This window comes from Enterobacter sp. FW301-JW81 (assembly GCF_058788735.1).
The window spans coordinates 171,576-286,166 of record NZ_JBYTBA010000005.1 but is presented as its reverse complement, the minus strand read 5'-3'; the positions used below and the strand labels follow the sequence as shown (position 1 = coordinate 286,166).

The 114,591-nt window shown below is 57.6% G+C and carries 104 protein-coding genes, 2 tRNA genes, 1 pseudogene and 1 other annotated feature (2 of these 108 running past the window's edge); of the genes and pseudogenes, 46 read left to right on the top strand and 61 right to left on the bottom strand.

What is annotated here, in order from left to right; genetic code table 11:
- The 4 genes from AC3WOK_RS17030 to AC3WOK_RS17015 all read right to left on the bottom strand — a co-directional run.
- Positions 1–194: the start of a DcrB-related protein gene (locus AC3WOK_RS17030; RefSeq protein WP_047347183.1), read on the bottom strand. The gene continues 244 nt to the left of window position 1, outside the view; the window shows 194 of its 438 coding nt (coding positions 1–194); its start codon is at positions 192–194; its stop codon lies off the left edge, out of view.
- 72 nt (positions 195–266) lie between these two features.
- Positions 267–1,130 carry an efflux RND transporter periplasmic adaptor subunit gene (locus AC3WOK_RS17025; RefSeq protein ID WP_492354852.1) on the bottom strand — a complete coding sequence of 288 codons (864 nt, stop codon included), beginning with the start codon at positions 1,128–1,130 and terminating at the stop codon, positions 267–269.
- On the bottom strand, positions 1,127–1,342 hold the full coding sequence (locus AC3WOK_RS17020) for a DUF1656 domain-containing protein (protein ID WP_042716963.1): 216 nt from the start codon (positions 1,340–1,342) through the stop codon (positions 1,127–1,129). The genes AC3WOK_RS17025 and AC3WOK_RS17020 overlap by 4 nt, the downstream gene beginning before the upstream one ends.
- Positions 1,335–3,302, bottom strand: coding sequence for an FUSC family protein (locus AC3WOK_RS17015; RefSeq protein ID WP_492354851.1), 1,968 nt, complete (start codon positions 3,300–3,302; stop codon positions 1,335–1,337). The genes AC3WOK_RS17020 and AC3WOK_RS17015 overlap by 8 nt, the downstream gene beginning before the upstream one ends.
- Before the next feature lie 76 nt (positions 3,303–3,378).
- Between AC3WOK_RS17015 and AC3WOK_RS17010 the strand changes: the two genes are divergently transcribed.
- Positions 3,379–4,173, top strand: a complete 795-nt coding sequence (locus AC3WOK_RS17010) for an AraC family transcriptional regulator (RefSeq protein WP_492354850.1) — start codon at positions 3,379–3,381, stop codon at positions 4,171–4,173.
- Here AC3WOK_RS17010 and AC3WOK_RS17005 read toward each other — a convergent pair.
- On the bottom strand, positions 4,170–5,060 hold the full coding sequence (locus AC3WOK_RS17005) for an oxidoreductase (protein WP_059312584.1): 891 nt from the start codon (positions 5,058–5,060) through the stop codon (positions 4,170–4,172). The genes AC3WOK_RS17010 and AC3WOK_RS17005 overlap by 4 nt on opposite strands.
- A gap of 105 nt (positions 5,061–5,165) precedes the next feature.
- Here AC3WOK_RS17005 and AC3WOK_RS17000 point away from each other — a divergent pair, with 105 nt between their 5' ends.
- A complete protein-coding gene (locus tag AC3WOK_RS17000; RefSeq protein ID WP_063429409.1) occupies positions 5,166–6,287 on the top strand; it encodes a YbdK family carboxylate-amine ligase in 1,122 nt (373 codons plus the stop codon).
- Here the strand turns inward: AC3WOK_RS17000 and AC3WOK_RS16995 are convergent.
- From AC3WOK_RS16995 to AC3WOK_RS16985, 3 genes are all read right to left on the bottom strand, one after another.
- Positions 6,217–9,372 (bottom strand): efflux RND transporter permease subunit, encoded by a 3,156-nt coding sequence (locus AC3WOK_RS16995; protein ID WP_492354849.1) that lies wholly within the window; start codon positions 9,370–9,372, stop codon positions 6,217–6,219. The two genes, AC3WOK_RS17000 and AC3WOK_RS16995, sit on opposite strands and share 71 nt — an antisense overlap.
- 9 nt (positions 9,373–9,381) lie before the next feature.
- Positions 9,382–10,446: an efflux RND transporter periplasmic adaptor subunit gene (locus AC3WOK_RS16990; protein WP_492354848.1), complete on the bottom strand. Its 1,065-nt coding sequence runs from the start codon at positions 10,444–10,446 to the stop codon at positions 9,382–9,384.
- Between the two features lie 106 nt (positions 10,447–10,552).
- Complete coding sequence (locus AC3WOK_RS16985; protein WP_492354847.1) at positions 10,553–13,261, bottom strand: cation-transporting P-type ATPase; 2,709 nt, start codon at positions 13,259–13,261, stop codon at positions 10,553–10,555.
- 479 nt (positions 13,262–13,740) lie between these two features.
- On the opposite strand from AC3WOK_RS16985, the gene AC3WOK_RS16980 reads away from it, so the two are divergent.
- Complete coding sequence (locus tag AC3WOK_RS16980; RefSeq protein ID WP_010428319.1) at positions 13,741–13,989, top strand: DUF1158 domain-containing protein; 249 nt, start codon at positions 13,741–13,743, stop codon at positions 13,987–13,989.
- Here AC3WOK_RS16980 and AC3WOK_RS16975 read toward each other — a convergent pair.
- Entirely contained in the window at positions 13,975–15,543 is a 1,569-nt protein-coding gene (locus AC3WOK_RS16975) for an alpha/beta hydrolase-fold protein (protein WP_059312588.1), read from the bottom strand. The genes AC3WOK_RS16980 and AC3WOK_RS16975 overlap by 15 nt on opposite strands.
- Positions 15,544–15,666: 123 nt before the next feature.
- Between AC3WOK_RS16975 and AC3WOK_RS16970 the strand changes: the two genes are divergently transcribed.
- Positions 15,667–17,811: a TonB-dependent siderophore receptor gene (locus AC3WOK_RS16970; protein WP_492354846.1), complete on the top strand. Its 2,145-nt coding sequence runs from the start codon at positions 15,667–15,669 to the stop codon at positions 17,809–17,811.
- A gap of 106 nt (positions 17,812–17,917) precedes the next feature.
- Here the strand turns inward: AC3WOK_RS16970 and AC3WOK_RS16965 are convergent, their stop codons facing one another.
- Together AC3WOK_RS16965 and AC3WOK_RS16960 are read right to left on the bottom strand one after the other, a co-directional pair.
- Positions 17,918–18,259: a RamA family antibiotic efflux transcriptional regulator gene (locus AC3WOK_RS16965; protein ID WP_032673604.1), complete on the bottom strand. Its 342-nt coding sequence runs from the start codon at positions 18,257–18,259 to the stop codon at positions 17,918–17,920.
- 32 nt (positions 18,260–18,291) lie between these two features.
- Positions 18,292–19,395 (bottom strand): MBL fold metallo-hydrolase, encoded by a 1,104-nt coding sequence (locus tag AC3WOK_RS16960; protein WP_492354845.1) that lies wholly within the window; start codon positions 19,393–19,395, stop codon positions 18,292–18,294.
- A gap of 190 nt (positions 19,396–19,585) precedes the next feature.
- On the opposite strand from AC3WOK_RS16960, the gene AC3WOK_RS16955 reads away from it, so the two are divergent.
- From AC3WOK_RS16955 to nfsB, 3 genes are all read left to right on the top strand, one after another.
- On the top strand, positions 19,586–20,176 hold the full coding sequence (locus tag AC3WOK_RS16955; protein ID WP_059312591.1) for a TetR/AcrR family transcriptional regulator: 591 nt from the start codon (positions 19,586–19,588) through the stop codon (positions 20,174–20,176).
- Positions 20,166–20,534, top strand: a complete 369-nt coding sequence (locus AC3WOK_RS16950; RefSeq protein WP_492354844.1) for an MmcQ/YjbR family DNA-binding protein — start codon at positions 20,166–20,168, stop codon at positions 20,532–20,534. The genes AC3WOK_RS16955 and AC3WOK_RS16950 overlap by 11 nt, the downstream gene beginning before the upstream one ends.
- A gap of 120 nt (positions 20,535–20,654) precedes the next feature.
- Entirely contained in the window at positions 20,655–21,308 is a 654-nt protein-coding gene (nfsB, locus tag AC3WOK_RS16945; protein ID WP_059312301.1) for an oxygen-insensitive NAD(P)H nitroreductase, read from the top strand.
- 36 nt (positions 21,309–21,344) lie between these two features.
- Here nfsB and AC3WOK_RS16940 read toward each other — a convergent pair whose 3' ends face one another.
- The 3 genes from AC3WOK_RS16940 to AC3WOK_RS16930 all read right to left on the bottom strand — a co-directional run bounded on the left by AC3WOK_RS16940 (position 21,345) and on the right by AC3WOK_RS16930 (position 22,951).
- The gene (locus AC3WOK_RS16940) at positions 21,345–21,632 is read right to left on the bottom strand and encodes a helix-turn-helix domain-containing protein (RefSeq protein WP_063432519.1); all 288 of its coding nucleotides are present in this window, start codon (positions 21,630–21,632) and stop codon (positions 21,345–21,347) included.
- A complete protein-coding gene (locus AC3WOK_RS16935) occupies positions 21,613–21,942 on the bottom strand; it encodes a type II toxin-antitoxin system RelE/ParE family toxin (protein ID WP_048026897.1) in 330 nt (109 codons plus the stop codon). Before AC3WOK_RS16935 ends, AC3WOK_RS16940 begins: the two co-directional genes overlap by 20 nt.
- Positions 21,943–22,081: 139 nt before the next feature.
- A complete protein-coding gene (locus AC3WOK_RS16930) occupies positions 22,082–22,951 on the bottom strand; it encodes a helix-turn-helix transcriptional regulator (RefSeq protein WP_063955404.1) in 870 nt (289 codons plus the stop codon).
- A gap of 107 nt (positions 22,952–23,058) precedes the next feature.
- On the opposite strand from AC3WOK_RS16930, the gene AC3WOK_RS16925 reads away from it, so the two are divergent.
- Both AC3WOK_RS16925 and AC3WOK_RS16920 read left to right on the top strand, forming a co-directional pair.
- A complete protein-coding gene (locus tag AC3WOK_RS16925) occupies positions 23,059–24,495 on the top strand; it encodes an MFS transporter (RefSeq protein ID WP_492354843.1) in 1,437 nt (478 codons plus the stop codon).
- A 65-nt stretch (positions 24,496–24,560) separates the two neighbouring features.
- Positions 24,561–25,805, top strand: coding sequence for a mechanosensitive ion channel family protein (locus tag AC3WOK_RS16920; protein ID WP_447855213.1), 1,245 nt, complete (start codon positions 24,561–24,563; stop codon positions 25,803–25,805).
- Here the strand turns inward: AC3WOK_RS16920 and AC3WOK_RS16915 are convergent, their stop codons facing one another.
- The 13 genes from AC3WOK_RS16915 to AC3WOK_RS16855 form a co-directional block, all read right to left on the bottom strand.
- Positions 25,806–26,777, bottom strand: coding sequence for a LacI family DNA-binding transcriptional regulator (locus tag AC3WOK_RS16915; RefSeq protein ID WP_492354842.1), 972 nt, complete (start codon positions 26,775–26,777; stop codon positions 25,806–25,808). It abuts the gene before it with no gap.
- A gap of 75 nt (positions 26,778–26,852) precedes the next feature.
- On the bottom strand, positions 26,853–27,995 hold the full coding sequence (locus tag AC3WOK_RS16910) for a Gfo/Idh/MocA family protein (RefSeq protein WP_492354841.1): 1,143 nt from the start codon (positions 27,993–27,995) through the stop codon (positions 26,853–26,855).
- On the bottom strand, positions 27,988–29,013 hold the full coding sequence (locus AC3WOK_RS16905; RefSeq protein ID WP_447855211.1) for a sugar phosphate isomerase/epimerase family protein: 1,026 nt from the start codon (positions 29,011–29,013) through the stop codon (positions 27,988–27,990). The genes AC3WOK_RS16910 and AC3WOK_RS16905 overlap by 8 nt, the downstream gene beginning before the upstream one ends.
- A gap of 15 nt (positions 29,014–29,028) precedes the next feature.
- The gene (locus AC3WOK_RS16900) at positions 29,029–30,267 is read right to left on the bottom strand and encodes an MFS transporter (protein ID WP_063956701.1); all 1,239 of its coding nucleotides are present in this window, start codon (positions 30,265–30,267) and stop codon (positions 29,029–29,031) included.
- Positions 30,268–30,540: 273 nt separating this feature from the next.
- Positions 30,541–31,926, bottom strand: coding sequence for a phenylalanine transporter (gene pheP / locus AC3WOK_RS16895; protein ID WP_059312312.1), 1,386 nt, complete (start codon positions 31,924–31,926; stop codon positions 30,541–30,543).
- Positions 31,927–32,029: 103 nt separating this feature from the next.
- Positions 32,030–34,216: a TonB-dependent receptor gene (locus tag AC3WOK_RS16890; protein WP_492354840.1), complete on the bottom strand. Its 2,187-nt coding sequence runs from the start codon at positions 34,214–34,216 to the stop codon at positions 32,030–32,032.
- 185 nt (positions 34,217–34,401) lie between these two features.
- On the bottom strand, positions 34,402–34,677 hold the full coding sequence (gene yahO, locus AC3WOK_RS16885) for a DUF1471 family periplasmic protein YahO (RefSeq protein ID WP_023310654.1): 276 nt from the start codon (positions 34,675–34,677) through the stop codon (positions 34,402–34,404).
- A gap of 148 nt (positions 34,678–34,825) precedes the next feature.
- Entirely contained in the window at positions 34,826–35,857 is a 1,032-nt protein-coding gene (locus tag AC3WOK_RS16880) for an ABC transporter ATP-binding protein (RefSeq protein ID WP_492354839.1), read from the bottom strand.
- A gap of 1 nt (position 35,858) precedes the next feature.
- On the bottom strand, positions 35,859–37,433 hold the full coding sequence (locus tag AC3WOK_RS16875; protein WP_492354838.1) for an ABC transporter permease: 1,575 nt from the start codon (positions 37,431–37,433) through the stop codon (positions 35,859–35,861).
- Positions 37,434–37,457: 24 nt separating this feature from the next.
- Positions 37,458–38,474, bottom strand: coding sequence for an iron ABC transporter substrate-binding protein (locus AC3WOK_RS16870; protein WP_492354837.1), 1,017 nt, complete (start codon positions 38,472–38,474; stop codon positions 37,458–37,460).
- A 356-nt stretch (positions 38,475–38,830) separates the two neighbouring features.
- Positions 38,831–39,661, bottom strand: coding sequence for a CPBP family intramembrane glutamic endopeptidase (locus tag AC3WOK_RS16865; protein ID WP_492354836.1), 831 nt, complete (start codon positions 39,659–39,661; stop codon positions 38,831–38,833).
- Between the two features lie 79 nt (positions 39,662–39,740).
- Positions 39,741–39,816: transfer RNA gene (locus AC3WOK_RS16860), tRNA-Thr, on the bottom strand.
- A 277-nt stretch (positions 39,817–40,093) separates the two neighbouring features.
- A tRNA-Arg gene (locus tag AC3WOK_RS16855) sits at positions 40,094–40,170 on the bottom strand.
- Positions 40,171–40,449: 279 nt separating this feature from the next.
- Here AC3WOK_RS16855 and AC3WOK_RS16850 point away from each other — a divergent pair.
- From AC3WOK_RS16850 to fimZ, 3 genes are all read left to right on the top strand, one after another.
- Positions 40,450–41,148, top strand: a complete 699-nt coding sequence (locus tag AC3WOK_RS16850; RefSeq protein ID WP_492354835.1) for an EAL domain-containing protein — start codon at positions 40,450–40,452, stop codon at positions 41,146–41,148.
- Between the two features lie 24 nt (positions 41,149–41,172).
- A complete protein-coding gene (locus tag AC3WOK_RS16845; protein ID WP_492354834.1) occupies positions 41,173–41,889 on the top strand; it encodes a helix-turn-helix transcriptional regulator in 717 nt (238 codons plus the stop codon).
- Positions 41,890–42,701: 812 nt separating this feature from the next.
- Positions 42,702–43,334 carry a fimbria biosynthesis transcriptional regulator FimZ gene (gene fimZ / locus AC3WOK_RS16840; RefSeq protein ID WP_059312322.1) on the top strand — a complete coding sequence of 211 codons (633 nt, stop codon included), beginning with the start codon at positions 42,702–42,704 and terminating at the stop codon, positions 43,332–43,334.
- Positions 43,335–43,385: 51 nt separating this feature from the next.
- Here the strand turns inward: fimZ and sfmF are convergent, their stop codons facing one another.
- The 6 genes from sfmF to fimA all read right to left on the bottom strand — a co-directional run bounded on the left by sfmF (position 43,386) and on the right by fimA (position 49,421).
- The gene (sfmF, locus tag AC3WOK_RS16835) at positions 43,386–43,910 is read right to left on the bottom strand and encodes a fimbria assembly protein (protein WP_059312323.1); all 525 of its coding nucleotides are present in this window, start codon (positions 43,908–43,910) and stop codon (positions 43,386–43,388) included.
- Between the two features lie 9 nt (positions 43,911–43,919).
- Positions 43,920–44,924, bottom strand: a complete 1,005-nt coding sequence (gene fimH, locus AC3WOK_RS16830) for a type 1 fimbria D-mannose specific adhesin FimH (RefSeq protein ID WP_047347215.1) — start codon at positions 44,922–44,924, stop codon at positions 43,920–43,922.
- Positions 44,925–44,937: 13 nt separating this feature from the next.
- Positions 44,938–47,502, bottom strand: a complete 2,565-nt coding sequence (locus AC3WOK_RS16825) for a fimbrial biogenesis usher protein (protein WP_492354833.1) — start codon at positions 47,500–47,502, stop codon at positions 44,938–44,940.
- Positions 47,503–47,516: 14 nt separating this feature from the next.
- Entirely contained in the window at positions 47,517–48,209 is a 693-nt protein-coding gene (fimC, locus tag AC3WOK_RS16820; protein WP_047347217.1) for a type 1 fimbria chaperone FimC, read from the bottom strand.
- Positions 48,210–48,243: 34 nt separating this feature from the next.
- Positions 48,244–48,789: a type 1 fimbrial protein subunit FimI gene (gene fimI / locus AC3WOK_RS16815; protein ID WP_047347218.1), complete on the bottom strand. Its 546-nt coding sequence runs from the start codon at positions 48,787–48,789 to the stop codon at positions 48,244–48,246.
- Positions 48,790–48,857: 68 nt separating this feature from the next.
- Complete coding sequence (gene fimA, locus AC3WOK_RS16810; RefSeq protein WP_059312326.1) at positions 48,858–49,421, bottom strand: type 1 fimbrial major subunit FimA; 564 nt, start codon at positions 49,419–49,421, stop codon at positions 48,858–48,860.
- Between the two features lie 310 nt (positions 49,422–49,731).
- Here fimA and folD point away from each other — a divergent pair, with 310 nt between their 5' ends.
- The 5 genes from folD to AC3WOK_RS16785 all read left to right on the top strand — a co-directional run bounded on the left by folD (position 49,732) and on the right by AC3WOK_RS16785 (position 54,289).
- Positions 49,732–50,598 carry a bifunctional methylenetetrahydrofolate dehydrogenase/methenyltetrahydrofolate cyclohydrolase FolD gene (gene folD / locus AC3WOK_RS16805; RefSeq protein ID WP_045328445.1) on the top strand — a complete coding sequence of 289 codons (867 nt, stop codon included), beginning with the start codon at positions 49,732–49,734 and terminating at the stop codon, positions 50,596–50,598.
- A gap of 1 nt (position 50,599) precedes the next feature.
- Positions 50,600–50,812 carry a ribosome-associated protein YbcJ gene (gene ybcJ, locus AC3WOK_RS16800; RefSeq protein ID WP_023310640.1) on the top strand — a complete coding sequence of 71 codons (213 nt, stop codon included), beginning with the start codon at positions 50,600–50,602 and terminating at the stop codon, positions 50,810–50,812.
- A gap of 283 nt (positions 50,813–51,095) precedes the next feature.
- Positions 51,096–52,595: a PTS transporter subunit EIIC gene (locus tag AC3WOK_RS16795; protein WP_059312327.1), complete on the top strand. Its 1,500-nt coding sequence runs from the start codon at positions 51,096–51,098 to the stop codon at positions 52,593–52,595.
- A gap of 83 nt (positions 52,596–52,678) precedes the next feature.
- Positions 52,679–53,695, top strand: a complete 1,017-nt coding sequence (gene malI / locus AC3WOK_RS16790) for a Mal regulon transcriptional regulator MalI (RefSeq protein WP_492354832.1) — start codon at positions 52,679–52,681, stop codon at positions 53,693–53,695.
- A 72-nt stretch (positions 53,696–53,767) separates the two neighbouring features.
- On the top strand, positions 53,768–54,289 hold the full coding sequence (locus AC3WOK_RS16785) for a metal-dependent hydrolase (protein WP_047347221.1): 522 nt from the start codon (positions 53,768–53,770) through the stop codon (positions 54,287–54,289).
- Between the two features lie 92 nt (positions 54,290–54,381).
- On the opposite strand, the gene cysS is transcribed toward AC3WOK_RS16785, so the two are convergent.
- The gene (gene cysS, locus AC3WOK_RS16780) at positions 54,382–55,767 is read right to left on the bottom strand and encodes a cysteine--tRNA ligase (RefSeq protein ID WP_447855200.1); all 1,386 of its coding nucleotides are present in this window, start codon (positions 55,765–55,767) and stop codon (positions 54,382–54,384) included.
- 174 nt (positions 55,768–55,941) lie between these two features.
- On the opposite strand from cysS, the gene ppiB reads away from it, so the two are divergent.
- From ppiB to mnmH, 6 genes are all read left to right on the top strand, one after another.
- On the top strand, positions 55,942–56,436 hold the full coding sequence (gene ppiB / locus AC3WOK_RS16775) for a peptidylprolyl isomerase B (protein WP_010428247.1): 495 nt from the start codon (positions 55,942–55,944) through the stop codon (positions 56,434–56,436).
- Between the two features lie 3 nt (positions 56,437–56,439).
- Entirely contained in the window at positions 56,440–57,162 is a 723-nt protein-coding gene (lpxH, locus tag AC3WOK_RS16770; RefSeq protein WP_492354831.1) for a UDP-2,3-diacylglucosamine diphosphatase, read from the top strand.
- Positions 57,163–57,301: 139 nt separating this feature from the next.
- Positions 57,302–57,511 (top strand): YdgH/BhsA/McbA-like domain containing protein, encoded by a 210-nt coding sequence (locus AC3WOK_RS16765; RefSeq protein ID WP_059312330.1) that lies wholly within the window; start codon positions 57,302–57,304, stop codon positions 57,509–57,511.
- Between the two features lie 171 nt (positions 57,512–57,682).
- Positions 57,683–58,192, top strand: coding sequence for a 5-(carboxyamino)imidazole ribonucleotide mutase (gene purE / locus AC3WOK_RS16760; RefSeq protein WP_059312331.1), 510 nt, complete (start codon positions 57,683–57,685; stop codon positions 58,190–58,192).
- The gene (gene purK, locus AC3WOK_RS16755; protein WP_492354830.1) at positions 58,189–59,256 is read left to right on the top strand and encodes a 5-(carboxyamino)imidazole ribonucleotide synthase; all 1,068 of its coding nucleotides are present in this window, start codon (positions 58,189–58,191) and stop codon (positions 59,254–59,256) included. Before purE ends, purK begins: the two co-directional genes overlap by 4 nt.
- An 85-nt stretch (positions 59,257–59,341) precedes the next feature.
- Positions 59,342–60,412, top strand: a complete 1,071-nt coding sequence (gene mnmH, locus AC3WOK_RS16750) for a tRNA 2-selenouridine(34) synthase MnmH (RefSeq protein ID WP_492354829.1) — start codon at positions 59,342–59,344, stop codon at positions 60,410–60,412.
- A gap of 93 nt (positions 60,413–60,505) precedes the next feature.
- On the opposite strand, the gene AC3WOK_RS16745 is transcribed toward mnmH, so the two are convergent.
- From AC3WOK_RS16745 to ybbA, 3 genes are all read right to left on the bottom strand, one after another.
- A complete protein-coding gene (locus AC3WOK_RS16745) occupies positions 60,506–61,651 on the bottom strand; it encodes a porin (protein WP_492354828.1) in 1,146 nt (381 codons plus the stop codon).
- A gap of 183 nt (positions 61,652–61,834) precedes the next feature.
- Positions 61,835–64,249, bottom strand: a complete 2,415-nt coding sequence (gene ybbP, locus AC3WOK_RS16740; protein WP_063955355.1) for a putative ABC transporter permease subunit YbbP — start codon at positions 64,247–64,249, stop codon at positions 61,835–61,837.
- Positions 64,246–64,932, bottom strand: coding sequence for a putative ABC transporter ATP-binding protein YbbA (gene ybbA / locus AC3WOK_RS16735; RefSeq protein WP_023617272.1), 687 nt, complete (start codon positions 64,930–64,932; stop codon positions 64,246–64,248). The genes ybbP and ybbA overlap by 4 nt, the downstream gene beginning before the upstream one ends.
- Between ybbA and tesA the strand changes: the two genes are divergently transcribed.
- The 3 genes from tesA to AC3WOK_RS16720 are packed head-to-tail and all read left to right on the top strand — an operon-like array spanning position 64,903 to position 67,238.
- Positions 64,903–65,526 (top strand): multifunctional acyl-CoA thioesterase I/protease I/lysophospholipase L1, encoded by a 624-nt coding sequence (gene tesA / locus AC3WOK_RS16730; RefSeq protein ID WP_059311217.1) that lies wholly within the window; start codon positions 64,903–64,905, stop codon positions 65,524–65,526. The genes ybbA and tesA overlap by 30 nt on opposite strands.
- Positions 65,527–65,554: 28 nt before the next feature.
- The gene (locus AC3WOK_RS16725) at positions 65,555–66,325 is read left to right on the top strand and encodes an SDR family oxidoreductase (protein ID WP_032641918.1); all 771 of its coding nucleotides are present in this window, start codon (positions 65,555–65,557) and stop codon (positions 66,323–66,325) included.
- Positions 66,326–66,383: 58 nt separating this feature from the next.
- Positions 66,384–67,238 (top strand): co-chaperone YbbN, encoded by an 855-nt coding sequence (locus tag AC3WOK_RS16720; protein ID WP_059311182.1) that lies wholly within the window; start codon positions 66,384–66,386, stop codon positions 67,236–67,238.
- Between the two features lie 50 nt (positions 67,239–67,288).
- Here AC3WOK_RS16720 and fetB read toward each other — a convergent pair whose 3' ends face one another.
- Positions 67,289–68,071, bottom strand: coding sequence for an iron efflux ABC transporter permease subunit FetB (gene fetB / locus AC3WOK_RS16715; protein ID WP_059311183.1), 783 nt, complete (start codon positions 68,069–68,071; stop codon positions 67,289–67,291).
- Positions 68,064–68,735, bottom strand: coding sequence for an iron efflux ABC transporter ATP-binding subunit FetA (gene fetA, locus AC3WOK_RS16710; RefSeq protein ID WP_059311184.1), 672 nt, complete (start codon positions 68,733–68,735; stop codon positions 68,064–68,066). The genes fetB and fetA overlap by 8 nt, the downstream gene beginning before the upstream one ends.
- A gap of 143 nt (positions 68,736–68,878) precedes the next feature.
- Here fetA and AC3WOK_RS16705 point away from each other — a divergent pair, with 143 nt between their 5' ends.
- From AC3WOK_RS16705 to AC3WOK_RS16695, 3 genes are read left to right on the top strand one after another with little or no spacing between them, the layout of a single operon-like run.
- Positions 68,879–69,730 carry a hypothetical protein gene (locus tag AC3WOK_RS16705; RefSeq protein ID WP_492354827.1) on the top strand — a complete coding sequence of 284 codons (852 nt, stop codon included), beginning with the start codon at positions 68,879–68,881 and terminating at the stop codon, positions 69,728–69,730.
- A gap of 44 nt (positions 69,731–69,774) precedes the next feature.
- Positions 69,775–70,689 carry an SPFH domain-containing protein gene (locus AC3WOK_RS16700; RefSeq protein WP_492354826.1) on the top strand — a complete coding sequence of 305 codons (915 nt, stop codon included), beginning with the start codon at positions 69,775–69,777 and terminating at the stop codon, positions 70,687–70,689.
- Positions 70,686–71,138, top strand: a complete 453-nt coding sequence (locus AC3WOK_RS16695) for an NfeD family protein (protein WP_063429295.1) — start codon at positions 70,686–70,688, stop codon at positions 71,136–71,138. The genes AC3WOK_RS16700 and AC3WOK_RS16695 overlap by 4 nt, the downstream gene beginning before the upstream one ends.
- Here AC3WOK_RS16695 and cueR read toward each other — a convergent pair.
- Positions 71,135–71,545 (bottom strand): Cu(I)-responsive transcriptional regulator, encoded by a 411-nt coding sequence (gene cueR, locus AC3WOK_RS16690; protein ID WP_063429293.1) that lies wholly within the window; start codon positions 71,543–71,545, stop codon positions 71,135–71,137. The two genes, AC3WOK_RS16695 and cueR, sit on opposite strands and share 4 nt — an antisense overlap.
- A gap of 108 nt (positions 71,546–71,653) precedes the next feature.
- Between cueR and copA the strand changes: the two genes are divergently transcribed.
- The 3 genes from copA (at position 71,654) to ybaK (ending at position 75,676) form a co-directional block, all read left to right on the top strand.
- Entirely contained in the window at positions 71,654–74,152 is a 2,499-nt protein-coding gene (copA, locus tag AC3WOK_RS16685) for a copper-exporting P-type ATPase CopA (protein WP_492354825.1), read from the top strand.
- Positions 74,153–74,202: 50 nt separating this feature from the next.
- Entirely contained in the window at positions 74,203–74,997 is a 795-nt protein-coding gene (locus tag AC3WOK_RS16680) for a TraB/GumN family protein (protein WP_063429289.1), read from the top strand.
- Positions 74,998–75,196: 199 nt separating this feature from the next.
- Complete coding sequence (gene ybaK, locus AC3WOK_RS16675) at positions 75,197–75,676, top strand: Cys-tRNA(Pro)/Cys-tRNA(Cys) deacylase YbaK (protein WP_063955340.1); 480 nt, start codon at positions 75,197–75,199, stop codon at positions 75,674–75,676.
- Between the two features lie 90 nt (positions 75,677–75,766).
- Here ybaK and ushA read toward each other — a convergent pair whose 3' ends face one another.
- A complete protein-coding gene (ushA, locus tag AC3WOK_RS16670) occupies positions 75,767–77,419 on the bottom strand; it encodes a bifunctional UDP-sugar hydrolase/5'-nucleotidase UshA (RefSeq protein ID WP_492354900.1) in 1,653 nt (550 codons plus the stop codon).
- Positions 77,420–77,588: 169 nt separating this feature from the next.
- Here ushA and AC3WOK_RS16665 point away from each other — a divergent pair, with 169 nt between their 5' ends.
- Both AC3WOK_RS16665 and ybaL read left to right on the top strand, forming a co-directional pair.
- Positions 77,589–78,809: an MFS transporter gene (locus tag AC3WOK_RS16665; protein ID WP_063429285.1), complete on the top strand. Its 1,221-nt coding sequence runs from the start codon at positions 77,589–77,591 to the stop codon at positions 78,807–78,809.
- 230 nt (positions 78,810–79,039) lie between these two features.
- A complete protein-coding gene (ybaL, locus tag AC3WOK_RS16660) occupies positions 79,040–80,716 on the top strand; it encodes a YbaL family putative K(+) efflux transporter (RefSeq protein ID WP_059311191.1) in 1,677 nt (558 codons plus the stop codon).
- 91 nt (positions 80,717–80,807) lie between these two features.
- Here ybaL and AC3WOK_RS16655 read toward each other — a convergent pair whose 3' ends face one another.
- The 9 genes from AC3WOK_RS16655 to AC3WOK_RS16615 form a co-directional block, all read right to left on the bottom strand.
- Entirely contained in the window at positions 80,808–82,112 is a 1,305-nt protein-coding gene (locus AC3WOK_RS16655; RefSeq protein ID WP_492354824.1) for an inosine/guanosine kinase, read from the bottom strand.
- Between the two features lie 62 nt (positions 82,113–82,174).
- The gene (hemH, locus tag AC3WOK_RS16650; RefSeq protein ID WP_014882814.1) at positions 82,175–83,137 is read right to left on the bottom strand and encodes a ferrochelatase; all 963 of its coding nucleotides are present in this window, start codon (positions 83,135–83,137) and stop codon (positions 82,175–82,177) included.
- Positions 83,138–83,261: 124 nt separating this feature from the next.
- The gene (adk, locus tag AC3WOK_RS16645; RefSeq protein ID WP_006809841.1) at positions 83,262–83,906 is read right to left on the bottom strand and encodes an adenylate kinase; all 645 of its coding nucleotides are present in this window, start codon (positions 83,904–83,906) and stop codon (positions 83,262–83,264) included.
- A 195-nt stretch (positions 83,907–84,101) separates the two neighbouring features.
- Positions 84,102–85,976, bottom strand: a complete 1,875-nt coding sequence (gene htpG / locus AC3WOK_RS16640) for a molecular chaperone HtpG (protein ID WP_047347245.1) — start codon at positions 85,974–85,976, stop codon at positions 84,102–84,104.
- Between the two features lie 110 nt (positions 85,977–86,086).
- Positions 86,087–86,692 (bottom strand): recombination mediator RecR, encoded by a 606-nt coding sequence (gene recR, locus AC3WOK_RS16635; protein WP_008499298.1) that lies wholly within the window; start codon positions 86,690–86,692, stop codon positions 86,087–86,089.
- Positions 86,692–87,024 (bottom strand): YbaB/EbfC family nucleoid-associated protein, encoded by a 333-nt coding sequence (locus AC3WOK_RS16630; RefSeq protein WP_014882811.1) that lies wholly within the window; start codon positions 87,022–87,024, stop codon positions 86,692–86,694. Before AC3WOK_RS16630 ends, recR begins: the two co-directional genes overlap by 1 nt.
- A gap of 54 nt (positions 87,025–87,078) precedes the next feature.
- Positions 87,079–89,004, bottom strand: coding sequence for a DNA polymerase III subunit gamma/tau (gene dnaX, locus AC3WOK_RS16625; protein ID WP_063429282.1), 1,926 nt, complete (start codon positions 89,002–89,004; stop codon positions 87,079–87,081).
- Positions 87,685–87,749, bottom strand: a sequence feature (DnaX frameshifting element). (Overlaps the previous gene by 65 nt.)
- 88 nt (positions 89,005–89,092) lie before the next feature.
- The gene (gene apt / locus AC3WOK_RS16620; RefSeq protein ID WP_000127359.1) at positions 89,093–89,644 is read right to left on the bottom strand and encodes an adenine phosphoribosyltransferase; all 552 of its coding nucleotides are present in this window, start codon (positions 89,642–89,644) and stop codon (positions 89,093–89,095) included.
- Positions 89,645–89,795: 151 nt separating this feature from the next.
- Entirely contained in the window at positions 89,796–90,173 is a 378-nt protein-coding gene (locus AC3WOK_RS16615) for a DUF454 family protein (protein WP_047347247.1), read from the bottom strand.
- A gap of 50 nt (positions 90,174–90,223) precedes the next feature.
- Here AC3WOK_RS16615 and priC point away from each other — a divergent pair, with 50 nt between their 5' ends.
- Positions 90,224–90,751 carry a primosomal replication protein N'' gene (priC, locus tag AC3WOK_RS16610; RefSeq protein WP_047347248.1) on the top strand — a complete coding sequence of 176 codons (528 nt, stop codon included), beginning with the start codon at positions 90,224–90,226 and terminating at the stop codon, positions 90,749–90,751.
- 14 nt (positions 90,752–90,765) lie between these two features.
- Positions 90,766–90,973: pseudogene (gene rsmS / locus AC3WOK_RS16605) on the top strand (pleiotropic regulatory protein RsmS).
- A 1-nt stretch (position 90,974) separates the two neighbouring features.
- Here rsmS and mscK read toward each other — a convergent pair.
- Positions 90,975–94,322, bottom strand: coding sequence for a mechanosensitive channel MscK (gene mscK / locus AC3WOK_RS16600; RefSeq protein WP_063429278.1), 3,348 nt, complete (start codon positions 94,320–94,322; stop codon positions 90,975–90,977).
- 112 nt (positions 94,323–94,434) lie between these two features.
- Positions 94,435–95,088 (bottom strand): multidrug efflux transporter transcriptional repressor AcrR, encoded by a 654-nt coding sequence (gene acrR / locus AC3WOK_RS16595; protein WP_047347251.1) that lies wholly within the window; start codon positions 95,086–95,088, stop codon positions 94,435–94,437.
- A 140-nt stretch (positions 95,089–95,228) separates the two neighbouring features.
- Here acrR and acrA point away from each other — a divergent pair, with 140 nt between their 5' ends.
- From acrA to AC3WOK_RS16565, 6 genes are all read left to right on the top strand, one after another.
- Positions 95,229–96,422, top strand: a complete 1,194-nt coding sequence (acrA, locus tag AC3WOK_RS16590; RefSeq protein WP_023310601.1) for a multidrug efflux RND transporter periplasmic adaptor subunit AcrA — start codon at positions 95,229–95,231, stop codon at positions 96,420–96,422.
- A gap of 22 nt (positions 96,423–96,444) precedes the next feature.
- Positions 96,445–99,591, top strand: coding sequence for a multidrug efflux RND transporter permease subunit AcrB (acrB, locus tag AC3WOK_RS16585; RefSeq protein ID WP_063429276.1), 3,147 nt, complete (start codon positions 96,445–96,447; stop codon positions 99,589–99,591).
- Between the two features lie 511 nt (positions 99,592–100,102).
- Entirely contained in the window at positions 100,103–100,477 is a 375-nt protein-coding gene (gene tomB / locus AC3WOK_RS16580) for an Hha toxicity modulator TomB (protein WP_008499288.1), read from the top strand.
- 27 nt (positions 100,478–100,504) lie between these two features.
- On the top strand, positions 100,505–100,723 hold the full coding sequence (gene hha / locus AC3WOK_RS16575; protein WP_008499287.1) for a hemolysin expression-modulating protein Hha: 219 nt from the start codon (positions 100,505–100,507) through the stop codon (positions 100,721–100,723).
- 208 nt (positions 100,724–100,931) lie between these two features.
- A complete protein-coding gene (maa, locus tag AC3WOK_RS16570; protein WP_047347254.1) occupies positions 100,932–101,483 on the top strand; it encodes a maltose O-acetyltransferase in 552 nt (183 codons plus the stop codon).
- Positions 101,484–101,600: 117 nt separating this feature from the next.
- Entirely contained in the window at positions 101,601–102,068 is a 468-nt protein-coding gene (locus tag AC3WOK_RS16565) for a YlaC family protein (RefSeq protein ID WP_047347255.1), read from the top strand.
- Here the strand turns inward: AC3WOK_RS16565 and pdxR are convergent.
- Positions 102,040–103,500 (bottom strand): MocR-like pyridoxine biosynthesis transcription factor PdxR, encoded by a 1,461-nt coding sequence (pdxR, locus tag AC3WOK_RS16560; protein WP_492354823.1) that lies wholly within the window; start codon positions 103,498–103,500, stop codon positions 102,040–102,042. The two genes, AC3WOK_RS16565 and pdxR, sit on opposite strands and share 29 nt — an antisense overlap.
- A gap of 101 nt (positions 103,501–103,601) precedes the next feature.
- On the opposite strand from pdxR, the gene AC3WOK_RS16555 reads away from it, so the two are divergent.
- Positions 103,602–104,312 (top strand): GNAT family N-acetyltransferase, encoded by a 711-nt coding sequence (locus tag AC3WOK_RS16555; protein ID WP_492354822.1) that lies wholly within the window; start codon positions 103,602–103,604, stop codon positions 104,310–104,312.
- Here AC3WOK_RS16555 and ykgO read toward each other — a convergent pair.
- Positions 104,309–104,449 (bottom strand): type B 50S ribosomal protein L36, encoded by a 141-nt coding sequence (ykgO, locus tag AC3WOK_RS16550; RefSeq protein WP_003859006.1) that lies wholly within the window; start codon positions 104,447–104,449, stop codon positions 104,309–104,311. The genes AC3WOK_RS16555 and ykgO overlap by 4 nt on opposite strands.
- A 2-nt stretch (positions 104,450–104,451) precedes the next feature.
- The gene (locus AC3WOK_RS16545) at positions 104,452–104,712 is read right to left on the bottom strand and encodes a type B 50S ribosomal protein L31 (RefSeq protein ID WP_047347258.1); all 261 of its coding nucleotides are present in this window, start codon (positions 104,710–104,712) and stop codon (positions 104,452–104,454) included.
- Positions 104,713–104,931: 219 nt separating this feature from the next.
- On the opposite strand from AC3WOK_RS16545, the gene AC3WOK_RS16540 reads away from it, so the two are divergent.
- Entirely contained in the window at positions 104,932–106,497 is a 1,566-nt protein-coding gene (locus AC3WOK_RS16540; protein WP_059311197.1) for an EAL domain-containing protein, read from the top strand.
- On the opposite strand, the gene AC3WOK_RS16535 is transcribed toward AC3WOK_RS16540, so the two are convergent.
- Positions 106,490–106,762, bottom strand: a complete 273-nt coding sequence (locus AC3WOK_RS16535) for a metal/formaldehyde-sensitive transcriptional repressor (RefSeq protein ID WP_024906840.1) — start codon at positions 106,760–106,762, stop codon at positions 106,490–106,492. The two genes, AC3WOK_RS16540 and AC3WOK_RS16535, sit on opposite strands and share 8 nt — an antisense overlap.
- A gap of 135 nt (positions 106,763–106,897) precedes the next feature.
- Between AC3WOK_RS16535 and AC3WOK_RS16530 the strand changes: the two genes are divergently transcribed.
- The gene (locus AC3WOK_RS16530) at positions 106,898–107,716 is read left to right on the top strand and encodes a nickel/cobalt efflux protein RcnA (protein ID WP_492354821.1); all 819 of its coding nucleotides are present in this window, start codon (positions 106,898–106,900) and stop codon (positions 107,714–107,716) included.
- Between the two features lie 35 nt (positions 107,717–107,751).
- Here AC3WOK_RS16530 and AC3WOK_RS16525 read toward each other — a convergent pair whose 3' ends face one another.
- The 3 genes from AC3WOK_RS16525 to yczE all read right to left on the bottom strand — a co-directional run bounded on the left by AC3WOK_RS16525 (position 107,752) and on the right by yczE (position 112,707).
- The gene (locus AC3WOK_RS16525; protein ID WP_492354820.1) at positions 107,752–110,844 is read right to left on the bottom strand and encodes a beta-galactosidase; all 3,093 of its coding nucleotides are present in this window, start codon (positions 110,842–110,844) and stop codon (positions 107,752–107,754) included.
- Positions 110,845–110,947: 103 nt separating this feature from the next.
- Positions 110,948–112,018 carry a LacI family DNA-binding transcriptional regulator gene (locus tag AC3WOK_RS16520; protein ID WP_059311200.1) on the bottom strand — a complete coding sequence of 357 codons (1,071 nt, stop codon included), beginning with the start codon at positions 112,016–112,018 and terminating at the stop codon, positions 110,948–110,950.
- Between the two features lie 77 nt (positions 112,019–112,095).
- Positions 112,096–112,707, bottom strand: coding sequence for a membrane protein YczE (yczE, locus tag AC3WOK_RS16515; RefSeq protein WP_492354819.1), 612 nt, complete (start codon positions 112,705–112,707; stop codon positions 112,096–112,098).
- A gap of 86 nt (positions 112,708–112,793) precedes the next feature.
- Here yczE and yczR point away from each other — a divergent pair, with 86 nt between their 5' ends.
- A complete protein-coding gene (yczR, locus tag AC3WOK_RS16510) occupies positions 112,794–114,215 on the top strand; it encodes a MocR-like transcription factor YczR (RefSeq protein WP_063429265.1) in 1,422 nt (473 codons plus the stop codon).
- Between the two features lie 84 nt (positions 114,216–114,299).
- On the opposite strand, the gene AC3WOK_RS16505 is transcribed toward yczR, so the two are convergent.
- Complete coding sequence (locus tag AC3WOK_RS16505) at positions 114,300–114,515, bottom strand: hypothetical protein (protein ID WP_008503298.1); 216 nt, start codon at positions 114,513–114,515, stop codon at positions 114,300–114,302.
- A protein-coding gene (locus AC3WOK_RS16500) for a hypothetical protein (RefSeq protein WP_063144756.1) crosses the window boundary here: on the bottom strand, positions 114,512–114,591 show its end. 172 nt of this gene lie beyond the right edge of the window; the window shows 80 of its 252 coding nt (coding positions 173–252); the start codon falls outside the window, past its right edge; it ends in the stop codon at positions 114,512–114,514. Before AC3WOK_RS16500 ends, AC3WOK_RS16505 begins: the two co-directional genes overlap by 4 nt.

Below are 114,591 nucleotides of genomic sequence, written 5' to 3'. Positions count from 1 at the left end.
TTTGCCATCAGGGCGAGCTGGCGATCGATATACGCGGCAAGCGCTTCGCCGGGGTTGAGGGCATCGCGGGAGATGTTGAACGCCGGCGCATCCGCCGCGGGCGGCGCGAATACGTTGACGGTACGATCCTGATAACCCTCAGGAACGTTGATCAGTCCTTCACTGAAAAGGCACTGCGAATGTTGTTCTGACATTGAGCGGGTCCCACCACATATTTTCAGAAGCGGTAAGTTTCGCATATGTGTTTAAGGCTGACTATCCCCAGATTATTGCCCCACCGACACGCTCGCCGACAGGCCAGCCACCAGTTCAATCCCCTGCGGCAGCGTGTCGATATGAATGCGCACCGGCACGCGCTGCGCCAGCCGCACCCAGCTGAAGGTAGGCTCGACGTCGGGCAGACCCAGCCCGCCCGTCTCATCATTGCTGTCCCCAATCCCATGCCCAATGCTCTCCACGTGACCCGTGATGACAGGCTCATACCCCATCAGCACAACCTGCGCGGCATCCCCGACGTGAATTTGGCGCAGCCTGGTCTCCTCAAAGTATCCCACCACCCAGAAGCTGTGGGCATCGACGATGGCAACCTTTGTTTCCCCCGCCGTCGCGTAGTCTCCGGGGCGAAGCCGCAGGTGCGTGACGTACCCCGAAACCGGCGCACGGACGGTGGCGTGCGCCAGATTAAGCTCAGCCAGATCCAGCGCGGCCAGCGCACCGTGATAGTTGGCCGCCGCGACGTTCGCCGCGCTGCCGGTTTGCTGCAAATCCTCGCTGGAGATGGCGTTTTTAATCAGCGTGCGTCGCCGGGCCGCATCCTGGCGCATCAGCATCTCATGGCGTTTCGACTCCACGTCAGCCTGCGCGCTGGTCACCGCCAGCTTAAGCCAGCGCGGATCGATGGTGTAGAGCACATCGCCCCGGTTCACCCACTGATTGTCCCGCACGGCCACGCTGATGACCGGCCCGGAGACGTCCGGCGCAATCTGCACCACGTCCGCACGCACGCGGCCGTCGCGGGTCCACGGCGTTTGCGCATAGTGTTTCCACAGCATAAACGCCAGAAGCGTGGCCGCCGCGACGACGCTTAACGTCAGCGCATAGCGAGCCAGTAAAGAGAGCAGTGATTTCATGACAATAACCCCAACGCGGTCAGGCCCTGCATCAGCAGGAAAAAGGTGACAATCCAGGTAGAAACGTCCAGCAGTGGGCGACACGGCAGGTGCCGGTAGAGCCTGCTGAGAGAAAAAAGCGCGACGAGGCCCAGCGTGCAGACCAGCGCCGCCAGGGCGACCATCAGCAGCCCCGGAATAAAAACGCCGCCGATATTGAGATCGTTAACCATGGTCTGGCTCCCGTAATGCACAGTGCAGATCCACCAGCCTGAAGACAAACTGGCGCGTATGTTCATCTGCCGCAGGCAGGTGCCGCTCGATGATGTCGGCGATGCGTTCGCGCAAGTGGCTGCGGTCTGCGGTAGCGATCTGATGAAAAAGCCCGGCGACCTCCCTGCCGGGCGGTGTTTCATCGTGGCGTAAATGCATAACCGAAAGCCCCAGACGCAGCGCGTGCAGCAGCCGATCGAGCGCCTGCTCTGGCGCATGTTCGCTGCGCTGCAGGCGCGGCAGCAGCAGAGCGGTGCGGTCCATCATCAGGTTGATCCAGTGCGTTTCATCCACCCGCAGCGTGCCCTTCACGCTGCGGCGAATGTCGCGCTGGCACAGGTTCAGCAGGCGCGCGATGGCGGCGTCCGCCTGCACGGTTTGCAGCAGGCTCATACTGACGACGGCAAAGCCGGTGGCGGCAAAGAGCGCAATGGCGGTGTTGGCCGCGACGGCGAAGTCTCCGCTGTAGCGCGCGCCCAGCTCGCACAGAATGGGCAGCGTCAGGGTGATCCCCATCGCCATAAACGTGGTGGGCGGACGCGCCTGAAGCGACCCGGCCAGCAGATACGCCGGGGCAAGCACCGCCACCAGCACCGGGAAATCGCTCACCTGCGGCAGCAGCGCAAAGCTGTAGAGCAGGCTTATCAGCACGCCCCAGGACGAGCCAACGATGTACTTCACAATGTGCGGCGCCGGGGTATCGAAGCTGCCAAACAGCGTGCAGCAGACGCCGAGTATTGACACCGCCGCTGCGCCATCCGGCCACGCAGAGAAGATCCATACCAGGCAGCCGCTCAGGATAATGGCGAAAGCCCCCAGCGCCGTCCGTGCGGCGGTAAGAGGATCGCGGTGGAAAACGTAGCCTTTTGCCGCGCGAGTGGGTACCTCCCCGAAGACCGGCTTCGCGTGGCGGATGGCCCCGGAAAGGCGCTCGCACTGCTGCAGAAGAGCGATGGCCTCCGAGAGGTAGCGGATAAAACTGACCTGCAGCGCGTCGTCAAACGTCTGCGCCTGCGCGGCATACCGATCGATGAGAAGCGCACAGCGGAGCCGCAGCGCCTCTGCCGTGCTGCTGGCACCAGCGCCTTCAGCGGTGAGCCAGACCTGAACGTCGCCCAGCAGCGTTTGCACGTCGGCGGGCAAGGTTCCGATCGCTGGCAGACGATCGTGTAGTTCACAGTTGACGATAACGAGCCGCGCCAGCCGGTCGTGAATCGCTTTTCTGGCCTGCCGCACCGGGGCTGAGAGGGCAAAATCGTACGGAATATGGTGGCTGATGCCCTGCAGGAACTGCAGCGCCAGGGCCAGATGCAGCGGGCCGGAAGCCGCATCGTGTTTGCCCGCTAAGGTATCCGCCACCCGCCCGCGCGCGGCCCGTAGCGTCTGAGATAGCTTAGCGTTGAACTGGCCCGATACCCGCGCGGGCAGCACGTAGCGGTGGATCAGCGCCGCGCAGAAAATCCCAATCGCGATCTCCTGCACGCGGACAATAGCGACGTTAAAGATGCCGCCGGGATCGGACACCGCAGGAAAGCCAATCAGGCTCGCGGTGTAGCCTGCCAGCACGAAGGCGTACGCCCGGGGCGTGCGCTCCAGCAGGGAGAGCCACAGGCAGAACGCGATCCAGCCCGTCAGCACTACGCTGCACAGGATCGGCGTATTCGCGAAGGTGGGCACAATCAGAACGGTCGCGCTGGCCCCGACAACCGTACCGGCCAGCCGGTAGAGGCTTCTGCTGAGCGATGCCCCCACCGACGTCTGCGATACGATGTAAACCGTAATAATCGCCCATGAGGGACGCTCGAGGCCGATCGACAGCGCGATGTAATACGCGAGCATCGCCGCGGCAAAACTCTTCGCGGCGTAGATCAGCGCCCCCGCGTCGTTTCGCAGAGTGGGATGAGAGAAAATGTTTTTCATGCCGGGATTATTACCGGCTTGCAGACCCGCTTAAATACTCTATTCTGTCAAAAAATACCTAAAAGTTGCCAGAATCGTGATACCCCAACTTGCCCATACGCTGTATGACCCTGACTCTAGCGCCTCGCCTGCCGTGGCGCGTCATCTGGACTTCGTGGACTACGCCGCGGAAGTGCCGGTACACACCCACCGCAAGGGGCAGCTGATTATTGCCCGCTACGGCGCGGTCAGCTGCTATGCGCAAAACGATATCTGGATCGTGCCGCCGGACTGCGCCGTCTGGATCCCGGGCGGGATCCCGCACAGCGCGAAAGCGACATGGAACGCGCACCTGAACTATCTGTTTATTGAGCCCGGCGCGGCGGCGCTGCCGGAGAAGTGTTGCACGCTGGCGATCTCGCCGTTGATTAAGGAGCTGGTGGACCGACTGACGCATGAGGGCGTTGATTATCCTCCCGACGGCCACGTCGCCAGGCTGACCCGGGTGACGCTGGACGAGCTCGCCAGCATGCCGCAGCAGAAGCTGAGCCTGCCGGTCTCAGCCGATCCGAAAATTCGCGCCATGGCCGACGCGCTGGTCAGCCATCCTGAGGACAGAAGCACCCTGAAGGCGTGGGCGAAGCGGCTGGCCCTCAGCGAACGCTCGTTTGCCCGCCTGATGCTGCGCGAGACTGGGCTGAGCTTCGGGCGGTGGCGCCAGCAGCTGCATTTGATTATTGCCCTGCGGGAGCTGGCAAGCGGCGTGCCCGTCCAGAACGTGGCGACAGCGCTCGGGTACGAATCCGTGAATGCGTTTATCACCATGTTCAGAAAAGCGATGGGCAGCACGCCCGCGCATTACTTTGCCGAACGGAAAAACAGTGGCCGTTAGCCTGGCCCCTCGCTCCCCGCCGCCAGCAGCGGCACCACCACGTCGCTGATGGGCACCGCAATACCGTGTTTGCGGCCGTAGCGCTGGATCACGCCGTTGCGGATATCCCACTCCATCGGGCGATCGGCCTGACGGTCGGCAAGAATCGAGGTACCCAGGTCCTCAGGTGCGCGCTGGAAGTTCGCCAGAATCTCCTGGGCCACAGCATCGTCCAGCTTCGCCCCTTCGGCGCGGGCGACGGCAAGCCCCTCGCGCAGATAGGCTAGCGAAAGTTCGCTGACATCCTCACGCCTGAACATCCCGGCGCGGCGGTTGGCCAGCACCATCAGCCCGGCCACCGCGTTTTGCAGCAGCTTGCGCCAGGCGACGCTCGCGAAATCTTCCGAGAGCTCAACCGCGCAGCGCGAATCGCGAAGCGCCTCCACTACCCGCTGCGCCTGCGGCACGTCCGGCAGCGTCAGGCGCGGTTTGGCGCGCAGCCATACGGAGGCATCCGGCTCGCGCTGCGCCGGGAACCAGACCACCGACGGCAGCACCGTCGCGCCGTTGACCCACGGCTCCAGCTGGGCTTTCTGCTCAACGCCGTTTTGCAGGGCGCAGACCACGGTGTTTTCATCGCACAGCGCGCGCAGCCACCCGGCGCTGTCGGCATTTTGCGTCGTTTTTACCGCCACAAATACCAGATCGACAGGGCGCGTGATGACGGCCGGATCGGTCAATACCGGACCCGGCACCACCGTTTCACCCTCGTCGTCGCGTAAACGTAGTTCAGGATGCGCGGTGCGTCCGCACAGCAGCGGCGTGCGGCCCGCGTCGTGCAGCACTGCGGCAATGGTGGTACCAATTGCGCCAGGCCCAATCAGCGCAATCACTGGATTGTCAGACATGGTTAACTCCCCTTTTCGCTAAGCCTGCTAACAGTTATACCACCCTGTAAAGTGAGCGCCACGTCGTTGTCTATACTCAACACACAACAGATAACGGAGTGCGCCATGCCTTTACCTGATTTCAAATCCTCTGAACCTTTTACCCTCGGCATCGAACTCGAACTGCAGGTGGTTAACCCGCCGGGGTACGATCTCAGCCAGGACTCCTCCGCGCTTATCGCCGCCGTCAAGGACGACATCAAAGGCGGCGAGGTCAAACACGACATCACCGAAAGCATGCTCGAAATCGCCACCGGCGTGTGCCAGAACATCGACCAGGCGGCCGCGCAGTTCTCGGTGATGCAGCAGAGCATCCTGCGCGCAGCGGCGGAGCAGCATATCCAGATCTGCGGCGGCGGGACGCACCCGTTCCAGAAGTGGCAGCGTCAGGAGGTGTGTGACGACGAGCGCTATAACGTCACGCTGGAGCGCTTTGGCTATCTGATTTTGCAGGCAACGGTGTTCGGCCAGCACGTCCACGTCGGCTGTCGGACCGGGGATGACGCCATCTACCTGCTGCACGGCCTGTCGCGCTTTGTCCCGCACTTTATCGCCCTGGCGGCGGCCTCGCCGTACATGCAGGGTACGGACACGAAGTTCTCCTCGTCACGGCTTAACATTTTTTCAGGGTTCCCGGATAACGGCCAGATGCCGTGGGTCAACAGCTGGCAGGAGTTCGAGGGGCTGTTCCGCCGCCTGAGCGCAACCAGCATGATCGACAGCATTAAAGATCTGCACTGGGACATCCGCCCCAGCCCGCACTTCGGCACCGTGGAGGTGCGGGTGATGGATACGCCGCTGACGCTCGGCCACGCGATTAACATCGCCGGACTGATTCAGGCGACGTCCCACTGGCTGCTGACCACACGGCCCTATAAGCATCAGGAAAAAGATTTTCTGCTGTATCGCTTTAACCGTTTTCAGGCCTGTCGATACGGGCTGGAGGGGATCCTGACGGACGTGCACACCGGCGAGCACAAGACCGTGGCGGAGGATATCGCCTGGCTGCTGGAGCAGGTTGCGCCGTCGGCCGAGAAGCTCGGCGCGACGAGCGCAATCAATGAAATTGCCCTGCTGTTAAAGCAGGGCAAGAGCGAGGCGCAGCGCATGCGGGAGTTTATCGCCGATGGCGGCTCGCTGATTTCTCTGGTTCAGAAGCACTGCGAGCTGTGGGCGACGAGTCCGTAAGGCCGTGGCCCCACTCGCGCAGGCGCTGGAACAGCACGAACAGCGCCGGGATAAACAGGATCCCTACCACGGTCGCCACCAGCATGCCGCTGAACACCGTGGTGCCGATGATGCGGCGGCTCTGGGCGCCCGCCCCGGTCGCCAGCATCATGGGCAATACGCCGATAATGAACGACACGGCGGTCATCATCACCGCGCGGAAACGGCGCGAGGCCCCTTCGCGCGCGGCATCGACAATCGCCATCCCGTCCATGCGCCGCGCGCGGGCAAACTCCACGATAAGGATCGCGTTCTTGGCGGCGAGGGCTATCAATAGCACCAGACCTATCTGCACGTACACGTCGTTGGCGTATCCCGCCAACCACAGCCAGACCAGCGCCCCGCCGATGGCGAACAGCACCGAGAGCATCACGCTCGCCGGGAGCGTCCAGCTCTCGTACTGGGCCACGAGGAATAGCCACGCCATCACCACCGCCGCCAGCACGATCCACATCGCCTGGTTGCCGGTCTGCTGCTCCTGATACGACATGCCGCTCCAGGCATAGTCATATCCGGCGGGCAGATGCTTCGCCAGAATCTCGCCCATCGCCGCCATCGCTGTGCTGCTGCTCACTCCTTCCGCTGCCGAACCGCTTACCGAGACCGACGGGAACTGGTTGTACTGCTGCAGGAACGGCGCGCCGACGGTCGGCGTGATGGTCACGAGGTTGCTCAGGCGCACCCGCTCACCGCTGTTGCTGCGCACGAACAGTTCGCTAATCTGCTCGGCACGCTCGCGCCACTGCATCTCGTTCTGCATGACCACGTGGTAAACGCGATTATTCACGCTGAAATCCCCGGCGCGCGTGCCGCCGAAGGCGGTTTGCAGGCTGCTGAAGATGCGCGACACCGGCACGTCAAGACGGGCGGCGCGCTCGCGGTCAACGGTCAGCGTCAGCTGCGGCACGTTGCTGCTCCAGGTGGTGAACACGCGACTCAGCTGCGGATGCTGGTTGGCTTTCGCCAGCACCTCGCGCGTCACGCGCTCAAGCTCCGCCGGGCTCTGCCCCGCCTGCGCCTGAATGCGCAGGTCGAAGCCAGAGGCGTTGCCCAGCCCCGGCAGCGTCGGCGGTGCGAAGGTCATAATGGTCGCTTCCGGCAGGGCCAGCAGCTGGCGCTGCAGGGTGCCCATCACCTCGTCCAGCGGCGGCCGCTCGCTCCAGTCCTTCAGCATGATGGAGATAAACCCGCCGTTGGAGGCGCTGGTGCCGTTGAGAATGTTAAACCCGGAGACCTGAATCACGTCCTCTACCGCCGGGTTTTTGGCGATAAGCTCGCGCGCGGTGGTCATCACCGCTTCGGTCCGCTCCAGCGACGCCGCTTCCGGCAACTGAACGCTGGCGAAGAAGTAGCCCTGGTCTTCCTGCGGCAGGAAGCCTTTTGGCATCGACGTAAAGCTGAACGCCACCACGGCCGCAGCACACGCGGTAGCCAGCAGCGCCAGCCACGGGCGTAGGTTTAAAACGTTCACGATGCGGGTGTAGAAACCGCGCGTAGCGTCCAGCCCGCGATTAAAGGCGCGATAGAGTGCCGCAGGTTTCTCCGGGCGCGGACGCAGCAGCATCGCGCACAGCGCGGGCGTCAGGGTCAGTGCCACCAGGCTTGAGAGCGTGACGGCCGTCGAGAGCGTCACCGCGAACTGGCGATAAAGCTCGCCGACAATCCCCGGCAGCAGCGCCACCGGCACAAACACCGCCAGCAGCACCAGCGTCGTCGCAATCACCGGCCCGGCAATCTGGCGCAGCGCCAGCGCGGTCGCCGCCGTTCTGCTCTGCCCTTCCGCCATCAGCGTTTCGACGCTCTCCACCACCACGATGGCGTCATCCACCACCATGGTCAGCGCCAGAATAATGGCGAACAGGCTGAGGGTGTTGGCGGAATAGCCCAGCGTGTAGAGCACCGCGAAGGTGCCCACCAGCGACACCGGAATGGCGAGCGCCACAATCAGCGTTGCGCGCCAGCTTTGCAGGAACAGGGAAACGACCACCACTACCGCCAGCATGGTCAGCGCCAGCGAGACGCCGATCTCTTTGATCGTCGCCGCGACAAAGGTGGTGGTGTCGAATTTCACCTCATAGACCAGGTCGTCCGGGAAGCGCGTCGAGAGGCGCTCCAGCTCCGCGCGCACCGCGTCGGCCACGCGCAGGGCGTTGGCGGACGGCGTCGGGTAGATGCCGAGGTAGGCGGAGTCGTGCCCGTTCAGCTGCGCGCCGGAGCTGTAGCTGCGCGAGCCGAGTTCAATGGTGGCGATGTCCTTCAGGCGCACCAGCTGGCCCATCTCCCCGGCGCGAATAATGATGTTGGCAAAGTCGTCGGCCTGGCTTAAGCGCCCCAGCCCGTTGATGGTCAGGGTCTGCTGCTGGCCGTTAAACACCGGCGGCGTGCCGACCTGGCCTGCTGCGCCCTGCACGTTTTGCTCGCGCAGCGCCTGCGCCACGTCGTCGGTGGTGACGTTCAGGGCGTTCATGCGGTCTGGACGCAGCCAGATGCGCATGCTGTAGTCGCGCGCGCCAAACATCTGCACCTGTCCGACGCCCGGCAGACGAGACAGCGCCTCGCGCACCTGGGTGCTGGCGTAGTTGCTGACGAACAGCGGCGTGTGGGTGTTGTTCGGTGAGTAAAGACTTACCCCCATCATCAGGTTGGTGGCCCGCTTGCGCACCTGCACGCCGTTTTGCTGCGCCTCGGCGGGCAGCTGCGCCACGGCCTGCGCCACGCGGTTCTGCACGTCGATGGCGGCAAGGTCCGGATCGGTACCCGCCGCAAAGGTAATGTTCAGGCTGTACGAGCCTTCGTCCGAGCTCGTGGACTCCATATAGAGCATGTGATCCACGCCGTTTAGCTGGGTCTCCAGCGGCGTGGCGATGGCCTCCGCCACGTCAGCCGAGCTGGCGCCGGGCCATGACGCTGACACATTCACGACCGGCGGCGTGATCTGCGGGTACTGCTCTACCGGAATAATCCTCAGCGCGATGGCTCCGAGCAGGGTGATGACCAGCGCAATCACCATCGCGAAGCGCGGGCGTTTGATGAAAAACGTCAGCATGATGGCTCCTTAATTCAGTATCTGGACGGCAGCGCCGGGCTGCACGCGCTGCGCGCCGTCAGTGATTGCTCGCTCACCGGGCTTCACGCCGGAGGTAACCTGGAACTGCTGGCCAATCTGTCCGGCGACCTTCAGCGGGCGCATTTCGGCTTTGCCGTCGGCGTTAACCACCCAGGCAAAGAACCCGTCGCCGTTCTGCTGGACCGCCGCGGCGGGCAGGGTCAGAACCGGCTGCTCGCTTGCCGGGCGCAGGGTCACGTTCACGTTGCCGCCGGGCAGAAGCTGATGGCGCGGGTTGGCAAACTCGGCGCGTAGCATCACGCTGGCGGTGCGCGGGTCGATGCGGTTATCCACGGACGTCAGCTCACCGGGGATACGCTGACCGTTGCTGTCGATTAACGCCTGCCAGGCCTGCTTCATGGCGCTGATATCCGCATGCTGTCCGGCTTTGGTGGCAAACGCCCCCTCTTCGAGCGCAAAGGCGATGCGGATCGGATCGAGCTGGACCACCTCCACCAAAACGCCGCTCGCCGGATTGACCAGGCTGCCGACGTGGAACTGGCTGTGCCCCACGCGTCCGTCAATCGGCGAGGCGATGCGGGTGTAGTTCAGGGTGATGCTGCGGGTGTCGAGACGGGCTTTCGCCTGCTCCAGCGCGGCGCTGGCGACGTCCCGCTGCATGCGGGCGTTATCCACGTCATGACGGCTGATGGCGTTACTGCTGCCCAGGCTTTCAAAGCGGGAAAGCTGCTGCTGTGCCTGACGCAGCGTGGCTTCGGCGCTTTTCACCTCGGCCTGCGCCAGGCGCAGGGCGGCGCGCGGCTCGGCGTCGTCCAGCTCGAACAGCACGTCGCCCTTTTTCACGTACTGCCCGTCGCGGAAGTGGATTTTGGTAATCACGCCTTCCGTGCGGGCGCGGAGCTCAACGGTGTGAATCGCTTCGATGCGACCCGGGATCTGACGCTCGGCGGCGTGGGCGGTCTGCTCCACGGCGGCGACGCGGACGGGAATGGCGGCAGCGAATGCGGGTTGCAGGGTGCAGGCGAGGAGCGCGAACAGGAGTGGGAATTTCATGGGAGTACCTCGGCGTTGTTTTCCCTCACCCCGGCCCTCTCCCACAGGGAGAGGGAGGTCAGAGTTCCCTCTCCCTGTGGGAGAGGGTTAGGGTGAGGGCAAAAAGTTATGCAGCCTTACGGAACCTGCGCGTCAGTCGCTTCTCGATTTCCACGACGAAGAACATCGCGCCCGCCACCGCTAGGGTCACAAACCAGTAGCGCAGCGGCAGCGCTTCGGTGCCGAACAGCATCTGCATAAACGGCAGATAGATAATGGCCGCCTGCAGCAGGAACAGCACGCCCGTTACCAGCCAGATACCTTTGTTCGCCAGCAGGCCGCGGTTAAGGGAGAACCCTTCAGTGTTGCGGCAGTTAATCATGTACACCCACTGGGCGCAGACCAGCATCTGCAGCAGCACGGTGCGGATGAACTCCGCGCTGTGGCCGCGCGGGGCCAGCCAGGCTTCCAGCGCAAAGGCGGCAATGGCAATCATGGTGCCGACGAAGGCCACGCGCCAGACGGCGTAGGCGTCCATCACATGCTGCCCGGTCTGGCGCGGCGGACGGCGCATGATGTTGCGCTCGGCGGCCTCAAAGGCCAGACCGAAGGAGAGCGTGGCGGAGGTCGCCATGTTCATCCACAGAATCAGCACCGGCGTCAGCGGAATGATGTTCCCCGCCAGCAGCGCAATTACAATCAGCAGCCCCTGCGCAAGGTTGGTCGGCATGATAAAGAGGATGGTCTTCTTCAGGTTGTCGTAAACGCGACGCCCCTCTTTCACCGCGCTGGCGATGGTCGCGAAGTTATCGTCCGTCAGGACCATGTCCGCCGCCTCTTTGGTCACTTCCGTGCCTTTGATGCCCATCGCGATGCCCACGTCAGCCTGACGCAGCGCCGGGGCATCGTTCACGCCGTCACCGGTCATGCCGACGATTTCACCTTTATCCTGCAGCGCTTTCACCAGGCGCAGCTTATGCTCCGGGCTGGTGCGGGCGAAAATGTCATACTTCACCGCCGCGTCCGCCAGCTCGGCGTCGTCCATTTTCTCCAGCTGGTAGCCGGTCACCGCCTGCTCGCTGTTGGTGATCCCCAGCATCTGGCCGATGCTCATCGCCGTCTGCGGGTGATCCCCGGTGATCATCTTCACGCGGATCCCCGCCTGCTGGCAGGCGCCGATCGCGTCAATCGCTTCCGGACGCGGCGGATCCATCATCCCGGCGATGCCGAGGAAGATCAGGCCGTGGCTCAGGTCGTCGTGCGTTAATGCCTGCTCGCCGCTGGCCGGCTTGAACGCCGCGGCAACCATGCGCAGCCCCTGACGCGCATAGCGCTCCATTTCAGCTTCCCAGTACGCGTGGTTAAAGGCTTCCGCGCCGTGACGGGTCTGCTGCTGCGCGCACAGGGCGAAAATGACGTCCGGCGCGCCGGTGATCAGGATCTGCTCCTCACCGCCAATCTGGTAGTGGGTGCTCATGTACTTGTACTGCGAGTCGAACGGGATCTTGTTAACCAGCGTGGTCATGACCGGCTCAAGGCTGGCCTTCGCCGCCAGCACCTTCAGCGCGCCCTCGGTCGGCCCACCGGTAATACCCCACAGGCCGCGCTCGTCCTGAATCATCTGGCTGTCGTTACACAGGTCGATGGTGCGCAGGTACTGCTCCAGCACGGTGCCCGGCTGGATCTGCACCGGCTCGTCGCTGCCTTCGAGGTAGATGTTGCCCACCGGCTCGTAGCTGTTGCCATCCACGCGGTAGCAGGCGTCGGCGGTGATGATGGCTTTGACCGTCATTTCGTTCATGGTCAGAGTGCCGGTTTTATCCGAGCAGACCACGGTCATCGCGCCCAGGGTTTCGACCGTCGGCAGCTTGCGGATAATCGCACGCTTGCGCGCCATCGCCTGCACGCCCAGCGAGAGGATGATGGAGATAATCGCCGGCAGACCTTCCGGTACGGAGGCCACCGCCAGGCTAATCAGGGAGAGCAGCAGCTCGCCCATTGGAATTTCGCGGAACACCAGGCTGAAGACAAACAGCGCGGCCATCATCGCCAGGATAATGGCGAAGATCGCTTTACCCAGCTTGTCCATCTGCACCAGCAGCGGCGTGCGGTGCTTTTCGATGCCCGCCATCATCTGGTTGATATGGCCGAGTTCGGTATCCTTGCCGGTCGCGGTGACCACGCCGACGCCGCCGCCCGCGCTTACGGTCGTCCCGGAGAAGACCATATTGGTGCGGTCGCCCAGCGGCAGTTCGCCGCTCAGCGGATTCGTGTGCTTATCCACCTCTGTGGATTCACCGGTCAGAATCGCCTCTTCCACGCGTAAATTATGCGCCTCGATTAAACGCATATCCGCCGGAATACGATCCCCCGCGCGTAATACAATAATATCGCCCGGGACTATTTCAGTTGTAGGGATAGTTTCGTGACTGCCGTTACGAATAACGCGCGCCTCGCTGGAGAGCATATTGCGAATACTCTTCAGGGATTTTTCCGCGTTGCTTTCCTGAATATGGCCAATTAAGGCATTGATCACCGCCACGCCCAAAATAACCAGCGTATCAACCCAGTGGCCCATTATTGCCGTTAATACGGCGGCGGCCAGCAGGACATAAATCAGGACATCATTAAAATGGGCTAAAAAACGCAGCCAGGCGGGTTTACCTTTTTTCTCCGGCAGCGCGTTCGGCCCCATTTTTTGCAGACGCGCCTGCGCCTCTGCGCGGTCCAGTCCGCCGGCCTGGCTCTGCGCGTGAGCGAGCACCTGCTCTACGGTCTGCTGGTATGCCAGCCCGCCGGAAGGCGGCACGTTTGGGGACATTTTTTTTTCGGTCATTGTATTTTTCCTTCAATATCCGGTGAACAGAAGCCTGAATTCCTTTCGGGCTTAAATAAATTCATTTTAAAGTCTTGCGGGGAAAATTGATCTACCGCAATATAATGACTTCTCGATTATTCAAAACTGATTAAAACTATTTCGATGACCTGATTTTTACAAAATATTTCTAAACCAACGCTAAACGAGGGGGAACCATGTTTGGTATTTATCGCGGACGACGCCTGGCGTTATACATTGTCGCAGCCATTGTTATTGCCACGTTAATTGGTTATAGCACCTATACATTTGTAAAATTATTTTCCTGATACGGACATTTATTTACATAACGCGATATTAATATGAACACCGGGTCGTATAGTGTTATTTATTCGCAGTAATAATGTCTTTGTTTTATTCAAAAAGGCCAGCTGGGCTGATATTGCTTTACGTTACAGAATGCCGGACAATGACATTTTTAACTGACGATTAACATTACGATGAAACACCCGTTAGAATCGCTGCTTACGGCGGGGGGCATTTTATTGCTGGCCCTGATCTCTTGCCTGCTGTTACCCGCGCCGTCGCTGGGTCTGGTGCTGGCGCAGAAGCTGATGACGACCTTTCACATGGTCGATCTGAACCAGCTCTACACCATTCTGTTCTGCCTGTGGTTTTTAGCGCTCGGCGCCATCGAATTCTTTATCCTGCGTTTCGTCTGGCGCCGCTGGTTTTCACTGGCGTCGTAAGCCGGTGAAGTCACGCATGCCGTGGATCAGCGCTTCACACCAGGCCGCGTAGTCGTGACCGCTGGATGAGGGATGGAAGCTGACGCGATACCCTTTCTCCCTCAACGCCTGTTCGAAATCCTGCGTAGTGCGATAAATGCCCCCGCCCGGCCCCGTGGTTTCAAACTTTCCGGCCTGCAGCCAGAAGCGTACCGGATACGGCGGCGACTGCTGATATTGCCGCGTCAGCCAGCCGGGAGCCTCCCCTTTCGGTGCCCACCAGTACGAACCTGAAAGACTCAGCACGTTACCAAACAGGCGCGGATAGCGCAGCGCGACCCATGACGACGCGATTCCCCCGTAGCTCGACCCCGCCAGCACCGTTTTCTGCCGCTGCATCGCGATACCCTGCCCGCGCAGCCACGGCAGCAGTTCATGCGCCATAAAGTCGGCGAAATCCGGGTTCGGCGGCAGCTCGTTGCCGCGTCGGGCGTGATCGAGGCTGTCGATAAACACCACGTTAATCGGCGGAAGATGATGGCGAGCGATCAGACCGTCCAGCACGTTCGCGAAATGGTACTCGTCCTGATAAATCTGCCCGTCGAAGAGGATGAGCGTCCAGCGTGCAGGCTGTGCGCCGCGCGGTTTATAGACCATCACCTCGCGGGTATTACCGAGGATATTGCTCCTGATGCTCTGGCGGCTTAATGACCCGTGGACCAGTGGCTGAGCCGTGGCCTGCACGGAGCAATAGCGTGCCGGGCTGAGATCGAGCAGCGAATAGCGGTTCCAGCGATCCGTCTTTTGTTCACCAAAGGTATTCGGGTTGAGCGGATCGGCCTGGGCGCTCACCAGGATCGCGCGACGTTGATCGCGTGAGGAACCCTCGACGATCGGCACATCGGGCGCGAGCTTGTACTGCATCACCGTGTCAGCGGGCACCACATAGCTGCGGAACCAGACGTCGCTGTTGCCCAGGCGGAACAGCGGGTCGTGATCCCCCGCCGGTGAGCCGAGAATAAAGACGTTATCCCGCGCGCCGCGCCACAGGAAGGTGACGCGCTTATGTTCTGCGTCTACTGGCTCCACCATCGGCGTTCCCTGCCGAATCTGCGTCTGCCAGAACGCGTCGGTACTCCCTCCGGCAGCAATCTCTTTTGCCAGCGCCTGAAGCGTCGGGCTTTCAGGTGCAAGCATCTGTACGCGCGGTAGCGCAGATGTCTCTTTCATCCGCCACTGAAAACGCCAGGGTTTACCCGCTTCGCCGTGCAGGACCAGCGAGGTGCTCTGCTTTTCCGGCAGGGCAAAAAGCAGCGTGTGTTCGCCATCGGCGGGCCCATTTTCAACCAACGTACGAATGCGGCGGTTTTGCCCGTCCAGCAGGCGGGCATCCGTTACGCCATGCAGCGTGGCGGAGACATAATTTTCAGCAAGCTCTGGCAGCATAAAACAGACTTCACCGCTGGCATCAAACTTCCCCTGGACGTCTCCCTGCCGGGAAGAGTGTTCGCAGGTTGCCGCCACCGCAGGCAGCACACCTATCCCGAGTAATAATCCGCTCCATACCCTCTTCATTACCGCTTGTTCCCTGACGAAATTTGTTATCAACGCTAATGCAAATGGTAATAATTTGCAATATCATCTAACGCGTTTTAACGGTGTTTTTATGGCGATAGCAACCAAGGATGAGTAGAAAAAATGTTTAAGAATAATAAGATAATGCAACTCTGGCTGCTGAGTCTGGCGACGACCAGCGTGGCGGCTCAGGCTGAAAATAGAGAAGAAACCATAACGGTGACGCAGAGCGTGAGTGAAGAACCCACCGCCCCGGTAAAAGGGATTGTGGCAACCCAAACGCTCTCCGCGACCAAGACCCGCGCGGAGATCGTGAAAACGCCGCAGTCGGTATCGGTGATCACCCGCGATCAGATGAACATGCAGGACGTGACATCCGTATCGCAGGCGCTGCGCTACTCGGCGGGCGTGTTTACCGAGTACCGCGGCTCGTCGAACCGTAACGACGAGGTGTTCGTGCGCGGCTTTAGCTATGTGCCGAAATTCCTCGACGGCCTGAGCTTCGGCGCAACAGCCTCGTCCCAGACGGGTACGATTGACCCGTGGTTACTGGAGCGCGTGGAGCTGGTGCGTGGCCCGGCGTCGGTGCTGTTTGGTCAGGTCAACCCTGGCGGGTTAATCAGCATGACCAGCAAACGGCCGACCGCGGAATCCATCCATAACGTGCAGTTCCGCACCGGCAATAACGATCTGGCAGAAGGCGCGTTTGATTTCGGCGGCAAGCTGAGCGACGACGGCCGCGTGCTGTATCGCGTCAACGGTATCGCCCGTACCCAGCATAATCAGGTGGATGATTATAAAGAGACGCGGATGGCGATCGCGCCTGCTATCACCTGGTACCCGAACGATCAGACCCGCTTTACGCTGCTGACCAGCTACCAGAAGGATCCGGATGCGGGCTACCGCAACTTCCTGCCCGCCTACGGCACGGTCAAAAGCGTCGACGGGAAATACATCCCGCGCGACTTTAACGTCAGCGATCCGAATTACAACCAGTCCTGGCGTGAGCAGACGACGATCGGCTACGAGCTGGAACATCAGTTCGCCGACGACCTCACCTTCCGCCAGAACGCGCGTTACGCCAGCATCAAACAAAAATACCGTTACCTCGTTTACGCCAGCAGCGCGGCCAACAGCACGGTATTGACGCGACGCGCGCAGCATGAAGAGCGCACCACCAACGAATTTGGCCTGGATAACCAGCTTGAGTATCTGATGGAGACCGGCAGCGTCAGCCACACCCTGCTCGGCGGGTTCGACTACAAGACCAGCAAAGATAAACAGCTGCTGGAACGCGGGAGCGGTTCACAGTATGACCTCGACTGGACGAACCCGGTGTACGGCGTGAACGTGGATGAAAGCACCTTCAAAACGGCCACCGACGAGCAGCAAAATCTCGACCAGATGGGGCTTTATTTGCAGGATCAAATGAGCTGGAACAGCTGGGAATGGCTGGTCTCCGGGCGCTACGACTGGAGCGAAGTGCGAACTCATGACTTCACCAACGGCAGCTTAACCCAGCAGAACGACAGCAAGTTCACCTGGCGAACCGGCCTGCTGTACGCGTTCGATTCTGGCCTGTCGCCGTACGTCAGCTACAGCACCTCGTTTGAACCGAACCTGCAAACCAACCGCGCGCCAGGCGTTGCCCCCTTCAAGCCAACCACCGGGGAGCAGACCGAGATTGGCCTGAAGTATCAGCCGGTCGACAGTACGCTGATGACCCTCGCGCTGTACGATTTAACCCAGGACAACGTGGCGACCTACAACAGCGCCGAAGGCTGGTTTGAGAACGCGGGTAAAGTGCGTTCGAAAGGCGTTGAGGCGGAAATCCACTCCACGCTGATGGACAACATCAACCTGATTGGCTCATACACTTACACCGATGCGAAAACCAAAAGCACGACGGTGGCGGGAACAGAAGGCAAAACGCCGGCGCGCATTCCGGCGCATATGGCATCGGCGTTTGCCAGCTATACCGTTCCGGGCGGCGCGCTGAAGAGCCTGACCGCTGGCGTGGGGATGCGCTACATCGGTACCAGCTACGGCGATGCGAAGAATACCTTCAAGGTGCCGTCGGTGGATCTGTATGACGCGATGCTGAGCTACGATCTGGGCGAGATAAACCGCAGCCTGAAAGGGGCGAGCGTGCAGTTCAACGTCAATAACGTTGCGGACACGAAATATGTTGCGTCGTGCGCAAGCGATACAGCGTGCTTCTACGGGATTGGCCGAACGGTGACGGCGACGGTGAATTATCGGTGGTAAGTTATTTGTAGGCCCGGTAAGCGTAGCGCCACCGGGCAATTACGGGCACCGAGCCCACAAAAAAGCCGGGTGGCGGCTACGCCTTACCCGGCCTACACGCGACATGTTAGTGTGTCTGGCTATGATTCTCTTTACGGTACGCACCCGGCGGCTGGTTGAAGGTGCGGGTAAATATGCGGGTAAACGTCTGCTGCGAGTCAAACCCGTAACGCAGGCAGATCTCATACACGCGCTCGTCCGACTCACGCAGATCCCGCGCCGCCAGCAGCAGCTTGCGTTCACGGATATAGCGTCCCAGACTCTCCCCCTTGTACTGCATAAACAACCGCTGCAGGTGCCATTTCGAGTAACCCGCGTGGCGGGCAATCTCTTCTATACGTAATGGCTGATGCAGGTTGTCGTCGATCCATTCGACGATAGTGTCGATGACTTGAGCGGAAATGGTCATACTGCTCTCCCTCTCTGCTTCTTGCTTAAACATTATTCCCACCACGCGCGAAACGTTTGGGTGGTGTCACTCACCCGGACGGGCTCGCCCAGCTCCGGCGTCAGCAGCCGATAATTTTTGTCCTTGCTGGCTTTGGCCAGCTGGATCAGCGGGTCGTTCCAGGCGTGTTTCGCCAGCACGAAGCGTCCGTTATGTCCGGGCACCACGGCTTTGGCATTAAGATCCGCCGAGGCCTGCGCCGTTTCATCCGGCAGCATGTGGATGTACTTCCAGTCCTGGTCGTACTGGCCGTTTTCCATAATGGCCAGGTCAACCTCGCCAAACTGCTCGCCGATGGCCTTAAAGTGCGGGCCGTAACCGGAATCGCCGCTGTAGTAAACCTTCTGCTCAGGCGTGACGAACATAAAGCTGCCCCACAGGGTTCGATCGCGCTTGATGCCGCGCCCCGAGAAGTGGCGCGCCGGCAGAACATGCACCGTCAGTTCATCACTGATGCGCACCGACTGGTTCCAGTCGCGCTCGTCGATAATGTCGGGGTTCATCCCCCAGTAGCGCAGGTGGGATCCGACGCCCAGCGGCGTCACCACGCGCTTCACCTTCGGCAGCAGCGCCCTGATGGTGGCGTAATCCAGATGATCGTAGTGATCGTGCGAGATAATCAGCAGGTCGATCTCCGGCATGCTTTCAGCGCGCCACGGATACTCGCCGGCGAAGGCTTTATTGAGGAACGAGAACGGCGCGGCATAGTTGCCGAGCACCGGGTCAATCAGGATGCGCTTGCCCGCAAGCTGCAGATACCACGAGGAGTGGCCGAGCCACACCAGGGTGTCCTGCTCCAGAGGCAGGCTTGCAAGATCGGTTTTCACCAGCGGCAGCGGCCGGGCCGGACGTGCGTTTTCGGTTTTTTTGGTCAGAAAATCCCACGTCGCGACCAGCATATTTTTGTCGCCGTTGTAGCCCGGCGTCGGCAGCGTATTGTGGAATTTCCCTTCGCGATACTGCGGAGAGGCCTCCACTTCGGTGAGCTGCTCGCCCTGCGGCGGCTGGCCAAATCCGGCATTCAGAACACAGGGTAAAGTTGCAGCTGAAGCAATAATCATGATTAACACCACGCAGATGAAGAGAGGTTTTTTCATATCCTGACCCGAAAACGCGCCCCATCCGATAGTTTGCGCGGGGTAAACTTGATTATGAGTGAGTAAGCACTCATTATAGATATGATGATAAAGTCGTCAAGACGTTTTCGATCTTTGACATTCCGCGTTGCAGCGTGTCAAAGCACGTGTTTCAATCGGGGTTTTTACAATTGACAGGGGGAAAAATTTAGTGGCACGTCCGAAGAGTGAAGATAAAAAACAGGCCTTACTGGAAGCCGCAACGGTGGCGTTTGCACAGTCAGGTATTGCCGCCTCAACGGCGTTAATTGCCCGTAACGCGGGCGTCGCCGAAGGCACTCTGTTTCGCTACTTTGCTACAAAAGACGATCTGCTGAATGCCCTCTACCTGCACCTGAAGCAGGATCTCTGCCAGGCGATGCTGTCCAACCTGGATCGCAGCCTTACCACGCCGAAAGAGCACACGCGAAACATCTGGAACAGCTACGTTGACTGGGGGATCAAAAACCCTCTCGCGCACGCCGCGATTCGCCAGCTTGGCGTCAGCGAGAAGATCAACGCCGAGACGGAACAGGCCGTGAAAGAGATGTTCCCCGAGCTGCATGAACTCTGCCGCCGCTCGGTACGTCAGGTGTTTATGTCCGACGAATTTAAAACGTTCGGCGATGCGCTTTTCCTGTCGCTGGCCGAATCCACGATGGAATTTGCCACCCGCGATCCTTCCCGCGCCGTTGATTTTAAAGCGCTCGGTTTTGATGTGATGTGGCGCGGTCTTGCCTATGAGGACGCCAATGGAGAGTAAAGCCTTACAGGAGCACGCCATGCACGTGGCCCTGGAGCTGCCGTTCGCCGAACACTGCTGGCCGTTTGGGCCGGAATTTGACGTGTTTAAAGTGGGCGGGAAAATTTTCATGATTGTGGCGGTCGCGCACGGGCGGCCGCACGTCAGCCTGAAATCAGACCCGGAGAAATCTCTGCTCAATCAGCAGATCTATCGCGGAATAGAGCCGGGCTACCATCTGAGTAAAAAGCACTGGATCTCCCTTTACGGCACTGACGACGTGACGCCGGAGCTGGTGACCGACCTCATCAATGATTCCTGGAATCTGGTGGTGGATAAGCTGCCCAAAAAAGACCAGAAGTGGATCCGGCCGGCCTGATTGTTCGTCTGAGACGAACAGAGTAAGCGCTCGAATTGCACTTATCTTTTTCCGCGTCCCGCTGTAATCTGCTCACCTTTCGCGCCCGCACGCGGGCGAATTTCATCACCAGGAGTTGTTATGGATATCATTTCTGTCGCCCTGAAACGCCACTCAACCAAGGCGTTCGACCCAGCCAAAAAACTGACCGCTGAAGAAGCGGAAAAAATCAAAACCCTGCTGCAGTACAGCCCGTCCAGCACCAACTCCCAGCCGTGGCACTTTATCGTGGCCAGCACCGAGGAAGGAAAAGCGCGCGTGGCGAAATCCGCCGCGGGCACCTATGTGTTCAACGAACGCAAAATGCTGGATGCTTCTCACGTGGTGGTGTTCTGCGCGAAAACCGCGATGGACGACGCCTGGCTGGAGCGCGTCGTGGACCAGGAAGAGGCGGATGGCCGTTTCAACACGCCAGAAGCTAAAGCCGCAAACCACAAGGGCCGCACCTATTTTGCCGACATGCACCGCGTGGATCTGAAAGATGACGACCAGTGGATGGCGAAGCAGGTTTACCTGAACGTCGGCAACTTCCTGCTGGGCGTTGGCGCACTGGGTCTGGACGCGGTACCGATTGAAGGTTTCGACGCCGCGATCCTCGACGAAGAGTTTGGCCTGAAAGAGAAAGGCTTCACCAGCCTGGTGGTGGTACCGGTTGGGCACCACAGCGTGGAAGATTTCAACGCCACGCTGCCGAAATCCCGCCTGCCGCTGAGCACGATTGTCACCGAGTGCTAATCCCTTCTGGCACGCTGGGTTCCGGCGTGCCTGTTTTCAATAAAGCGTAATCTGCGGATGCTTCACCCCACACACCAGCGCGTAGCGCGTTAACGTATCAAGGCTCGCCCGGGTAATATTCGCTTCCATTCTGGAAACCGTTGGTGCGCTGACGCCCATTCTTTCTGCAACCTGAGCACGCGTCAGGCCAGCCTGGTTTCGCCATTGCGCCAACATTTCGCGCAAGCGCTCTTTACGTTCTTCGGCATCAAAAGAAGCCTGAACGTCTGAATCGCTTAACAGCTCCGCTCTGAGTTCATCCCAGTCAATAATCTTTTTGCTCATCCAACATCTCCTGTTGTCGTTTCAATGCCAGACGGAGTTCAGCAGAGGGCGTTTTTTGCGTTTTCTTGATAAATACCCGCAGCAGAAAAATTGTCTTTTCCCGCTGATAAACGTAGATCCCACGAGTGTGGATCAGCCCGACGGTTCTGATTTCAAACAAACCATAGGGTAAGGGCTTGCTGTCAGGTTCTCTCAGGACTGTCGGGTTAGTGCGTAATTTATCAAGCTGTCGAATCAGCTTCGCCTGTACCCCAGCAGGCAGTGAGAGAATCTCTTCCCTGACCGCCTCATGAACAATAAGTCTGAACACGGTTTTTCATCCCTGATGATATTAGCATGTAAGGCAATTTGCATTAAAGGCTAATTTAGCCTTTCGTGTCTCACCTTACCCGCTTTAAACAGGCAGAACCGGATCCGCGTTGATTCCCTGAAACCGTCTCGCAAAAAACTTATTTCCCTTGCTCCGCCAGCCACGCCATCGCCCGCTCCCCCGCCTCATCTACCGGCAGATAAACCAGCAGCCGCGACCCGTTTCGCGGCGCGGAGTACCAGTACATCTGCTGCAAAGTAAATTCCCCCAGCTCAGGATGGGTAAACAGCTTGAGCTGATTTTCCACGCCGCGCACGTCGTTGCGCTGGTGCCACAGGGTTTTGAACTCTTCAGACACCGCAAAGAAGCGCGCCAGTTTAGCCTCCCACAGCGGGTCGCCCCGGTGTTCGGCCATCGCCGCCCGGAAGTAGGAGACAAATATCGGCAGCACGTCGTCGCGCCTGCCGAGACGCGCGCGCCACGCCGGATGCGTGAGGAACAGGTAAATACAGTTGCGGTCTTCTGGTGGAATTTCATTGAAATCGACGCCCATCAGATGCCCGAAGCTGTCGTTCCACGCCACGATATCGAAGTTCGGTTTCTGGATGCTGGCCGGTTTCGGCAGCAGGGTATCGAGCAGGCGGCGCGTGCCTTCGCTGATGCCCTCGCAGCAGACCGCCTGCGGCGCTTCACCCGGCGGCAACCCTGCCAGCACAAAGAGGTGTCGGGCCTCGGTTGGGGTGCATTGCAGCGCTTTCGCCACCGCCGCCATCACCGCGCTGGACGGATTGACGTCCCTGCCCTGCTCCAGCCAGGTGTACCAGGTCACGCCCACGTCAGCGAGCATCGCCACCTCTTCCCGGCGCAGGCCCGGCGTGCGGCGCCGACCGCTGCGCGGCAGGCCGAGACGCTGGGGGTCGAGGCTTTCACGCCGCGCGCGCAAAAATGCACCCAGCTGTTTTCGTGTGTCGTCCTGACGTGAGGCAACCGGTTCAGACATCAAGGCCATAAATCCCCCTGCATGGTAGTGCCAGTACCAGTATAAGCAAGAACTGGTACCCGTTTATCAGATGGTTGATGCTACGACCATCTGTTGAATGACGCAATGGAGTTACCATGAATACGTCAGTTGTTTCACCGGGTCGCGCTGGCCTGATATTGCTGTTAACCGGCCAGATGCTGCCGATGATTGATACCTCAATCACCAACGTGGCGCTGGACGCTATCACCCATTCACTGCACGCTACCGCCACCGAGCTGGAGCTGATCGTCGCGCTTTACGGCGTGGCCTTTGCCGTCTGCCTCGCCCTCGGCAGCAAGCTCGGGGATAATTTTGGCCGTCGTCGTCTGTTTATGTTGGGCGTGGGGATCTTTGGCCTGACCTCGCTGCTGTGCGGCATGGCGGGCAACATCGAACAACTGCTGGCCGCGCGCATCGTTCAGGGCGCAGGAGCCGCGCTAATCATGCCGCAAATTCTTGCCACGCTGCACGTGACGCTGAAAGGTACCGCCCACGCGAAAGCCATTAGCCTGTTTGGCGGCATCGGCGGGATTGCGTTTATCGTCGGCCAGATGGGCGGCGGCTGGCTGGTGTCGGCGGATATCGCCGGGCTGGGCTGGCGTAACGCCTTCTTTATCAACGTGCCGATTTGTCTGGTGGTGCTTGCGCTGAGCCGCCGTTTCGTACCGGAAACCCGTCGCGAGACGCCGTCCCGCATCGACTGGGCTGGAACCGTGATGCTGGCCATCATGCTTTGCTGCCTGCTGTTCCCGATGGCGCTTGGTCCACAGTGGCACTGGTCCTGGCCGCTGAAGGCGATGCTTTTCGCCCTAATCCCGCTGGCCTGGCTGATGGCGCTGAACGCGCGCAAAAAAGAGCGTAATAATGCCCATCCGCTGATCCCGCCGCGCCTGCTTGCGCTTCGCAGCGTTCGCTTTGGCGTACTGATTGCGATGCTCTTTTTCAGCGTCTGGTCCGGGTTTATGTTTTGCATGGCGCTCACCATGCAGAGCGGTCTGGGGATGGTGCCGTGGCAGTCCGGGAACAGTTTTATCGCGCTGGGCGTGACCTACTTTATTTCCGCGTGGTTCGCGCCGCGTCTGATTGCCCGCTACAGCACCAGCACCATTCTGCTGACGGGTCTGGCGATCCAGATTATCGGCCTGCTGGCGCTGATGGCGACGTTCCGGCTGTGGGGTATGAACAACACCGCGCTGACGCTGGCACCCGCCACCGGGCTGGTGGGCTACGGGCAGGCGCTGATCGTGAACAGCTTCTACCGCATCGGCATGCGCGATATTCAGCCTGACGACGCGGGGGCCGCGAGCGCCATTCTCAGCACGCTGCAGCAGGCCGCGTTGGGGCTGGGTCCGGCCATTTTTGGCGCGATTCTGCTGCACGCGCTACAACACCATCACGGGGATTACACCCAGGCGGTAAACGTCTTCCTGATGGTGGAAACGGCCATGATGGTGGTGCTGGCCCTGGCGACGCTGCGCATGCGCCATCGCCTGTGCCTGCCGGCAGTGAAAGTCTGTCAGGCCGCCAAATAAGTCCGTGAATTTGCATAATAGATCCGCAGCCGCCATTATGGGGCTGCATCAATACAGGAGACGTTATGCAGGAATTAATTGCTCAGGTTGAAGAGTTAGGCATTGAAATTAATCACACCACCTCTTTAGTGATTATCTTTGGTATTATTTTTCTTACCGCCATTATCGTTCATTTTATTCTGCACAAAGTGGTGCTGCGGGCTTTCGAAAAACGCGCGCAGGCCAGCAGCCATTTATGGCTGCAGATCATTACCCAGAATAAATTATTTCACCGTCTGGCCTTCACCCTTCAGGGGATAATCGTTAACGTTCAGGCGGTACTGTGGCTGCAAAAAGGCAGCGAAGCGGCGGAAATTCTCACCACCTGCGCGAAGCTGTGGGTCATGGTGTATGCCCTGCTTTCCTTCTTCTCGCTGCTGGACGTGATTTTCAATCTGTCGCAAAAAATGGCGACCGCGTCGCAGCTGCCGCTGAAGGGGATCTTCCAGGGCATTAAGCTGGTGAGCGCCATTCTGGTGGGGATTTTGATTATCTCCCTGCTGATCGGCCAGTCTCCGGCGATTCTGATAAGCGGCCTGGGCGCTATGGCTGCGGTATTAATGCTGGTCTTCAAAGACCCGATACTGGGGCTTGTGGCCGGTATTCAGCTCTCCGCCAACGATATGCTCAAGCTTGGCGACTGGCTGGAGATGCCAAAATACGGCGCCAACGGAACGGTGACGGACATCGGCCTGACCACCGTCAAAGTGCGCAATTTCGATAACACCATTACCACCATCCCGACGTGGGCGCTGGTCTCCGACGCCTTTATCAACTGGAGCGGCATGTCCGCCTCCGGCGGGCGACGCATTAAGCGCAGCCTGAATATCGATACCACCAGCATTCATTTTCTCGACGAGCAGGAGCAGCAGAAGCTGATTCAGGCGAAGCTGCTGAAGCCCTATCTTGCCGCGCGTCATGAGGAAATTAACCTGTGGAATCAGCAGAACGGCGAAGGCGAATCGGTATTAAACCTGCGCAAGATGACCAATATTGGCACCTTCCGCGCCTACCTGAATGAATATCTTCGCAACCATCCGCGCATTCGTAAAGATATGACGCTGATGGTGCGCCAGCTCGCGCCTGACGCGAATGGTTTACCGATTGAAATATATGCCTTCACCAACACGGTGATCTGGGCGGAATATGAGGAGATTCAGGCGGACATCTTCGACCATATTTTTGCGGTAGTGGATGAATTTGGTCTGCGCATTCACCAGTCGCCGACCGGGAATGATATTCGCGCCCTTGCGGGCGCTGTAGCCAGATAATCAGGCGCTGGCGCGGGAAATAAAGCGCCAGTCCATCATCACTCTTTCCGTGGGCGCATCCGGGTTGTCGATCTTATTTAAGAGCAGATTGACTGCCTTGCGCCCGATATCCCGCGACGGCTGCTCAATGGTGGTGAGCGAAATCATGTCCGCCAGCTCGGTGCCGTCAAAACCGACAACCGCGATATCCTCCGGCACGCGCAGTCCCGCCTGCTGAATCGCACGCAGCGCGCCAGCGGCCAGGGTGTCCGATACCGCAAATACCGCGTCCGGCGGGTTTTCCTTCAGCAGATTTTGCATCGCGGCCATTCCGGCGCGGGAGCTGAGATCGCTCGCGTACTCCACCGCCTGATACGCCAGGTCTTTAAGGTGGATCACGCTCTTGTAGCCGCGCTCGCGCAGGCGGGCATATTTATAGCTGAGGTCGTGGTTGATCATCGCGATACGCGTACGGCCGCTCTCGGCCAGCTGGCTGACGGCATGCTGCGACGCATCGACGTCGTTAATCCCCACGCAGGAGACTGCGCCCGCATCGGCGTATTCGGCGCACTGCACCCACGGCGCGGCACCAATCAGCGCGGCAAGTTCCGGCAGCTTCGAGAAGGCGTCCATGGTGATAATGCCGTCGACAATTTTGCCGGAGAGCAGGCTTAAGCCCGAGCGGGAACGTTCGATGTCCGAGCCGGAATTGCACAGCAGAATGCGGTAGCCGTTTTTCTCAGCCTCTTCTTCAATGCCCTTCACCACCTCGGCGCAGAACGGGTTGGCAATGTTAGAGACCATCACCAGGATCATGTAGCTGCGGGCGGTACGCAGCTGGCGCGCCAGCAGGTTGGGCTGGTAGTTGCTCTCCTGGATCGCCTGCAGGACGCGCTCGCGATTTTTCGCCTTCACGGTGTCGCTGTTGTTGAGCACGCGGGAAACCGTCGCCACGGAGACCCCGGCCAGCTGAGCGATTTTCTGAATTGACATAGCGACGACACATCCTGCGGTTAGCGTTTTGTGCAGGCTACCATAAATTCGCTGCCCGGCGAACCGGGCAACGCGTTACTGCGCCACGCGAACCCAGCGCTGTTGCTGATGGCTTTTTACTATCGCATCAATGATATACATCACGTTCGCGCCATCGTGGAAGGTGGCAAACGCGGGCCGATCCGGCATTGCGCCCGCCTGCACGGCGCGGTAGAACTGCGCCATCATATTTTTAAAGGCGTCCGGCCAGCCTTCAATATGCCCGCCGGGAAAATGGGCGCTGTCGGCCACGTCAGGGTTCATCAGGCTCGGGTCGTCGGTAAGCGTCTGGTTTGCCTGCGCGCGATGGCCAATCCACAGCTGCTGCGGGTTCTCCTGATCCCACGCCACCGACCGCTCGCTGCCGTTGATCTCAAACGCCAGGCGATTTTTGCGCCCCGCGCTCACCTGCGAGACGCTAAAGCTGCCTTTGCTGCCGTCGTCAAAGCGAAACAGCACCGAACCAAAGTCTTCAGTGGTGACCGGTTTGTCCTCATAGCGGGCGTGCTCGTCATGCACGAAGGTCTGATTTCCGGCCACGTTAGCCTTGCGCGTCGGCCAGACGATAGCGAGGTCGGCCATCACCTCGGTGATGCGGCGGCCAGTGACAAACTGCACCGTGTCGCACCAGTGGGAGCCGATATCCGCCACCGCGCGCGACGCACCGCCCAGCGCGGCATCCACGCGCCAGTTATAGTCGGTTTCCAGCAGCATCCAGTCCTGCAGATAACTGCCGTGCGCGGCAAACACCCGTCCAACGCTACCCGCGCGCAGCATGCTCGCGGCCTGGCGCACCATCGCAAACTGGCGATAGACAAAGCTCACGCCGTGCACCACGCCCGCCCGCTCTGCCAGCGCCACCAGCTCGCGCGCCTCGTCCGGAGTCATGCACAGCGGCTTCTCGGAAAAGACGTGCTTTCCCGCGCGCAGGATCTGGCGGTTAATCTCCGCGTGCAGGTGGTTTGGCGTGCAGTTGTGCACCACGTGCAGATTGGGATGTGCGAGTAACGCATCCACGCTGCCGTAGGCGTGCGGGACGTTAAGCCGACGCGCCTTTTCCTGCGCCTGCGCCAGCGTGCTGTCGCACAGCGCGACGACATGGACAAAACCCAACCGCCTGAGCGCCTCGATATGCGCCGGGCCGATAAACCCGCTGCCGATAATGCCGACGTTAATCATGGCTGCCTCCTGCCGCGAAATCGTCAAACGCGCGCCCGGAGACCGGGATAATGTGGCGGCGGATAAACGCGCTGCCCTCACTCGCGCCGGTATCACCGTCCTTCAGGCAGCACTCCCACTCCAGTACCGCCCAGCCGTCGTAGTCGTACTGCGTCAGTTTGCTGAAAATGCCCTTGAAGTCGATCTGCCCGTCGCCCAGCGAACGGAAGCGACCGGCACGGTTGATCCACGGCTGATAGCCGCCGTACACGCCGCTCCGTCCGCTGGCGCGGTATTCGGCATCCTTCACGTGGAATGCTTTGATGCGCGCGTGATAGATGTCGATAAAGGCCAGGTAGTCCATCTGCTGCAGCAGCATATGGCTCGGGTCGTAGAGAATGTTGCAGCGCGGGTGGTTATCCACCAGGGCCAGAAAACGCTCAAACGTCACCCCGTCGTGCAGATCTTCCCCCGGATGCAGCTCAAAACAGACGTCTACGCCCTGTTCATCGAAGGTATTCAGAATCGGCCGCCAGCGGGCTGCCAGCTCCCCGAACGCTTCCTGAAAACGCTGCTCGTTATGCGGCGGCCACGGATAGAAAAACGGCCAGGCCAGCGAGCCGGAGAACGTGGCGTGTGCTTTCAGGCCCAATCTGGCGGAGGCGAACGCCGCCTGCTTCAGTTTCTCCGTGGCCCACGCCCGGCGGGCCGCATCGTTACCGCGCACTGACGCGGGCGCGAAATGGTCAAACGCGTCGCTGTAAGCCGGGTTTACCGCCACAAGCTGCCCTTCAAGATGGGTCGACAGCTCGCTGATGACAAGCCCGCGTGCGGCCAGCGTAGCGGTGACTTCATCGCAATAGGTCTGGCTCTCTGCGGCTTTCTCTACATCAAAAATGTGCGGATGATTGCAGGGGATCTGCACCGCTTTATAGCCCTTATCTGCCGCCCACCCCACCAGGCCGTCGAGCGAGTTAAACGGTGCCTCTTCGCCAATAAACTGCGACAGAAAAATACCGGGTCCTTTCATCGTTCTCATACCACCTCCAGAACGTTACGCCTTGTCATCGTCATACCTGAACGTGAGAAGGAAAATAAGCGCGATCGCCGCGGCGGCCACCGCCGGGATCCACCAGAATGTCACCCACGCCTGCGGCACGGTCTGACCCGCCACCAGGCGGTTGTAGAGCGCCCCGGAAATCTGCGAGCCGAGCAGCATCCCGATACCGTAGGTGAACATCACTATCATGCTCTGCGCCTGGCCTTTTACTTTTTCGCCCGCCACGCGGTCGGTATAGATAAAGCCCACCACAAAGAAGAAGTCATAGCACACGCCGTGCAGCAGAATGCCGATGTACAGCAGGAAGCGCCCCTCCTCGCTCACGCCCAGCGCGAACATGGCGTAACGCACAAACCACGCCAGCATGCCGATCAGCAGCATAATTTTCACGCCCAGGCGGCGGAACAGCAGCGGGATCACCAGCATGAAGACGATCTCCGACATTTGCCCGAACGACATCGCAGTGCTGACGTCCACAATCCCCGCGTCTGCCAGATAAGACGCGGTATAGGCGTAGTAGGTACCGAGCGGCACGGAAATCAGCATCGCGCAGACGGAGAAGACGAAGAAGTGACGGGTTTTAAGCAGCGCGAAGGCATCCGCACAGAACAGATCGCGCACCTTAACCGGCAGCCCTTTAGCGGGGGCCGGGGTGTGCGGCAACGTCAGGCTGTAGATGGCCAGCAGCACGGAGCTGGCCGCGGCCACCTGAAAAATAGTGACGCTTGCGGACACGCCGGTGACGCCAATAAATATACCCGCCGCAATCCAGCCGATAGTGCCGAACACGCGAACCACCGGGAAGGTTTTATCGACGTTTGCCAGGCTGTGAAACGCGATGTTGTTGGTCAGCGCCAGCGTTGGCATGTAGCAGAGCGTGTAGCCAAACAGCAGGCCGATCAGCAGCGCGCCGTTTTCAGCAACGAGCGCGCCCGGAACGAACCACAGAATCGCCGCGCCCGCGAGATGCATCACCGCCATCACCTTCTGCGAAGCGAAGAAGCGATCCACCAGCATGCCGAGCACAAACGGCGAGAGAATAGAGGCGATTGGTCCGGCGGAGAACGCATCGCCAATCAGCAAAGACATGTTGTGCTGGGTCATTACCAGGCCGAGCGTAACCGACCAGCTACCCCAGATAAAAAACTGCAAAAACATCATCAGCGACAGACGCGGAACCAGCAGCCGGTGCTGTGCTATCGCCTTTCCACTACTTTCAGTTGTTGACACCATGATGAGCCTCACCCAGAAAAAGTAATCGATTACAAAACAGTTCAAATAAAAAGTAATCGATTACAAATTAAAGATCCTGTGGATCGAAACAGATTTGGGAGGAGGGTCACGATAAAGGTGGAGTGGTGCTTTATAGGCCCGGTAAGCGTAGCGCCACCGGGCGTGAGGGCATGTGCGGTCTGGTATGGTGCAGTCTGGTGCCCTCACCCCGGCCCTCTCCCACAGGGAGAGGGAGCAAACACTAAAAACGGCAACCAGGTTGCCGTTTTGCTTTTACCTACGCGAGAGCTTAAATGCAATAAACAGGAATACTACCCATACCGGCAGCAGCATCGCCGACAGGCGCATATCATCCATGGTGCACATCAGCACCAGAATCAGCCCGAGGAAAGCGATACAGAGATAGTTCCCCGCCGGGTAGAGCAGCGCCTTGAACTGCGTCTCGCGTCCCTTGCGGCGCATCGCGGCGCGAAAGCGCAGGTGCGCCAGGCAGATCATGATCCAGTTCAGCAGCAGCGTGGCGACAACCAGCGCCATCAGCAGGCCAAAGGCCTCTTTCGGCAGCAGGTAGTTGATCAGCACCACCAGTGAGGTAATCGCGCCAGAGAGCAGCAGGGAGTTGACCGGCACGCCGCGACGGCTGACGCGGGTGAGGAACTTCGGCGCGTTGCCCTGCACCGAGAGGCCAAACAGCATGCGGCTGTTGGAGTAGACGCCGCTGTTATAGACCGACAGTGACGCAACCAGGATAACGAAATTCAGCGCAGAAGCGACCACGTTGCTGTTCAGATCGTGGAAAATCATCACGAACGGGCTGCTGTCGGATTTCACTTCCACCCACGGATAAAGTGCCAGCAGCACCACCAGCGAGCCGATGTAGAACAGCAGAATACGGTACACCACCTGGTTAACCGCTTTTGGAATGCTCTTATGCGGGTCGCGCGCTTCGGCGGCGGTAATGCCAATCAGCTCCAGCCCACCGAAGGAGAACATGATCACCGCCAGGGAGAGGATTAGCCCTTTCCAGCCGGTGGCGAGGAAGCCGCCGTGCTGCCAAAGATTGTCAATCGTGGCGCGCTCGCCGCCGTGGCCGGAGAACAGCAGCCACAGGCCAAAGCCGATCATGCCGATAATCGCCAGCACCTTGATCAGCGCAAACCAGAACTCGGTTTCACCGTACAGGCGCACGTTGACGAGGTTAATGGCGTTAATAATGATGAAGAAGGCCGCCGCCCAGATCCACGTCGGGACATCCGGCAGCCAGTACTGCATATAGATGCCTGCGGCGGTCAGCTCCGCCATCCCTACCAGCACGAACATCACCCAGTAGTTCCAGCCGGACAGGAAGCCTGCAAACGGGCCCCAGTATTTATAAGCAAAGTGCGCAAAGGAGCCTGAAACCGGCTCTTCAACGACCATCTCGCCAAGCTGGCGCATGATCAGGAAGGCGATAACCCCGGCGATACCGTAACCCAGCAGAACCGCGGGGCCGGCCATCTGAATAGCGGGGCCGATGCCGAGAAACAGCCCGGTACCGATCGCGCCGCCAAGGGCAATTAACTGAATATGTCGATTTTGCAAACCACGTTGCAGCGTCGGATTCTGATCCGACGAGGCTTCAGCGCTACCATGGCCTGAAGCGGATGACGCGTCTTTCACGTCCTACCCCTGTCTCTTTTTTAGAAGGGGCACGTTTTAACACTTCATGCTGGAGGTAGCAAGGGATTGGGGCATCCCTGCCCCGGATAACGAGATGGAACGCTTAGAACTCGTAGCCAACCGAGACCTTAAAGGTCCGCGGTTCACCCTGAGTGATGTAGGTACCGGAATCGTCCACGCTGGCCCAGTCGTTTTCGTTGGTCACGTTGTCGATGCCCGCGCGAACCGTCATCTGGTTTTCATTGTGGTTCACCGCGAAGCGATAGCGCATGCCCAGATCCAGCGTGGTATAGCTGTCGAGCTTTTTGCTGTTCGCGAGGTCGGCATACTGCGTGCCGGAGTGGTTCACGCGCGCGGTCGCGGTCAGGCCGTCGATCGGTTTAATGTCATATTCCGCACCCAGCACGGCGTAGAAGTTCGGGACGCCGATCGCGTCATTACCCTGGTTGAGACCGTTGTTGGTTTTGGTCAGCTCCGCCTGTAGCCAGGTGGCGCTGGCGTTGAGGCGCATCCCCAGCATCGGCTCGCCGAACACATTCAGCTCAACGCCGCGGTTGCGCTGCTCGGCGTCCAGGCCGTAATGCTTTGTCTGGCTGTCGAGAATAGCGGACGGCATTTTGATTTCGAACAGCGCCAGAGAGCCGCCCACGCGGCCGAAGTCGGCCTTCACGCCCACTTCGTTCTGCTTAGAGTGAACGATACCGGTGCTCTGCCCGTAGTTAGTGGCGGTGTCAGGCGCGTTTTTACCCGGCTGCAGCGCTTCGGTATGGTTAGCATAGAGGGAGATTTGCTCCCACGGCTTGTAGACCACGCCGTAGGTTGGCATCCAGCGGCTGCCGTCGAAGCCGTCCGCATCGTTTTCCGCACCGGTAATTTTGTTATACCCGCGGATGACCACTTTCTGGTGGCGCGCCCCGGCGGTGAACAGCAGCTTATCGTCCAGTACACCCAGCGTATCGCTCAGCAGCCAGCCCTGGGTGCGGGTGCGTCCGCTGGTCAGCGGATCGCTGTACTTTCCGCCAGAGCCGTTGAAGTTGCTGCTGTCCGGCATATCAACGCCGGTGTTGTGGTAGATGTTGGTCGTCGGGTTATCCTTCGCTGCCGACATCTTCCACGCGATTTTTTCGTTTTTCGTCATCGCCGAATAGCCGACGTTCACCTTATGCGACACGAAGCCGGTAGTAAAATTACCGCGAATGCCCGCCATCCCGCTGACGGCGTCGCTGATGCGGTTGGTGTCGAGGCGGCTGACCGTCGCCTTACCGCTCTTATCGACCAGCTTCGGTGCGCTGTAGGTGCCTTCCTCGTGCGCGTGCTGCGCCCCCAGGCCGGTATAGACCGTCCAGCTGTCGCTGATGTCGTACTCGCTGCGCCACATCCCGAACTCGTTTTCGATATTGCTGTAGGCCCACTTCTGCGAGATGTTGCGATCGTTTTTCGGCGGCTCGGGCACGAAGTCCACCGCCGAAATATTGACGCTGGTCGGGCTGCCGTGGAAGGTTTTCTTCTGATAGCCGAGATCCAGCGAGGTGCGCAAGCGGTCGCCTTTGTAATCGAGACCGGTGGAGAGCAGCGTGGTGCGGCGGCGATCGTTCGGTATGCCGGTTTCCCCTTCGCGGTGCACCAGGTTCACCCGTGCGCCAAACTGGTCGCTGTCGCCATAGCGACGGCCCGCATCCAGCGTGGTGCCAATCTGAGAATCCGAGGTGTAGTCGACCCCGACTTTCGCCTGCGGGAGTTCGCCCGCGTGTTTTGGCTCAAGGTTGATCATTCCGCCCACGCCGGAGCTCGCCGCGCCGTTCATCAGGGCGTTTGCCCCTTTGAAGATCTCAATGCGATCGACCATCTGGGCATCCACCACCTGGCGCGGCAGCACGCCGGACAGGCCGTCAAAGGTCATGTCGTCGCCGTCAAACTTCAGGCCGCGGATGCGGTAGGTTTCCGCGCTGTTGCCGTAGCCCTGAACAAACTGTACGCCCGCGTCGTTGGCAACAACATCAGCAATGGTTTTCGCCTGCTGGTCTTCAACCAGCTTCGAGGTGTAGCTGATGATGTTGAACGGCACGTCCATGGCGTTCTGCTGGCCGAGCATCCCCATACGCCCGCCGTTCGCGACCTGTCCGTCAAGAAAGGCTGGCACAGGCTGGTCGCCGCCGGGTTTAAAATCACCGGCAGGTGCAGACTGCACAACAATGGTGTCTTCTTTTTTATCATCCGCCGCGTAAGCGGAATGTGTCACCGCGCCAACGGCGAGCGCCAGCAGCGTTTTGTGTATTTTGGTGTTGTTCATCGTTAACTCATTTGAAAGTGCGCGCAAAAATGGCCCGTTGTCGGGCCTTAAAATGTATTGGTTGCAATGCAAATGAGAACTATACGCATTATCCATGCATTAGCAAGCGTCAGCGTGTACGAAAGGGAAGCGTGGCGAGAGAAGAGGAAGAACAACCGCCCCCTCATGGGGCGGCTGAAGTGACGTTATTTTTTCTTGTAAATATTGGCCGTACCGTGAATTTTATTGTTGGTATTCCCGGAAGTAAGCACCAGGACATCCGCGCCTTTTTTATCGGCTTTTTCAATCAGTTCTTTTTTTGCATCATCAACCGATACCTCATTTGAGGTGTTTACCGTACCGATTTTTTTATACTGAGACGCAACCTTCTTGAACTCGCTTTTAGTGAGCAGCTGTGCAGCAAAAGCATTGGTCGTAAACAGTAACGCCGTTCCCAACAAAATAGCAGTCGTCTTTTTCATAACCTTTTTCCTTGAGATTAATCAGCAACTACAAAAAACCTCACCCATATGGTGAGGTTTTATGAGCATGGTAGAGAATCTAAGGAAATGCCATACGCTCGGGAAAATTCTTTTATAACAACCCGTTGCATGAAATTACTAACGAATATTAAGAATATTCGAATACCCGCGCGGCGCCAGCAATATCAATACGTACCGCGGTGCCCGGGTTCCAGCCAGGCTGGCTTACGGTCTTCAGAATCACGGGCTGTTGCTCCCCGGCTAACGCAAGGGTAAGCGTCGACAGCTGGCCGGTGAAGTCCACATCAAGAATCGAGATTGGGCTTTCATGCGAGGCACATGCCGTCACGCTCAGCTGCTCTGGCCGCAGCATAACCTTGCCCTGCCCTGTCGCATGGACGTTATCCGTAGGCACTTCGCCCAGCGCGCATACGGCGTAGCCCGCGCTGAGCTCTGCAGGCAGGATCAGCGCATCGCCAAGAAACAGCGCCGTCTCTTCGTCAACGGGACGGGTGTAGACGTCATAAGGCGTTCCGACCTGAGTGAAGCGCCCGGAACGCATGACCGCGACCTGCGTGGCAAAGGACAACGCTTCGTTCTGATCGTGGGTGACCAGAATCGAGGCCACGCCAGCTTCAGCCAGCAGATCGGCCGTGGCTTTACGGGTCATGGCGCGCAGGCCGGTGTCCAGCGCCGAGAAAGGTTCATCCAGCAGCATCAGTGAAGGACGCTGGGCCAGCGCGCGGGCAAGGGCCACGCGCTGCTGCTGTCCGCCGGAAATCTCATGGGGCCAGTGCGTTGCGAGCTGCCTGTCCAGAGAGACCATCTCCATCAGCGCCTCAACGCGCTGGCGCTTCTCGTGGCGGGTACCGTCCAGCCCCCAGGCAATGTTGTCTGCCACATTGAGGTGCGGGAACAGCGCGCCCTCCTGAGGAACAAAACCGATCCGGCGCAGGTGGGCGGGGACAAAGTTGTTTTCATCAAACAGCGTTCTCCCCTGCATGACAATGCGCCCCGTGTCAGGCGTTTCAAAGCCGGCAAGAATACGCAGCAGCGTGGTTTTACCCGACCCGGATGGCCCGACAATCGCCGTCCTGCTCCCCGGCGCAACGCTCAGGTTTAAGCTGTCGAGCACCTGCACGTCAGAAAACGATTTAGAAATGGCGGTTAATTCAAGCATGTCATAGCCCTGCAATTTTCTTCGACTGCATATAGAGAATGGCGGTCAGCGGGAGTGAAATCAGGATCATCAGCATCGCGTATGGCGCGGCAGCCACATAGTCAATTTCACTGGTCAGCGCCCAGAATCCGGTGGAGAGCGTGCGCGTTCCCAGCGGGGAGAGCAGCAGGGAGGCGGTCAGCTCGTTGCTGACGCCAAGGAACACCAGCGCGGCTCCCGCCGCCGCACCCGGCGCGGCCAGCCGCATCGTGACGCTCCAGAGCGCCTTCGCCGGCGTGCTGCCCAGGCTGCGCGCCACGTTTTCAAGCTCGACCGGCGCCTGCGCAATCCCCGCCCGCAGGTTGATGAGCGCACGGGGCATAAACATCAGCAGGTAGGCAAGGAACAGGGTAATTTCCGTCTGGTAAATGGGACGGGCGTAATGAATGGTGACGGTGACCAGGGCGAGCGCCGTGACAATGCCCGGCAGCGAGCTGGTGATATAAATGCACCCTTCCAGCATCCGGAAAATGCGGTGCGGGTAGCGAATGCCGAGCCACGCGATGGGGATCACGCATGCCGTCGTGAGCAGGGCTCCGCCCACGCCGAGCATCAGCGTCTGGCGCAGCGAGTGCCAGAGATCGGCGCTCATCCAGTTTTGCACGCCGCCGAGCCAAATCCAGCGGCACAGAACAATTAACGGCACGCCCAGCGCCAGCACGATCAGCACGATGAAAAACAACTGACCCAGCGCGGCGGCCGCAGGCTTCATCGGCCAGCGTTTCTGCTCGCGCGCGGCCCCGGCACCAATGCGCGCGTAGCGTGCTTTTCCGCGCGTCACGCCTTCCAGCACCAGGATAGCCAGGCAGCACAGAGCCAGCACGCCCGCCAGCATGTTCGCTGCCGGGCCGCTGAAGGTTGACTGGAACTGGTCATAAATCGCCGTGGTGAAGGTATCAAAGCGGATCATCACGTACAGGCCATATTCCGCCAGCAGGTGCAGCGCCACCAGCAGCGCGCCGCCGCAGATAGCCAGCTTGAGCTGCGGCAACACCACGCGGAAAAAGACCCGCCACGGCGGCGTGCCGAGCGACGCGGCAACATCCTCAAGCGTCGGGTCAAGGCGGCGCAGCACCGCCGCAACCGGCATGTAGATAAACGGATAGTAGGCAAGAACGGAGAGGAACACGCCCGCGGAAAGCCCGTGCATTGACGGGACAACGCTCACCCAGGCATAGCTTTGCACAAACGCCGGGATCGCCAGCGGGGCGACCGCCAGCGCAGACCAAATCCCCCGCCCGGCAAGCTGCGTGCGCTCGGTGAGCCAGGCTATGGCCACGCCCGTCACGATGCAGAGCGGCACCGCTAAAGCCGTCAGCCACAGCGTGTTGCTGAGCAGCTCGGCCACGCGCGGGCGGAACACCAGCGCCTTAATGGTTTCCCAACCCGTCTCAATGCCAATGGCAATGATAAAGCCCAAGGGCAGAAGCGCCATCAATGAAAACAATACAGCTAACGCAACCATCGGCAGTGCAGGACGCCTGCGGGCAGGCTCCTGCACTCTGTTTTTTCCGATGTCGAGACTCAGACCAGACATAAGACCTTCACTTCACTCTCAGGATCACAGCAGGCCGGCCTGCGTCATCAGCTCGATCACTTTTTTACTGTTGAGCGATGAAGGTTCAACTTTCGGCGCATCAAGATCCTTCAGCGGAACCAGTTTCGGGTTTGAGGCCGCGTTCACGCCCACGGCATATTCGAAGGCATTGTTGGTACGCAGGCTTTCCTGACCTTCTTTACCGGTAATGTATTTGATGAAGGCCTGCGCCTGCGCTTTGTGTTTGCTGGACGCCAGCACGCCGCCGCCAGAGAGGCTAACAAACGCGCCCGGATCCTGGTGTTTGAAGTAGTAGAGCTTGGTATTTTTGCTGTTTTCGCCCGTTTTGGACTGATCGACAAAGCGGTAGTAGTGATAAATGACGCCGCCATCAATCTGGCCGGCATTGACCGCTTTCATCACGGTGCTGTTGCCTTTATAGGCAACGAAATTGGCTTTCATCGCCTTGAGCCATTCCAGGGTAGCCTGCTCGCCTTTCAGGGCCAGCATTGCGCTCACGATGGCCTGGAAATCCGCGCCTGACGGTGATGCGGCCCAGCGGCCTTTCCACTCCGGTTTTGCCAGGTCCATCAGCGATTTTGGCAGCTGCTGTTCACTCAGTTTTTCCGGGTTGTAGACAAACACCGTGCTGCGGGCAGCGATGCCAATCCAGCGACCGTGCGCCGGACGATATTCTGCCGGTACCTGCTTCAGGGTGTCTGCATCCAGCGGCGAAAACAGGTTGGCATTATCCACCAGCACCATCGACGGCGAGTTCTCGGTCAGGAAGACGTCCGCCGGGGATGCGCTACCTTCCTGAACCAGCTGGTTACCCAGCTCGCTGTCATCGCCGTTACGCAATGTCACTTTGATGCCGGTTTCTTTGGTAAAACCGTCAACCCACGACTTCACCAGGTTTTCATGCTGCGCGTTATAAACAACGATACCTTCGCTGTTATCGGCAGCAACCGACTGTGTGGAAAGGAAAAGTGATGAAGACAACAAGGCAAGCGAGAAGCAGGACAGCAGGCGAGAATTCATGAACATATCCTTAATAGACCAACGGGAGTAACTACTCATAGCTTTGTGGGACAGGATTAAAGCATACAACAACGCTAATGATAATTAGTATCAATCGAGTTTAAACGTAAAAGTGTAAAATTTCTTTATTACGGAGTTTGAAATGATAAAAATCCAGATTTAAATCCGAGATAATATTTAGATTAAGAAAACCTTAAGCCTCCCTGCAATGAAATTCATTAGCCTTCTATTCATTCTGCCGCGAAGTAAAATTTTTTATTTAAGCGCCCAGCATATATAAAAAAGCCCCGATATTTCGGGGCTTTTTATGTTTATCCAGAAGGAGCCAAATTATTAGACCACTATTTAAAAACGCATCACATCGCCGCGTGGGGGGCATACATCGGATAGGTGAAGAACAGTAAATGCACGCAGTTCAGCCCAAAATGGAATAACGTTGCAACCCAGAGCCTGCCGCTCCACATCCACGCCAGGCCGTAAATAATGCCGGAGAGGCTGGCAAAAATAATCAGCAGTAAACCGCCGCTGTAATGCATCAGCCCAAAGATGACTGAGGCAATCAGCAGCGCGGCAACAGGATGAATAATCCGGGACAAGCGCTGCTGCAGGTAGCCTCTGAACAAAGCTTCCTCGGCCAAAGAGACGAAGAAAATATTCGCAAGGGCAAATTGAGCGAACCATTCTGGCGCATGCATCTCAATTCTCAGCCCGCCCAACGCCACAGCCAGAAGTAACAGCGCGGGTATTGCAAGAACCAATATTCCCCAGCCAATCTTGCCCGCTTTATAGTGGGGTTTTGCTACAAATAGCGTTGGCATGCACGTAATTAAAAAGAACGGCACCACCGCCTTGTCCATATTAAAGTACATACTGAACGGTATGCTTTGCGGACCAACAACGACGGCATCCAGCACTTTGGGGTTATGGAAGCCCGGGAGCACATGCATAACCAGGGCAACGGCGATGGCCACGCACAGGCCTTCAACCAGATAAGTATATTTATTATTTTTATTACGTAGCCATTCAACAACAGACCAGCCAATAACGATTGATGCAATCACCAGCAGCGCCGGGGCGTCCAGAACGCCCTGTTTCCAGCCGAGAAATGCCGTTAACCCCAGCAACAGGTAGGCCAGGCTTTTATTAAGGGAAAGTGCGGCAAGTGAAGTTGCGAGTAGATACCACATATTTGTCCTTCATGACCGGTATATACAACAGTGAAAAGGCATGTCGTGCCGGAGGCATCCCGCGGGGAAGCCATAAATATGGTGCCGACTACCGGAATCGAACTGGTGACCTACTGATTACAAGTCAGTTGCTCTACCTACTGAGCTAAGTCGGCGTTGGTCCGCCACCGGAGCCTCGAACCCCGTACTACAACATCCTGGTTGTCGCTCTTCCCGATGAGCTAGTGGCGGTATGGTGGCCCTGGCTGGAACGATGCCAATGGCCGGTCGATGATGGAACAAACGTTCTCACCGACAGGCTCCTGGGCCGGGTGCAGAATGATACACATCTGGAATTAACCATGCAAATCCGACGGTTAAAATCAGGCACAGGGATCGGTAGCGGTTGGTCGGTCAGGGGAAGAATGGGCTGGTTTACACGCTGAGACTAAATGGCACGCCCTGTAGGATTCGAACCTACGACCTACGGCTTAGAAGGCCGTTGCTCTATCCAACTGAGCTAAGGGCGCACTGAGAAGAGTGAACTTCGCGGCGGTGAAACGCGAAGAATTATACGGTCAATGGCAGGTGAGTCAATGCCTTTTCCGTTTTCTGGCCTGATTAGGGCTAGTTGATTGTAAATATGGCTGTTTTTTCTCCATTCCCCCGCTTTTCTCCCGTACAATTTCGTGCTGCGAAAAGGCTTAGTTGCATTTAAGTAACGCCTGCTGTTTTCCTGTACGTCAGCTCGTCACACTAGAGCCTGGTATCCCGGCCGCCTGGAGGCTGACAGACAACAGGACAATGGAGTGACAGCGCAAAACCCGATAGATTCGCCCCCCCGGTTACAGTACGTTTCTCAGGACATCGTCGGCATTAAGCTTGAGCCCATCGTCGCCCTCGCCTCCTTGCGTCAGGTGGGTGTAGAGGTTCTCAGCGTCCTGTCCGCGTCGCGGCACGCTGAGGACTTTTTTTACGATCGCTCTGCACTCTGGTCCATAACGCTGCTTGAAACGCAGCTAGCCGCGTTAAAAAATACGCCGCGCGGTCATAACCTTTTTATTAATCTGCCGATAACCGTCCTGACGGAGCCTGCGTCTTTTCAGCGGCTTATCAGGTTGCCAGCCGCACCGCTCAATATTGAGATTGTCGACCCCGTGGCTTTTTTGGCGCTGTCCGCCGAGCAGAAACAGCGCGCCATTCAGAATCTGCTGCTGCTCAGAAAACAGGGGCACGCAATCTGGCTGGATGACGTGGATGACGTCTTAGTGCAGTCGTTTTTAGCCTGCCGACTCCCGTTAAGCGGCATCAAAATAGATAAGGAAGCATTCTGGCGTTTACGCGATACCCCTGCGCTGAGGCAACTGGTTTCCCTTTGCTTTCAGCTTGCCGGGAAAGTGCTTATCGAAGGTATTGAGACTGAACGCGATCGCACCTGGGCACTGCAGGCAGGCGCAGATCTCGGCCAGGGGTATTACTGGCCGTCCTGGACATGGCCGGAGGATTAAAGCGCCATTTCCAGGAGGGAGGCCATGCGAATGACAGTGCGCCGTTACCGGCGGCGGCGTACGGGAAGTGATGCACTGGGATTTACGCGCTCACCTTTCGCTCCCCCCTTTTTCGACCGGCTCGAATTTTTGAGCCAGTCCATCAGCCAGCCCCGCAAAACAGACGCCCCGTTTATCATTCTGGTGACGGAGGATCACTTCCTGCGCACCGGTTTTCTCAACGGCCAGTTTCCCCTGAGCAGCTGCTGCGACTTTGCCACGCTCGACGACGCCCTTGTCGCCCAGACGCAGTGGCCATCAGCCCGTCTGGTCGTGGATATTGAAAGCCGGTCCACGGGGCTGCTGGAAAAACTGAATCAGCTGAGAAGGCATAGCCTGTTCCCGCCTTTCCTGACGCCCTGGCTGCTCGTCCGGGCCGATAATTACGACACCCGCCTCTTCTGCAAAGCGGCAGGGCCTTTTCATGTGCTCGAACGTCAGCTGAATGCCGCAGCGCTCCAGCACAGCCTGCTGGATACCAGCCCCCCGCTGGGTTCCGACAAGGACTGGTTCTCCCGCAACGAATGGCCCATCCTGCAGGAGCTCTCACGGGGCAGGACATTGCGCCAGATTGCCCTGATGCAGAATCGTCCCTACAGCCGCATTATTTATCGCCTCAGCTGCATCCTGCTGAAACTGGGGCTGAGCCATCGCCAGGAATTGCTACACCTTCTTAATAATCTTTCAGACTGCACGTTTTAACGCACGCTCTAACCCCTTATTTCCTAAAGAGGTTTAGGAAATTACTTACCATTCGCGTTGCAAAAATGTTAATTATTAACAATAAAATCGAAATTATAACTATTCCTAATTTACGGGCTCGAACCTTGTGAAATGCCACAAATTGAATGAACGGCAGCACTTTCCTCCATCCGTTAAGTGAATGCAGATAGCGTTAACAAGATGATAATGATGTAAAAACAAGCAGCTTAGCGAGTTCCCCTGGGAGTAAAAAGCGAAGCGGACAGCATGTTCTCCTGTGCAGCAAACGCTGTTCTCCAGGTCAACCTGAGCACTTTCAGATGAAGGCCTGCCGGCCTGCGAGGGCAATTTTTCACCTGTCCGCTGCGTAGTCGCCCCCTGAAATAAGGCGTATTTTTATTAACAATTGATCAACATACAGAGATATCTGTTATTTTTTGTTATTACATAAAGATGAAAAAATGCGGTAAATGGGATAACAGGATATTTCCGCTAATTTTAAAATAATAGCGATTCAGATCCAGAACATAATACAAACCCATAAGCGGAGATTAATTTACAGGGTTTTCGGAAAAAACTTACCCTGTATAATAAGATGCGTACCAAATCTGAATAAGAAAAACCTTTTTGCCAACACCAGCCAAATGAGATGACCGCGCTGAGGCATAGTTCTTTTCATTACGTAAACAAGGATGCTTTCGCTCTTTCCAGGGAAATACTACGGTATAGGGATCTGCACATTATATCCTTCCGGCATTTCGAGAGTTTTACCAAACTCTGCATAACGCTTTTAACAATCTGAGGCATTAAAAATGAAACCGGCATCCGTTATCATTATGGACGAACATCCTATCGTCAGAATGTCGATAGAAGTCCTGCTACAGAAAAATAAAAATATCGCAGTCAAGCTTAAGTCTGGCGATAGCCATGAAGTCCTTGACTGTATCCGCAATCACCCTATCGATCTGGTGATCCTTGACATTGAACTCACGGGCACGGATGCCTTCGATTTACTGAAGAGAATCAGAAACTTAAACAAGAGCATTAAGGTTCTGTTCCTCTCATCTAAATCAGAGATATTTTACGCAGGTCGCGCCATTCGCGCCGGGGCAAATGGTTTTGTCAGTAAAAGAAAAGATTTAGGTGAGATCTACAACGCCGTAGAGATGATCCTGATGGGCTATTCTTTTTTCCCGTCGGAAACGTTGAATTTTATAAACCATTCGGGTTCAGGAAAAGGAATGGCAACCGATATGCCATTATCGAATCGCGAGGTCACGGTATTACGGTATCTGGCGAATGGATTATCCAATAAGGAAATTGCTGAGCAGCTACTATTAAGCAACAAGACCATTAGCGCGCACAAATCCAATATTTACTCCAAGCTGGGTGTGCAAAGCATCGTGGAATTAATTGATTACGCCAAAGCACACGAACTGCTATAACCTGAATTCACTCCCTGCAGCTTATCTGAGCTTCAGGGAGTGCGGTCAGTGCTAATTATAATTAATCATGAAGGTCGCATCTGCATCAGCCCGTCCGGGCTGAGGATTATCGGCAGTGGCGATATAATTGGCATAAAACGACAACGTTGCATTCCCCTGCGCATCAACCGAAACCGGCTGGCTGGCCTGCTGGAGAGCCAGACGCGTTTTATCCGCATCCCTGATCTCCACGGCGACACGGCTTGCTGTGCTGGCATCATTCAGTGCCAGCAAACCGCTGTTGCTGCCGTCGGCTTTACCCGAAAACGTAATGGACGCCGCCCCCGGCGGGCAGCCGGTCAGCTTCAGCGTAAACGGCATGGGCTGCGTGCGGCTCCCGGTGGAGCCGAGCTGTTTCGTCGGCCAGGTGCCCAGCGTAACGGTCTTGTCGCTATCGCTGCCCTCCGCGACGCAGGTGAAATCGACAATGTTGCCGGACATCTGAATATTGATCTCGCCCAGCGCTGTGGCTGACCACGCGTTTGCCTGAAACATCGCCAGGGCCACCGCAGTGAAATGTCCTTTCCAGTTCCGCATCTCTCCCCCTTAATCGTAATCCACGCGAAGATAGCCGCGAGAGGTGAAGCGGCCTTCTGCGGGTTTATTCCCCGTAATGCTCACCGGCCATACCCGAATCCCTACCTGCGCCTGCGCGCTGTCGTCCAGGCGGAACGGTATTTTGCTGTTCAGGTTGTTAGGCGTCAGAGGGGCGCCGCTGTCGTTCGCCACCACAAAACCCAGATCGGGGTTATCGGAGATCAGCGCGTTGCCAGAGACTTTTTCCGCCTCGATGCGCATCGTCAGATAAGCGTTGGCCTCCACGTTCGTACACTTAATCGCAATGGTTTTACTCTGCGGCGAGACTTTCTGGGGACGATTACCGGCACCCGCCTGGCTGAACAGCGATGCGCCAATATCGCCAAAATCAAACTCCACCACCTGCCCGGCATTTATCGCGCAGCTCTGCGGTACCTGAATGGTACCGCTATAGCTGATGGTATACACCGGCGTATTCAGTGGGTCCGATGTCGTGGTCGTCACATACACCCGGAACATGGTTTGCTGAGGGATCACCACCATATTGATAAACCGCCGCGTGACTCTCAGGCGAAAGACCAGCTTCGAGTCGGTAACCGGAAACGCTTTGTTATTCGGAACGTTAGGGTGCTGCCCCATCTGGATATAGTTGGCTGGCGGGTAGAACGTGCCCGCGAAGTCATCGTGGATCTGCATTGCGCCATCCAGGTAGTCGTTCAGCTGCACATACTTATAGCTATCAATCACCGTCGTTACCGGCAGACTGGTGACGTAGCTGCGCATCGTGGACTTCCCGCTAGTTCCTTTGGGACAGATAGCATTGACGCCAACCAGCCCGGACTTTTGCGCAAGGGTCACTATTTGCCCCGGTTTGTTGTTGGAGCTGTTAAAAACGTTTGAGAGATCGTAGGAGATATCCTTCGCCACGCCAGTGGAGTTCTGGCAAACCGTTGCCCATGCGGGCATCACGCTGCAGAGCAGCGCAAAGCCCATTACGTTGCGTACAATGCGCATCTTTAGAACCTCGTTAACGATCACAGCTTGCCCCCGCCATGGTAATGGCCTGGTTCTGGCTTTCAGGCGATAAGCGATAGTGAGCGCGACACTTGGACTGCGCCCCGTCGCCCCACTGGATCAGCAGTTCGCCTTCCAGCGGCAGCCCACTCAGGTATATTTGTCCGTCATCCCCCACCATGCTGGTCACGCCGCTTTGGGTTTCACGGACCACCGCGCCGAACGGCACGGGCTGGTTACCGCGCGTCACCGTCAGCAGGGCACGCACGCCAATGCGGGTATCGAAGCTGGCGCGCACCAGCGCACCTTTGGTCGGCACCACGCTGCTCACGTTATTTTCGATATCGGTGTTGTTGCTCATGGTGTTGGTATCCAGCGCCACGCGGTTATAGCGGTAGACGGTGGCATACGGCATCACCGCATAGCCTCGCCAGTCGGTTCTCACGCCGGTCTGGTTTTCGACGCTAACGCCTGATGCCCCCGGGGCTTTGATCAGCACGTTGGTGTCGCCCAGCGGCTGGCTAAAGGTCACGCCGTCAGCATGGCCGACCACCCCGCCGGAGAGCTGCCAGTTGAGATCGTGCTGGTCGCGGCTGTAGTTGTAGCCCACGCCCAGCGTGCCGTAGGTCGCCTGCCAGTTGGCGCTGGCGCTCCCGCTTGAGCCGTTGGAGCTAGCGTGTCCCTGGGTCACGCTGTAGTTCAGGTTGCGATCCTCCAGCAGCGTGCCGCTGACCCCGGTCTGCCAGCTTGTGTCGCCATCGCTGTTTCGGCTGGCGGATGCCGTGGCGTAGGCCCTGTCGATAGCGCTGTCCCGGCGATAGCCCTGACGGGTAAAGAGGCTGAACGGCACGGAAACGTTAAACGACGCGATCCGGTCAGTACCGTCGATCCCGACGGATTTGTTCCACGATAACGAAACGGAGTAGTTAACCCCCTTCACGCCACCCGCATACCCCAGCTGATACCAGAGGTTCGTCTCGTCCGTTCCCCAGTAGGTCTGCTCGCTGCCGGAGATGTACACCGAGCCGTAATCTCCCAGCGACTGAGAAACGTTGAGCTGGAAGCGGCCTTTTTTATTCCACGTCAGGTTGTGATAGCTCTGCACGTCCGGCACATCGTTATCGTCCTGGCTGTCGGCATACTGATAGCCTTCCATCGAGCGCCAGGCGACATCGTCCAGGGTATAAAACCCTTTTGTGGAGTAGCGGTAGCCCAGCAGCTGGAAGTTGGTGCCGAAGCCGTTAAGGGATTTCGCGTAGAGGAAGCGCAGAGACTGCCCTTCATGTTTGCTGTCGTCCGCGAGCTGGCTGCGGGCATGGGTGATATCAAGCGAGACCGCGCCCCAGTCGCCGAGGTTTTTACCGGCCCCGATGGCCACCGCGGTATAGCGTGACGCCAGCTGCGTCCCGCCGTAAAGCGTATAGCCGTTGGCAAGGCCGGTAATCAGGGTGCCCTGGGTGAAGAACGGCGTATCCTGATCGCTATTACCGCTGCGGTAATCCCCCGCGACGAGGTCGTACTTCCAGCGCCCTTCACGCTGCAGGAGCGGCACGGTGGAGTACGGCACGGTATAGCGCTGCGGGGAGCCGTCTTTCTCTTCGACCGTCACCTCAAGGTCACCGCTTGAGGAGGTCGGGTTGAGGTCGGTAATGGCAAATGCGCCCGGCTGCACGTAGCTTTGATAGATAACGTAGCCGTTCTGACGCACCACCACCTTGGCGGGCGTCCGGGCAATTCCGCGCACGGTCGGTGCGTAGCCCTGAAGGCTGTCCGGATACATGCTGTCCGACGAGAAGAGCCGACCGCCGCGAAAGCCCACGCTGTCGAAAACGTCATTTCCGGTATTGCTGTCGCCCAGCACCAGTTCACTTTTCAGCGGAATAACGGTGCGCTGCGCCCAGGTGCCAATATTCTGCCACTCGCTGTGCCGCTGCCCGTTATTCTGCGTGTAGCGCCACGCGCCGTTGTTACGTAAACGCCAGGCGCCGTAGTTCAACCCGCTTTGCAGGTTCAGATAGTAGCTATCGTCCTCGCTTCCCCGGTTGCCCGTGAAGCTGTAGTTCACCAGTGCGGCGGGGATGCCTTCATCCCACTGTTCAGGCGGAATGTAGCCCCGGGCGCTGTTCTGCAAAGCCACCTGCGGCAGGCTGACGTTCAAACGCTGCGAGGCAAAGTTGAACACCGTTTCGCTGCCGGGAATGGCCGTAGTCAGCGGAACGCAGGTCTCGCCCTGCACGTTAGCCAGCTCGGGAAACGCCGCGGCATTGACGCCAAAGCGGTCGAGCATCGCGCGGGTAATACACGGCGACAACCCTCCCGCCACCGGCGGCGTGTTGTCGGCCTGCTCAAAACGCACGTCCTGGGTACCGATAAACTCATCGTTACGCCAGATATCCACGCGATAAACGCCGGGTGCCTGCTGGTGTCCTTGTTCAAAACGCGACAAATCCGCCACGCTGGCGGCGTCGTCGGACAGGAAGGCCGGGTTGAAATAACTTTCGCTCCAGCCAGCCTGCGGCCAGAGCGCCGCCATCAGCGCCAGTGCAACTGGGCAGTAACGTCCCTGGTGGTTTTTCATCGCCCTGACTCTGCTCACAGGTTAACGCTACGCGCCGGCGTGATGGCACCGTAGTCATTCACGCTCTGCCAGGAAAGCGTGCCGCCGGCACCGGCTGGCAGCACCTGCTGTGCCGAGCTTTTCGGCGCAACCATCAGGTTATCCAGCGTCTGTCCGCCCAGCTTCACGTTGACCAGGGTGATGTAATACGGAGACGCGTTGCTGACTTTAAGATGGTTGCCGGCACGCTCAAACCGCAGCTGGGAAAGCGCCTCTTCCGGCTGCATCGCCAGGTTGTTCGGGCGCACAAACAGCTTGATGCGCGAGAGGATAGCCAGCTGCAGCACGTTATTGTTTTCAGTTTTGGCTTTATTTACTGACGGGATCGCCTTCACGTTCATGTAAAAGAGCGATTCGCGATCGGCAGGCAGTGCAGGTCCGGCGTAAATAATACGCAGTGTGTTTTCGCTGTCCGGCTCGCTCACAAACAATGGCGGGGTGACGGCAAAGGTTTTTTCTTTTTGCCCGTTCGCATTTTCGATCCATGCGTTAATTAAATAGCGTTCTTGTTTGTTGCTGTTGGTGATAGCCAGCGATGTTTGCTTCGCGTCGGCCGGGTAAATAACGCGCGTGGCCCCCAGCGCAATACCGCCGGACGCATTCGCGCATGCAGAAACCATCATCAAAATAAACGATAAAAAAAGTCCTGGTTTAATTAGGGTATTCATCACAACCGTACCTTTAATATTGTGTTCGCAGGTGTTATGGATAAATCAGCGTAAACCAGACATCCGACTGAATTTTGCCTGGCTCGAGGTGTTCGGAAATAGCCCGATAGCGGGCGCTAAAATGGAACGCCAGCTCGCGGGTATCGACCGGCAGCCAGCTAACGGCCGTGGCATTCGGGATAATCTGACGCTGCTGTTCGTCAAAGAGCGCCAGCCCAACGCCGCTGCTGACAGGTGTTTCACCCGGCCGCGATGTCGCCAGAAAGACCTGCGGATCTTCTGCGGGTGTGACGCCCTGAAACTGGATCCCCACGGTGCGCGAGACATCAACGCTGCAGTCCAGCAGCCGCACGGTGAAAGGCACATTTACGGTGGAAAAGCTGCCCACACCGGAAAATGAATTGGTTCGGTACTGCCCCATGTCGATGCGCATATTCTGGCTATCCGGCGCCACGGCGCAGCCGCCGTTCACCAGTTCACCTCTGAGATGCACTTTGCCGCCTTCGATCACCACGGTATGCGCCGATACCGGGCCAGCCATCGCAAGGGTTAACAGCAGTAGTGTTCCGGTCCTTGTCATCCTTCGTTCCTGGCATTTGCGTATGACGGGCCTCATCCGTGAGGCCTGAACATCCCTGTGCGGAGGAATTACTCGTATTTCATTACGAAGGTGGCGTCAGCGTTCGCCTGGCCTGGCTCGGTGGTTGCAGCCGTTGATTTATAACGCGCGGTGAACTTCAGGGTGTTAGTCCCTTCGATCAGCGTCTGCGCGGCAGAGAAGGTTGCACCGTCCGGCGTCAGAACGCTGGATTTGCTGTCGAGGATCTCGATACCTACGCCCTTCGCGGTGTTGTCGTTGCTGCCGGAGGAGACTGCCAGCAGAGTTTTGTCGGTTGGGTCGATCTGACCGGTGAACGCAACGGCTGCAGTTTTGGCTACCAGCGGATCGCAATCGTTCAGTTCAATATTGAATGGAATATTGGAGGTGGTGTCGCCCACTTTAGTGAATTTCGCGGTACGATACTGACCCAGATTAACGGTCTGCTCGGAAGAATCAGTATTTACTGAACAAGCAGCATTAACCAGCTCACCTTTAAAATGTACGGTACCGCCATTTACGGAAACCGGGGTAGCAGGATCTGCTGCATTTGCGGCACCCGCAACCAGGGCCAACGTAGCAATAACAGTAGAAGCAATGTTGCTGAGTTTCATGTCTATTCCTTTAAAATGTAAATAACCCTTCCCGCGAATAATCGGGAATAAGAAATACGTTCAATTGATTAATTGAAAGCTTATTTCGGAGGAGACAAAGTAGCTCAGGACGCGTTTTTTAAATATGTCAAAACGCTGCCATTTCGCCAGGTCACATCCTAATCCCGCCTAGGAAATTGACCATCCGTTAAGAAGGGTTTTTTCGCCTCACTGATAAAAACGCGTAAAGGGTGACTGACAGCGGCGCTCGCTTCTGACAAAATACATGCAATCCCCCCTTTCAAACGTTACAGACGGAATCTTCTCTCTGATGGCAGCAAAGATTATTGACGGTAAAACGATTGCGCAGCAGGTGCGCTCTGAGGTCGCGGAAAAAGTGAAGGCGCGTAAAGCCGCCGGAAAACGCGCCCCCGGGCTGGCCGTTGTGCTGGTTGGCAGCAACCCGGCATCGCAGATTTATGTCGGCAGCAAGCGCAAAGCGTGTGAAGAGGTCGGCTTCGTCTCCCGCTCTTACGATTTGCCGGAAACCACCAGCGAAGCAGAACTGCTGGAACTTATTGACACCCTGAATGCCGATAAAGAGATCGACGGTATTCTGGTTCAGTTGCCGCTGCCGGCAGGTATCGACAACGTGAAGGTGCTGGAGCGTATCGCACCCGATAAAGACGTTGACGGTTTCCACCCTTACAACGTTGGCCGCCTGTGCCAGCGCGCGCCGCGTCTGCGTCCGTGCACGCCGCGCGGTATCGTGACGCTGCTGGAGCGTTATAACATCGACACCTACGGCCTGAACGCCGTGGTTATCGGCGCGTCCAATATCGTGGGCCGTCCGATGAGCATGGAGCTGCTGCTGGCCGGTTGCACCACCACCGTCACCCACCGCTTCACCAAAAACCTGCGTCACCACGTAGAAAATGCCGATCTGCTGATTGTCGCGGTCGGTAAGCCGGGCTTTATTCCGGGCGAATGGATTAAAGAGGGTGCGATTGTCGTGGACGTCGGGATTAACCGTCTGGAAAGCGGCAAAGTGGTCGGCGACGTGGTGTATGAAGATGCCGCGGCTCGCGCCTCTTACATCACGCCAGTGCCGGGCGGCGTAGGCCCGATGACCGTGGCAACACTGATTCAGAATACGTTGCAGGCATGCGAAGAATATCACGACGTAGAGGACGCGTAAGATGGCGACTTTTTCATTAGGTAAACATCCGCACGTTGAGCTGTGCGATCTGCTGAAGCTGGAAGGCTGGAGCGAAAGCGGCGCGCAGGCGAAAATTGTTATCGCCGACGGGCGAGTAAAAGTCGACGGCGTGGTAGAAACGCGCAAGCGCTGCAAAATTGTCGCGGGCCAGACCGTGAGCTTTGAAGGACAGAGCGTGACCGTTACGGCCTGAGCCGTCTGATGCCCGGTGGCGCTGCGCTTACCGGGCCTACGTACTGTTTCCGTTTGTAGGCCGGGTAAGGCGAAGCCGCCACCCGGCAATTTCTCTCACAATCCCCTCACACCCATCACGGTTATTTATCGATCAACTTCAAATAATCACTATTTCCTCTGTTGAAAAATGAAAATTCGGTTGCGCGTTTTTCACTCTTTGCCCACGATAAGTAGAACGTTCTACTAAAACGTTCTACTTACAATAACAGCGCCAAAAAAAGCGCTTCTCGGGGGAAATCAGCATGAGTCTGATATCAGGGTTTGTTAAATCGCTGTCTAAGTTATCGATGATTGGTCGCGCCTTAATGCTGCCAATTTCACTGCTTCCCGCTGCGGGCCTGCTGCTGGCCTTCGGCGATAAGTTTCATCTGCCGCTGATGATGAACGCGGGTGGGGTTATCTTTGATAATCTGCCGATGCTGTTTGCCATTGGCTCTGCCGTCGGTCTGGCATCGGAATCCGGCATTGCGGCGCTGTCTGCGGCGGTCTCGGTGTTTGTCACGAATATCACCATCAGCACCGTACTGAGCATCACGCCGGAAATGGCCTCTCAGGGCGGAAAATACGCCATGGTCGTCGGCATCCCGACGCTGCAGATGGGCGTCTTCGGCGGCCTGATCTGCGGTATTCTCGCGGCCTGGTGCTATAACCGCTTCCACACCATGCAGCTGCCGGAATTCCTGGGCTTCTTCTCCGGCAAGCGCTTCGTGGCGATTGCAACGGCGTTCCTCTCATTCCTGATGGGGCTGCTGCTGCCGTACGTCTGGCAGCATATTCAGGCCGGTATCGACGCGCTCTCGGTGGTGGTTAACGGCGATAACCAGGCGGCGTCGACCTTTATCTTCGGTCTGGTGGAGCGCGCGCTGATCCCGCTCGGTCTGCACCATATCTGGTACCCGTCTTTCTGGTATTCGTTCGGGGATTACACCACCCAGGCCGGCCAGGTTATCCACGGCGACCAGACCATCTGGTTCAAGATGCTGGAAGAAGGGGTGAAATCCTTCAGCAGCGACACCTATCAGAACGCCGGTAAGTTCATGCAGGGTGAATTCCCGCTGATGCTGTTCGCGCTGCCCGCCGCGTGCCTGGCGATGTATCATGAAGCCCATACGAAGAACAAGAAAATCGCGGCAGGTATTCTGTTCTCCGCGGCGCTCACCTGCTTCCTGACGGGGATCACCGAACCGGTTGAGTTTACCTTTATCTTCGTGGCGCCGATTCTCTACGTCTTTAACGCCATCATGGCGGGTCTGGCGTATATGACCATGTATCTGCTGCATGCGCATATCGCCAAGTCGTTCTCTGCAGGCTTTATCGACTATCTGTCATTCGGGATCCTGCCATCCTTTAACGGTTACAAGACCAACTTCCTGAATGCCATTATCATCGGCATTCCAATGGGCCTGATCTATTACTTCACGTTCCGCTTTGTGATCCGCCGTTTCGACGTGAAAACGCCGGGCCGCACGGAAGTCACCGCCAACGCGGATGAGAAGTCTGATTCCGAGCTCGCAACCGAGATCATCACCCTGCTGGGCGGAGCGCATAACATCGACTCCGTCGGCTCCTGTATCACCCGCCTGCGCCTGGAAGTGGCAAAAAGCGAGGCGGTAGACAGAGACGGCCTGAACGGGCTCGGCGCGCGCGGCGTGGTCTTCGTCGGCGACAATGGTATACAGGTGATTTTCGGTGCCAGAGCACAGTTTATCGCCCAGACCATGTCCACCATGATCGGCAAATAATAAGATGCCTGAAAGACGCGTCTCCTGTACGCTGGGCGACGTGTCTTATCTGGCTGATTATCGGTAAATTTCAGGGAGCGGTTTTGAAGAAAGTCAGCATTATTGATGTCGCAAAGCACGCGGGAGTGTCGGTCTCTACCGTCTCGCTGGTGCTACGCCAGAAAGGGAAAATCTCAGAGGCGACGATCGGGAAGGTCAATGCCGCCATCACGACGCTCGGCTATGTTCATAACGTCGCCGCTGCCAATCTTCGCGCCAACACCTCCAATCTTATCGGCCTGATCCTGCGCGACTTCAGCGACAGCTTTTCCATCAAGGTGATGGCGAGCATCGTCCAGGAGCTGGAAAAACAGGGATATATGGTTTTTCTCGGCCAGCCGCAGAACGACGCAGACCATCTTGAGCGCTGCCTGCTGTCGTTTAAGCAGCAGGGCGTCGCCGGGGTTATCTATCTGGCCTCGGACACCCGCACGTCCACCCTGCCGGAACAGATTCGCCGCTTCCCGCTGCCGCTGGTGGTGGTTTCTCAGTCCCTGCTGGATGAAAAATGCAACCTGGTGATGCGCGATAATCGCCAGGCGGCAAATCTGGCGGTGCGTTATCTTATCGAGCGCGGCCACCGCAATATCGCCTACATTGGCGGGCGTGATGGCTGCCTTATCCGCGAGCAGCGCCTGCTCGGCTTTCGCAGCGCGATGACGCAAAACGGCCTGGTCTGGCGCGATGAATTCTCGCCGGCCTGCAGCGATGACACGCTGGCCGCGGGTTTCGCCACCCGCCAACTGCTGGAAAAAAACAACACCATTACCGCCCTGCTCTGCCACTCGCCGGATGCGATGATCGGTTCCATCTCCGGTATTCATCAGGTCGGACGTACGGTGGGTAAAGATGTGTTTCTGACACAGCAGGTCGCGCTGGTCGGTTTCGAAGATATGCTGCACGTTAACCTCACCTCGCCGTCATTTACCTACGTCTCGTCCGCCAGCGAAGAGACGGGGCGCCAGGCGGCCGGGCTGATTATTCGCACGCTGAAGGAGCCGACGCTGCAAACGCAGCGTATTACGCTCTCCGGGCAGCTTATCGCGCGCGAGTCGGCGTAAATCAGAATTTAACCAGGCTCGGCTGTGTAGCATTCACTGCTATAGTTCCATGATTTGCCACGGATAAATACGATGCCTACCGTTATTACTCACGCTGCTGTTCCGCTTTGCCTGGGCTTAGGTCTGGGAACAAAAGTTATTCCTCCCCGCCTGCTGTTCGCCGGAATTGTCCTCGCCATGCTGCCGGACGCCGACGTGCTGGCGTTTAAGTTCGGCGTCGCTTACGGCAACGTTTTCGGCCATCGCGGCTTTACCCACTCCCTGCTGTTTGCCTTTGTGGTGCCGATACTCTGCGTGCTGATCGGCCGACGATGGTTCCGGGCAAGCCTTACGCGGTGCTGGCTGTTTTTAACCGTGTCATTGCTGTCGCACAGCCTGCTGGACTCCATTACGACAGGCGGGAAAGGCGTCGGCTGGCTGTGGCCGTGGTCAGATGAACGCTTCTTTGCGCCGTGGCAGGTGATCAAGGTCGCGCCGTTTGCGCTGTCACGCTATACCACGCCGTACGGGCACCAGGTCATTCTCTCTGAACTGATGTGGGTGTGGCTGCCGGGTGTGGTGCTGATGGGGTTGTTGTGGTGGAGGCGGAGGTAAAAGCAAAACGGCAACTCACGTTGCCGTTTTTAGTGTTTGCACCCTCTCCCTGTGGGAGAGGGCTGGGGTGAGGGCATCAGCGCGCACCAGACTTACTTACGGCGCCAGGTGGTTCCCTGCGGGCCATCTTCCAGAATGATACCCATCTCGGTCAGACGGTTACGCGCCGCATCTGCCGCCGCCCAGTCTTTCGCCTGACGCGCTTCCAGACGCGCTTTGATCAACGCTTCAATTTCCGCCACTTCACCGTCGTCCGCCTGCGCACCGCTCTGCAGGAACGCATCCGGCTCCTGCTCCAGCAGGCCAAGCACGGAAGAGAGTTTACGCAGGTGCGCCGCCAGTGCATTTGCTGCTGTCATATCCTCTGACTTCAGGCGGTTCACTTCGCGCGCCATGTCGAACAGCACGGAGTACGCTTCCGGGGTGTTGAAGTCATCGTTCATTACCTCAACAAAGCGTGCTTCAAACGCTTCGCCACCAGCGGCAGGAACAGACCTGTCGGTTCCGCGCAGCGCGGTGTACAGACGTTCCAGCGCCGAACGCGCCTGCTTGAGGTTCTCTTCGCTGTAGTTCAGCTGGCTGCGATAGTGGCCGGACATCAGGAAGTAGCGCACGGTTTCCGCGTCGTAATACTTCAGCACGTCACGCACGGTGAAGAAGTTGCCCAGCGATTTAGACATCTTCTCGCGGTCAACCATCACCATCCCGGAGTGCATCCAGTAGTTAACGTACTCGCCGCCGTGGGCGCAGGTGGACTGCGCGATTTCGTTTTCGTGGTGCGGGAACATCAGATCTGAACCGCCGCCGTGGATGTCGAAGTGTTTGCCCAGCTGTTTGCAGTTCATCGCGGAGCACTCAATGTGCCAGCCCGGGCGGCCTTCACCCCACGGGGATGGCCAGCTTGGTTCGCCCTCTTTGGACATTTTCCACAGCACGAAGTCCATCGGGTTGCGCTTCACGTCAACCACGTCAACGCGCGCGCCGGCCTGAAGCTGGTCCAGGTCCTGACGGGAAAGCGAACCGTAGGTGGGGTCGGTCGGCACCGAGAACATCACGTCACCGTTGTCCGCCACGTAGGCGTGACCGCGTTCGATCAGCTTTTCAGTGATGTCGATAATTTCGTGAATATGGTGGGTGGCACGCGGCTCGCTGTCCGGACGCAGAATATTCAGGGCGTCGAAATCTTTGTGCATCTCGACGATCATACGATCGACCAGCGCAACAAAGCTCTCGCCGTTCTCATTAGCGCGCTTGATGATTTTATCGTCGATGTCGGTGATGTTACGCACGTATTTCAGGTTGTACCCCAGGAAACGCAGGTAGCGCGAAACCACGTCGAAGGCGACAAAGGTACGGCCATGGCCAATGTGACAGAGATCGTAAACCGTAATACCACACACGTACATGCCGACTTCCCCGGCATGGATAGGTTTAAATTCCTCTTTTTGGCGCGTCATTGTATTAAAGATTTTTAACATCGAAGATTCCATGTAAACACGTGTGTGGTTGAAAACCGGGTATTCTACCCGTAATTCAAACCCGAAGCAGCACACAATGCAAGGTGATCGCATCCTGTGGTTATGCTATAACAAGCCCCTATATATGACCCGAACGCGGGTCGACGTACCACAATAACGGAACAGGATGCAAAAATGGTTACTTTCCACACTAATCATGGCGATATCGTAATCAAAACCTTTGATGACAAAGCGCCTGAAACAGTTAAAAACTTCCTGGACTACTGCCGCGAAGGTTTCTACAACAACACCATTTTCCACCGCGTGATCAACGGCTTTATGATCCAGGGCGGCGGTTTTGAACCTGGCATGAACCAGAAAGAAACCAAAGAAGCGATCAAAAACGAAGCGAACAACGGCCTGAAAAACACCCGCGGCACGCTGGCGATGGCCCGTACTCAGGCGCCTCACTCTGCGACCGCGCAGTTCTTCATCAACGTGGCTGATAACGACTTCCTGAACTTCTCCGGCGAAAGCCTGCAGGGTTGGGGCTACTGCGTATTCGCAGAAGTGGTTGAAGGTATGGACGTGGTTGACAAGATCAAAGCCGTCTCTACCGGCCGCAGCGGCATGCACCAGGACGTTCCTAAAGAAGACGTTGTGATTACAAGCGTGACCGTCAGCGAGTAATTCGTGGCGACACTCTTTATTGCAGATTTGCATCTGCAAACAGAAGAACCGGCGATCGTCGCCGGTTTTCTGCGTTTTTTACGCGGTGAAGCCAAAAGCGCCGATGCGCTGTACATCCTGGGCGATCTCTTTGAAGCCTGGATCGGCGACGACGATCCTAACCCACTGCACCGTGAAATGGCTGCGGCCATAAAAGCGCTGGTTGATTCCGGCGTCCCCTGCTACTTCATTCACGGCAACCGTGATTTCCTGCTCGGCAAGCGCTACGCCCGCGAAAGCGGTATGACGCTGCTGCCGGAAGAACAGGTGCTCGACCTCTACGGCCGAAAGGTGCTGATCATGCACGGCGATACGCTCTGCACCGACGATACCGGCTACCTGGCGTTTCGCGCCAAAGTCCACACCCCGTGGATCCAAACGCTGTTCCTGGCCCTGCCGCTGTTCATCCGCAACCGCATCGCCGCCAGAATGCGCGCGGGCAGTAAAGCTGCCAACAGCAGCAAATCCATCACCATCATGGACGTTAACCCGCAGGCAGTTGTCAACGTCATGGAAAAGAACCGCGTGCAGTGGCTCATTCACGGCCATACCCATCGTCCTGACGTGCATTCCCTTATCGCCAACGGCCAGCCCGCACACCGCGTGGTATTGGGTGCCTGGCACAGCGAAGGATCCATGGTCAACGTCACGCCTGACGGCGTAGAGCTGATCGCTTTTCCGTTTTAATCCTCGCGCAAAGTTAATTCAATTTAATTGAACAATATCGGCAAATTGTTTCGATTTTAATCAGTCCATGGTCGGTCTATTATTTATCACATCAGGGCAACACGCCCTATCCCAGATAAATTACTTAAGGAATACGACCATGAAATCCATCAAAACTTTCGTTGCAGTTACTGCTCTTTCTCTGGCTTCTTTCGGTGCTTTCGCGCAGAGCGTCAGCGCAACCGGCTCAACCCTTGACCGTGCAGAAGCGAAAATTGCTGCACAGGCCGCTGAACAGGGTGCCTCTTACAAAATCACCAGCGCACAGTTCAACAACCGCGTGCACATGACCGCAGAACTGACTAAATAATGATTGCCGCACAACGAAAACAGACCGCCAGAACGCGGTCTGTTTTGTTATGAATGGATGGCAACAACGGCTCACCTTTTAACCGCGCAACCGTTTTCCTTGCCCGTATAACATGCTATTCTCTGTGCCCTCGAAAGCAGTGTGTTTCGCACCACAGGAGTTTTAAGACGCATGTCTTCCCGCAATAATCCGGCGCGTGTCGCCATCGTGATGGGGTCCAAAAGCGACTGGGCTACCATGCAGTTCGCCGCCGAAATCTTTGAAATCCTGAATGTTCCGCACCACGTAGAAGTGGTCTCCGCACACCGTACACCGGACAAACTGTTCAGCTTCGCCGAAAGCGCCGAAGAGAACGGTTATGAGGTGATCATTGCCGGTGCGGGCGGCGCAGCACATCTGCCAGGCATGATTGCCGCCAAAACGCTGGTGCCGGTTCTCGGCGTCCCGGTACAAAGCGCCGCACTGAGCGGTGTTGATAGCCTCTATTCCATCGTTCAGATGCCGCGCGGCATTCCCGTCGGCACGCTGGCGATTGGTAAAGCGGGTGCGGCAAACGCCGCCCTGCTGGCAGCCCAAATCCTGGCGACTCACGATAAAGACCTGCACCAGCGTCTGACCGAATGGCGTAAAGCCCAGACCGACGAGGTGCTGGACAATCCAGACCCGCGGGGTGCGGCATGAAGCAGGTTTGCGTCCTCGGTAACGGCCAGTTGGGCCGCATGCTGCGCCAGGCAGGTGAACCGCTGGGTATTGCCGTCTGGCCCGTCGGGCTGGATGCTGAACCTGAAGCCGTGCCGTTCCACCAGAGCGTGATTACCGCCGAGATCGAACGCTGGCCGGAGACGGCCCTGACACGCGAGCTGGCGCGTCACAACGCCTTTGTTAACCGCGATGTGTTCCCAATTATTGCTGACCGCCTGACGCAAAAGCAGCTGTTCGACAAGCTCGGCCTCGCGACCGCGCCGTGGCAGCTCCTGTCCGATAAAAGCGAGTGGAATGACGTCTTCGCGATGCTGGGCGAGCTGGCGATCGTGAAGCGCCGCGTGGGTGGCTACGACGGCCGCGGCCAGTGGCGCTTGCGCGCGGACGATACCGCCGAGCTGCCGGATGACTGCTACGGCGAATGCATCGTTGAGCAGGGCATCAACTTCAGCGGTGAAGTGTCGCTGGTTGGCGCGCGCGGGCACGATGGCCGCACGGTGTTTTACCCTCTGACGCATAACCTGCATCAGGACGGTATCCTGCGCACCAGCGTGGCCTTCCCGCACGCAAACGCAGACCAGCAGGCACAGGCGGAAGATATGCTCTCTGCCATCATGCACGAACTCGGCTATGTGGGCGTCATGGCGATGGAGTGCTTTATCACCCCGTCCGGTCTGCTGATCAACGAACTTGCGCCGCGCGTGCACAACAGCGGCCACTGGACGCAAAACGGTGCGTCCATCAGCCAGTTCGAACTGCATCTGCGCGCCATCACCGACCTGCCGCTGCCGCAGCCGGTGGTGAACAGCCCGTCGGTGATGATCAACCTGATCGGCACCGATCTGAACTACGAATGGCTGAAGCTGCCGCTGGTGCACCTGCACTGGTATGACAAAGAGGTTCGCGCGGGTCGTAAAGTGGGTCACCTGAACCTCAACGACAGCGACACGGACCGCCTGAGCGCCACGCTGGAAGCCATGATCCCTCTCCTGCCGCCGGAATATGCGAGCGGCATTGTCTGGGCACAATCAAAGCTTAAATAGCGCGCCCTCCGCCGGGGAGTTGACCTCCTCTTTCCCCGGCGTACAATTCCCGCCCATTGCTGCTTAGCTTTTTTCTGGAATACCCATGAACGATGGAACGGACTATCGCGCGATCCTCGCGTCCGATACCCCTTTAATCGACGTTCGCGCGCCGATCGAATTTGCCCAGGGCGCGATGCCCGCTGCCCTTAACCTGCCGTTGATGAACGACGACGAACGCGCCGCCGTGGGCACCTGCTATAAACGCCAGGGCCCGGAGGCTGCGCTGGCGCTCGGCCATAGTCTGGTAAAGGGTGAGACGCGCGATGCGCGCATCAACGCCTGGCGCGAAGCCTGCCTTGCCCATCCTGAGGGCTTTCTCTGCTGCGCGCGCGGCGGCCAGCGCTCGCATATCTCCCAGGCCTGGCTGAAAGAGGCGGGTATCGATTACCCGCTGATCCGCGGCGGCTATAAGGCCCTGCGTCAGGCGGCGATTCAGGCAACCATCGAGCAGTCGCAAAAACCGATGGTGCTCATCGGCGGCTGTACCGGAAACGGTAAAACGCTGCTGGTGAAGCAGCACGCGCAGGGAATCGATCTGGAAGGGCTGGCGCACCATCGCGGTTCCTCGTTTGGTCGCACCCTCACGCCGCAGCTTTCCCAGGCAAGCTTTGAAAATCACCTTGCCGTTGAGCTGCTGAAAAAAGATGCCGTGCGCTGGGTGCTGGAAGACGAGGGCCGGATGATTGGCTCCAACCACCTGCCGGAATGCCTGCGCGACCGCATGGTTGAAGCCCCTATCGTCGTGGTGGAAGACCCGTTTGATATTCGCCTTGAGCGCCTGCGCGAAGAGTATTTCGACCATATGTGGGCGGACTTTTCTGCCGCATACGGCGAGGAAGCGGGCTGGAGAGAATACAGCGAGTACCTGCACCACGGCCTGTTCGCCATTCGCCGCCGTCTTGGGCTGCAGCGGTATGCTGAATTCACCGCGCTGTTAGATTCCGCGCTGCTGGAACAGCAACGCTCTGGCAGCACGGACGCGCACTTCAGCTGGCTTGCGCCGCTGCTGAAGGACTATTACGACCCGATGTACGGCTATCAGCTGGAGAAGAAAGCGGAGAAGATTGTGTATCGCGGGACGTATGGAGAAGTTGCGGAGTGGCTTGATCGCTGAAAAATAAAGCCGGGTGGCGGCTACGCCTTACCCGGCCTACGTGTTCTATCCGTCTGTTCCCTCTCCCTTTCAGGGAGAGGGTTAGGGTGAGGGTTAGAAGTCGTAACGCAGACGCACCAGGTTCATGTCACCCAGGTTGTCGGTGCTGGAGGTGAACACGTGCTCGTAATCCACGCGGAAACCGTAGTCCAGCTGGAAGCTGATACCCACGCCGTTGTCGATGCGCTGGTAGTTACGGCCGTTCACGTACTCAATGCGGTCGCCCATGAAGTAAGGCTGGATGGATTTAACCGCGTACTGCCCGACTGGGAATTTGTAACCTGCGAAGTATTCAATACCCCACGCGTCACCCGCAAAGTAGTCGTTAACCGACACTTTTTTGGTGGTCAGGAAGTTCTGATACCAGCCGCCGCCTGCGGAGAAGGTCCAGTTATCCGGCGTCCAGCTCAGCGCGGTACCGAGGATGTTCTGGTCGTAGGTTTTGCTGTCGCCGTTGTCCGGGTTACGCATATCCGCACGGGTGTAGTTCCACGCGGCGCCCCAGGTCAGATCGGTGGTCAGGTGGTAATCCAGACCCAGTGAACCGCCGCCTTTACGCTTGTAGCGCAGGCCGTTGCCCGGCAGGTATTCGCTGTCTTCAAACAGGTAGGATGCATAGATATCGGCATCGCCCACGGTTTTCTTATATTTCAGCATCTGGCGTGAACGATAAGAACCGTCGTAGTCGCCGTTGATCCCGTTACCTGGCGCCTGACCAATCATGTCATAGTCCCAGATATCGGTTTTCACGCCAACCACGTCATAGTAAACGCTGTTCTGTTGACCGAAGGTCAGCGTACCCCAGGTGTCGCTCTTCAGACCGGTGTAGAGCATACGACGCGTGGTGTCGTGCGCACCTTCGGCGTAGTGGTGATCCCAGTTAAACTGCGCGGGAATGTTCACACCCAGCTCGTAGTAGCTGATCCAGCTGATGTCATCAAACAGGTAGTAATCTGCTGCGAAACGGAAACGGGTGCCGCCGTCGAAGCCGTTACGCTTGTAGCTGTTTTTACCGTCGTCGCCGGTCATGTTCTGGAACTGAGGACGGATACTGCCGCCAACGGTGAAGTTCAGGCGGCTCAGCGGGTTACCCGCCTGAGGATCCTGCTTAAGAACGGTGATTTCCGCCTGAGAAGCGAAGGTAGTCAATGCCACTGCCGCGCCGATCGTTGCCGCCAGCGCTGATTTTTTTATAGTCATTATTTTTCCTTAATAGACACGCTGCTAAATATTTAGCGGGTGAATATTAACTGGAAATAATCGGGCTGTGTGGTCGGGTTTTTAATGTTTTGTGCTACTAAATGAGTGGGTATTATCACTTTGTGCTATTTAAACACTGCGCACCGGCATTAAAACCCGGCGCGCAATTATCACCGTGCTAAATCAACTCGCAAACTGACGGAACAGGGCTTTGCCCTTTAACAGCCGCGTGCCGAGCCAGCCTCCGCAAAGGGAAAGCAGCACCGCGCCGCACAGAGGCAGTATTAACCAAAGGCGCCAGTCAGGCTCCCACGGGAAGTCGAACACTTTCGTCTGCAACACCGCCAGCGCCGTCTCTGCGCCAATGGCCGCCACCAGACCGGCCACCAGCCCCAGCAGCGCAAACTCGCTCCAGAGCGTCATCCGCAGCAGCCGCTTTCCGGCTCCCAGCGTGCGGTAGACCACCAGTTCCTGATGGCGCTGGCGCATGCCCACCTGCACCTGGGCCAGCAGCAACAGCACGCCGCAGATTGTCACCAGCACCACCATCACCTCCAGCGCGCGGCTCACCTGCTCGAGCACCTGCCCCACCTGCTTCAGGATCGCGCCGATATCCAGCAGGCTGACCGTCGGGAATTCCCGGTTCAGCTGGGTCAGCATGCCGTTACCGTTCTCCCAGCGGAAGCTGGTCAGCCAGCTCTGCGGCTGCCCGTCCAGCGCGCCCGGCGGGAAGATAAAGAAGAAGTTCGGCCGCAGGCTTTCCCAGTCCACTTTACGCAGGCTGGTGACCTTCGCGGTAAACTCCTGGGTATCGCCGGTAAAGGTGACGCTATCTCCCAGCTTTACGTTCAGACGCGTCGCCAGCCCCTCTTCCATCGACACCTCTCCCGCTTTCGGCGGCCAGGTGCCGGCAGTAATCGGGTTGTGATCCGGGCGTTTCTCCTGCCAGGTCAGGTTCAGCTCGCGGTTAAGCGACTCGTCCTTGCTCCCCTCCGTTGGCTGGCCGTTGATCTGCGTCAGACGCGCGCGAACGATGGGATAGAACGACTCAGGGATAATGTGATGCTCCGACAGGAAGCCCTTCAGCGGCGTGACCTGCTCAGGGGCGATATTGATCAGGAAATAGTTCGGGCTTTCCGGCGGCAGCTGCTGCTGCCAGCGGTCGAGCAGATCGCCGCGCAGCACCAGCAGCAGGGCCAGCAGCATAAACGACAGCGAAAAGGCCGAAAGCTGGCTCAGCGTAGACCAGGGCTGATGCAGCAGACGGTTGACCGCCAGGCGCACGGGCAGGGATTTTACCGTCAGTCGCTTCAGGACGTTGAGCAGTATCCAGCCCAGCACGCCGCACAGCAGTGCCAGCACAACCGCTCCGGCCAGCACCGCCCACAGCAGCGTGCTGCCCCCCATCAGCCAGGCCAGCAGCCCCACCGCCACCGCAATAATTACCGGAAGGTAGAACTTCAGCGGCCAGACGTTAGCCACCACATCGTTGCGGAGCACGCGCAGCGGCTGGGTGGCGAGCAGCAGACGGTAGGGCCGTAGCCCCACCAGCACCGAGATTACCGTCATCGCGCCCATCGCCCACAGCCACGGCCAGAAGCTGGCCGGCGGCAATGCGGCCGGGAGCACCGGTTTCAGCATCACCATCAGCAGTTTTTCAAACAGCAGCCCCATTATCCCGCCGGTCAGCGCGGACAGCATCAGCAGCATCAGCCACTGGCCGACAATCAGCTTGCGCAGCTGCGCCCTGCCCGCCCCCAGGGTTTTGAGGATCGCCACCAGGTCGTAGCGGCTGCGGCAGTAGTGCCCCATCGCCACGGCTACTGCCGCCACCGCCAGCAGCAGGGTTAACAATGCCGACAGCAGCAGGAACTGCTGAGAACGTTCAAGTGATTTGCCGAGCGCCCCTTCGTCCTGCTCCAGCCCGTACCAGCGATGTTCCGGCTTGAGCTGCGGCAGGAGCCATTTTTCATACGCATCAAGCTGGGCTGGCGTACCGCCAAACTTATAGCGCCAGGTGACGCGGCTGCCCGGCTGTACCGCATGGGTTGCCGCGACATCCGCGGTGTTCATCAGCAGGCGTGGCGCAAGCTGGAAGGGATTAAAGCCGGAGTCGGGCTCCTGCACCACTTCCCCGGCGATTTTCAGCGTGGCATCACCCACGTCGATACTGTCGCCGGTTTTGAGATTCAGGAGCGCCATCAGCCGCGGGGCCAGCAGCACCGTGCCGGGCTCTGGCTTCAGCCCGGGCGGGCTGGTCTGCAGTTCACCGTACATGGGGTAGATATCATCGACGGCTTTAACGCTCGCCAGCTGCGGCGTGTCGCCCGCGAAGGTCATCGTCTGGAAGGTAATCTGTTCTCCCACCTTCAGCCCCAGCGTGCGCGCCTCGTCAATCCAGCCCGGCGGAACGGCGCGCGAGCTTTGCAGCGCCCGGTCTCCCGCCATAAACTCCCGGCTCTGCTGGCTGAGCCCTTTTTCCATCCGGTCGCTGACGCTGCCGAGCGCCAGCACGCAGGCTACCGCCAGGCTTAACGCCAGCCAGACAATCAGCAGCGAGGGCGAGCGCCACTCGCGCCAGAACCAGCGGGTAATCATGCCTCCTCCTGAAGAATACCGTTAACCAGCCGCAGGCGACGGTCGCAGCGGGCGGCGAGCTGCGGATCGTGGGTCACGAGGATCAGCGTGGTACCGTGCTCGCGGTTGAGCGAAAACAGCAGATCGGCAATCCTGTCGCCGGTTTTACGGTCAAGGTTACCGGTAGGCTCATCGGCAAACAGCACTTCCGGGCGACCGTTAAACGCCCGCGCCAGCGCCACGCGCTGCTGCTCACCGCCAGAAAGCTGCGCGGGAAGATGGTCGAGACGTTTCCCCAGACCGAGCTGTTCCAGCAGCGCCTTCGCGTGAGCGCGGCTTTCACGGCTATTTTCCCCGCGCAGAAGCGCCGGGAGTTCGACGTTTTCCAGCGCGTTCAGGGTCGGGATCAGCATAAAAGATTGAAAAACAAAACCAACGTGACGCGCGCGCAGCGCGGCCCGCGCCTCTTCATCAAGCTGATGCAGCGGTTGCCCGACAAGATGGACTTCGCCGCTGCTGCCGTCGTCCAGACCGGCCAAAATCGCCAGCAGCGTGGACTTACCGGAACCGGATTCGCCAATCAGCGCGATGGTTTCAGCGCGTTTGACAACGAGTTCAACTCCAGTAAGGATGGAAAGCTCGTGTTCCCCCTGACCGACGGACTTCTTAAGATGATGAACTTCAACACTGTTTTCCGCTGGCATTTGCCCTTCCTGTTTTTGATTCTGATGACCTTCCGCGCGGCGGCAGCGGACACGTTACTGGTTCTTGGCGACAGCCTGAGCGCAGGCTACCGCATGGCGGCCAGCGCGGCCTGGCCCGCCCTGCTCAATGACAAATGGCAGAGCAAGACGTCGGTTATCAACGCCAGCATCAGCGGCGATACCTCTCAGCAGGGTTTATCGCGCCTGCCTGCGCTGCTCAAACAGCATCAGCCGCGCTGGGTGCTGGTTGAGCTTGGCGGTAATGATGGCCTGCGCGGTTTCCAGCCTCAGCAAACGGAGCAAACGCTGCGCACCATTTTGCAGGACATCAGAGCGGCAAACGCTCAGCCGCTGCTGATGCAAATTCGCCTGCCCGCCAACTACGGTCGTCGGTATAATGAAGCCTTTAGCGCGATCTACCCTAAGCTTGCCAAAGAGTTTGATATTCCGCTGCTGCCATTTTTCATGGAAGAGGTCTATCTCAAACCCCAGTGGATGCAAGACGACGGGATCCACCCCAATCGCGATGCTCAGCCGTTTATTGCCGACTGGATGGCAACGCGGCTGGCTCCTTTAGTTAACCATGACTCCTGATTAAGCGGAGATCCTGACAGGTAAAGTTATGCAAAAATCGGTCTTAATTACAGGATGTTCCAGTGGAATCGGCCTTGAAAGCGCGCTTGAACTAAAGCGCCAGGGATTTCGGGTTCTGGCGGCCTGCCGCAAACCCGACGATGTCGAACGCATGAACGGACTGGGCTTTACCGGCGTGCTGCTGGATATGGACTCGCCGGAGAGCGTTGAGCGCGCCGCCGATGAGGTTATCGCGCTGACCGACAATCGTCTGTACGGGCTCTTTAACAATGCCGGTTACGGCGTGTATGGCCCGCTGGATACGCTCTCCCGCGAAACGCTGGAGAAGCAGTTTTCGACCAACTTCTTCGGCGTACATCAGCTCACCATGCGTCTGCTCCCCGCGATGCTGCCGCACGGTGAAGGGCGCATCGTGATGACATCGTCGGTTATGGGGTTAATTTCAACCCCAGGCCGCGGCGCCTATGCCGCCAGCAAATATGCGCTGGAGGCCTGGTCCGACGCCCTGCGCATGGAGCTGCGCCACAGCGGCATCAAGGTCAGCCTGATTGAACCCGGCCCTATCCGCACCCGCTTCACCGAAAACGTCAACCAGACCCAGTCGGACAAACCGGTCGAAAACCCCGGCATTGCCGCACGCTTTACGTTAGGTCCTGAAGCGGTTGTCGCCAAAGTGCGCCATGCTTTTGAGAGTGAACACCCCAAAATGCGCTATCCGGTCACGCTGGTCACCCACGCCGTAGGCTGGTTAAAACGCCTGCTGCCGGGCCGGATGATGGACAAAATTTTACACGGCTGAGTTGAAGCGTCGCCGCTCATCCCCATGTAAAGAACAAACCGACAAAAGAGAAAGCCGCATGTCCGTACAGAATATCGTCAATATTACTGAAGCAAACCTGCAACAGACGCTGGAACAGTCGATGACCAAACCGGTGCTGTTCTACTTCTGGTCTGAACGTAGCCAACACTGTCTGCAGCTGACGCCGGTACTGGAGAGCCTTGCCGCGCAATACAACGGTCAGTTCATTCTCGCCAAGCTGGACTGTGACGCCGAGCCGATGGTGGCGTCTCAGTTTGGCCTGCGCGCCATTCCCACCGTCTATCTGTTCCAGAACGGCCAGCCCGTTGATGGCTTCCAGGGGCCGCAGCCGGAAGAGGCAATCCGCGCCCTGCTGGACAAAGTGCTGCCGCGCGAAGAGGAGCTGAAAGCGCAGGAAGGCATGGCGCTGATGCAGGAAGGCAAATACGACGAGGCGCTGCCGCTGCTCAAAGACGCGTGGCAGCTGTCGAATCAGAACAGCCAGATCGGCCTGCTGCTGGCGGAAACGCAGATCGCCCTGCACCGTTCAGAAGATGCGGAAGCCGTACTCAAGACCGTTCCGCTGCAGGACCAGGACACCCGTTACCAGGGCCTGGTCGCGCAGATTGAGCTGCTGAAGCAGGCCGCGGACACCCCGGAGATTCAGCAGCTGCAGCAGCAGGTTGCCGAAAACCCGGCCGACGCCGCGCTGGCAAGCCAGCTGGCGCTGCAGCTGCACCAGGTGGGCCGTAACGAAGAGGCGCTGGAGCTGCTGTTTAGCCATCTGCAAAAGGACCTCGCTGCCGCAGACGGCCAGGCGCGCAAGATGTTCCAGGAGATCCTCGCCGCGCTGGGCACCGGCGATGCGCTGGCGTCGAAGTATCGTCGTCAGCTGTACGCGTTGCTCTACTAACAAAAAAATGCCCGGTGGCGCTAACGCTTACCGGGCCTACAAAAGACGGTTTATTCCGACTTTTTCAACTGCGTCACCACCAGCTGGTGGCGCGCGTTGTAGAACTTCCGGTAGGTCAGGTAGCAGGCAATGATGGTTGACAGACTTGCCGTGGAAAGCAGCATAAACGTCACCATAATCTGATACTTAATCGCTTTTACCGGATCGATACCCGCAAAAATCAGCCCCGACATCATGCCCGGCAGGCTCACCAGCCCAACCGTTTTGGCTGAATCTACCGTCGGGATCAGCGATGAACGAATGCTTTCACGAATCAGCCGCGCCGAGGCCACTTTTGGCGTGGCTCCCAAGCTTAGTTTCTCCTGCAGCTGCTGCTGTTCGCTGCTGAAACGCTGGCCAAGGTTGTTATAACAGAGCCCAACGGCCACCATGGCGTTCCCCGCAATCATCCCCGAGATAGGGATAACCTGCATCGGCGTAAACTCAATTGAGCCGGAGAGTACCAGCACCGCCAGCGTGAGCGCCGTCCCGGTGGTAATCGCGATAAACGATGAGATAAACGCCTTATCAATGTATTTACTGCGCTTTTGCGCATTCCACGCCGCGTTAAAGCAGATAAAGAGCACCATCAGCAGCGTCAGGACCGCGTGGTTGACGTTGAAAATGTACTTCAGCACATAGCCGACGATGATGAGCTGAATCACCGCGCGGCAGATACTCCACACAATATCTTTTTCCAGCCCCAGTTTTTCCCGGTAGCTGACCACAATCGCAATCAGCACCAGCACCATCGAAAACGCCAGGGATTCGTTGGTAATATTATGCTCACCCACGGTTTGCCTCCTGCATTTTTCCGCCGTGCGGCTGAAGCGTAATCACGTCATCCGCATGGGTTATTTCGCTGGCGTCGTGCGTCACCCACAGCACGGCAATATTCTGCTCGCGGACGTAACGATGAATAATCTCGTTAACGTTGCGTTTGTTGGCGTCATCGAGCGCGCTGGTAATTTCATCCAGCAGCAACACCTTGGGTAAAAACTGCAGGTTGCGGATCAGCGAGACGCGCTGCTTTTCTCCGCCCGACAGCGCATTAATGGATTTGGTCAGCGTCTCCTCCGAAAGGCCAAAGCGAGTCAGATCGCGGGTGAATTTTTCCGGCTCCGGCGTTTTTTGACGGATTTGCCACGGAAATATCAGGTTGTCATAAACCGTATCGCCAAAAAGCGCGGGGGTTTGCACACAATAGGAAACCTGCTGGCGATAGCTTTCCGGTGAAAGTGACGCAATATCCTGGCCTTCAAACAGAATGGTGCCCTCTGTGGGGCTGAGCAAGGAGGCCACAATCTTCAGCAGCGTGCTTTTACCGCAGCCTGAAGGGCCCGTTATTAATTTAAACTCGCCCGGCGACAGGCAAAACTCGACGTGCTGAAGGATGGTGTTTTCCCCGACACGAAATCCGACATCCCTGAGATGTATTAAGTTTTTTTTATCGTTCATTGCGCTTCCGTTAACCGCTTTTTGTCATAACCGCCTGTAGCATAATCCTTTCGTGCGCACAGAGCGAATAGCCTCACGCTAAAGCAAGTGTTAAACTTTTTGTTTGTCATTTGTCACCACCATCACTACAGGAAGTATGCAGCATGGCACACATCTTTTATGAGTTCCCTTCCCTGAAGCCTGGTGTTCCTGATGTCGAAACATTAATGGAAGTCATCAAATCTTCGGAACTCACGCGTTTTGTCATTGGTGCAGAGGTGGTCGATTTTGTTAAGAAGGCGCTCATCGTGAACACCACGATCGGCAGTTTCAAAAATTGCTATTTCGCCTTCGACAACGGGACACACTTCCTTGAATTTGACGGCAAAGGAAAATCAAAGCGTTTTAACGAGGTGCCTGACTGGTTCGTCTCTCCGGCTGAATTTTCTCGCACCCAGTGGCTTATCAACCACGACCTTGCGGAAGTGAAAGCGACCCAGTTCATTGACGTCCTGATGACCTACCCGCTGAAAGCCCGCCGCGCGCACTGCAATTTGCTATTTGGGCTGGAGCTGGAAAAAGTGAACGCGGTGCCGAGCGCGGCGTCTGCGGCAGGTAAAATCGGCAATAAAAACGGTAAAACGACCAAGCCCCGCGTCACCGATCTGGGCTCGTTTGAGCTGTTCAGCCAGTTCTTTGCGCGCATGAAAACCGCCGTGATGTCCGATGAGTTCCCCACCCTGCAAGTCCTGACGGGAATGGATAATCTGGCAAAAGCGCCGCACAGCTTAAAGCAGGGTATCAGAACGTGGTTCAAAGCCATCGCGGGCGACCTTCCACCTAACAACAAGCGCGTTGAGGCGGGGAATGCCGTACTGTTCTGCGCCCCCATTCGCGAACAGATCCAGCATATCGAAGCGCTGGGGCTGGAGAATTACTACCAGGGATTATCCAAAGCCATCGCAAAGGCGGGTGATGGATTCATCTCTGACTTTACCTATACTTACGAGCAATAAACACACACTTTCACTCGTCACAGCATGCAAAACAGGAGGTTTTTATGCTTATCGTTATTCCCGTCCTTATTTTCGTTACGCTGGTTATCGTGGGCGCAGGCGTCAAAATTGTGCCGCAGGGCTATCAGTGGACCGTCGAGCGTTTCGGCCGCTATACCAATACGCTCCAGCCTGGCCTAAGCCTGATTGTTCCGTTCATGGACAGAATCGGCCGCAAGATCAACATGATGGAACAGGTGCTGGATATTCCTTCTCAGGAAGTGATCTCGAAGGATAACGCCAACGTCACCATTGACGCCGTCTGCTTTATTCAGGTGATTGACGCGCCGAAAGCGGCCTATGAGGTCAGCAACCTGGAGCTGGCGATCGTCAACCTGACGATGACCAACATCCGTACCGTGCTGGGCTCGATGGAGCTGGACGAGATGCTTTCCCAGCGCGACAGCATCAATACCCGCCTGCTGCATATTGTCGATGAGGCAACGAACCCGTGGGGGATCAAAGTCACCCGTATTGAGATCCGCGACGTGCGCCCACCGGCGGAGCTGATTGCCTCCATGAACGCGCAGATGAAGGCCGAGCGAACCAAACGTGCCTACATTCTGGAAGCCGAAGGGGTACGTCAGGCTGAGATCCTCAAAGCGGAAGGGGAAAAACAGTCGCAGATCCTGAAAGCGGAAGGCGATCGTCAGTCCGCGTTTTTGCAGGCGGAAGCGCGTGAACGTTCAGCCGAGGCGGAAGCCCGCGCCACCCAGATGGTGTCAGAGGCAATTGCCGCCGGTGATATCCAGGCCGTGAACTACTTTGTCGCGCAAAAATATACCGACGCGCTGAAAGAGATCGGCTCCGCGAACAACAGCAAAGTGGTGATGATGCCGCTGGAGGCCAGCAGCCTGATGGGCTCTATCGCCGGTATTGCCGAGCTTATCAAAGACAGCGGAAACGAGCGTAAAAAATGATTGAGCTCATCGTCGCACATCCTCACGCTTTCTGGCTAAGCCTCGGGGGTTTACTGCTGGCCGCTGAGATGCTGGGCGGCAATGGCTACCTGCTCTGGAGCGGTGTCGCCGCGGTCATTACCGGGCTGCTCGTGTGGATCCTGCCGCTTGACTGGGCGTGGCAGGGCGCGTTGTTTGCCGTGCTGACGCTGGTGGCCGCGTGGCTGTGGTGGCGCTGGCTTAACCGACGGGTTAGCGAGCAGAAGCCGGTGGACGCGCATCTCAACCAGCGCGGACAGCAGATTGTCGGCCAGCGGTTTACGCTCGACGCCGCGCTGGTAAACGGACGGGGACATATGCGCGTAGGCGACAGCTCGTGGCCGGTGGTCGCCGACGACGACCTCAGCGCCGGCACGCGGGTCGAGGTCATTGCGGTGGAAGGCATTACCCTGCGGGTTAAAGCCTGCTAAGCAGAAGCCTTACGATGACAGCAGCCGGCAAGATTATCGATAATCGGGCAGTCGGCGCTGTCATCCCCCGGACAGGATTCCGCGAGCTGTAGCAGCTGTTTGCGCATCGCCTGCAGTTCGGTGATATGGCGTTCAATCTCGGCTACTTTTTCCAGGGTGCGTTTTTTCACGTCTGCGCTGTGACGCTTCGGATCGTTGAACAGGTTAACCAGCTCGCCGCACTCTTCCAGATTAAAACCGACCTGTCTTGCCTGGCGCAGCAGCGTCAGTTCATCCAGATGCAGCTGCGTGTAGCTGCGGTAGCCGTTTTCACTGCGCAGCGGCGGCGTCACCAGCCCCTTCTCTTCATAAAAGCGAATCGCTTTGCTGGTTAAACCGGTTTTTTTTGCCACATCGCTAATATTCACATTTCCCCCTTGACCTTCCCCTTGATGGAAGGTTTAACCTTCATAACAGTTAGTGAAAAGCGTTACTCCGGTCAACAACTGACCAAAATATTATACGGGAGTTTTGTTATGTCTCACACTATTGACCTGACGCTGGACGGCCTTTCCTGCGGCCACTGTGTCAAACGCGTTAAAGAAAGTCTGGAACAGCGCCCTGATGTTGAAAGCGCTGAAGTCAGTATCGATCGTGCCGCCGTCATCGGCAGCGCCAGCGCGGATGCGCTGATTGATACCATCAAGCAGGCCGGCTACGGGGCGGCGCTAAGCCACCCAAAGGCTAAACCGCTGGCAGAGTCATCATCCCCGTCGGAAGCGCTGACAGCGGCCACTCCTGAGCTTCCGGCAGCTGATGATATTGATGACAGCCAACAGCTGCTGATCAACGGCATGAGCTGCGCCAGCTGCGTCTCCCGGGTACAAAACGCCTTGCAGGCGGTACCGGGCGTCGCGCAGGCACGGGTCAACCTCGCGGAGCGCACTGCGCTGGTGATGGGCAGCGCCTCCGCAGCAGATTTGGTGCAGGCCGTTGAAAAAGCGGGCTACGGGGCGGAGGCCATCGAAGATGACGCCGAACGCCGCGAGCGCCAGCAGGAAACGGCTATCGCCACCATGAAGCGCTTCCGCTGGCAGGCGATTGTCGCCCTGCTGGTGGGTATTCCGGTGATGGTGTGGGGGATGATCGGCGACAACATGATGGTCACCGACGACAACCGCACGCTGTGGCTGGTGATTGGCGTCATTACCCTGGGCGTGATGATCTTCGCGGGCGGCCATTTCTATACCAGCGCCTGGAAGAGCCTGAAAAACCGCACCGCGACGATGGATACGCTGGTCGCCCTCGGCACGGGTGCGGCATGGCTGTACTCCATGAGCGTGAACGTCTGGCCCCAGTGGTTCCCGATGGAAGCGCGGCATCTCTATTATGAAGCGAGCGCGATGATTATCGGCCTGATCAACTTAGGCCATATGCTGGAAGCCCGCGCCCGCCAGCGATCCTCGAAAGCGCTGGAAAGATTGCTCGATTTAACCCCGCCAACCGCGCGCGTGGTCACGGACGCAGGAGAAAAGAGCGTTCCGCTGGCCGAGGTTCAGCCCGGCATGACGCTGCGCCTGACCACGGGCGATCGCGTTCCTGTTGACGGTAAGATAACGCAGGGCGAGGCCTGGCTGGATGAAGCGATGCTGACCGGCGAGCCTATCCCCCAGCAGAAATCAGACGGCGACGCCGTTCATGCCGGGACGGTGGTACAGGACGGTAGCGTGCTGTTCACCGCCAGCGCCGTCGGCAGCCACACTACGCTGTCGCGTATTATTCGCATGGTGCGCCAGGCGCAGAGCAGCAAGCCGGAAATCGGCCAGCTCGCTGACAGAATTTCCGCCATTTTTGTGCCGGTGGTGGTCGCCATTGCCCTGCTGAGCGCGGCGATCTGGTACGTTTTCGGCCCTGCCCCGCAGATTGTTTATACCCTGGTGATCGCCACCACGGTGCTGATCATCGCCTGTCCATGCGCCCTTGGCCTGGCGACGCCGATGTCGATTATCTCCGGCGTAGGCCGCGCCGCCGAGTTCGGCGTGCTGGTGCGGGACGCGGACGCGCTGCAGCGGGCCAGCACGCTCGACACGCTGGTGTTTGATAAAACCGGCACGCTGACCGAAGGCAAACCGCAGGTGGTGGCCGTTGCGACCGCAGGCATTGCCGAAGGGGACGCGCTGCGACTTGCCGCCGCGCTGGAGCAAGGCTCAAGCCATCCGCTGGCGCGCGCCATCCTTGATAAAGCAAATGATGCTGCCCTGCCTCAGGTCAGCAACTTCCGTACCCTGCGCGGGCTCGGCGTAAGCGGTGAGGCAGAAGGTCACGCGCTGCTGCTGGGCAACCAGGCATTGCTTAATGAAAACGGTATTGATACCTCCGCGCTGGAGAGCGAGCTGAAAGCGCAGGCGTCGCAGGGCGCCACGCCGGTTCTCCTTGCGGTAGATGGCAAAGCCGCCGCGCTGCTGGCCGTTCGCGATCCGCTGCGCCAGGACAGCGTGGATGCCCTGGAGCGTCTGCACCGCGCGGGCTATCGCCTGGTGATGCTCACCGGGGATAACCCGACCACCGCCAACGCCATCGCGAAAGAAGCAGGAATTGATGAGGTCATTGCGGACGTGCTGCCGGACGGTAAAGCGGACGCCATTAAGAAACTGCAAAGTCAGGGGCGTCAGGTGGCGATGGTCGGCGACGGCATCAACGATGCCCCGGCGCTGGCCCAGGCGGACGTGGGGATCGCCATGGGTGGCGGGAGCGACGTGGCTATTGAAACCGCCGCCATTACGCTGATGCGCCACAGCCTGATGGGCGTTGCCGACGCGCTGGCCATTTCGAAAGCCACGTTGCGCAACATGAAGCAGAACCTGCTGGGGGCGTTTATCTATAACTCGCTCGGTATCCCGATTGCTGCCGGCATTTTGTGGCCGCTGACCGGCACGCTGCTTAACCCGGTGGTCGCGGGTGCGGCGATGGCGCTCTCCTCCATCACCGTGGTGAGCAACGCCAACCGGCTGCTGCGCTTTAAACCGAAAGATTGAACCTTGTACTCGTACGCGCTAGCATGAACCTTTCCATTCATGGAGCGCGTATGGGTCTGTTTAATCGTATAAAAACATCGTTTCGCGCCCTCTTTCCTCGCCGTTACGCCTGGCCGGGCCTGGATATCTCCCTCCCCGGCGGGCAGCACCTGCACCTGGTGGGCAGTATCCATATGGGCACGCAGGATATGTCTCCCCTGCCGCCCGCGCTGGTTAAACTGCTGAAACGCGCCGATGCGCTGGTCGTTGAGGCAGACATTTCGGGCCACGAGTCGCCGTTTGCCGGACTAGAAAGCGATCGCTCGCTGGCCGAACGTCTGGATGAAACCCAGCTTGCGGAACTGACCCGCGTCGCCGATGAAACGGGCGTCTCGCTCTCCATGATTGACACCCTGCCGCTCTGGCAAATTGCGATGGTGCTGCAGGCCACGCAGGCGCAACGTCTGGGCCTGCGCGGTGATTACGGCATTGATTACCAGCTGCTGAACGTAGCAAGGGCGCGCCGTCTGCCCATCATCGAGCTGGAAGGGACGGACAGCCAGATTGCGCTCCTGCGGCAGCTTCCCGACGACGGCCTTATGCTGCTGGACGATACGCTGACCCACTGGCACACCAACGCGCGCCTGCTGCAGACCATGATAGGCTGGTGGCTGGATGCGCCGCCTGCGGACGGAAAGCTGGCCTTACCGTCGACGTTCAGCGAATCGTTATATGATGTGCTGATGAACGCGCGCAACAAAGCCTGGCGGGAAACACTTCATGCTCTGCCTGCGGGGCATTACGTGGTGGCGGTTGGGGCGTTACATTTGTACGGAGAAGGGAATTTGCCGTCGCTGCTGAAATAAAAAAATGGCCAATATTTCTATTGGCCCGTCAAAGAGGAATTTCATCGTTTTTATTATGCCGAAGGAGACCTTCGGTTGAGCCGATTGTCGCTCAAAGTGACCATCACTGCCAATACTATTGCGCAAGATGGTGCTATTTTTTAGACAAACGTCAGGCGTATGCTGTTGGCATGATTTGTCTGTCGTAAGAAGGATAGCTATGACTCCCGCCGTTAAATTACTCGAAAAAAACAACATTTCTTTCCGGATCCACACTTACGATCACGATCCGAATGAAACCAACTTTGGCGATGAAGTGGTGCGCAAGCTGGGCCTGAACGCGGACCAGGTTTACAAAACGCTGCTGGTTGCGGTAAATGGCGACATGAAACACCTCGCCGTCGCGGTCACCCCGGTGGCGGGACAGCTGGATCTGAAGAAAGTCGCCAAAGCCCTGGGGGCGAAGAAGGTGGATATGGCCGATCCGATGGTTGCGCAACGCACCACGGGCTACCTGGTGGGCGGGATCAGCCCGCTCGGGCAGAAAAAACGCCTGCCGACGCTGATTGATGCCCCTTCACAGGAGTTCGAAACCATCTTTATATCCGGCGGCAAACGCGGGCTGGATATTGAGCTGGCCGCGAACGATCTGGCAAAAATGCTGGACGCGAAGTTTGCGGATATTGCACGCCGGGATTGAGAAAATTGCCCGGTGGCGCTGCGCTTACCGGGCCTACGATTCGAATGTAGGCCGGGTAAGGCGTAGCCGCCACCCGGCAAAACAACCGCACTACTGCCAGCTCACCTCACCTTTCGGCTCATACGCATTCACGTCAATCGGCGAATTCTGCTCGATGAACTGCTTCAGGACTTCCGCATCAATAAAGCCGGTATTCACATAGCCCGGTTTATTATCAATATGCGGATAGCCGTCACCGCCGGTGGCGTTAAAACTTAAGGTCGCCAGACGGTAGGTTTTGGCAGAGTCGACCGGTTCGCCTTTGATCTTAAGATCGTTTAGCTTGCCGTCTTTCGCCACAAAGCTGACGTTGGCAAACTGCGGGTAAGCCCCGGAATCCGGCTTCATCTGGGCCACGGCGGTCAGATAGTCAATGACCTCTTTCCCGCTCATGTCGGCATAGACCACCAGGTTACCGAACGGCTGGACCTTCAGGACGTCTTTGTAGGTGATGTTTCCGCCTTCGATAGAGTCACGAATGCCGCCGCCGCTCATCACGCCGAAGTCAGCGCCGGTGCGCGCCATTTGCGCCGCCAGCACCAGGTGGCCCATGTTGGTCTGCACGAAGCGAACCTTACTGCGGTCCCCTTCCAGACGACCGTTCAGCGTGCCGATTTTCACGTCCAGCTGCGCCTTGCCTTTGTTCTGGAACGGCGTCAGCAGAGAGAGCATCTGCTGGTTTTCTGGAATCTCTGGCGTGTAAAGTACGCGCTCACTTTTCCCGTCAGGGTACGTAACCTTCTTCTTCAGGTTGACCGGAATGAGCTGGTAATGGACCAGCTTCATCTCGCCGTTACGGAACTCGAAGTCCGCGCGGCCCACGTATTTGCCCCACTCGTGCGCCTGTACAATCCAGATACCGTTCTGACGGTCTGGCGCGCACGGCGTGCCCGGCACGTAGTCGACCTGTTTTTTGTTCTCCGAGGCCATACACACCGGATCCTGTGAGTGCCCCCCCACAATCATCGCCAGCGAGCCCGCAGGCAGGCTGCGCGCCATCTCCACGTCGCCGGGCGCGTTAGAGCCGTGCTCGCCGTTGTCGTAATGCCCCATGTGCGTGGCGGCAATTATCACGTCCGGCTTTTCGTTTTGCTGCAGCTCCTGAATCACCAGCTTCGCTTCGTCTGCCGGTTTGCGGAATTCGATATCGGTAAAGAACTCGGGGTTGCCAATTTTCGCCGTATCGTCGGTGGTTAAGCCAATGACCGCGATTTTTAGATCCTGACGCTTAAACAGCGCCCACGGTTTAAACAGGCGCTCGCCGGTGCTTTTCTGGTAAATATTGGCGGAGAGGAACGGGAATTTTGACCACTTCTCCTGCTGGCGCAGCACGCTCAGTGGATTATCAAACTCATGGTTACCGACGGCCATCGCGTCGTAGCCAATCAGGTTCATGCCGCGAAAATCGGGCTCGGCGTCCTGTAAGTCGGATTCCGGCACCCCGGTATTGATATCGCCACCCGACAGCAACAGCACGCTGCCGCCCTGGGCTGCCACCTCTTTGCGAATGCTATCCACCAGCGTTTTTTGAGCAGACAGGCCATATTCGCCGTATTCACTGCGCCAGAAGTGACCGTGGTGATCGTTAGTATGCAGAATGGTGATTTTATAGGTTTTGTCTTTTTCATACGCCTGCGCGGGCAGGCTTACCAGGCCCCATGCGGCGATGAGCGCCAGCGCGACGCCCCGCTTCATTAACTTCATCATCTCTCTCCCTGACCAATAGACAAAGGCAAAAATTACAGTGACTAACAAGAATAGACAAATAAGTTTTCAGAATTGCGACTTTCTTCAAATGTCCCGGGCGGGTATGTTAGTCGGATAATAATTACACCCTGCATTTCTAATAACTAAAGACGTGGTAATTCTCTCTATGGCAATCAGTGAATCAACCCAGCCCGTTCCGGGCGCGCCGGCGTCGCCGCCAGCATCGCGCACCTCCTTTAAAGTATTAGGCGCAATCAGCCTCTCGCACCTGCTCAACGACATGATCCAGTCGTTGATTCTGGCCATTTATCCGCTGCTGCAGTCCGAGTTCTCACTCACCTTCGTGCAGATCGGGATGATCACCCTGACCTTCCAGCTGGCCTCCTCGCTGCTGCAGCCGGTGGTGGGCTACTGGACGGACAAATACCCGATGCCGTGGTCGCTGCCGATAGGCATGTGCTTTACCTTAAGCGGGCTGGTTCTGCTGGCCATGGCGGGGAGCTTTGAGGCCGTGCTGATTGCTGCCGCGCTGGTGGGCACCGGCTCGTCCGTTTTCCACCCTGAGTCTTCCCGCGTGGCGCGTATGGCCTCTGGCGGTCGTCACGGTCTGGCGCAGTCGCTCTTCCAGGTAGGCGGTAACTTTGGTAGCTCTTTGGGCCCGCTGCTGGCCGCGGTGATTATTGCCCCTTACGGCAAAGGCAACGTGGCATGGTTTGTCCTGGCCGCGCTGCTGGCCATTGTCGTGCTGGCGCAGATCAGCCGCTGGTATGCCGCTCAGCATAGGGTGAATAAAGGTAAACCTAAAGCGAAGGTTATCAATCCCCTTCCGCGCAATAAGGTTATCCTGGCGGTTTCCGTGCTGCTGGTGCTGATTTTCTCGAAATACTTCTATATGGCGAGCATCAGCAGCTATTACACCTTTTACCTGATGCAAAAATTCGGATTATCGGTACAGAATGCCCAGATTCACCTGTTTGCCTTCCTGTTCGCCGTCGCGGCCGGCACGGTCATTGGCGGGCCCGTGGGGGATAAGATTGGGCGCAAATATGTTATTTGGGGCTCTATCCTCGGCGTCGCGCCGTTTACCCTTATTTTGCCGTACGCCAGCCTTGAATGGACGGGGATTTTAACCGTGATTATTGGTTTTATCCTCGCATCCGCCTTTTCCGCCATTCTGGTCTATGCCCAGGAGCTGCTGCCTGGGCGTATCGGTATGGTTTCCGGGCTCTTTTTCGGCTTCGCCTTCGGCATGGGCGGGCTTGGTGCCGCGGTGTTAGGGATGGTTGCGGATCACACCAGCATCTTCCTGGTTTATAAAATCTGCGCTTTCCTGCCACTTCTTGGGATGTTGACCATATTCCTGCCTGATAACCGCCACAAAGCGTAAATTACCGGTAGCCAAAGTTAAACTTTGGCTACCTGATACCCTGATGCCATAAGGGTTTCTTCTTCATCTCCTCGCTGAATTTATCAAAATGCGCTTTTTTGGGTGCATATTGCTGTTTTATTCAAAATTCAACAATTATTCATAAACACAAGAGTAAAAATTGTCATAAACTATTACTCGGTTTTTTGGTTTTTCACCAAAAAGGAACACCCACAACGAAAGGAGACGGAATGCACCACGCCACACCGCTTATCACCACCATTGTTGGTGGACTTGTGCTCGCTTTTATCCTCGGCATGATTGCTAATAAACTGCGTATTTCTCCTCTTGTCGGCTATCTGTTAGCGGGCGTACTGGCGGGACCGTTTACGCCAGGCTTCGTTGCGGATACCAAACTGGCCCCTGAGCTGGCGGAATTGGGCGTGATTCTGCTGATGTTTGGCGTCGGCCTGCATTTTTCCCTGAAGGATTTGATGGCGGTAAAGTCGATTGCCATACCCGGAGCGATCGCCCAGATAGGGGTGGCGACGCTGCTGGGGATGGCGCTTTCGGCCTTACTGGGCTGGTCGTTAATGACCGGTATCGTATTTGGGCTGTGTCTCTCAACCGCCAGTACCGTGGTGCTGCTGCGCGCGCTTGAAGAGAGGCAGCTGATAGACAGCCAGCGCGGGCAAATCGCGATAGGCTGGCTGATTGTGGAAGACCTGGTCATGGTGCTGACGCTGGTGCTGCTGCCTGCCGTCGCCGGCATGATGGAAAAAGACAATGTCGGCTTCGCTTCGCTGGCGCTGGATATGAGCATTACAATCGGGAAAGTGGTGGCGTTTATCGCCATCATGATGCTGGTAGGCCGCCGTCTGGTACCGTGGATCATGTCCCGCAGCGCGGCGACCGGCTCACGCGAGCTGTTTACCCTCTCCGTGCTGGCGCTGGCGCTGGGTATCGCGTTTGGTGCCGTTGAGCTGTTTGACGTCTCCTTTGCCCTGGGCGCGTTCTTCGCCGGGATGGTGCTGAACGAATCCGAGCTGAGCCACCGCGCGGCGCACGACACCCTGCCGCTGCGCGATGCCTTTGCCGTGCTGTTCTTCGTCTCCGTCGGGATGCTGTTTGATCCGATGGTTCTGATTCACCAGCCGCTGGCGGTGCTGGGCACGCTGGCGATCATTATCTTTGGTAAGTCGCTCGCCGCCTTCTTCCTGGTGCGAATGTTTGGCCACTCCCCGCGCACGGCGCTGACCATCGCCGCCAGCCTGGCGCAGATTGGCGAGTTCGCCTTTATTCTGGCCGGTCTGGGCATGGCCCTCAACCTGCTGCCGCAGGCCGGACAAAACCTGGTGCTGGCGGGCGCGATCCTGTCGATTATGCTGAACCCGGTGCTGTTTGCCCTGCTGGAAAAATACCTCGATAAAACCGAAACGCTGGAAGAGCAGACCCTGGAAGAGGCCATCGAAGAAGAGAAGCAGATCCCGGTGGATATTTGCAACCACGCCCTGCTGGTCGGCTTTGGCCGCGTGGGCAGCCTGCTCGGCGAGAAGCTGATGGCGCAGGGTATTCCGCTGGTGGTGATTGAAACGTCGCGCACCCGCGTCGACGAGCTGCGCGAGCGCGGCATTCGTGCGGTGCTGGGCAACGCGGCGAACGAAGAGATCATGAACCTGGCGCATCTGGACTGCGCGCGCTGGCTGCTGCTGACCATACCAAACGGCTATGAAGCGGGCGAGATCGTGGCTTCCGCGCGCGAGAAGTGCCCAAATATTGAGATTATTGCACGGGCGCATTATGACGACGAGGTGGAATACATTACCGAGCGCGGTGCGAATAAGGTGGTGATGGGCGAGCGTGAGATTGCGAACACGATGCTGACGCTGCTGGAGAATCCGCCGGTTGAAGAAGGGGTGACGGGGTAATGTGGTGCGGCCTGATGCCCTCACCCTAACCCTCTCCCACAGGGAGAGGGAACAAACACTAAAAACGGCAACCTGAGTTGCCGTTTTGCTTTTACCTGTCCCAGTACGCCTCTTCGAGGCTGTCTTCCCGTTCCGGCAGGCCACGCGTTAAGCGCGGTGAGTGCTGGTTCAGCACCTGATAGCTTACGCGGTTCGCGTATTTGCACACCTGCGCCAGCGACGAATAGGTCAGCCAGCTGAACTTGTGCTTGCTGGAGTTCGGTACGTTGGTTTTGTGGTAGGCATTGGCGGTAATATCGTGCAACAGCGCGGCCAGCGCGCCGTCGCCCGCGCCGTTGGTGTTCATGATCTTCTCCGGTCCGCCCATGTATGGCGCGATGTGAGAGTAGATCCGCAGCGGGTTGATGCAGTCCTGATGGCGCATACCGCGGCTGAACTCGTACTGGTTGAACTCGGCAATCGCGCCAGGCAGCAGCGGGTGCTGGGTTTTGCGTTTGCTCTCTTCTTCCGTAAAGCCTGCCATATACAGACCGACAGGGCCGGCGGTGCAGAGCACCAGATCCACCCAGTCCAGCGCTTTATCTGACGCCAGCAGCGGATCGCTCTCGCCGGTCAGCGCTTCCGCCTCTTCTTCATTCATTGCCAGAATGGAGACGTGCTCTTTCAGGAAGGTCTGCCACCACTCTGGGTTATCGGCAATCACGAATTTGGTGCCCAGCGTCAGAACGACGGGCACGTTGTATTTCTTCGCGTACTCAATCGCCTTCATGGTCGCCTCAGGCATTGGCTCGCCCGGCTTGCAGCGCACCAGGTACGAGGTCAGCACCAGCGCCGAGGCGCCTGCGATCACCTCTTCCGGAATACTCTCGGCACGCAGCTTGTTCATATGCCCCGGGCTGATGGCAAAGGTGCGCTCGCCGGACTCTCCGATAAGCGTAAAGCAGCGGCCAATTGGCCCGTCGACGCCCTGAAGGTAGTTCAGATCGGTGCGGCTGGAGGTGTTACACAAATAGCGGTAGGCGTAGCCGCCAATTTCAATATTGCTGCACATCACGCCGAGCAGGACCGAGCGGTCATCGGCCAGCACGGAGTAGTTGTGCATGGTATTGCCGATGGTGCCACCGGCGAACTGATGGGTGATCAGATTTTCACGCACCAGCTCCTGATAGAGCGCTTCGGCAACGTCGTCTTCAATCACCAGCGAGTGTCCGGCGCTCAGACCGTAACGGGCGACAAACGCATCATCCACTTTCGCTTCAATGTCCACCAGCGTCTGATCGATACCGACGACCCATGCCGCGCTGGTTTCATTTTCTGGCTGGATTTGCTGCAAGAGCGGATCGCGGGCATCAACGGGGAAGTAGTGTTTAGATTTACGTTTACCGGGAAATTTCATGGTCTGGACTGTGCAAGGAATAGAAGCCGGGAATGGTAGCACAAACCCGGCCTCAAGCGCGATCAGCGGCTATTCGTCACCAGCGAGACCATCATGTCGATATGCTCAGGGGAGTCGTTAAGTGCCGGAATGTACTCGTACTTCTCACCGCCGGCCTCAAGGAAGAATTCCCGGTTTTGCACCGCGATCTCCTCCAGCGTTTCCAGGCAGTCTGCCGAGAAGCCCGGCGACATCACCTGAATATGCTTCACGCCCTTCTCCCCCAGCATTTTGAGGGTTTCATCGGTGTACGGCGTCAGCCACGGCTCGCGGCCGAAGCGCGACTGGAAGGTCATCATCACCTTCTCCGGCGGCAGGCCGAGGGCGGAAACCAGCTCGCGGGTGGTATCGCGGCAGCGCTGCGGGTAATCATCCCCTTCGTTGGCGAAACGCTGCGGGATCCCGTGGTAGGAGAGCAGCAGCAGATCCGGCTCGCCGTGTTTTTCAAACGACGCGCGCGCGCTGTTGGCAAGCGCCTTGATGTAGAGGTCGTTATCCGCGTAATCGCGAATAAAGGTCACGCCCGGTATACGGCGGCGGGTCGCCAGAATGCGCGCCAGCTCATCCCAGACGGCAGCCACCGTCGAGCAGGAGTACTGCGGATAGAGCGCCAGCACGACGATGTGGTCCACGCCCTGCGCCAGCAGGGATTCCACCGCGCTTTCGAGGGACGGTTTTCCGTAACTCATGCCGAGCGCGACGGGCATATCCGGCAGGCGGGCAGCCAGCGCCTTTTCCTGGCGACGGCTGTAGACCATCAGCGGAGAACCCTCTTCCATCCAGACGGACTGATAGAGTTTGGCGACGCGCGGAGAACGGATCGGCAGAATGACGCCACGCAGCAGCGGCCACCACAGCAGTCGCGGAAAATCCACGACGCGCGTGTCGCTTAAAAATTGTCGCAGGTAGCGTTTTACCGCGTCTGATGTAGGTGCTTCTGGAGTGCCCAGATTGGCAAGCAGGATGCCGGTTTTCGCCTGACTCATTCACGCCTCTTAACCATTTGAATGGTTGTCAATTGTAGCGGAAATGCGTTTAAACGGAACCCATTGCTGTAATAGGTAAGATGAGAATATTTCTCACCCGGGGGCCCGGGTGAGAGGCGCGCGATTAGCCGAGGATTTTTTCCAGCTCTGCACGAACGTCAGCAACGGCTTTGGTGCCGTCAACTTTAGCGTATTTAGTGTTACCCGCCTGCGCTTCTTTGGTGTAGTAACCGATCAGCGGCGCGGTCATCTGATGGTATTCCACCAGGCGTTTACGCACGGTCTCTTCCTGGTCGTCTTTACGGGTGGTCAGCTCTTCGCCGGTCACGTCGTCTTTACCTTCAACCTTAGGCGGGTTGAATTTGATGTGGTAAACGCGGCCAGAAGCAGCGTGTACGCGACGACCAACGATGCGGTCAACGATCAGCTCGTCCGGTACGTCGAACTCCAGAACGTAGTCCACGTTGATGCCCGCTTCTTTCATGGCATCAGCCTGAGGAATGGTGCGCGGGAAGCCGTCCAGCAGGAAACCATTACGGCAGTCTTCCTGAGCAATGCGCTCTTTGACCAGAGCAATAACCAGCTCGTCGGTCACCAGCTTGCCTGCGTCCATGATGTCTTTCGCTTGTTTGCCCAACTCGGAGCCAGATTTAACAGCGGCGCGCAGCATGTCACCGGTGGAGATTTGCGGAATACCGTATTTCTCCATGATGAACTGAGCCTGAGTTCCTTTACCCGCGCCCGGAGCGCCAAGCAGAATAATACGCATTGCGAAAATCCCCTCAAATGTCGTTTCAATTTTTCAAAAGCGCTAAACAATACCACCAGAACGGGTGCGGCTCAAGGAAGGCGGGAAGGCTGAAACGGTTAACGGGGGGAGATTATTTGGGTTAGTGCGGTCTGGTGCCCTCACCCCGGCCCTCTCCCACGGGGAGAGGGAGAAGACCAGGGGAGGCGTGGTCAGTTACGCCAGCAGCAGCGCATTCACACGTTTAATGAAGAGGTTAGGATCTTCCAGCGTGCCGCGTTCGGCCAGCAGAGACTGGTCCAGCAGCAGCTCAACCCACTCGGCAAAGCGGGCTTCGTCCTGGGTATCCGCCGCGCGTTTCACCAGAGGATGATCCGGGTTCAGCTCAAAGATATATTTCACTTCCGGCACCGCCTGGCCCGCAGCAGCGAACAGTTTCGCCATCTGGGTGCTCATTTCATCGGCATCGGTGGTGACGATGGCCGGGGTGTCGGTCAGACGGTGGGTGAAACGCACTTCCTTCACGCGCTCGCCCAGCAGCGTTTTCACGCGCTCAATGAATGGCTCCAGCGCCTTCTCGGCTTCTTTCGCGCTTTCGTCCACTTCATCCGCCAGCTTGTCGATGGACTCGTCCGCCTTAGCGACTGACTGGAACGCCTTACCGTCGAACTCGGTCAGGTAGTTCATCATCCACTCGTCGATGCGGTCAGAAAGCAGCAGCACTTCGATGCCTTTCTTGCGCAACAGCTCGAGGTGCGGGCTGCTCTTCGCCGCCGCGTAGCTGTCCGCGGTGATGTAGTAGATCTTCTCCTGCCCTTCCTTCATGCGCGACACGTACTCTTCCAGCGACACGGTCTGCGCGGAGGAGTCGGTGTGCGTAGAGGCGAAGCGCAACAGTTTGGCGATCGTTTCAACGTTCGCGGTGTCTTCAGCCGGACCTTCTTTCAGCACCAGGCCGAACTGTTTCCAGAAGGTCTGATATTTTTCCGCATCGTCTTTCGCCAGTTTTTCCAGCATCTGCAGCGCACGTTTGGTCAGGGCGTTGCGCAAGTTACGGGTGACGGTGCTGTCCTGCAGAATTTCGCGGGAGACGTTCAGCGGCAGATCGTTGGAATCTATCAGGCCGCGCACAAAGCGCAGGTAGTTCGGCATGAACTGCTCGGCATCGTCCATGATGAAGACGCGCTGCACGTACAGCTTCAGGCCGTGCTTATGATCGCGGTTCCACATGTCCCACGGTGCCTGTGCCGGAATGTACAGCAGGCTGGTGTACTCCTGCTTACCTTCGACACGGTTGTGGCTCCAGGTCAGCGGGTCGGTAAAGTCGTGGGCGATGTGCTTGTAGAATTCGTTGTACTCGTCGTCTTTGATCTCAGACTTGTTGCGCGTCCACAGCGCCTGCGCCTTGTTGATTTTCTCCCAGGAGACCACGGTTTCACCGTCTTTCTCTTCCTGTTTTTCAATCTCTACCGGCAGCGCGATGTGGTCGGAATACTTGCTGATGATGGAGCGAACGCGCCAGTCATTCAGGAAATCATCTTCCCCTTCACGCAGGTGCAGGGTGATTTCGGTGCCGCGATCCGCTTTGGTGATGTCATCAACGGTGTATTCACCTTCACCTTTAGACTCCCACAGCACGCCGTTCTCGGCGCTGTCGCCCGCGGCGCGGGTGCGCACGGTGACTTTATCCGCCACAATGAACGCCGAGTAGAAACCGACGCCGAACTGACCGATCAGCTGGCTGTCTTTCGCCTGGTCAGAACCCATGGACTCAAGGAACGCTTTGGTACCGGATTTCGCGATGGTCCCGAGGTGGTCGATCACCTCGTCGCGGTTCATCCCAATGCCATTATCAGCGATGGTCAGGGTGCGGTTCTCTTTATTAAACGAGACGCGCACGCGTAGCTCACCGTCGCCTTCGTACAGATCCGGGTTGGACAGCGCGCGGAAGCGCAGCTTGTCCGCCGCATCCGAGGCGTTGGAAATCAGCTCGCGCAGGAAAATTTCTTTGTTGGAATACAGGGAATGGATCATCAGGTGCAGAAGCTGTTTTACTTCTGACTGGAAACCACGGGTTTCTTGTCCTTTCATCTATGTCGACCTCAACAATGCCATTTAATGGGGTTTTAAAACGTTGAGTGAGAGATGGGGATAAGGGGAGAAATTTTCAAGCGGAGGCGGCTCGCGCAGCCTCCGTTTGGTCAGAAAATAATCTTGTGACGTCCGGCCAGAGAGTGGGACAGCGTGGTGCCGTCCACCATCTCCAGCTCGCCGCCCACCGGCACGCCGTGGGCTATGCGGCTGGCGTCAACGCCGTACTGCGAGCACAGCTCGGCGATGTAGTTAGCGGTCGCTTCCCCTTCCACCGTGGGGTTGGTGGCGAGGATAACCTCTTTGATCGTTTCGGACTCAAGGCGCTGTTCAAGGCGGTCAAGACCAATATCGTCCGGGCCAATACCGTCCAGCGGGGAGAGATGCCCCATCAGCACGAAATAGCGGCCGGAAAACTGTCCGGTTTGTTCGATGGCGTAGATGTCCGCAGGACTCTCCACCACGCAAATCTGACCGTTTTCCTGACGACGCGGGTTCGTGCAGATGTTACAAACATCCTGCTCGGTGAAGGTACGGCAATCCGCACAGTGACCAATTTCTGACATGGCGCGGGTTAAAGCCTGCGCCAGGCGCATCCCGCCGCTGCGGTCGCGCTGCAATAGCGTAAACGCCATGCGCTGCGCCGACTTCGGGCCAACGCCCGGCAGGCAGCGCAGTGCTTCCATTAACTGCGTGAGCAGCGGACTGGTTTGCATCAGAATGGCATCTTGAAGCCAGGCGGCAGCTGCATACCGCTGGAAACAGAGGCCATTTTCTCTTTCTGAGTTTCGTCGATACGGCGCGCAGCATCGTTAAACGCAGCGGCAACCAGATCTTCCAGCATCTCTTTGTCGTCTTCGAGCAGGCTCGGGTCGATTTCAACGCGACGGCAGTTGTGCGCACCGTTGATGGTCACTTTGACCAGACCGGCACCGGACTCACCCGTGACTTCCATCTGAGCGATCTCTTCCTGCATCTTCTGCATTTTTTCCTGCATCTGCTGAGCCTGCTTCATCAGGCCACCCAGACCGCCTTTTCCACCAAACATAGGCTTCTCTCTTCTTTCACGTTTAAGGATTACAACCGTAAGTCAGACTCACGATCAAATGGGGCGAATACTCTCTTCATCCAGATCGGCGTCGAAGAACCGGCGCAGGGTCTGAATGTTGTTATCCGCAATAATCGCCTCGCGCGCCTGCGCGAGCTTTTCTTCATAAATGGCCTGACGCCACTCCAGCGGCGTTTTCACTGCCGGATTATCATCTTCAATGATAGTCAATTCAACCGGTGAACCCTGTAAAGCGGCCAGCGCCTCGGCCAGCGCCTTTTGCGCACCGGGTGAATTCAGGTGGCGTTGACCCGGACGCAGGTGCAAACGCACCTGATTGCCGTCCTGCTCTTTCCAGGCATTCAGCGCGACCTGCTCGACCAGCTTCGGCAGCTGGAGTTTGCTGACCTCGGCGGCCCAGGCGTCGCGCGCAATGGACTCTTCGGCAAGCTTCGCGGAAAGCTCCGGCGTTTTCTCATGCTCCAGCGCCTTTTTCAGCGCCTTAGGCGTGGCGACCTCTTCCTTCACCGTTTCGATGATGGTGGTCGCCTTCCAGCGGTAAGCCTCTTCTTTCACCGGGGCTTTCTGCTCGAGCGCGGACGGTGCAGGACGCGACTGTACGCGCTCCGTTACCGAGGCCAGTCGTTCAAGCGCGGCGTTGTTCACCGGCCGCGCTCTTCCTGGCGCTGCCGGTTCACTCTTTTTTGGTTTGGTTACTCCCTGCGCGCGCTGCAGCTGGCTGCGTGCGGCAAGCACCGAACTGGTGGCATCCGACAGCGGCACGTTTTGCGGCGGCGGCGTCGGCTGCGGCGGTACCTGCTGCGGCGACATCACCGCCGTAGGGGCGACCGGCGCGAAAGACTGCCGTGGCACCTCAGGCTCTGGCAGCGGCATCCGCGGATGGAACGCCAGCGCGCGCAGCAGCGTCATTTCAACGCCCATCCGGGGATCCGGCGCGAACGGTAACTCTTTGCGGCCAATCAGCAGCGTCTGGTAATACAGCTGCACGTCGGCAGGCGGCACGGTGCGGGCGAGCTCACGCATCCGCTGTTCAATGGCGGCCATATCCGCGCCAATGGCTGACGGAGAAAGCTGCAGCATCGCCACGCGGTGCAGCAGGCTGAGCATCTCAACCAGCAGCCCTTCCCATTCAATCCCCCGGGCAGCGGCCGCATTCACCAGCGACATCACGCGCTCCCCGTTGGCGGCAATCATCGCTTCGATAAGCGAAAGCGCCTGATCGTCATCCAGCGTACCGAGCATGGTGCTGACCGCCTCGGTGGAGAGCTTGCCGTCACCGCTGGCAATCGCCTGATCGGTCAGGCTGAGCGCATCACGCAGGCTGCCGTCCGCCGCGCGGGCCAGCAGCTGCAGGGCGCGCGGTTCGTGGACAATTTTCTCTTCATCAAGAATGTGCTCAAGCTGCGCGCGGATCTGCTCAACGTCCAGCGCCTTCAGGTGGAACTGCAGGCAGCGCGACAGGATCGTGACCGGCAGCTTTTGCGGATCGGTGGTCGCCAGCAGGAATTTAACGTGCGCGGGCGGCTCTTCCAGCGTTTTCAGCAGGGCGTTGAAGCTGTGGCGCGACAGCATGTGCACTTCATCGATCAGGTAGACCTTGAAGCGGCCGCGCGCCGGAGCGTACTGAACGTTGTCCAGCAGGTCGCGGGTATCTTCAACTTTGGTGCGCGAGGCGGCGTCGATCTCGATCAGATCGACAAAACGCCCCTGCTCGATCTCGCGGCAGTTATCGCACACGCCGCACGGCGTGGCGGTGATCCCGGTTTCGCAGTTGAGACCTTTTGCCAGCAAACGGGCAATAGAGGTCTTACCGACGCCGCGGGTGCCGGAGAAAAGATAAGCGTGATGGATGCGACCTAGCGACAAGCCGTTCGCCAGGGCCGTCAGCACATGCTCCTGACCGACAACGTCAGCAAAGGTTTGTGGTCGCCATTTACGGGCTAACACCTGATAACTCATGGGCAGGCTCTGCAACGCTGGAAGGTGAATTTATGGAGGGGAATGCTATCACAACCTCACCCATTGAGCGAGGTTGTGAAAACCGGGATTAATGACCCGGGAAAGGCACCAGGCTGTAGCTGGTAATGCCCTGTTTTTCCAGGCGCTGTTCACCGCCGAGATCGAACAGGTTGATGATGAAGGCCGCGTCGGTCACTTCACCACCCAGACGACGGATCAGCTTCACGGTCGCTTCGATAGTGCCGCCGGTTGCCAGCAGATCGTCAACCACCAGCACTTTGTCGCCCGGCTTGATCGCATCAACGTGGATTTCCAGCTGATCGGTGCCGTACTCCAGCTCGTAGCTCTCCGCGATGGTTTCACGCGGCAGTTTGCGCGGCTTGCGCACCGGCACAAATCCCACGCCCATTGCCAGCGCAACCGGTGCGCCAAACAGGAAGCCACGGGCTTCGGTACCTACTACTTTGGTGATCCCGGCGTTTTTATAACGCTCTACCAGCAGTTCAATGCTGAGCGCGTACGCTTTCGGGTCTTCCAGCAAGCTGGTGACATCACGGAAAAGAATGCCAGGCTTTGGATAGTCCTGGATGCTTTTGATGCTGTTTTTCAGATATTCAAGCTGCTGTGCAGTTGCGGTCATCGGTTTGTGCCTAAATGAAACAGTGTTACTCACGGCGCGCAACGAGTCGGCCAAGGCAACAATTGTTTAACCTTTGACCAGGCGCACCTGTGCTCGAAAACGGTCGAATTTACTGGCTGCGCGTGATAATTGCAACAGCCATGATGAGGCTTCAGTGCTTTTGTTGCTTTTCATCAACCACGGGGATCCGCCACATGAAGATAAGCAGACAGGTCAGGATGACCAGCAGCAGGATCCGCACCCACATCATTTTCACCATCCATAATGAAATAGCGAAGGTGATGAGGATCACCGCGATCGCGCGCGGCTTCGCCCCGGGCGGCATGGCCCGGTGTTTTTGCCAGTGCCGCAGATAGCCGCCAAACCATGAGCGGTACAGCAGCCAGTGGTGAAAACGCGGCGACGAGCGGGCGAAGCACCAGGCCGCCAGCAGGATAAACGGCGTGGTCGGCAGTAAGGGTAAAACCACACCCAGCGTGCCAAGCACTACCGCGAGCCAGCCAATGATGATTAAAATAGTACGCTGCATAATGCGAATCGTTATCAAACTGAACGGCTACTTTACCACTGGAGAGCGCCTTGAAAACAGACTTGCTTCTGGAGATGCTGCAAAAACAGCTGACCACTCTGCGAGCCGAGGCCACCCCTCTGCTGGGGCACGCCACGCTGAAGCCGCGCTTTGACCGGCAGCTTTTTCGCACCCGCAGTACGGTAATCGAGGATTATATCGCTGAAGCGCAGACCCATCTCGACGAGCTTCGCCATGCCGTTGAGCGTGAACAGCACGAACAGGTGACGTGGCTTGCGGAGCATCTTACTGAGCAGATCACCGCTCTGCACCGCGAAATTGCCGCCTGGCCGCTGCGCGCCTGGGACAGCGCCTCGCCAGGGCTTGCCAAATGGCAACGCAAGCGGCTGGAGAACCAGGAATTTGAACGCCGGCTGTTTGAGATGAAGCGCGAACGCGAAGTGCGGCTGAACAACAGCGAAACGCTGGAAGAGCAGCAGCTATTGATGCGCGAGATTAGCGCGCTGGAAGGACGCATCGTCCGCTGCCGTCAGGCGCTGGATGAGATTGAACGCGTCATTGAACGTTTGACCCGTTAACAGGAGCTCTACTCATGTCACTGGAAAATGCACCCGATGAGGTCAAACTGGCCGTCGATTTGATTATGCTGCTGGAGAATCATGAGATCCCCGCCGAGACGGTGCTTAAGGCGCTGGAGATTGTGCGGCGGGATTTTGAGGGAAAACTACCCTCACCCCAGCCCTCTCCCTGAGGGAGAGGGAGAAAATCGTTCCCTCGCCCCTGAGGGCAGAGGGAAATAGATTAGGCAGGAGTGGGATCGTCACCCTTAATCTCACGCTTCACTTCCGTATGCTCATCGCCTTTCTCGTTGCGGAGATGAACCTCAAGCTGGTTGAAGGCGATATTAATATCGTTTTCACGACACAGGCGATCGATAGAACGGTTCAGTTCATCTACCGTGTAGCTGCGATCGCGCAGCTCGCGCACGTATAAACGCAGCTCGTGATCCAGCGTGCTCGGCCCAAAGGTGGTGAAGAACACCGCCGGGGCAGGATCGTGCATCACTTTCGGATGTTCTGACGCCGCCTTCAGCAGCACCTCTTTCACCTTCTCCAGATCCGATCCATAGGCGACGCCCAGGCGGATCACCACGCGCGTTACCGTATCGGAGAGCGACCAGTTGATTAGACGCTCGGTCACAAACGCTTTGTTCGGGATGATCACCTCTTTGCGATCGAAGTCGGTGATGGTGGTAGCACGAATACGGATCTTGCTGACCGTACCGGAGAAAGTGCCGATAGTGACGGTATCGCCGATACGAACAGGACGTTCAAACAGGATGATCAGGCCGGACACAAAGTTACCGAAGATCTCCTGCAGGCCAAAACCAAGACCAACCGAGAGGGCGGCCGCCAGCCACTGCAGTTTATCCCAGGAGACGCCAAGTGAGCCAAAGACCGTCATCGCCCCGGCAATGATGATGACGTAGTTGAGGATCGTGGTAATGGCGTACGACGCCCCCTGACGCAGGTTCAGACGCGACAGGACCAGCACTTCCAGCAGGCCTGGCAGGTTGCGAATCAGCGCCCAGGCCACGACCGACGACACCAGTGCAAACAGCAGGCTGCCCATGGTCACGCTTTTCATTACCGCCGCACCGGCTTCGGTTCCGTTGTATTGCCAGAGGGTAATACTGTCGAGATAGGCGAAAACGGTAATAAGATCGGACCAGATGGCCCAGAACATCACGGCAAACAGGGCAATCATCACCAGCATGGTGATACGCAGCGTCTGCTGGTTAACCTGCTCCAGCGCGATGGTCGGCTCTTCCTGCGGCTCTGCCCCTTCGGCCCCCTCTTTCACCTGATGCTGACGACGCGCGATGGCGCGGCGATAGGCAATGCGGCGCGCTGCCACGCTCAGGCCGCGCAGTACGGTCTGATAGAGCAGGTTCCAGACGATGACCAAATAGACCGTTTCAATCCAGCGCCCGGACAGGCGCAGCGTGGTGTAGAAGTAGCCCGTTGCCGTGAGCACCATCAGCGCCAGCGGAATGATCGCCAGAACCGTCACGGTGGCCAGACGAATATTGTGGGACTCTTTATCACGCCAGCTGTCGCGGCACATCGGCCACATCAGGATAGCAATCAGCAGCAGGTTCAGCAGGATCACCAGCTGGCCCAGCACGTCATCCATCAGATGCAGCGGGGAAAGTTCAGAGACAACCGACCAGAAGTGCAGCGGCAGGAGCGCCAGGCTGATGCGCACAATCTGACGACGCCAGTGGCTGGTCAGCTGTGCAGGCATATTGAAATGGCGCACGGCCACGCCGTCTTTTTCCAGCACCTTCCAGCAGACGCCGAACACCAGCCAGAACAGCGCAAGTTTTTTACTGAACGCCCACAGCAAATCGCTGACGTTGAGCTGCATGGTGAGCAGAATCAGGCCCACAGCCAGAATAATCAGGCACACCGGCAGGGCGCGAATGAGATCGATCAGAATCGCTTTTGGCGTATGGAGCTGGCTATCGTTTCGCAGCTGCCCCACTTCGGAGGCCAGCTTTGCCTGGTATTTTTTCAGCCAGCCCAAACGCCAGCGAATCAGGCCCGCAATCAGCAGCAGCGGTAACCCCGCCAGCAGGGCAATCGTCACCGCGGGCCAGGCTTTCTCCCAGTTCACGGTAATCTTCATGCTCTTGATCTGCGTTTTCAGCGTCTCAGGGAAGGATTTAATCCAGTCCCAGTCCATCGGTTTATTGCTGTTTACCCAGAAAATCTGCTGGGTCAGGATCTCCTGCAGACTTTTCGAAACGCTCACCAGCTGCTGCTGGTTGATCTGCAGGTTAATGGCCATCATCAGCTGGTTACCCAGCTGTTTGTTGAGCTGGTCCAGCAGCTCGCGACGCATATCAACGACCTGGAGCAGCGCGTCGTGCACTTCCGGGTTCACGTCGCTGGAGTGCCCCTCTTCAATTTTGGCGACAAAGGCATCGCTCTGGAAAAGGGCATCGCGCTGCTGGTTGACGTCAAATTGTTCAAGACGTAAATCCGCAATGCGGTTGGTCATGTCCTCCAGCTCATCGGCGGAGGGGAGCGTCTGCTGCTGCTGGTAGAGAATACGCGACAGCAGAAGGCTGCCTTTCAGGACCGCGATCTGCTCTTTGATATTGCGTTCCGCCTGCAGCGCGCGGTCCAGCCAGTTTTTGACTTTGATATTTTGCTGGACCAGCGAGTTGCCGCTTTCCGTCGCCACAATCAGGCGCTGGCTAAGCTGGTGGTTAGCCTCGAGCTCCTGCTTCACCAGCGGATTCGCCTGAATACGGGCGGTTTCGTCAGGCGATACGGCCTCCTGAGCGGTTTTTTCCGTCAGCGTCAGGCGTTTACTGTTAACCGCCTCCTGCAACAGCTGGAGCTGGTGTTCGAGGCGATTAATATTCGCGGTGACGTAATCACGCTGTTTCTGCAGCGTATCCTGCAGCACCGTATTCCCTTCCAGGCTTTTACGCTGCTGTTCGATTTGCGCGTTGAGCAGCGTCTGCTGAACCAGCAGCAGGGTTTGCTGCGTCGGGCGCAGCGTGCCTTCCCCTACCGTTGTGCCGTTCAGGCGGTTGCGGACCTGCTGCAGCTGCTGAGACGCGGAGTACATCAGATTTTGCACGCGCTCCGGCTGGGTTTGCAGGGAGACAAGCTGACTGTTATACGTTGCGAGGTCGGACTGCGCGGTTTGCAGGTCGTCGAGTAACTGCGCGACGCGCGACTCCAGCTGGCGTAAAGAGAGCGTCGAGAGCGTCTTGCGCGTTTCGTCGTCGTTATCCACGTCGCTCAGGGCGTTCAGCGATTCCGTCGCTTTGCGCATGTTTTCAGGGGCCTGCGCCACCTTCTGGCGAAGCTGGGCGGTTTCTGCTTTGATGCGCTCGATTTTATCCAGCGTTTCCAGCGTTTCCGTCAGATCCTGCTGGATGAGTTTATCCAGAGGAGAAAGCTCTTTTTGCTTGTTCAGCGTGTCGAGCTGCGACTGAACATCGCTGCGCGAGGGGATATCATTGCTGTTATCGGCGCGGGCCCAGGTCAGCGGCGCCGTAGCGAAGAAAAATAGCATCGCAAAGAGCAATGCAATTACAGGATGTTGCGAGCGATTGATGGGCAGCATAGTTGTGAATGATGTCAGAAGACGACCGAAAATAGTCCGGCGTGAAGAATATCACGCTCGCCTGAAGCAGAATAGCGCGAACGTGAGCCTCTGAGATAAATCCTGGAACCGCTCAGGCAGTGAGAGAAGATGTATCACTACGCAGCGTGGGGCAGAGCTGAAGCATTTCCAGTAAAATTGCCACGTAGCTGCGGGCTTCCTCTTTCAGGTCAAAGGATTGCGGGGAAAATAGCCAGTTTTCCATTAGGCCTGAAATGTAGCTGCGCATCAGGATAGCCGCCCGGCGGGTCAAGAGATTGGCCGGTAACAGATTTGCCTGCATGCACAGGTTCAGATTCTGTTCAATGCGGTCATAGCTCTCCAGACTAAGGCTACGTTGCGCCTGCTGCACCACCGCCATTTCGCCAACGAACTCGCATTTATGAAAGATAATTTCCATCATTAATCTGCGACGTTCTTCAACTACCGTCGCTTCAAGGATATATACTAATATTTCTCTCAATACTGAGAGTGGATCGTCGGGGAATTTTGCCCGATACTCACTCTCGAGATCGCTAATGCTGGACTCTGAAAGCTCCCAGATTTCACTGAACAGATCTGACTTGTCTTTAAAATGCCAGTAAATCGCTCCCCGCGTTACACCGGCAGCCTGAGCAATCTGCGCCAGCGAGGTTGACGAAACACCTTGCTGAGAAAACAAACGTATTGCCACATCCAGAATGTGTTGTCGGGTTTCCAGCGCTTGTTGTTTGGTTTTTCGTGCCATAGGTGAGTGAATTTACAGGAGTCAGATTTACATACATTTGTGAATGTATGTACCATAGCATGACGATAATATAAACGCAGCAATGGGTTTTAGACTCAGGACCCTTGATCAATTTGAAATCGGACACTCGAGGTTTATATATGAACAAAAACAGAGGGTTAACGCCTCTGGCGGTCGTTCTGATGCTCTCAGGCAGCTTAGCGCTAACAGGATGTGACGACAAACCGGCTCAACAAGGAGCTCAGCAGGCGCCAGAAGTAGGCGTCGTGACGCTCAAATCTGAACCTCTACAAATCACCACCGAATTACCAGGCCGCACAAATGCGTACCGCATTGCGGAAGTTCGTCCTCAGGTTAGCGGCATTATCCTGAAGCGTAACTTTACCGAAGGCGGTGATGTGAAGGCCGGTGAGTCTCTGTATCAGATTGATCCAGCAACCTATCAGGCATCGTATGAAAGCGCCAAAGGTGACCTGGCAAAAGCACAGGCTGCGGCCAAAATTGCCCAGCTGACGCTGAACCGCTATCAAAAACTGCTTGGTACCAAATACATCAGCCAACAGGACTACGATACAGCCCTGGCGGATGCCCAGCAGGCTAACGCGGCCGTAGTGGCAGCCAAAGCGGCAGTCGAAACCGCCCGCATTAACCTGGCCTATACCAAAGTGACCTCCCCTATTAGCGGTCGTATTGGTAAGTCTTCCGTCACGGAAGGGGCACTGGTGCAGAACGGTCAGACCACTGCGCTGGCAACCGTGCAGCAGCTTGATCCGATCTACGTCGACGTGACGCAGTCCAGCAATGATTTCCTGCGCCTGAAACAGGAGCTGGCTAATGGCACCCTGAAACAGGAAAACGGCAAAGCCAAAGTGGAGCTGATTACCAACGACGGTATCAAGTTCCCGCAGGAAGGTACGCTGGAATTCTCTGACGTGACGGTCGACCAGACCACCGGTTCCATCACCTTACGTGCGATTTTCCCGAACCCTGACAAAAATCTGCTGCCAGGTATGTTTGTTCGCGCGCGTCTGGAAGAAGGAACGAATCCAACCGCCCTTCTGGTTCCACAGCAGGGTGTGACCCGTACGCCACGCGGCGATGCGAGCGCACTGGTTGTTGGGGCAGATGACAAAGTCGAAACGCGCAATATCACCGCTACCCAGGCGATTGGCGATAAATGGCTGGTGACGGAAGGTCTGAAAGATGGCGATCGCGTGATTGTTACTGGTTTGCAAAAAGTTCGTCCTGGCGCGCAGGTTAAAGCACAGGAAGTGAAATCTGACGATAAACAACAAGCTTCGGCCGCTGGCCAGTCAGAACAAACCAAGTCTTAACTTAAACAGGAGCCGTTAAGACATGCCTAATTTCTTTATCGATCGCCCCATATTTGCATGGGTGATCGCCATTATCATCATGCTGGCCGGGGGACTTGCGATCCTGAAGCTGCCTGTCGCGCAATATCCAACGATTGCGCCACCGGCGGTGACAATTTCCGCAACCTACCCGGGGGCTGATGCGAAAACGGTGCAGGACACCGTCACTCAGGTTATCGAACAGAACATGAACGGTATCGATAACCTGATGTACATGTCCTCAAACAGTGACTCTACCGGTACAGTTCAGATCACCCTGACCTTCCAGTCAGGTACTGACGCTGACATTGCGCAGGTTCAGGTGCAGAACAAACTGCAGCTGGCGATGCCTTTGCTGCCGCAGGAAGTACAACAGCAGGGCGTGAGCGTCGAGAAATCGTCCAGTAGCTTCCTGATGGTTGTCGGCGTTATCAACACCAACGGCACCATGACGCAGGAGGATATTTCCGACTACGTAGGCGCCAATATGAAGGACGCTATCAGCCGTACTTCCGGTGTGGGTGACGTGCAACTGTTCGGTTCCCAGTACGCGATGCGTATCTGGATGGACCCGAACAAACTGAACAACTTCCAGCTGACCCCGGTTGACGTGATCAGCGCGATTAAAGCGCAGAACGCCCAGGTGGCAGCCGGTCAGTTAGGCGGTACGCCGCCGGTAAAAGGCCAGCAGCTTAACGCCTCAATCATCGCGCAGACCCGTCTGACCTCGGCCGATGAGTTCAGCAAAATTCTGCTGAAGGTGAATCAGGACGGTTCGCAGGTTCGCCTGCGCGACGTGGCGAAAGTGGAACTCGGCGGTGAGAACTACGACATCATCGCGAAGTACAACGGCAAGCCGGCTTCTGGTCTGGGTATCAAACTGGCGACAGGCGCTAACGCCCTGGACACCGCTACGGCCATCCGTGCAGAACTGAAGAGAATGGAACCGTTCTTCCCGTCAGGTCTGAAAATCGTTTACCCGTATGACACCACGCCGTTCGTCAAAATCTCGATTCACGAAGTGGTTAAAACGCTGGTCGAGGCGATCATCCTGGTATTCCTGGTGATGTACCTGTTCCTGCAAAACTTCCGCGCGACGCTTATCCCAACGATTGCCGTGCCGGTGGTATTGCTCGGGACCTTTGCGATCCTGTCGATATTTGGCTACTCGATAAACACCCTGACGATGTTCGGGATGGTGCTCGCCATCGGCCTGCTGGTGGATGATGCCATCGTGGTGGTAGAGAACGTCGAGCGCGTCATGGCGGAGGAAGGTCTGCCGCCGAAGGAAGCAACCCGTAAGTCAATGGGTCAGATCCAGGGCGCGCTGGTCGGTATCGCGATGGTACTGTCTGCGGTATTTATCCCGATGGCCTTCTTCGGTGGCTCCACCGGTGCGATTTACCGTCAGTTCTCCATCACCATCGTTTCTGCGATGGCGCTGTCGGTACTGGTGGCGTTGATTCTGACGCCAGCCCTGTGTGCCACCATGCTGAAGCCGATTCAGAAAGGCGGCCATGGCGAGCATAAAGGGTTCTTCGGCTGGTTTAACCGCATGTTTGATAAGAGCACGCACCACTACACCGACAGCGTAGGCAACATCCTGCGCAGCACCGGTCGTTACCTGCTGCTCTATATCATCATCGTGGTGGGCATGGCTTACCTGTTTGTTCGTCTGCCAAGCTCCTTCCTGCCGGACGAAGACCAGGGCGTGTTCCTGAGTATGGCCCAGCTTCCGGCGGGTGCGTCGCAAGAGCGTACCCAGAAAGTGCTGGATGAGATGACCGATTACTACCTCACCAAAGAGAAAGCCAACGTTGAGTCCGTGTTTGCGGTTAACGGCTTTGGCTTTGCGGGTCGCGGTCAGAACACCGGTATTGCCTTCGTTTCTCTGAAAGACTGGTCTGAACGTCCGGGCAAAGAGAACAAGGTTGAAGCCATCACCGGCCGTGCAATGGGCACCTTCTCGCAGATTAAAGATGCGATGGTCTTCGCCTTTAACCTGCCAGCGATTGTTGAACTGGGTACCGCGACCGGCTTCGACTTCCAGCTGATTGACCAGGGCGGTCTGGGTCACGAAAAACTGACGCAGGCGCGTAACCAGCTGTTTGGCGAAGTCGCTAAGCACCCTGACCTGCTGGTCGGCGTGCGTCCAAACGGCCTGGAAGATACGCCGCAGTACAAAATCGACATCGACCAGGAGAAAGCCCAGGCGCTGGGCGTGTCCATCAGTGACATCAATACCACGCTGGGCGCAGCCTGGGGCGGTAGCTACGTTAACGACTTCATCGACCGCGGTCGTGTGAAGAAAGTGTACGTGATGTCAGAGGCGCAGTACCGTATGTTGCCGAACGATATTAACAACTGGTTCGTGCGCGGCAGCAATGGTCAGATGGTTCCGTTCTCGGCGTTCTCAACGTCACGCTGGGAATACGGTTCACCGCGTCTGGAACGCTATAACGGTCTGCCGTCTATGGAGATCCTGGGCCAGGCAGCGCCGGGTCGAAGCACCGGTGAAGCCATGAACCTGATGGAAGAGCTGGCGAGCAAGCTGCCTTCGGGTATCGGCTATGACTGGACCGGTATGTCCTATCAGGAACGTCTGTCCGGTAACCAGGCCCCTGCCCTGTACGCCATTTCACTGATTGTGGTCTTCCTGTGTCTGGCGGCGCTGTACGAGAGCTGGTCGATTCCGTTCTCCGTAATGCTGGTGGTTCCACTCGGGGTTATCGGTGCGCTGCTTGCGGCAACGTTCCGTGGACTGACCAACGACGTTTACTTCCAGGTAGGCCTGCTGACAACCATTGGCCTGTCGGCGAAGAACGCGATACTTATCGTTGAATTCGCCAAAGATCTAATGGAGAAAGAAGGCAAAGGCCTGATTGAGGCGACGCTTGAGGCGGTTCGTATGCGTCTGCGCCCAATCCTGATGACGTCACTGGCGTTTATCCTCGGCGTACTGCCGCTGGTTATCAGCTCTGGTGCGGGTTCCGGTGCGCAGAACGCGGTAGGTACAGGCGTTATGGGCGGTATGATCACCGCGACCGTACTGGCTATCTTCTTCGTACCGGTGTTCTTCGTGGTGGTTCGCCGCCGCTTCAGCCGTAAGAATGAAGATGTTGAACACAGTCATTCGGTAGAACCTCACTGATACCGGTTTCACATGATAAAAAGGCCGCATTAGCGGCCTTTTTCATTTTCAGAAAAAATCATAAATTACGCTTATTGTAGTTCTATTTATTTTCTGCCATCTTAATTAGACATATCATAATTAACTGATAACTTAATCGGTGAATTCAGGATTTTTTTAATTTCATTTCCCCGCTTAAGCTATTAGGAATATTCCTAATAAGAAGTTCAGACAAAGAAAAGTCCGAATCAGAACTTTTCTCATCATTTAAGCTAAGCCAATGAAACGTAAGGAAGCGATAAAAATCCATTGTTAATTTGGATAAAAAAGTTCAGTCCTGGACGAACAATTGCCTGTACGCTCGCAGTCTGCGGTTTTATTTGTAATTTTTCGTAATAGCGCGATGAAATCTTGAAGCGAGTGGCTTATAGTTAGAGTTATCAGGAACACAGCACCCGTGCGGCTAAGTATGTTGTATCCATCCCGACATTGATGTTCGGTGAGTAAGAAATCACTCAGAAGGGGATGCGCTATGGACGAGTACTCGCCAAAAAGGCATGATATCGCGCAGTTGAAATTTCTCTGCGAATCCTTGTACCATGACTGCCTTGCCAATCTTGATGAAAGTAACCATGGCTGGGTAAACGACCCAACGTCTGCCATCAATTTACAGTTGAATGAGCTGATAGAGCATATCGCAACCTTCGCACTTAATTATAAAATTAAGTACAATGAAGATAATAAGCTCATTGAGCAAATTGATGAATACCTGGACGACACCTTTATGTTGTTCAGCAGTTACGGCATTAACGCCCAGGATTTGCAAAAATGGCGTAAATCGGGAAACCGGCTATTCCGCTGTTTCGTCAACGTGAGCAGAGCTAACCCGGTTAGTCTTTCCTGTTAAAATTATTACAATTACTAAGGTGAATTTATGTCTGATAAACCACTCACAAAGATCGATTATTTGATGCGCTTGCGACGTTGTCAGTCAATTGACACGCTCGAGCGCGTCATTGAAAAGAATAAATACGAGCTTTCTGATAATGAACTGGCGGTATTTTATTCAGCCGCTGACCATCGTCTTGCTGAGCTGACAATGAATAAGCTGTACGACAAAATCCCTACTTCTGTGTGGAAATTTGTCCGTTAATGTTTGAAGGGTGTCTGTAGAGTTCTACGCCACGTTCTAAGCTATATATACCTATCCCGTTATGCTCCCTGTGCCCAGGCCAGGTTTCCGTGTAAAACGTGTTCTTCCGCAACAATGTTGTGACGCTAGTCACATCGGCTTTCCGGGAACGTTCCCCTTCCAGCCTGTTACGATTACCCTGCGGTAATGACATCCAGAGAGGTTTCGCATGAGCGTAGAAAAACAGAAAATGATTGCCGGTGAACATTACCGCCCCGGTGATGAAACATTACGGGCTGACCGACTTCGGGCCCGCCATCTGATTTACCGCTATAACCACACCGCACCTGATGAAAAAACAGAACGCCAGAACATTCTGGCGGAGCTTCTGGGGCAAAGCGAAGGGGCTTATATAGAACCGAGCTTCCGCTGCGACTATGGATATAACATTTATCTGGGTACAAACTTTTACGCTAACTTCGATTGCGTGATGCTGGACGTCTGTCCTGTTCATATTGGCGACAACTGCATGCTCGCGCCAGGTGTGCATATTTACACGGCCACCCATCCCCTGGATGCGGAGGAGCGTAATAGCGGCGTGGAGTTTGGAAAACCCGTCACCATTGGTAATAATGTCTGGATTGGTGGCCGGGCGGTCATTAACCCTGGCGTCACTATCGGTGATAACGTGGTGGTCGCCTCCGGTGCCGTCGTGACGAAGGACGTCCCGGCAAACGTCGTCGTTGGCGGCAATCCGGCAAAAATCATCAAAACGCTGTGAGGTTCCGGGGAGTCAACTGTTATGGTCTTTTAGCGCCAGACTGTTACTTTTTTCAGCCTGATGGCTCCCCTAAAATTGGCAGACACCCTGTATTGTCAACTCTCATGAAGGCAAATAATGACCGAGATACAGCGCCTGCTTACCGCCACCATCGACGATCTTAACCTCCGCGAAAAGCGCGATAATCGCCCGCGCTTTAGCATTAGCTTTATTCGCAAACATCCTGGGCTGTTTGTCGCAATGTATGCCGCCTGGCTGGCGACGCTTATTGTGATGCTGAAGTCCGAAACGCTGGTGGACTCCGTCTGGCTGCTCGTTGTGCTGTTTGTCGTCTTTAACGCCTTTTTCTTTTTCGACGTGAATCCGCGCTACCGTTACGAAGATATCGACGTCCTCGATTTCCGGGTCTGCTATAACGGCGAATGGTACAACACGCGCTACGTGCCTGCGGATCTTATCGAGAGCATCATGCACTCGCCGGCAGTGGAAACCGAACAAAAAGAGAAGCTGCAGAAAATGGTCTCCACCAAGGGTCAACTCTCTTTCTATGACGTCTTTACCCTTTCCCGCCCTGCTGCTGCGTAATTAACGCCTGCAGGCGTCGGATCCCCGGCACAAACTGAGAAGCAGAGGTATTTCCGTAGCCTAAAACCAGACCGGTTTGCCACTGCTTCGACTCCAGGTAATACCCGCTCAGTGCAGCGGGTGCCAGCTGAAACGCCCTTGCCTTCTCCACCAGCCCCCGGTCGTCAATACCGTCTATCGCCAGCGTCAGATGCATCCCGCCTTCGCCCGCCAAAATGCGGTGCGGCGTATGTAGCTCCGCGCCCAGCACCTCCCGCAGCTGGCGGTAACGCTTACGATAGAGCCGACGCATGGCGGCAAGATGACGGGCATAGTGACCTTCTTCAATGAACAGCGCCAGAGTACGCTGCTCAGCACGATGCCCACCGCGCAGCAGCGAGCCGATGGCCGGGCGCGCCGCTTTGTCCAGCGCTGGCGGCAGCACCATGAACCCCATTCTTAGCGACGGAAACAGCGTTTTACTGAACGTCCCGAGATAGACAACGGGCGCGTTAGCGACCATTCCCAGCATGGCCGGCACCGGCTCACCGGTATAGCGGAACTCGCTGTCGTAGTCGTCCTCAATAATCCACGCGTTATGCTGTCTGGCCAGCTCCAGCAACGCCAGGCGCCGCCGTGCACTGAGCACGCTCCCGTAGGGGAACTGGTGTGAAGGTGAGGTAAAAATCAGCGAGGGTGAAGGCGCATCCCCCCCTTCCCAGCACATCCCCTCCTCATCAACCGGTATTCCCGTCATTTTCAGGCCGGCTTTAACAAACGCGCTCTTTGCCCCGCTATAGCCGGGGTTTTCTACCCAGGCGACATCGCCTGGCTCACTCAACAGCATCGTGCACAGGTTAACGCCCTCAAGCGCCCCTTCCGTGATCACAATCTGGCTGGCGTCGCAGTCAATGCCGCGGGACAGAGCCAGGTGCCGGGCAATCGCAGCCCGCAGCGATGGCTCACCGGCCGGGTCGCCGTACCCTAACAGGGCATATCCCTCCTCCCGCATCACGCGATCGTACAATCGCCGCCACAGCGGCAGAGGAAAATAGTTGATGGCCGGCGTTCCTGGGGTAAACGCCAGAACCGGCGTGTCCCGGATCACCTGCGCAGGCAGCAGGCCGACCCGTCTGGCAAGTTTGATGGTAGGGTCCGGCAATGTCCGGGCGACAGCGCGGTGAGCGAGCTGTGCCACCCGCGTGCCCTGGCGGTTACGCTGCAAATACCCTTCAAGCGTGAGCTGGTCCAGCGCTGCATTAACGGTATTGCGGGAAAGGGAGAGCTGCTGAGCCAGCGTTCGCGAACCGGAAAGCTGGCTGCCGGAGCGAAGCCTTCCGCACAGTATGGCCTCCCGCAAAGCAAGATAGAGCGCGCGCTGGAGCGTCTCTTCCCCACGTTTTTTCAGGGCTGCATTGAGCAAGGTATAAAATTCATCACCCGGTATATTCATCTCACCTCCTCGTGGCACCATCAAAACATAGCCTGATGGTTCTTTTTTAGGAACCAGCAATTTACTAGTCTGGAACTCTTTTCAACGTCACGGAAATTAAGATGAAGACATTCAATCAGTTCGGACAGCCAGTGGGCGAACCCCTTCACGACTGGCAACCTCGCCAGCATCCGTCCCGAGTGGTGCTTCAGGGTCGCTATTGTCGGCTTGAGCCGCTGCGCGTTGAGCATGCCGACGCGCTGTTCTCCGCGTATTCCCTGGCCGAAGATACCCGCAGCTGGACGTGGCTACTGCGCGAGCCCGATGCCACCGCAGAGGAATTTGCCGGATGGGTGGCGAGCGTGAGTGAGTTATCCGATCCCATTCACTTTACCGTTATCGATAACCAGACCCAATCTCCGGTCGGGACGCTGTCCCTGATGCGGATCGATCCCAAAAACGGCGTCGTGGAAGTGGGGCACGTTCACTTTTCTCCGCTGTTAAGCCGCACGCCCATGTCGACAGAAGCGCAATATCTGCTGATGCGGTATGCGTTCGATACCCTTGGCTACCGCCGCTATGAATGGAAGTGCAACAGCCTGAACGAGCCTTCCCGCAAAGCAGCACTGCGTCTGGGCTTTCAGTTTGAGGGGCGTTTTCGCCAGGCGCTGGTCATAAAGGGTCATAACCGGGATACCGACTGGTTTTCGATTCTCGAGAAAGAGTGGCCGGCGCTGGCAAGCGCCTTTGAAAGCTGGCTTGCCACCGACAATTTTACTGCCGATGGCAAACAGAAAAGATCCCTGGAAAGCTGGCGAGAAACGCGCGTTTAGCGTCTTTTTTTACGTCCCTGAACCGCCTTAAAGCGCGGGTTGGATTTGCAAATCACGTATAAGCGTCCCTTGCGTTTGACTATCTGGCAATCCGGGTGACGCTGTTTTGCACTGCGCAATGAGTTAAGTACCTGCATGGTTAGCCCCGCTTCGCATTGAGAAAGCCGCCAAAACGCTTGCGGAAGCGCGCCGTGCTGCCATCCGTGGAGAACGTTTTCTGCTTACCGGTATAAAACGGGTGCGATTTTGACGAGACGTCGATGGTGATGTACGGATACGTTTCGCCGTCGAGTTCAATTTCGCGCTCGGTCTTAATGGTTGAGCCCACTTTAAAATATTCATTGGCGCTGGTGTCGTGGAAGACCACGGTACGATAAGCGGGATGGATATTTGGTTTCATCATAAACCTCTTATGTTTTGTTATAACATAACAAAATAATATCCAGGCTCGTCTGAAAAAACAACCCCTCTCATCTGCCGATATTTTTGGGTTTGCCTGAGATAAAATGATAGCCAGGCCAACCACGTGCTATAACTATATCATTTCGCGGTAAAATCTTTCTCTTCAGGCAGGGAACTCAGTGCCCAGGAACGGGTATACGAGGAAGGAAACGACAGCATGAAAACTCGACATCTGGTCAGTCTGGTGACTGGCGTACTTATCTTTTCCGTGCTGGTCCCCATTTGCCTTAGCATCTGGCTGGCCCATCGTCAGGCGGAAGATAAATTTGTCGATGCGCTGGATAACTATGCCTCACGCGTGCTGGTACGAACAGACAGGGTCGTGGAGCAGGCAAAAGAAGCGCTCAATCACCTGGAGGCCTTTGAGGGCGTGCCGTGTAGCCCTCTGCAGTTAAGAGAGATGCGCCGCGTCGCTTTCTCGTGGCGATATGTCCAGGAAGTGATTTATATCGATAACCTTAAACCGCTCTGCTCCTCCCTGGAGCAAACCAGCCACGCGGCCCCTTTCCCGCCGCCGATGCGCATTACTGAAGATGGCTACAGCGCATGGCTGACCACGCAAAACGATCTTGGGTTTAACCGCTACATGGCCGTGCTGGGAAAAGGTCATTATCTTGTCATGGTCGATCCAGCCTCACTGGTGGATGTGATCCCTTTCGGTGAGATAGCGATTGACGCCGCACTGGTAGGAAGTACAACCCACCGCATATTCGCCAGCAGCAATAAGCTCGATCCGCATATCCGTGACACGATCGAGGGTCATGAAGTGAGAAGCGTCCAGTACAACGGCTCAATGTACGTGATGAAGCCCGTTCCTGAGCTGGGATTTACCGTCGTTGCATGGGCGACGCTCAAGCCGCTGGCTGAAACCTGGCACCGGCAGCTGCTGCTATGGCTGCCCTTTGGCATCCTGATGAGCCTGCTTGCCGCGCTCTTTGTCCTGCGGATCCTGCGCCGTATACAGTCGCCGCGCAATCGCCTGCTTGACGCCATTAACAGCCGCGATTTTGTGGTTCACTATCAGCCCATCGTGGCGCTGTGTAGCGGAAAAATTGTGGGCGCCGAGGCGCTGACGCGCTGGCCCCAGCCAGACGGAAGCAGCCTTTCACCTGACATCTTTGTTCCTCTTGCTGAGCAAACGGGGCTCATCTCGCAGCTAACGCAGTTAGTCATCGAAAAAGTATTTGAAGATATGGGCGGCTGGCTGCACCTTCACGACGATCAGCACATCTCCATCAACCTCGCGCCCGCCGATTTAACCTCCGGCACGCTGCCGGCTCTGCTGAGCCAGTTGCTGAATAAGTGGAAGGTCCATCCCAAACAGATCGCCCTTGAGTTAACCGAACGCGGCTTTGCCGATCCCCAGATTAGCGCACCGGCTATCGCCGCATTCCGTCGCGCGGGCCACCCTGTCTATATTGATGATTTTGGCACGGGCTATTCCAGCCTGAGCTATCTGCAAGATCTGGATGTCGACACGCTCAAAATTGATAAATCGTTCGTGGACGCGCTGGAGTATAAAAACGTGACGCCGCACATTATTGAAATGGCGAAGTCGCTGAAGCTGGCGATGGTAGCGGAGGGTGTCGAGACCGCAGGACAGCTCGCCTGGCTGCACCGGCACGGCGTGCAGTATGGGCAGGGTTGGTACTACAGCAAAGCGCTGCCCAAAACGGAATTTATTCTTTGGGCCGAAAATAACCTCGAAACGCACTCTACTTAAGATAGGATTTGATCACCTGCAGCACTACGCCAAGATCGGCTTCACGCTGCGCTTCTTCAGGCTCTTTCACCACGTGATCGGTCAAATGCCCTTCGATCACCTGCATCATCATGCCGTTGACCGCCCCGCGGATCGCCGCCAGCTGCTGTAACACCTCGGCACATTCGTGATCGCTATTCAGCATTTTCTCCAGAGCGTTACTCTGCCCCTGAATTTTCTTCAGGCGAGTCAATAACATTTTCTTGTCGCGAACGGTATGTGACATCTCTGCATCCCCTCTCTTTTTGGCTTTGAAAGCATATCACGCTCTACTCCCCCTGAGTATTTTTCTACTGGGGGGTAGTATTAACCTACTGGGGGGGAGTAGTATCGGGGCACGCTTTCCACTCCGGAATTTCCCATGAACGATTTTGCTTCACTCCTGCAGCAGGGCAATGCCTGGCTGTTTGTCCCCAGCGCTATTCTGCTCGGTGCATTACATGGCCTGGAGCCGGGCCACTCAAAAACAATGATGGCCGCCTTTATTGTGGCTATCCGCGGCACGCTGAAACAGGCGGTACTGCTCGGTCTGGCGGCAACGCTTTCCCATACGGCGGTGGTGTGGATTATTGCCATGGCAGGATTGTGGTTTGGTCGGGGCTGGGATGCGCATACCTCAGAACCGTGGTTCCAGCTGATCTCTGGAGTGTTGATCGTCCTGATCGCCCTGTGGATGGCGTGGCGCACCTGGAAAGAGAGCCAGCCGCACGATCATCATCACGATCATGACCATGACCACCATCACGATCGTCATCACGACCACGACCACCATCACGACCGCCTGCTGGATGAAGAGGAGTGGCAGGACGCCCACCAGCGCGCGCACGCGCAGGATATTAACCGGCGTTTCAACGGTCAAAACGTCACCACCGGACAGATAGCGATGTTTGGCCTGACCGGCGGGCTTATTCCCTGCCCGGCGTCCATCACCGTGCTGCTCATCTGCCTGCAGCTTAAGCATTTTGCCCTTGGCGCGACGCTGGTGTTCAGCTTCAGTATTGGTCTGGCGATTACCCTGGTCGCTTCCGGCGCGATTGCTGCCTTAAGCCTCAAACATGCGACAAAACGCTGGCCCGGATTTAGCGAATTTTCCCGCAAAGCGCCGTGGATCTCAGCGGCACTGATTATCATGGTAGGAATTTACATGAGCCTGCATGGCCTGAGCGGAATTCTGGCGTAAGCATGCGGCCACGCCGTGTGGCCGCATCTCAATGGTCAGTTAAGGCGCTGCTGCCAGCTGAAGGTATAACGAAGCTGGCGTTGCTGGAGGATAAATTCTGGCGAGACGCTGGGGCTCCAGGAGTCGTCGCCGCCCACGCCCATATGGAACGCATCGAGGCAGAGCCAACTTCCCGGCTCTTTCTTCAACAGATGATGATGGCTTGTCTCACGCAGCTGCTGCTGGCCGTAGCGGCTCACCGAGAAATGGAACGCGCCATTCAGCTGATGCGCACCCAGCACGAGTTCCCGGGTATCGCAGCGCAAACCATTTTCCGTCGGGAAGATATACGGCGTATGCATGGCCTCCAGAGGTAATGTCCAGCGCCCCTGCTCTGCCGCCAGCTTTCTGTCAGGATAGTTTTCATGCGGCCCCAGCCCCAGCCAGTGAACGTCTTCCGGCGTTTCGGCAAGATGAACGCTCAGGCCTACGCGCGCGGGTTCCGGAATATCAGACGCAACATCAACCTGAATATCACCGTGCAGCCTCCCCTGGTCGTCCACCCGCCAGGTTTTGCGGCTCAGGAACAGCGCTTTACCGTGATACTCCCCGACGTGCAGGGTAGTCACCACCACCTCGCCCGCATGCTGCTCTGCCTCACAGTGCAGAACGCGCGAGGTGTAATCGTACATGCCCGCCGCTTTCCAGCGCTCAACCCACGCGTTCGGATCGATCTTCGTCGCTTCACTCACGCCAATGTCGTTGTCCAGCGGTGCGCGGCTCACGTTATCCGTCACCGGTGCGAGCAGCGTTTCCCCCCCCTCGCGCCACCATTGCGTCAGGTTGCCCGTGGTGAGATCGAACTGCCAGCGCTGTTGACGATGCGTGACCTCCAGCATGCGCTCGTTCTGCGTCAAAACCGGCGGCTCGCCCGCAGGCGCTGGCGGCGCAATAAAGAGCGGAGCCGGAAGCGGCCACTGCTCCCACGCGCAGCGATGGTTAGCCGGTGACCACGGCGTTGCCCGGGGCTGGCGAACTTCAACGTTCAGCCAGACCTCTCCCGGTTCAGCCGTCATCTCTGGCAGGGCAATCTCCAGACGCTGAGTGCCTCCAGGCGTCATCGCGAGCGTCACCTCGCCTGAGGCCAGCGTTTCCCCGTCGCGGGCAACCGTCCATCTCAGCACTTCGTTATCGGTGCGGCGGAAAAGGTAGCCGCTTTGTACCTCTATCACCAGCGGAGACGTGCTCACCCGGGTAAAGGTAAAAAACTGCTGCGCGCGTTGCGCTTCGTACAGCGCCGGGTGCGGCGTGCGATCGGGGAAGACCAGGCCATTGAGGCAGAACTGCCGATCGTTCGGTTTGTCGCCAAAGTCCCCGCCGTAGGCCCAGAACGCGTTGCCGTTTTCGTCTTTCTTCGTCAACGCCTGATCGACCCAGTCCCAGACAAACCCTCCCTGCAGGCGAGGATGGCTGCGAAACGCCTGCCAGTATTTCGCGAACCCACCGAAGCTGTTACCCATCGCGTGGGCGTATTCGCAGAGGATCAGCGGACGCGTTTCGTCCGGCATGCCGATCCACTTTTTGATTGACCATTTCGGCACCGCCGGGAAGGGCTGATCCCGATCGACCCGGGCGTACATCGGGCAGACGATGTCGGTCGCCGCCGTATTTGCCCCTCCGCCTTCGTATTGCACCGGGCGCGTCGGATCGGTGGACTTCACCCAGCGGTACAATGCATCGTGGTTAGCGCCGTGGCCAGACTCATTACCCAGCGACCAGATGATAATTGAGGGATGATTACGATCGCGCTGCACCATGCGGGTCACGCGCTCGCTCATGGCGGGCAGCCAGCGCGGATCGTCAGCAAGGCGGCTCATCGGCACCATGCCGTGGGTTTCGATATTGGCCTCGTCAACGACGTACAGCCCGTAGCGATCGCAAAGCCGGTACCACAGCGGATGGTTCGGGTAGTGCGAGCAGCGCACGGCGTTGAAGTTGTGCTGCTTCATGATTTCGATATCGCGACGCATTGTCGCTTCGTCCATCACCTGGCCGTTTTCCGGATGATGCTCGTGCCGGTTAACCCCGCGGATCAGCAGCGGCTTACCGTTAAGCTTCAGCAGGCCGTTGCTGATTTCAACCCGGCGGAAGCCCACGTCGCACGCCTCAATCTCCAGCATTTCCCCCTGCGGGTTAAGCAGCGCAATCGTCAGGCGATACAGCTCCGGCGTTTCCGCGCTCCAGAGCGCAGGGGCCTCAACGGGGATCGTTGCCGTTAAGCGCTCGGCCCAGCTGCCGCGTTCGTCAACAATGGCCGACCCCGGACGCTGAACTACGCTGGCGCATTTCTCCCCCTTGCGCCACAGGGTAAAGGCCACTTCACACGCTGAAAATTGCGCTCCCTGCAGGGAGACGTCAACCTTCAGCGCCGCGCGGTCCAGCTCCGTATTCAGGTCTGTCACGACGTGATAATCGGCAATCTGCGTCTCGGGTTTATGCAGCAGCGTCACATCGCGGAAAATGCCGCTCATGCGCCACATGTCCTGATCTTCCAGATAGCTGCCGTCGCACCAGCGCAATACCATGACCGCCAGGCGGTTCTGCCCGGGGCGCAATGCCGCCGAGAGGTCAAATTCGGCGGGCAGCCGACTGTCCTGGGAATAGCCTATCCACTCTCCGTTGCACCACAGATGAAACGCCGAGTTCACACCGTCAAAGATAATGCGGGTTTGCCCGCCCTGTAACCAGGCGTCCTCTACGTTAAATGTGAGCGAGTAACAGCCGGTAGGGTTTTCTTGCGGCACAAAAGGCGGGTTAACGGGTATGGGATAGGTCACGTTGGTGTAGATGGGCGTATCGAACCCCTGCATCTGCCAGTTAGACGGCACGGGCATTGCAACGGCATCGGCGCAATCTTCGGCTACCCATGCCTGAGGAACCTGCTCGGGTGCCGCAAAAAAACTGAATCGCCACACCCCGTTAAGACTATGCCTGCTGGCGGATCCGGCGTCGTCCCGGGCGGATTGTTCATTACGCCAGCTGTGTAACGGCGCGTGTGCGGCCAGGCGGTTCCATTGGGTAACTCCCGGATTTTCCCAGTCTCGTCGGGCCAGGATGGCGCTGAGGGTCAGCGATGGGGTATTGGACATATCAACCTCTTTGCGAAGCGCTCACAATTTTGGTTAACATGCCCTGGCGATCGGCGACGGTAAAGCGTTCGATCGCGGGGTAGCGAGTCAGATCACAAAAGTCCTATTTGCGGGCAAGCTGCTCGGCCATCAGCGCCAGGCTTCTGAGCTGCCGCGCCAGCTCCTCTTGTTCGGCCTGCCGGGGTGAATGGCGCGCGCTGGAATGGCGGGTAACCAGCGTAACCGGCAGCTGAACCTGCCAGCACGCTTCGCCTCCGGAGGGCGCCAGCAGCCACTCCACGCTGCGTTCGCCCGCGTCGCGAAAGGCCTGACGAATGGTCGTCAGCGGCGGGGAGAACCAGGCGCTGTCAGCCGTATCGTCGAACCCGACCACGGAAATCTGGCCCGGAACCGCTATCCCTTTTTCCGCACAGGCGCGCATCACCCCAAGCGCCATTTGATCGTTCGCCACCAGAATCGCATCCGGTAAGACCGCCCCAGACAGCAGCAGATGCCCCTTCTCATATCCGCAGGCCGCGCTCCAGTCACCGAAGGCAACCGCAGCGGCGTCAAGATCCGCGCGTGCCAGGGCGGCTTTCCAACCCGCCAGACGCGCCCGCGCAGAAACCGAGCTTTCCGGCCCGCTCAGCAGGGCAATGCGCTGATGCCCCAGTGAAAGCAGATGCTCAACGCCCAGACGCGCGCCCTGTTCTGCGTTAAACACCAGGCTGTTTACCTGCGCGGAGGGCGATACATCAAGGAACAGCACCGGGACAGGCGACGCCAGGGCCCTGAGCTGTTCGGCATGTTCATCGTCAAGCGGAACATTCACCAGCAGGGCCTCCACGCGCTGCGCCAGCAGCGCCTGAAGCGCGGCCTGACACTGCTGCGGCTGCTCCACCATGGAAATGAGGACGCTCGCCCCCTTTTCGGCGGCACGGGATTTTACCGCTGAGACAATTTGCGAAGGCGCGTGCAGAGCCAGATCGGTGGTGATGAGCCCCAGCGTTCGGGTGCGTTTGCCCGCCAGCTGCTGCGCGCGAAGGTTAGGAACGTAGTGCAGCTCCGCCATCGCCTGCTGCACCTTTTCCCGCGTGCGGGCAGACACATGCTCCGCGTCGTTAATGACGCGGGAGACGGTCTGATAAGAAACCCCCGCAAGGAGGGCGACATCATAGAGAGTGATAGCTTTCATGCATTCTGGCATCGCGTGTTTGGGAGTTCCTATTCTGGCACAGCGACGCCATTAAAGCATGTGAGCGCTTCGCAAAATTAGACAACCCGCTCCGGCTGAGGAATTTCCGCAATGCGCGGCTTCTGGCGGAACCAGGGCAGACAGAGCTGGATAAGCGGGCCAATGGTCAGGGCATACAATACGGTTCCCACCCCAAACGTGCCGCCAAGCACGCAGCCAATCAGCAGGACAGACATCTCAATAGAGGTACGCACGCTGCGAATGGACCATCCCAGCCGGGCATGAATGCCGGTCATCAGACCGTCGCGCGGACCAGGCCCGAAACCGGCACCGATGTACATGCTGGTCGCAATCGCGTTCATCACGATGCCCCCGACCAGCAGCGTGATGCGAAGGGGCAAGGAACTCAGTTCAGGGATAAAGGCCATGCTGGCGTCCGCCGCCAGACCGATACAAATCACATTGCTGATCGTGCCCAGCCCCGGCATCTGACGCAGTGGGATCCACAGCAGCAGTACCGCAGCGCCGACTAAAATGATCACCGTCCCGATGCTCATCCCCAGCTGCATCCCTACCCCAAGATGAAACACATCCCACGGATCGACGCCCAAATCGGAACGAATAAACATCGCGGTGGAAAGGCCATACAGCCCTAAACCGACATAAAGTTGCAGCAAACGACGCACCATTTTTATCTTCTCCAGTGAACCAGGCTTTCATCCTGACCTAAAATGGCACTATGATTAATGTCCAGTTTTCAAATAGTGGACTGCATATGTCATCACGCCGCTTCGGAAGCCAGTCTCTGATACGCCTTTTAGGCCACTGGCAGCAAACCTCGTCCCGCACTCCGCTCTGGCGTCAGCTGGCCGATGCATTGCGTCTGTTAATCCTTGATGGCCGGCTGGCGCTGAATACGCGGCTGCCGGGCGAGCGTGAGCTGGCCTCTGCGCTGGACGTAAGCCGGACCACCGTCAGCAGCGCCCTCGCCCATCTGCGTGAGGAGGGTTACCTGGAAAGCCGTCACGGCAGCGGGTCGCGCGTGATCCTCCCGGACACGCGCGCCGTTCCTACCCTTTCAGCAGCGAGTGCCGCGCTGGATCTCTCCACAGCCGCACTGAATGCCGGGCCGGAGATCCACCAGGCGTATACCCATGCGCTCACGGCCATTACGCAGCACCTTTCGCTGACGGGCTACGATCAGCTTGGGCTGCTGGCGCTGCGGGAGGCCATCGCTGCGCGCTATACCGCACGCGGTCTTCCCACCCGCGCGGAGGAAGTGATGGTGGTTAATGGCGCCGTCAGCGGCTTTGCGCTGGTGCTGCGGATGATGACCGGGCCGGGGGATCGCGTCGTGGTTGACCATCCCACCTACCCGCTGGCGATTGCCGCCATTCAGGGGGCGCAGTGTCGGCCCGTGGGTGTGTCGCTGCCGGAGACCGGCTGGGATACGGACGGCTTCGCGGCAACGCTTGCCCAGACCGCGCCGCGGCTGGCGTATCTGATGCCAGATTTTCATAACCCAACCGGGCGATGCATGGATATCGCTACCCGTCAGGCCATCACCGATATTGCTGCGCAAACCCGTACGGCGCTGGTGGTGGATGAGACGATGGTGGATCTCTGGTTTGACTCGCCTCCCCCGCCGCCGCTGGCCTCCTTTAACCCGCAGGCCACCGTCATTACGTTAGGCTCTGCGGGAAAAAGCTTTTGGGGAGGGCTGCGTCTCGGCTGGATCCGCGCCTCCTCGCGTACTATCGCCACGCTCGCCCAGACGCGAGACACCCTGGATTTAGGATCGCCGCTGCTGGAACAGCTGGCGATGCTGTGGCTCATGAATAACAGCGAGACGTTTCTGCCCGCGCGCCGGAAGATGCTGGCGGAACGACGCGATCGGTGCGGTGAACTGTTGCGCGAACATTTTCCGGAGTGGACGTTCCATGAAGCGGAGGGCGGGCTCTCTTACTGGATAGAACTCCCGGGCATGCTGGCGACTCAGCTTGCCGCGCGGGCTGAAATTCTGGGGATTAATCTGGGGACCGGGACGCGCTTTGGTTTATCTGGCGCGTTTGACCGCTATTTACGGATGCCCTTCTCGCTCGAACCGACAGAGCTTGAGCAGGCGCTGCTGAGGATCAAACCGCTATGGCTTGCTTTGAATAAAAACGTGCCATCGGTAAAACGCAGCGTGATTTAATATTGAAAAGTTTGAAGGCGATCATAAAAAAATAAAAACTGCTGACTGTCACGGAGGCAGTCAGCAGTTTTCACCGTTCTGAAGTTAATGCTGAGCAGGAATAGGAAAACCTTTTAGTGAAATAACAAAGTTTTCACCATCTTTCTTTATTTTTGCGCCGGTATCACACCAGTCAGACGCAATACGAAAGAACTCATCACTTCCGACATTCCAGCCAAGACGTACATGCTTCACGTAGCCTGAACGCAACAGATCGCAGGCTTCTTTGTAGTCACTGGCAGTTGACAGTTGTTGTTTCATTTTCTCTTCTTCAGAAGTTTACGTAGCGCTTTGATTTCTTTAGGAGTAAAAGGAGAAACGCTCTCTTCTTCCGTAT

Coding starts and splice junctions, on each gene's coding strand:
- AC3WOK_RS17025 (WP_492354852.1), bottom strand. CDS start 1,130: ATGAAATCACTGCTCTCTTTACTGGCTCGCTATGCGCTGACGTTAAGC.
- AC3WOK_RS17020 (WP_042716963.1), bottom strand. CDS start 1,342: ATGGTTAACGATCTCAATATCGGCGGCGTTTTTATTCCGGGGCTGCTG.
- AC3WOK_RS17015 (WP_492354851.1), bottom strand. CDS start 3,302: ATGAAAAACATTTTCTCTCATCCCACTCTGCGAAACGACGCGGGGGCG.
- AC3WOK_RS17005 (WP_059312584.1), bottom strand. CDS start 5,060: ATGTCTGACAATCCAGTGATTGCGCTGATTGGGCCTGGCGCAATTGGT.
- AC3WOK_RS17000 (WP_063429409.1), top strand. CDS start 5,166: ATGCCTTTACCTGATTTCAAATCCTCTGAACCTTTTACCCTCGGCATC.
- AC3WOK_RS16995 (WP_492354849.1), bottom strand. CDS start 9,372: ATGCTGACGTTTTTCATCAAACGCCCGCGCTTCGCGATGGTGATTGCG.
- AC3WOK_RS16990 (WP_492354848.1), bottom strand. CDS start 10,446: ATGAAATTCCCACTCCTGTTCGCGCTCCTCGCCTGCACCCTGCAACCC.
- AC3WOK_RS16985 (WP_492354847.1), bottom strand. CDS start 13,261: ATGACCGAAAAAAAAATGTCCCCAAACGTGCCGCCTTCCGGCGGGCTG.
- AC3WOK_RS16980 (WP_010428319.1), top strand. CDS start 13,741: ATGAAACACCCGTTAGAATCGCTGCTTACGGCGGGGGGCATTTTATTG.
- AC3WOK_RS16975 (WP_059312588.1), bottom strand. CDS start 15,543: ATGAAGAGGGTATGGAGCGGATTATTACTCGGGATAGGTGTGCTGCCT.
- AC3WOK_RS16970 (WP_492354846.1), top strand. CDS start 15,667: ATGTTTAAGAATAATAAGATAATGCAACTCTGGCTGCTGAGTCTGGCG.
- AC3WOK_RS16965 (WP_032673604.1), bottom strand. CDS start 18,259: ATGACCATTTCCGCTCAAGTCATCGACACTATCGTCGAATGGATCGAC.
- AC3WOK_RS16960 (WP_492354845.1), bottom strand. CDS start 19,395: ATGAAAAAACCTCTCTTCATCTGCGTGGTGTTAATCATGATTATTGCT.
- AC3WOK_RS16950 (WP_492354844.1), top strand. CDS start 20,166: ATGGAGAGTAAAGCCTTACAGGAGCACGCCATGCACGTGGCCCTGGAG.
- nfsB (WP_059312301.1), top strand. CDS start 20,655: ATGGATATCATTTCTGTCGCCCTGAAACGCCACTCAACCAAGGCGTTC.
- AC3WOK_RS16940 (WP_063432519.1), bottom strand. CDS start 21,632: ATGAGCAAAAAGATTATTGACTGGGATGAACTCAGAGCGGAGCTGTTA.
- AC3WOK_RS16930 (WP_063955404.1), bottom strand. CDS start 22,951: ATGGCCTTGATGTCTGAACCGGTTGCCTCACGTCAGGACGACACACGA.
- AC3WOK_RS16925 (WP_492354843.1), top strand. CDS start 23,059: ATGAATACGTCAGTTGTTTCACCGGGTCGCGCTGGCCTGATATTGCTG.
- AC3WOK_RS16920 (WP_447855213.1), top strand. CDS start 24,561: ATGCAGGAATTAATTGCTCAGGTTGAAGAGTTAGGCATTGAAATTAAT.
- AC3WOK_RS16915 (WP_492354842.1), bottom strand. CDS start 26,777: ATGTCAATTCAGAAAATCGCTCAGCTGGCCGGGGTCTCCGTGGCGACG.
- AC3WOK_RS16910 (WP_492354841.1), bottom strand. CDS start 27,995: ATGATTAACGTCGGCATTATCGGCAGCGGGTTTATCGGCCCGGCGCAT.
- AC3WOK_RS16905 (WP_447855211.1), bottom strand. CDS start 29,013: ATGAGAACGATGAAAGGACCCGGTATTTTTCTGTCGCAGTTTATTGGC.
- AC3WOK_RS16900 (WP_063956701.1), bottom strand. CDS start 30,267: ATGGTGTCAACAACTGAAAGTAGTGGAAAGGCGATAGCACAGCACCGG.
- AC3WOK_RS16890 (WP_492354840.1), bottom strand. CDS start 34,216: ATGAACAACACCAAAATACACAAAACGCTGCTGGCGCTCGCCGTTGGC.
- yahO (WP_023310654.1), bottom strand. CDS start 34,677: ATGAAAAAGACGACTGCTATTTTGTTGGGAACGGCGTTACTGTTTACG.
- AC3WOK_RS16880 (WP_492354839.1), bottom strand. CDS start 35,857: ATGCTTGAATTAACCGCCATTTCTAAATCGTTTTCTGACGTGCAGGTG.
- AC3WOK_RS16875 (WP_492354838.1), bottom strand. CDS start 37,433: ATGTCTGGTCTGAGTCTCGACATCGGAAAAAACAGAGTGCAGGAGCCT.
- AC3WOK_RS16870 (WP_492354837.1), bottom strand. CDS start 38,474: ATGAATTCTCGCCTGCTGTCCTGCTTCTCGCTTGCCTTGTTGTCTTCA.
- AC3WOK_RS16865 (WP_492354836.1), bottom strand. CDS start 39,661: ATGTGGTATCTACTCGCAACTTCACTTGCCGCACTTTCCCTTAATAAA.
- AC3WOK_RS16845 (WP_492354834.1), top strand. CDS start 41,173: ATGCGAATGACAGTGCGCCGTTACCGGCGGCGGCGTACGGGAAGTGAT.
- fimZ (WP_059312322.1), top strand. CDS start 42,702: ATGAAACCGGCATCCGTTATCATTATGGACGAACATCCTATCGTCAGA.
- sfmF (WP_059312323.1), bottom strand. CDS start 43,910: ATGCGGAACTGGAAAGGACATTTCACTGCGGTGGCCCTGGCGATGTTT.
- fimH (WP_047347215.1), bottom strand. CDS start 44,924: ATGCGCATTGTACGCAACGTAATGGGCTTTGCGCTGCTCTGCAGCGTG.
- AC3WOK_RS16825 (WP_492354833.1), bottom strand. CDS start 47,502: ATGAAAAACCACCAGGGACGTTACTGCCCAGTTGCACTGGCGCTGATG.
- fimC (WP_047347217.1), bottom strand. CDS start 48,209: ATGAATACCCTAATTAAACCAGGACTTTTTTTATCGTTTATTTTGATG.
- fimI (WP_047347218.1), bottom strand. CDS start 48,789: ATGACAAGGACCGGAACACTACTGCTGTTAACCCTTGCGATGGCTGGC.
- fimA (WP_059312326.1), bottom strand. CDS start 49,421: ATGAAACTCAGCAACATTGCTTCTACTGTTATTGCTACGTTGGCCCTG.
- folD (WP_045328445.1), top strand. CDS start 49,732: ATGGCAGCAAAGATTATTGACGGTAAAACGATTGCGCAGCAGGTGCGC.
- ybcJ (WP_023310640.1), top strand. CDS start 50,600: ATGGCGACTTTTTCATTAGGTAAACATCCGCACGTTGAGCTGTGCGAT.
- AC3WOK_RS16795 (WP_059312327.1), top strand. CDS start 51,096: ATGAGTCTGATATCAGGGTTTGTTAAATCGCTGTCTAAGTTATCGATG.
- AC3WOK_RS16785 (WP_047347221.1), top strand. CDS start 53,768: ATGCCTACCGTTATTACTCACGCTGCTGTTCCGCTTTGCCTGGGCTTA.
- cysS (WP_447855200.1), bottom strand. CDS start 55,767: ATGTTAAAAATCTTTAATACAATGACGCGCCAAAAAGAGGAATTTAAA.
- ppiB (WP_010428247.1), top strand. CDS start 55,942: ATGGTTACTTTCCACACTAATCATGGCGATATCGTAATCAAAACCTTT.
- AC3WOK_RS16765 (WP_059312330.1), top strand. CDS start 57,302: ATGAAATCCATCAAAACTTTCGTTGCAGTTACTGCTCTTTCTCTGGCT.
- purE (WP_059312331.1), top strand. CDS start 57,683: ATGTCTTCCCGCAATAATCCGGCGCGTGTCGCCATCGTGATGGGGTCC.
- purK (WP_492354830.1), top strand. CDS start 58,189: ATGAAGCAGGTTTGCGTCCTCGGTAACGGCCAGTTGGGCCGCATGCTG.
- mnmH (WP_492354829.1), top strand. CDS start 59,342: ATGAACGATGGAACGGACTATCGCGCGATCCTCGCGTCCGATACCCCT.
- AC3WOK_RS16745 (WP_492354828.1), bottom strand. CDS start 61,651: ATGACTATAAAAAAATCAGCGCTGGCGGCAACGATCGGCGCGGCAGTG.
- ybbP (WP_063955355.1), bottom strand. CDS start 64,249: ATGATTACCCGCTGGTTCTGGCGCGAGTGGCGCTCGCCCTCGCTGCTG.
- tesA (WP_059311217.1), top strand. CDS start 64,903: ATGAACTTCAACACTGTTTTCCGCTGGCATTTGCCCTTCCTGTTTTTG.
- ybbA (WP_023617272.1), bottom strand. CDS start 64,932: ATGCCAGCGGAAAACAGTGTTGAAGTTCATCATCTTAAGAAGTCCGTC.
- AC3WOK_RS16725 (WP_032641918.1), top strand. CDS start 65,555: ATGCAAAAATCGGTCTTAATTACAGGATGTTCCAGTGGAATCGGCCTT.
- AC3WOK_RS16720 (WP_059311182.1), top strand. CDS start 66,384: ATGTCCGTACAGAATATCGTCAATATTACTGAAGCAAACCTGCAACAG.
- fetA (WP_059311184.1), bottom strand. CDS start 68,735: ATGAACGATAAAAAAAACTTAATACATCTCAGGGATGTCGGATTTCGT.
- AC3WOK_RS16705 (WP_492354827.1), top strand. CDS start 68,879: ATGGCACACATCTTTTATGAGTTCCCTTCCCTGAAGCCTGGTGTTCCT.
- AC3WOK_RS16700 (WP_492354826.1), top strand. CDS start 69,775: ATGCTTATCGTTATTCCCGTCCTTATTTTCGTTACGCTGGTTATCGTG.
- AC3WOK_RS16695 (WP_063429295.1), top strand. CDS start 70,686: ATGATTGAGCTCATCGTCGCACATCCTCACGCTTTCTGGCTAAGCCTC.
- copA (WP_492354825.1), top strand. CDS start 71,654: ATGTCTCACACTATTGACCTGACGCTGGACGGCCTTTCCTGCGGCCAC.
- AC3WOK_RS16680 (WP_063429289.1), top strand. CDS start 74,203: ATGGGTCTGTTTAATCGTATAAAAACATCGTTTCGCGCCCTCTTTCCT.
- ybaK (WP_063955340.1), top strand. CDS start 75,197: ATGACTCCCGCCGTTAAATTACTCGAAAAAAACAACATTTCTTTCCGG.
- ushA (WP_492354900.1), bottom strand. CDS start 77,419: ATGAAGTTAATGAAGCGGGGCGTCGCGCTGGCGCTCATCGCCGCATGG.
- AC3WOK_RS16665 (WP_063429285.1), top strand. CDS start 77,589: ATGGCAATCAGTGAATCAACCCAGCCCGTTCCGGGCGCGCCGGCGTCG.
- ybaL (WP_059311191.1), top strand. CDS start 79,040: ATGCACCACGCCACACCGCTTATCACCACCATTGTTGGTGGACTTGTG.
- AC3WOK_RS16655 (WP_492354824.1), bottom strand. CDS start 82,112: ATGAAATTTCCCGGTAAACGTAAATCTAAACACTACTTCCCCGTTGAT.
- hemH (WP_014882814.1), bottom strand. CDS start 83,137: ATGAGTCAGGCGAAAACCGGCATCCTGCTTGCCAATCTGGGCACTCCA.
- adk (WP_006809841.1), bottom strand. CDS start 83,906: ATGCGTATTATTCTGCTTGGCGCTCCGGGCGCGGGTAAAGGAACTCAG.
- htpG (WP_047347245.1), bottom strand. CDS start 85,976: ATGAAAGGACAAGAAACCCGTGGTTTCCAGTCAGAAGTAAAACAGCTT.
- recR (WP_008499298.1), bottom strand. CDS start 86,692: ATGCAAACCAGTCCGCTGCTCACGCAGTTAATGGAAGCACTGCGCTGC.
- AC3WOK_RS16630 (WP_014882811.1), bottom strand. CDS start 87,024: ATGTTTGGTGGAAAAGGCGGTCTGGGTGGCCTGATGAAGCAGGCTCAG.
- dnaX (WP_063429282.1), bottom strand. CDS start 89,004: ATGAGTTATCAGGTGTTAGCCCGTAAATGGCGACCACAAACCTTTGCT.
- apt (WP_000127359.1), bottom strand. CDS start 89,644: ATGACCGCAACTGCACAGCAGCTTGAATATCTGAAAAACAGCATCAAA.
- AC3WOK_RS16615 (WP_047347247.1), bottom strand. CDS start 90,173: ATGCAGCGTACTATTTTAATCATCATTGGCTGGCTCGCGGTAGTGCTT.
- mscK (WP_063429278.1), bottom strand. CDS start 94,322: ATGCTGCCCATCAATCGCTCGCAACATCCTGTAATTGCATTGCTCTTT.
- acrR (WP_047347251.1), bottom strand. CDS start 95,088: ATGGCACGAAAAACCAAACAACAAGCGCTGGAAACCCGACAACACATT.
- acrA (WP_023310601.1), top strand. CDS start 95,229: ATGAACAAAAACAGAGGGTTAACGCCTCTGGCGGTCGTTCTGATGCTC.
- acrB (WP_063429276.1), top strand. CDS start 96,445: ATGCCTAATTTCTTTATCGATCGCCCCATATTTGCATGGGTGATCGCC.
- tomB (WP_008499288.1), top strand. CDS start 100,103: ATGGACGAGTACTCGCCAAAAAGGCATGATATCGCGCAGTTGAAATTT.
- hha (WP_008499287.1), top strand. CDS start 100,505: ATGTCTGATAAACCACTCACAAAGATCGATTATTTGATGCGCTTGCGA.
- maa (WP_047347254.1), top strand. CDS start 100,932: ATGAGCGTAGAAAAACAGAAAATGATTGCCGGTGAACATTACCGCCCC.
- AC3WOK_RS16565 (WP_047347255.1), top strand. CDS start 101,601: ATGACCGAGATACAGCGCCTGCTTACCGCCACCATCGACGATCTTAAC.
- pdxR (WP_492354823.1), bottom strand. CDS start 103,500: ATGAATATACCGGGTGATGAATTTTATACCTTGCTCAATGCAGCCCTG.
- AC3WOK_RS16555 (WP_492354822.1), top strand. CDS start 103,602: ATGAAGACATTCAATCAGTTCGGACAGCCAGTGGGCGAACCCCTTCAC.
- ykgO (WP_003859006.1), bottom strand. CDS start 104,449: ATGCAGGTACTTAACTCATTGCGCAGTGCAAAACAGCGTCACCCGGAT.
- AC3WOK_RS16545 (WP_047347258.1), bottom strand. CDS start 104,712: ATGAAACCAAATATCCATCCCGCTTATCGTACCGTGGTCTTCCACGAC.
- AC3WOK_RS16540 (WP_059311197.1), top strand. CDS start 104,932: ATGAAAACTCGACATCTGGTCAGTCTGGTGACTGGCGTACTTATCTTT.
- AC3WOK_RS16535 (WP_024906840.1), bottom strand. CDS start 106,762: ATGTCACATACCGTTCGCGACAAGAAAATGTTATTGACTCGCCTGAAG.
- AC3WOK_RS16530 (WP_492354821.1), top strand. CDS start 106,898: ATGAACGATTTTGCTTCACTCCTGCAGCAGGGCAATGCCTGGCTGTTT.
- AC3WOK_RS16525 (WP_492354820.1), bottom strand. CDS start 110,844: ATGTCCAATACCCCATCGCTGACCCTCAGCGCCATCCTGGCCCGACGA.
- AC3WOK_RS16520 (WP_059311200.1), bottom strand. CDS start 112,018: ATGAAAGCTATCACTCTCTATGATGTCGCCCTCCTTGCGGGGGTTTCT.
- yczE (WP_492354819.1), bottom strand. CDS start 112,707: ATGGTGCGTCGTTTGCTGCAACTTTATGTCGGTTTAGGGCTGTATGGC.
- yczR (WP_063429265.1), top strand. CDS start 112,794: ATGTCATCACGCCGCTTCGGAAGCCAGTCTCTGATACGCCTTTTAGGC.
- AC3WOK_RS16505 (WP_008503298.1), bottom strand. CDS start 114,515: ATGAAACAACAACTGTCAACTGCCAGTGACTACAAAGAAGCCTGCGAT.